The organism is Streptomyces sp. NPDC022910 (assembly GCF_055561075.1).
Window position 1 is genome coordinate 1 of record NZ_JBVHHL010000030.1, and the last position, 93,033, is coordinate 93,033.

Annotated in this window: 84 protein-coding genes and 9 pseudogenes; 49 read left to right on the forward strand and 44 right to left on the reverse strand. The window is 71.5% G+C overall.

The window, feature by feature from the left end; all coding sequences use genetic code 11:
* Positions 1-99: 99 nt before the first annotated feature.
* Positions 100-1,332 (reverse strand): SGNH/GDSL hydrolase family protein, encoded by a 1,233-nt coding sequence (locus ACZ3TS_RS25855; RefSeq protein ID WP_467622171.1) that lies wholly within the window; start codon positions 1,330-1,332, stop codon positions 100-102.
* 261 nt (positions 1,333-1,593) lie between these two features.
* Positions 1,594-1,983, reverse strand: coding sequence for a PAS domain-containing protein (locus ACZ3TS_RS25860; RefSeq protein ID WP_467622174.1), 390 nt, complete (start codon positions 1,981-1,983; stop codon positions 1,594-1,596).
* 157 nt (positions 1,984-2,140) lie between these two features.
* Between ACZ3TS_RS25860 and ACZ3TS_RS25865 the strand changes: the two genes are divergently transcribed.
* A complete protein-coding gene (locus ACZ3TS_RS25865; RefSeq protein ID WP_467622177.1) occupies positions 2,141-2,515 on the forward strand; it encodes a PPOX class F420-dependent oxidoreductase in 375 nt (124 codons plus the stop codon).
* Here ACZ3TS_RS25865 and ACZ3TS_RS25870 read toward each other — a convergent pair.
* The 4 genes and pseudogenes from ACZ3TS_RS25870 to ACZ3TS_RS25885 all read right to left on the reverse strand — a co-directional run.
* Positions 2,512-3,015, reverse strand: a complete 504-nt coding sequence (locus tag ACZ3TS_RS25870) for a methylated-DNA--[protein]-cysteine S-methyltransferase (protein WP_467622180.1) — start codon at positions 3,013-3,015, stop codon at positions 2,512-2,514. The genes ACZ3TS_RS25865 and ACZ3TS_RS25870 overlap by 4 nt on opposite strands.
* 2 nt (positions 3,016-3,017) lie before the next feature.
* On the reverse strand, positions 3,018-4,496 hold the full coding sequence (locus ACZ3TS_RS25875; protein WP_467622183.1) for a DNA-3-methyladenine glycosylase 2 family protein: 1,479 nt from the start codon (positions 4,494-4,496) through the stop codon (positions 3,018-3,020).
* Between the two features lie 56 nt (positions 4,497-4,552).
* Positions 4,553-5,653, reverse strand: a complete 1,101-nt coding sequence (gene rsgA / locus ACZ3TS_RS25880) for a ribosome small subunit-dependent GTPase A (RefSeq protein ID WP_467622187.1) — start codon at positions 5,651-5,653, stop codon at positions 4,553-4,555.
* 275 nt (positions 5,654-5,928) lie between these two features.
* Positions 5,929-6,088, reverse strand: a pseudogene (locus ACZ3TS_RS25885) (ABC transporter permease); the annotation flags it as partial.
* A 44-nt stretch (positions 6,089-6,132) separates the two neighbouring features.
* Between ACZ3TS_RS25885 and ACZ3TS_RS25890 the strand changes: the two are divergent.
* Positions 6,133-6,637 (forward strand): annotated as a pseudogene (locus tag ACZ3TS_RS25890) (ABC transporter ATP-binding protein).
* Positions 6,638-6,661: 24 nt separating this feature from the next.
* On the opposite strand, the gene ACZ3TS_RS25895 reads toward ACZ3TS_RS25890, so the two are convergent.
* Together ACZ3TS_RS25895 and ACZ3TS_RS25900 are read right to left on the reverse strand one after the other, a co-directional pair.
* Positions 6,662-8,158 (reverse strand): cellulose binding domain-containing protein, encoded by a 1,497-nt coding sequence (locus tag ACZ3TS_RS25895; RefSeq protein ID WP_467622190.1) that lies wholly within the window; start codon positions 8,156-8,158, stop codon positions 6,662-6,664.
* A gap of 216 nt (positions 8,159-8,374) precedes the next feature.
* Positions 8,375-9,706: a radical SAM protein gene (locus tag ACZ3TS_RS25900; protein ID WP_467622193.1), complete on the reverse strand. Its 1,332-nt coding sequence runs from the start codon at positions 9,704-9,706 to the stop codon at positions 8,375-8,377.
* A 292-nt stretch (positions 9,707-9,998) separates the two neighbouring features.
* On the opposite strand from ACZ3TS_RS25900, the gene ACZ3TS_RS25905 reads away from it, so the two are divergent.
* From ACZ3TS_RS25905 to ACZ3TS_RS25925, 5 genes and pseudogenes are all read left to right on the forward strand, one after another.
* Positions 9,999-11,246 (forward strand): FAD-binding protein, encoded by a 1,248-nt coding sequence (locus ACZ3TS_RS25905; RefSeq protein ID WP_467622195.1) that lies wholly within the window; start codon positions 9,999-10,001, stop codon positions 11,244-11,246.
* Positions 11,247-11,338: 92 nt separating this feature from the next.
* Positions 11,339-12,622, forward strand: a complete 1,284-nt coding sequence (locus ACZ3TS_RS25910) for an ROK family transcriptional regulator (RefSeq protein ID WP_467622198.1) — start codon at positions 11,339-11,341, stop codon at positions 12,620-12,622.
* 135 nt (positions 12,623-12,757) lie between these two features.
* A pseudogene (locus ACZ3TS_RS25915) lies at positions 12,758-12,871 on the forward strand (carbohydrate ABC transporter permease); the annotation flags it as partial.
* Between the two features lie 436 nt (positions 12,872-13,307).
* Entirely contained in the window at positions 13,308-13,505 is a 198-nt protein-coding gene (locus ACZ3TS_RS25920; RefSeq protein ID WP_467622201.1) for a DUF397 domain-containing protein, read from the forward strand.
* 5 nt (positions 13,506-13,510) lie between these two features.
* The gene (locus ACZ3TS_RS25925; RefSeq protein ID WP_467622204.1) at positions 13,511-14,098 is read left to right on the forward strand and encodes a TetR-like C-terminal domain-containing protein; all 588 of its coding nucleotides are present in this window, start codon (positions 13,511-13,513) and stop codon (positions 14,096-14,098) included.
* Between the two features lie 6 nt (positions 14,099-14,104).
* Here ACZ3TS_RS25925 and ACZ3TS_RS25930 read toward each other — a convergent pair.
* Together ACZ3TS_RS25930 and ACZ3TS_RS25935 are read right to left on the reverse strand one after the other, a co-directional pair.
* A pseudogene (locus ACZ3TS_RS25930) lies at positions 14,105-14,284 on the reverse strand (hypothetical protein); the annotation flags it as partial.
* 282 nt (positions 14,285-14,566) lie between these two features.
* Positions 14,567-14,784 (reverse strand): annotated as a pseudogene (locus ACZ3TS_RS25935) (beta-xylosidase); the annotation flags it as partial.
* Positions 14,785-14,818: 34 nt separating this feature from the next.
* Between ACZ3TS_RS25935 and ACZ3TS_RS25940 the strand changes: the two are divergent.
* Together ACZ3TS_RS25940 and mmuM are read left to right on the forward strand one after the other, a co-directional pair.
* Positions 14,819-14,992: pseudogene (locus ACZ3TS_RS25940) on the forward strand (autotransporter); the annotation flags it as partial.
* Between the two features lie 525 nt (positions 14,993-15,517).
* Positions 15,518-16,456, forward strand: coding sequence for a homocysteine S-methyltransferase (gene mmuM / locus ACZ3TS_RS25945; protein ID WP_467622206.1), 939 nt, complete (start codon positions 15,518-15,520; stop codon positions 16,454-16,456).
* Positions 16,457-16,499: 43 nt separating this feature from the next.
* Here the strand turns inward: mmuM and ACZ3TS_RS25950 are convergent, their stop codons facing one another.
* Positions 16,500-18,125 (reverse strand): carboxylesterase/lipase family protein, encoded by a 1,626-nt coding sequence (locus tag ACZ3TS_RS25950; protein ID WP_467622209.1) that lies wholly within the window; start codon positions 18,123-18,125, stop codon positions 16,500-16,502.
* A 109-nt stretch (positions 18,126-18,234) separates the two neighbouring features.
* Complete coding sequence (locus ACZ3TS_RS25955) at positions 18,235-18,891, reverse strand: ThuA domain-containing protein (protein ID WP_467622212.1); 657 nt, start codon at positions 18,889-18,891, stop codon at positions 18,235-18,237.
* Between the two features lie 93 nt (positions 18,892-18,984).
* Between ACZ3TS_RS25955 and ACZ3TS_RS25960 the strand changes: the two genes are divergently transcribed.
* Positions 18,985-19,386: a VOC family protein gene (locus ACZ3TS_RS25960; protein ID WP_467622214.1), complete on the forward strand. Its 402-nt coding sequence runs from the start codon at positions 18,985-18,987 to the stop codon at positions 19,384-19,386.
* On the opposite strand, the gene ACZ3TS_RS25965 is transcribed toward ACZ3TS_RS25960, so the two are convergent.
* From ACZ3TS_RS25965 to ACZ3TS_RS25975, 3 genes and pseudogenes are all read right to left on the reverse strand, one after another.
* Positions 19,369-20,055 carry a helix-turn-helix domain-containing protein gene (locus ACZ3TS_RS25965; RefSeq protein ID WP_467622217.1) on the reverse strand — a complete coding sequence of 229 codons (687 nt, stop codon included), beginning with the start codon at positions 20,053-20,055 and terminating at the stop codon, positions 19,369-19,371. The genes ACZ3TS_RS25960 and ACZ3TS_RS25965 overlap by 18 nt on opposite strands.
* A gap of 20 nt (positions 20,056-20,075) precedes the next feature.
* A pseudogene (locus ACZ3TS_RS25970) lies at positions 20,076-21,013 on the reverse strand (AraC family transcriptional regulator).
* A gap of 110 nt (positions 21,014-21,123) precedes the next feature.
* Entirely contained in the window at positions 21,124-22,266 is a 1,143-nt protein-coding gene (locus ACZ3TS_RS25975) for a YihY/virulence factor BrkB family protein (protein ID WP_467622219.1), read from the reverse strand.
* Between the two features lie 123 nt (positions 22,267-22,389).
* Between ACZ3TS_RS25975 and ACZ3TS_RS25980 the strand changes: the two genes are divergently transcribed.
* From ACZ3TS_RS25980 to ACZ3TS_RS26050, 15 genes are all read left to right on the forward strand, one after another.
* A complete protein-coding gene (locus ACZ3TS_RS25980) occupies positions 22,390-24,054 on the forward strand; it encodes an acyl-CoA dehydrogenase family protein (protein WP_467622222.1) in 1,665 nt (554 codons plus the stop codon).
* 389 nt (positions 24,055-24,443) lie between these two features.
* The gene (locus ACZ3TS_RS25985) at positions 24,444-25,802 is read left to right on the forward strand and encodes a GAF domain-containing protein (protein ID WP_467622225.1); all 1,359 of its coding nucleotides are present in this window, start codon (positions 24,444-24,446) and stop codon (positions 25,800-25,802) included.
* 149 nt (positions 25,803-25,951) lie between these two features.
* Entirely contained in the window at positions 25,952-27,340 is a 1,389-nt protein-coding gene (locus ACZ3TS_RS25990) for a hypothetical protein (RefSeq protein ID WP_467622228.1), read from the forward strand.
* A 62-nt stretch (positions 27,341-27,402) separates the two neighbouring features.
* Positions 27,403-27,975 carry a GNAT family N-acetyltransferase gene (locus ACZ3TS_RS25995; RefSeq protein WP_467622230.1) on the forward strand — a complete coding sequence of 191 codons (573 nt, stop codon included), beginning with the start codon at positions 27,403-27,405 and terminating at the stop codon, positions 27,973-27,975.
* Positions 27,976-28,102: 127 nt separating this feature from the next.
* The gene (locus tag ACZ3TS_RS26000) at positions 28,103-28,186 is read left to right on the forward strand and encodes a putative leader peptide (protein WP_309486338.1); all 84 of its coding nucleotides are present in this window, start codon (positions 28,103-28,105) and stop codon (positions 28,184-28,186) included.
* A gap of 123 nt (positions 28,187-28,309) precedes the next feature.
* The gene (locus ACZ3TS_RS26005) at positions 28,310-30,001 is read left to right on the forward strand and encodes a nitrite/sulfite reductase (protein WP_467622233.1); all 1,692 of its coding nucleotides are present in this window, start codon (positions 28,310-28,312) and stop codon (positions 29,999-30,001) included.
* Entirely contained in the window at positions 29,998-30,183 is a 186-nt protein-coding gene (locus tag ACZ3TS_RS26010) for a hypothetical protein (protein WP_467622235.1), read from the forward strand. Before ACZ3TS_RS26005 ends, ACZ3TS_RS26010 begins: the two co-directional genes overlap by 4 nt.
* Complete coding sequence (locus ACZ3TS_RS26015) at positions 30,180-30,899, forward strand: phosphoadenylyl-sulfate reductase (RefSeq protein WP_467622238.1); 720 nt, start codon at positions 30,180-30,182, stop codon at positions 30,897-30,899. Before ACZ3TS_RS26010 ends, ACZ3TS_RS26015 begins: the two co-directional genes overlap by 4 nt.
* 2 nt (positions 30,900-30,901) lie before the next feature.
* Positions 30,902-31,462 (forward strand): adenylyl-sulfate kinase, encoded by a 561-nt coding sequence (gene cysC / locus ACZ3TS_RS26020; RefSeq protein ID WP_467622241.1) that lies wholly within the window; start codon positions 30,902-30,904, stop codon positions 31,460-31,462.
* A complete protein-coding gene (cysD, locus tag ACZ3TS_RS26025) occupies positions 31,459-32,397 on the forward strand; it encodes a sulfate adenylyltransferase subunit CysD (RefSeq protein WP_467622243.1) in 939 nt (312 codons plus the stop codon). Before cysC ends, cysD begins: the two co-directional genes overlap by 4 nt.
* A 2-nt stretch (positions 32,398-32,399) precedes the next feature.
* A complete protein-coding gene (locus ACZ3TS_RS26030; RefSeq protein ID WP_467622246.1) occupies positions 32,400-33,734 on the forward strand; it encodes a sulfate adenylyltransferase subunit 1 in 1,335 nt (444 codons plus the stop codon).
* A 233-nt stretch (positions 33,735-33,967) separates the two neighbouring features.
* Positions 33,968-35,116, forward strand: a complete 1,149-nt coding sequence (locus ACZ3TS_RS26035) for an aliphatic sulfonate ABC transporter substrate-binding protein (protein ID WP_467622249.1) — start codon at positions 33,968-33,970, stop codon at positions 35,114-35,116.
* Between the two features lie 38 nt (positions 35,117-35,154).
* On the forward strand, positions 35,155-35,943 hold the full coding sequence (locus tag ACZ3TS_RS26040; protein ID WP_467622252.1) for an ABC transporter ATP-binding protein: 789 nt from the start codon (positions 35,155-35,157) through the stop codon (positions 35,941-35,943).
* Positions 35,930-36,841, forward strand: coding sequence for an ABC transporter permease (locus tag ACZ3TS_RS26045; RefSeq protein WP_467622255.1), 912 nt, complete (start codon positions 35,930-35,932; stop codon positions 36,839-36,841). The genes ACZ3TS_RS26040 and ACZ3TS_RS26045 overlap by 14 nt, the downstream gene beginning before the upstream one ends.
* 6 nt (positions 36,842-36,847) lie before the next feature.
* Entirely contained in the window at positions 36,848-37,609 is a 762-nt protein-coding gene (locus ACZ3TS_RS26050; RefSeq protein WP_467622258.1) for a sirohydrochlorin chelatase, read from the forward strand.
* A gap of 175 nt (positions 37,610-37,784) precedes the next feature.
* Here ACZ3TS_RS26050 and ACZ3TS_RS26055 read toward each other — a convergent pair whose 3' ends face one another.
* The 4 genes from ACZ3TS_RS26055 to ACZ3TS_RS26070 form a co-directional block, all read right to left on the reverse strand.
* Positions 37,785-38,171 (reverse strand): fibronectin type III domain-containing protein, encoded by a 387-nt coding sequence (locus ACZ3TS_RS26055; protein ID WP_467622261.1) that lies wholly within the window; start codon positions 38,169-38,171, stop codon positions 37,785-37,787.
* A 90-nt stretch (positions 38,172-38,261) separates the two neighbouring features.
* The gene (locus ACZ3TS_RS26060) at positions 38,262-38,879 is read right to left on the reverse strand and encodes a mycothiol-dependent nitroreductase Rv2466c family protein (RefSeq protein WP_467622264.1); all 618 of its coding nucleotides are present in this window, start codon (positions 38,877-38,879) and stop codon (positions 38,262-38,264) included.
* Positions 38,880-38,934: 55 nt separating this feature from the next.
* Entirely contained in the window at positions 38,935-39,543 is a 609-nt protein-coding gene (locus tag ACZ3TS_RS26065) for a TIGR03086 family metal-binding protein (RefSeq protein ID WP_467622267.1), read from the reverse strand.
* A gap of 9 nt (positions 39,544-39,552) precedes the next feature.
* Positions 39,553-40,611 carry a ketopantoate reductase family protein gene (locus ACZ3TS_RS26070; protein WP_467622270.1) on the reverse strand — a complete coding sequence of 353 codons (1,059 nt, stop codon included), beginning with the start codon at positions 40,609-40,611 and terminating at the stop codon, positions 39,553-39,555.
* A gap of 109 nt (positions 40,612-40,720) precedes the next feature.
* Here ACZ3TS_RS26070 and ACZ3TS_RS26075 point away from each other — a divergent pair, with 109 nt between their 5' ends.
* The gene (locus tag ACZ3TS_RS26075; RefSeq protein ID WP_467622273.1) at positions 40,721-41,113 is read left to right on the forward strand and encodes a hypothetical protein; all 393 of its coding nucleotides are present in this window, start codon (positions 40,721-40,723) and stop codon (positions 41,111-41,113) included.
* On the opposite strand, the gene ACZ3TS_RS26080 is transcribed toward ACZ3TS_RS26075, so the two are convergent.
* Positions 41,079-41,633: a DUF1697 domain-containing protein gene (locus ACZ3TS_RS26080; RefSeq protein WP_467622276.1), complete on the reverse strand. Its 555-nt coding sequence runs from the start codon at positions 41,631-41,633 to the stop codon at positions 41,079-41,081. The genes ACZ3TS_RS26075 and ACZ3TS_RS26080 overlap by 35 nt on opposite strands.
* Positions 41,634-41,901: 268 nt before the next feature.
* Here ACZ3TS_RS26080 and ACZ3TS_RS26085 point away from each other — a divergent pair, with 268 nt between their 5' ends.
* The gene (locus ACZ3TS_RS26085) at positions 41,902-44,169 is read left to right on the forward strand and encodes an MMPL family transporter (RefSeq protein WP_467622279.1); all 2,268 of its coding nucleotides are present in this window, start codon (positions 41,902-41,904) and stop codon (positions 44,167-44,169) included.
* A 66-nt stretch (positions 44,170-44,235) separates the two neighbouring features.
* Here the strand turns inward: ACZ3TS_RS26085 and erm are convergent, their stop codons facing one another.
* Positions 44,236-45,015: an ErmE/ErmH/ErmO/ErmR family 23S rRNA (adenine(2058)-N(6))-methyltransferase gene (gene erm, locus ACZ3TS_RS26090; protein ID WP_467622282.1), complete on the reverse strand. Its 780-nt coding sequence runs from the start codon at positions 45,013-45,015 to the stop codon at positions 44,236-44,238.
* Between the two features lie 390 nt (positions 45,016-45,405).
* On the opposite strand from erm, the gene ACZ3TS_RS26095 reads away from it, so the two are divergent.
* A complete protein-coding gene (locus ACZ3TS_RS26095; RefSeq protein ID WP_467622284.1) occupies positions 45,406-46,269 on the forward strand; it encodes a phosphotransferase enzyme family protein in 864 nt (287 codons plus the stop codon).
* 15 nt (positions 46,270-46,284) lie between these two features.
* Here the strand turns inward: ACZ3TS_RS26095 and ACZ3TS_RS26100 are convergent, their stop codons facing one another.
* Entirely contained in the window at positions 46,285-47,007 is a 723-nt protein-coding gene (locus tag ACZ3TS_RS26100) for an exonuclease domain-containing protein (RefSeq protein ID WP_467622287.1), read from the reverse strand.
* A gap of 101 nt (positions 47,008-47,108) precedes the next feature.
* The gene (locus ACZ3TS_RS26105; protein WP_467622290.1) at positions 47,109-48,347 is read right to left on the reverse strand and encodes an SAV2148 family HEPN domain-containing protein; all 1,239 of its coding nucleotides are present in this window, start codon (positions 48,345-48,347) and stop codon (positions 47,109-47,111) included.
* Between the two features lie 560 nt (positions 48,348-48,907).
* Here ACZ3TS_RS26105 and glgX point away from each other — a divergent pair.
* Together glgX and treY are read left to right on the forward strand one after the other, a co-directional pair.
* On the forward strand, positions 48,908-51,019 hold the full coding sequence (gene glgX, locus ACZ3TS_RS26110; RefSeq protein WP_467622293.1) for a glycogen debranching protein GlgX: 2,112 nt from the start codon (positions 48,908-48,910) through the stop codon (positions 51,017-51,019).
* 69 nt (positions 51,020-51,088) lie between these two features.
* Positions 51,089-53,440, forward strand: coding sequence for a malto-oligosyltrehalose synthase (gene treY / locus ACZ3TS_RS26115; RefSeq protein ID WP_467622296.1), 2,352 nt, complete (start codon positions 51,089-51,091; stop codon positions 53,438-53,440).
* 103 nt (positions 53,441-53,543) lie between these two features.
* Here the strand turns inward: treY and ACZ3TS_RS26120 are convergent, their stop codons facing one another.
* From ACZ3TS_RS26120 to ACZ3TS_RS26130, 3 genes are all read right to left on the reverse strand, one after another.
* A complete protein-coding gene (locus tag ACZ3TS_RS26120) occupies positions 53,544-53,987 on the reverse strand; it encodes an SSI family serine proteinase inhibitor (protein WP_467622299.1) in 444 nt (147 codons plus the stop codon).
* Positions 53,984-55,309 carry a M14 family zinc carboxypeptidase gene (locus ACZ3TS_RS26125; protein ID WP_467622302.1) on the reverse strand — a complete coding sequence of 442 codons (1,326 nt, stop codon included), beginning with the start codon at positions 55,307-55,309 and terminating at the stop codon, positions 53,984-53,986. Before ACZ3TS_RS26125 ends, ACZ3TS_RS26120 begins: the two co-directional genes overlap by 4 nt.
* Before the next feature lie 202 nt (positions 55,310-55,511).
* Positions 55,512-56,063: an FHA domain-containing protein gene (locus tag ACZ3TS_RS26130; protein ID WP_467622305.1), complete on the reverse strand. Its 552-nt coding sequence runs from the start codon at positions 56,061-56,063 to the stop codon at positions 55,512-55,514.
* Positions 56,064-56,234: 171 nt separating this feature from the next.
* On the opposite strand from ACZ3TS_RS26130, the gene treZ reads away from it, so the two are divergent.
* On the forward strand, positions 56,235-57,980 hold the full coding sequence (gene treZ, locus ACZ3TS_RS26135; RefSeq protein ID WP_467622308.1) for a malto-oligosyltrehalose trehalohydrolase: 1,746 nt from the start codon (positions 56,235-56,237) through the stop codon (positions 57,978-57,980).
* Between the two features lie 92 nt (positions 57,981-58,072).
* Here treZ and ACZ3TS_RS26140 read toward each other — a convergent pair whose 3' ends face one another.
* From ACZ3TS_RS26140 to ACZ3TS_RS26150, 3 genes are all read right to left on the reverse strand, one after another.
* On the reverse strand, positions 58,073-59,002 hold the full coding sequence (locus tag ACZ3TS_RS26140; protein WP_467622311.1) for a phosphotransferase family protein: 930 nt from the start codon (positions 59,000-59,002) through the stop codon (positions 58,073-58,075).
* Between the two features lie 100 nt (positions 59,003-59,102).
* On the reverse strand, positions 59,103-60,248 hold the full coding sequence (locus ACZ3TS_RS26145) for a M24 family metallopeptidase (RefSeq protein WP_467622314.1): 1,146 nt from the start codon (positions 60,246-60,248) through the stop codon (positions 59,103-59,105).
* A 573-nt stretch (positions 60,249-60,821) separates the two neighbouring features.
* Positions 60,822-61,703, reverse strand: a complete 882-nt coding sequence (locus tag ACZ3TS_RS26150) for a LysR family transcriptional regulator (RefSeq protein WP_467622318.1) — start codon at positions 61,701-61,703, stop codon at positions 60,822-60,824.
* Positions 61,704-61,798: 95 nt separating this feature from the next.
* Between ACZ3TS_RS26150 and ACZ3TS_RS26155 the strand changes: the two genes are divergently transcribed.
* Complete coding sequence (locus ACZ3TS_RS26155) at positions 61,799-62,530, forward strand: CTP synthase C-terminal region-related (seleno)protein (protein WP_467622320.1); 732 nt, start codon at positions 61,799-61,801, stop codon at positions 62,528-62,530.
* Positions 62,531-62,589: 59 nt separating this feature from the next.
* On the opposite strand, the gene cyc2 is transcribed toward ACZ3TS_RS26155, so the two are convergent.
* Complete coding sequence (gene cyc2, locus ACZ3TS_RS26160; protein ID WP_467622323.1) at positions 62,590-64,761, reverse strand: germacradienol/geosmin synthase Cyc2; 2,172 nt, start codon at positions 64,759-64,761, stop codon at positions 62,590-62,592.
* A 165-nt stretch (positions 64,762-64,926) separates the two neighbouring features.
* On the opposite strand from cyc2, the gene ACZ3TS_RS26165 reads away from it, so the two are divergent.
* Positions 64,927-65,760 (forward strand): alpha/beta fold hydrolase, encoded by an 834-nt coding sequence (locus ACZ3TS_RS26165; RefSeq protein WP_467622326.1) that lies wholly within the window; start codon positions 64,927-64,929, stop codon positions 65,758-65,760.
* Entirely contained in the window at positions 65,757-67,022 is a 1,266-nt protein-coding gene (locus tag ACZ3TS_RS26170; RefSeq protein WP_467622329.1) for a cytochrome P450, read from the forward strand. The genes ACZ3TS_RS26165 and ACZ3TS_RS26170 overlap by 4 nt, the downstream gene beginning before the upstream one ends.
* Here the strand turns inward: ACZ3TS_RS26170 and ACZ3TS_RS26175 are convergent.
* Positions 67,015-68,175: a damage-control phosphatase ARMT1 family protein gene (locus ACZ3TS_RS26175; protein WP_467622332.1), complete on the reverse strand. Its 1,161-nt coding sequence runs from the start codon at positions 68,173-68,175 to the stop codon at positions 67,015-67,017. The genes ACZ3TS_RS26170 and ACZ3TS_RS26175 overlap by 8 nt on opposite strands.
* On the reverse strand, positions 68,168-68,743 hold the full coding sequence (locus ACZ3TS_RS26180; RefSeq protein ID WP_467622335.1) for a hypothetical protein: 576 nt from the start codon (positions 68,741-68,743) through the stop codon (positions 68,168-68,170). The genes ACZ3TS_RS26175 and ACZ3TS_RS26180 overlap by 8 nt, the downstream gene beginning before the upstream one ends.
* 226 nt (positions 68,744-68,969) lie before the next feature.
* Here ACZ3TS_RS26180 and ACZ3TS_RS26185 point away from each other — a divergent pair, with 226 nt between their 5' ends.
* Complete coding sequence (locus ACZ3TS_RS26185; RefSeq protein WP_467622338.1) at positions 68,970-69,893, forward strand: lytic polysaccharide monooxygenase; 924 nt, start codon at positions 68,970-68,972, stop codon at positions 69,891-69,893.
* A 59-nt stretch (positions 69,894-69,952) separates the two neighbouring features.
* Here ACZ3TS_RS26185 and ACZ3TS_RS26190 read toward each other — a convergent pair whose 3' ends face one another.
* The gene (locus ACZ3TS_RS26190; RefSeq protein ID WP_467622341.1) at positions 69,953-70,618 is read right to left on the reverse strand and encodes a Tat pathway signal sequence domain protein; all 666 of its coding nucleotides are present in this window, start codon (positions 70,616-70,618) and stop codon (positions 69,953-69,955) included.
* A gap of 630 nt (positions 70,619-71,248) precedes the next feature.
* Here ACZ3TS_RS26190 and ACZ3TS_RS26195 point away from each other — a divergent pair.
* Positions 71,249-71,926: a DUF6230 family protein gene (locus ACZ3TS_RS26195; RefSeq protein WP_467622344.1), complete on the forward strand. Its 678-nt coding sequence runs from the start codon at positions 71,249-71,251 to the stop codon at positions 71,924-71,926.
* Positions 71,926-72,345, forward strand: a complete 420-nt coding sequence (locus ACZ3TS_RS26200; RefSeq protein WP_467622347.1) for a DUF6114 domain-containing protein — start codon at positions 71,926-71,928, stop codon at positions 72,343-72,345. The genes ACZ3TS_RS26195 and ACZ3TS_RS26200 overlap by 1 nt, the downstream gene beginning before the upstream one ends.
* 288 nt (positions 72,346-72,633) lie before the next feature.
* Here ACZ3TS_RS26200 and ACZ3TS_RS26205 read toward each other — a convergent pair whose 3' ends face one another.
* The 3 genes from ACZ3TS_RS26205 to ACZ3TS_RS26215 form a co-directional block, all read right to left on the reverse strand.
* Positions 72,634-73,434, reverse strand: coding sequence for a VOC family protein (locus ACZ3TS_RS26205; RefSeq protein WP_467622406.1), 801 nt, complete (start codon positions 73,432-73,434; stop codon positions 72,634-72,636).
* Positions 73,435-73,560: 126 nt separating this feature from the next.
* Positions 73,561-74,052 carry a hypothetical protein gene (locus ACZ3TS_RS26210; RefSeq protein ID WP_467622350.1) on the reverse strand — a complete coding sequence of 164 codons (492 nt, stop codon included), beginning with the start codon at positions 74,050-74,052 and terminating at the stop codon, positions 73,561-73,563.
* Between the two features lie 127 nt (positions 74,053-74,179).
* Positions 74,180-74,695, reverse strand: a complete 516-nt coding sequence (locus tag ACZ3TS_RS26215; protein ID WP_467622353.1) for an ATP-binding protein — start codon at positions 74,693-74,695, stop codon at positions 74,180-74,182.
* Between the two features lie 293 nt (positions 74,696-74,988).
* Here ACZ3TS_RS26215 and ACZ3TS_RS26220 point away from each other — a divergent pair, with 293 nt between their 5' ends.
* From ACZ3TS_RS26220 to ACZ3TS_RS26235, 4 genes and pseudogenes are all read left to right on the forward strand, one after another.
* Positions 74,989-75,864, forward strand: a complete 876-nt coding sequence (locus tag ACZ3TS_RS26220; RefSeq protein ID WP_467622356.1) for a helix-turn-helix domain-containing protein — start codon at positions 74,989-74,991, stop codon at positions 75,862-75,864.
* 2 nt (positions 75,865-75,866) lie between these two features.
* A complete protein-coding gene (locus ACZ3TS_RS26225; RefSeq protein ID WP_467622359.1) occupies positions 75,867-76,103 on the forward strand; it encodes a DUF397 domain-containing protein in 237 nt (78 codons plus the stop codon).
* Positions 76,104-76,203: 100 nt separating this feature from the next.
* On the forward strand, positions 76,204-77,019 hold the full coding sequence (locus tag ACZ3TS_RS26230) for an SAM-dependent methyltransferase (protein WP_467622362.1): 816 nt from the start codon (positions 76,204-76,206) through the stop codon (positions 77,017-77,019).
* Between the two features lie 289 nt (positions 77,020-77,308).
* A pseudogene (locus ACZ3TS_RS26235) lies at positions 77,309-77,523 on the forward strand (3-methyl-2-oxobutanoate hydroxymethyltransferase); the annotation flags it as partial.
* Between the two features lie 419 nt (positions 77,524-77,942).
* Here ACZ3TS_RS26235 and ACZ3TS_RS26240 read toward each other — a convergent pair.
* Positions 77,943-78,905: an ABC transporter substrate-binding protein gene (locus ACZ3TS_RS26240; RefSeq protein ID WP_467622365.1), complete on the reverse strand. Its 963-nt coding sequence runs from the start codon at positions 78,903-78,905 to the stop codon at positions 77,943-77,945.
* A 408-nt stretch (positions 78,906-79,313) separates the two neighbouring features.
* On the opposite strand from ACZ3TS_RS26240, the gene ACZ3TS_RS26245 reads away from it, so the two are divergent.
* Genes ACZ3TS_RS26245 through ACZ3TS_RS26260 form a run of 4 tightly spaced genes read left to right on the forward strand, consistent with a single transcriptional unit; the run spans position 79,314 to position 83,522 of the window.
* Complete coding sequence (locus ACZ3TS_RS26245; RefSeq protein WP_467622368.1) at positions 79,314-81,980, forward strand: sensor histidine kinase; 2,667 nt, start codon at positions 79,314-79,316, stop codon at positions 81,978-81,980.
* Positions 81,977-82,453 (forward strand): roadblock/LC7 domain-containing protein, encoded by a 477-nt coding sequence (locus ACZ3TS_RS26250; protein WP_467622371.1) that lies wholly within the window; start codon positions 81,977-81,979, stop codon positions 82,451-82,453. The genes ACZ3TS_RS26245 and ACZ3TS_RS26250 overlap by 4 nt, the downstream gene beginning before the upstream one ends.
* A gap of 36 nt (positions 82,454-82,489) precedes the next feature.
* Positions 82,490-82,936, forward strand: coding sequence for a DUF742 domain-containing protein (locus ACZ3TS_RS26255; protein WP_467622374.1), 447 nt, complete (start codon positions 82,490-82,492; stop codon positions 82,934-82,936).
* Entirely contained in the window at positions 82,923-83,522 is a 600-nt protein-coding gene (locus ACZ3TS_RS26260; protein WP_467622376.1) for a GTP-binding protein, read from the forward strand. The genes ACZ3TS_RS26255 and ACZ3TS_RS26260 overlap by 14 nt, the downstream gene beginning before the upstream one ends.
* Positions 83,523-83,576: 54 nt before the next feature.
* Here the strand turns inward: ACZ3TS_RS26260 and ACZ3TS_RS26265 are convergent, their stop codons facing one another.
* From ACZ3TS_RS26265 to ACZ3TS_RS26275, 3 genes are read right to left on the reverse strand one after another with little or no spacing between them, the layout of a single operon-like run.
* Positions 83,577-84,245, reverse strand: coding sequence for an ABC transporter permease (locus tag ACZ3TS_RS26265; RefSeq protein WP_467622378.1), 669 nt, complete (start codon positions 84,243-84,245; stop codon positions 83,577-83,579).
* Positions 84,242-84,952: an ABC transporter permease gene (locus ACZ3TS_RS26270; protein ID WP_467622380.1), complete on the reverse strand. Its 711-nt coding sequence runs from the start codon at positions 84,950-84,952 to the stop codon at positions 84,242-84,244. The genes ACZ3TS_RS26265 and ACZ3TS_RS26270 overlap by 4 nt, the downstream gene beginning before the upstream one ends.
* On the reverse strand, positions 84,949-86,079 hold the full coding sequence (locus ACZ3TS_RS26275; RefSeq protein ID WP_467622383.1) for an ABC transporter ATP-binding protein: 1,131 nt from the start codon (positions 86,077-86,079) through the stop codon (positions 84,949-84,951). The genes ACZ3TS_RS26270 and ACZ3TS_RS26275 overlap by 4 nt, the downstream gene beginning before the upstream one ends.
* 256 nt (positions 86,080-86,335) lie before the next feature.
* Here ACZ3TS_RS26275 and ACZ3TS_RS26280 point away from each other — a divergent pair.
* The 4 genes and pseudogenes from ACZ3TS_RS26280 to ACZ3TS_RS26295 all read left to right on the forward strand — a co-directional run.
* A pseudogene (locus ACZ3TS_RS26280) lies at positions 86,336-86,584 on the forward strand (sensor histidine kinase); the annotation flags it as partial.
* Between the two features lie 181 nt (positions 86,585-86,765).
* On the forward strand, positions 86,766-87,314 hold the full coding sequence (locus ACZ3TS_RS26285; RefSeq protein ID WP_467622386.1) for a S1 family peptidase: 549 nt from the start codon (positions 86,766-86,768) through the stop codon (positions 87,312-87,314).
* On the forward strand, positions 87,311-88,801 hold the full coding sequence (locus tag ACZ3TS_RS26290) for a WD40 repeat domain-containing protein (RefSeq protein WP_467622389.1): 1,491 nt from the start codon (positions 87,311-87,313) through the stop codon (positions 88,799-88,801). Before ACZ3TS_RS26285 ends, ACZ3TS_RS26290 begins: the two co-directional genes overlap by 4 nt.
* A gap of 47 nt (positions 88,802-88,848) precedes the next feature.
* Complete coding sequence (locus tag ACZ3TS_RS26295; protein ID WP_467622392.1) at positions 88,849-89,238, forward strand: CU044_2847 family protein; 390 nt, start codon at positions 88,849-88,851, stop codon at positions 89,236-89,238.
* Between the two features lie 193 nt (positions 89,239-89,431).
* Here ACZ3TS_RS26295 and msrB read toward each other — a convergent pair whose 3' ends face one another.
* The 4 genes from msrB to ACZ3TS_RS26315 all read right to left on the reverse strand — a co-directional run bounded on the left by msrB (position 89,432) and on the right by ACZ3TS_RS26315 (position 92,910).
* Positions 89,432-89,842, reverse strand: a complete 411-nt coding sequence (gene msrB, locus ACZ3TS_RS26300) for a peptide-methionine (R)-S-oxide reductase MsrB (RefSeq protein ID WP_467622394.1) — start codon at positions 89,840-89,842, stop codon at positions 89,432-89,434.
* A gap of 13 nt (positions 89,843-89,855) precedes the next feature.
* Positions 89,856-91,247 (reverse strand): UDP-N-acetylmuramate--L-alanine ligase, encoded by a 1,392-nt coding sequence (gene murC, locus ACZ3TS_RS26305; RefSeq protein ID WP_467622397.1) that lies wholly within the window; start codon positions 91,245-91,247, stop codon positions 89,856-89,858.
* A gap of 82 nt (positions 91,248-91,329) precedes the next feature.
* Complete coding sequence (locus tag ACZ3TS_RS26310) at positions 91,330-91,806, reverse strand: indole-3-glycerol phosphate synthase (RefSeq protein ID WP_467622400.1); 477 nt, start codon at positions 91,804-91,806, stop codon at positions 91,330-91,332.
* Between the two features lie 267 nt (positions 91,807-92,073).
* Positions 92,074-92,910 carry a pyrimidine reductase family protein gene (locus ACZ3TS_RS26315; protein WP_467622403.1) on the reverse strand — a complete coding sequence of 279 codons (837 nt, stop codon included), beginning with the start codon at positions 92,908-92,910 and terminating at the stop codon, positions 92,074-92,076.
* Positions 92,911-93,033: the final 123 nt, after the last annotated feature.

Sequence of the window (93,033 nt, forward strand, 5' to 3'; positions counted from 1 at the left end):
GGAACGCGCCAAGGCGAGACGACGTCCGCCGGACGACCACGCACCGATTTTCACGCACACAGGGTGTCGCCGTCAGGCGACCGGATTACTGACCCACCGTCACCGGACGAGAGCTGCCACGTCGATCGCGTCGGCGAGCGCCTTCATGCCCGCGTCGTTGAAGTGGAGGTGGTCGCCCGGGTCGTAGGCCGGCTGGATGCGATCGGGGCGGGCGGGGTCGCGGACTGCCCTGTCGAAGTCCGCGACCCCGTCGAAGAGTCCGCTGCGGATGAGGGCGTTGATCTCGTGCCGGAGGCCCTCACGGCCCGGCGTCCAGCCCCGGTGGCCGCCGAACGGAGTGAGGGTGGCGCCGATGACACGGAGGCCGTGGGCGTGCGCGCGGGCCACGACCAGGCGATACGCCCGCACGAAGGCGCCCGGATCGGTCTGGGGCGGTGTGCCCGTGAGGTCGTTGACGCCCTCCAGGACGACCACCGTACGTGCTCCGGTGCGGGTGAGGACGTCGGCGTCCAGGCGGGCCAGGGCGCTCGGTCCGACCCCGTCGAGGAGGAGGCGGTTGCCGGCGATCCCGGCGTTCAGGACTCCGGGCCTGCGACCCTCGGGCAGCCCGCGCAGACGCTCCGAGAGCAGGTCGGGCCAGCGCTGGTTGGCACCGTGGGAGGACCCGTTGCCGTCGGTGAGGGAGTCGCCGAGCGCCACCACACTGCCGGCGGCGGCCGGACGCAGGACGTCGACGCCGGTCACGTAGTACCAGTGGGAGACCGTGGTGGTGTACGCGGCTCCGCCGGTGTCGGCGGCACGGTTCCCGTCCCGGGCGAGGTAGTTGGTCTGCAGGGCGGTGCGGTGGTAGGTCGCCGGACCGGAGTCGGTGGGCGTGTGCACGGTGACGAGGAGGTTGGCGTCCGCCGGGACGCGCAGACGGACGGGGTCGGTGACGCGGTCCTGACCCACGGGGACGATCACGGAGGTGGCACCGGCGAAGGTGGCAGTGCGCAGGGAGCCCTGGACGGCCTCGGCTCCGGTGGGCGCGTCCGGCCGCTGCACCGCGACGGTGACGGCGTCGAGCCGTAGCGGGGCGGTGCCGAGGCGATTGGAGACGCGGATGCGGGCGGCGTCGCCGCCGACGCTGGTGTGCACGACGTTGCGGAACGAGGCGCCCGGCTGGGCGGGGGCGGTTCCGGAGGGGGCGGCCTCCCACGTGCCGGTCCACCGCGGGGCCGTCTCGACACGGGTGGACGCTCCAGGGAAGGCGGCCGCGGTCGACACGAGAGTCAGGGCCACAACGGCGAGGCAGCGGCGCAGGGTTCCCGACACGCAGGCCAGGTGGTTCATACGGACACGCCCTCTCCTCACGGGCGGCCCCGGGACGCGGGGCCGGGAAGCCTCCCATCACTTCCCGTGGCACAGCGACGAGTTAACACCCCGTCACACGTACGGACGCACGCGTCGCCGCCGGCTTCGTCCAGAAGTTCGTCAACTGTCTTCCGGGGACGGCGCTGGGCGGATCCCACCGGACGGCTCACCCGGCCCATGCGCAGCATCGCGGATGACCCGAGCGCGGTCCGCCTGCTGTACGCCGGGTGGCCTGCTGGTTCAGTGGGACGACGTGGGTGGGCGGGAGGTGAGGCCTGTGGAGTGGGTGACGAGTTGGACGAGGCGTTCGGCGAGATCGTCGTCGAGAGGCGAGGCAACCAGACCCAGAACCTCACCGCACTCGCTCTCCAGACGTAGGTAGGAGACGGAATGGACCCTGTGCGTGCGACCGGCGGACCCCAGCGTGGATCGCACCAGACGGTCGAGCGCCGGCGTGCCGCTCTCCAGAACCCGGTGGGCCGCCGCCACCTCCTCCTCGGGGGCCGCGAGCCGGTAGGCCTCGGTGAAGACCCTGTCCAGCAGAGAGTCGACCGGGACATCGAGCAGCGCGTGCGTCGTCGTGTTCACGCGGACGATGCGCAGCCGGCCATCCAGGACATGCAGGCCCACCAACGAAACGATGCGTATCGTTCGACAGGTGGGCATGCTGCTGGTGGCATCCGATCAAGACATCGTGAGCTGAATGCGAGCAAAAAACGCCGCCAGGTACTCCAGCAGTTCGGTCAGGCCGGTGCGGTACTCGCAGCAGGAGTGTTTGGCTGTCGGCATGGGCGAATTCAGCGAGGCCGAACGCGCGTATCTGAGCTCTCAGCGACTGGGGCGGCTGGCCACCGTCGATCCGCATGGACAACCGCAGGCCAACCCGGTCGGGTTCTGCCTCCAGGAAGACGGAACGCTCCTGATCGGCGGCCACGCGATGGGCGCCACCAAGAAGTGGCGGAACCTGCGGAAGAACCCCAAGGTGGCGCTGGTCGTCGACGACATCGTGAGCCTGAGCCCGTGGCGGGTGCGCGGGGTCGACATCCGCGGGGATGCGGAACTCCTCACCGGCCCGCACGACTTGGGGCCGCACTTCAGCGACGAGGTGATCCGGATCCGGCCTCGGCGGATCCACAGCTGGGGTCTGGAGGAGCAACCCTAGGGCAGCGGGCGCACACCCTCCAGCGTGAGCAGCCTCAGCTTGCGGTCGAGGCCGCCCGCGTAGCCGGTCAGGGAGCCGTCCGCGCCGATCACACGGTGGCAGGGGCGGACGATGAGCAGCGGATTGGCGCCGATCGCACCGCCGATGGCGCGGACGGCGGCCCGGGACGCGCCGATCCGGGCGGCGATCGCACCGTACGTCGTGGTCGCGCCGTAGGGCACGGAGTCGAGCGCCGCCCAGACCCGCTCCCGGAACTCGGTGCCATCCGTACGCAACTCCAGCTCGAACTCCTTGAGTTCACCGGCGAAGTAAGCGGCGAGCTGCCGCTCCGCCTCCCGGAAGAGACCGGGAGCGTGCCGCCATTCCGGCTGGAGGATGCGGCCGCCCTTCTGACCGGGCACGGACAGGGAAGTGAGGGCGCCGGACTCGTCGGCGGTGAGGAGCAGCACGCCGACGGGACTGTCGAGGGTCGTGTAGTGGACACGATCGTGCAGAGCCATGATCAGAGTTCTTCCTGTTCGTCCGGGGTCGGTTCGCCGGCCGTCCGGATGTGCTGGAGAGCGTACGAGCGCCACGGGCGCCAGGCGTCGGGGACGTCCTCGCCCGGCGGTGCCACGTCAGGGTCGCCGAGGGCGCGGGTGCGGATGAGCGCGGCGGTGTGCGGATCCATGCCCGGCAGGGCGAGCAGAGCCTCGTGGGCATCGTCGCGGTCGGCGCCCGCGTCCAGGCGGAGGATGCCGTCGGCGAGGGCCGAGGCGAGGGCGGCCGGCGGGCCGTGCGGCTCGGCCTCGGCGAGTGCGGCCGGTTCCGGGAACACGTGGGTGAGGGTGCCGTACGGGGAGTCGAGCGCCTTCCCGTACCGACGGACGAGCTCCTCGGCCCGGCTCCGCCCGACGAGCGCGCGCACCGCGAACTCCTCCGGGTCGGCCGCGCCCGGAGAGCGCAGACCGGGACGGGCGGCGACCAACGGGGCGAGACGGGGGTCGGCGGCGAGACGCTCGTCGACGGCGTACGGATCGGCGTCGAGGTCGAGCAGCCGCCGCAGCCGCTGAACGGCGGTGGTGAGGTCGCGGGGGTCGGTGAGATGCAGCCGGGCGTCGAGCCAGCCGCCGGCGTGGCCGACCTCGTGCGACCGGGACGCCGGGCGGCCGGGCCGCTCGTCCACGGAGACGACAGCGGTGCCGTAGGGCAGCCGGAGCGCGCGACGGTAGGTGCGCCGTCCGCGCGGGCCCCCAACCTCCTCGATGCCCGGCACCGCCTCACGGGCGAGCAGCTCGAACACGGCGCTGGACTGGTACGGACCGCGGTATGCGAGCCGCAGCGGGATCCCCCTTGACGGCTCGGCCGCGCGTCGGGCGGCCGAGCCGCCTCGCGGTGCGGCGGCACGCAGCCCTCTCGGGGTGGCGGCATACACCGCCTTGATCGTGTCGTTGAACTGGCGCACGCTGGCGAACCCGGCCGCGAAGGCGATCTCCGTGACCGGCAGCGCGGTGGTCTGCAGCAGGACGCGGGCGGTGTGGGCGCGCTGGGCCCGGGCGAGCGCGACGGGTCCGGCGCCGACCTCGGCGGTGAGCTGCCGCTGCACCTGACGGGCGCTGTAGCCAAGGCGCCGGGCGAGCCCGTCGACGCCTTCCCGGTCGACGACGCCGTCCTTGATCAGACGCATGGCGCGCCCCACGACGTCCGCGCGCACGTCCCACTCCGCCGAGCCGGGGACGGCGTCCGGACGGCACCGCCGGCAGGCCCGGAACCCGGCGCTCTGCGCGGCGGCGGCCGTCGGATAGAACCGCACGTTCCGCCGCTTGGGCGTCACGGCGGGGCAGCTGGGACGGCAGTAGATCCCGGTCGTCTCGACGGCGAAGAAGAACTCACCGTCGAACCGGGCGTCCCGGCTGCGCACCGCCTCGTACCTGGTGTCTTCCTGGGTCACGCCTTCCAGTCTCGCCGAAGGCAGGGACCGGGGCTGGCGGGATTCGGACACGGCGCTGCGGCGCTATGGAGCCATGGAGCCATGGGCAATCGTGCCGCTGCGGCGGTCTACCGCCACCGCCCCCGCTTCGCCTCCATCGCAGCCTTCCCCTGCGCTCCCCTCCGTTTCCACTCCCGGCGCAGCTCGGCCCGCACCCGCGCGTCCGTCTTGGCCACGATCCACTGGTTCTCGCGCAACAGCTTCCGGTAGCTCTCCAGCCGCCGCTCGGGCAGCTCCCCGGCCTCCACCGCGCCACGCACAGCGCACCCCGGCTCCGCGGCGTGGGCGCAGTCCTGGAAGCGGCACTCCCTGGCCAGGTCCTCGATCTCGGAGAACACCTGGCCCACGCCGGTCTCGGCGTCCCAGAGCCCCACCCCGCGGAGCCCGGGCGTGTCGATGAGGACTCCGCCGCCCGGCAGCGCGAGCAGATTGCGCGTGGTCGTGGTGTGCCGGCCCTTGCCGTCCATGTCGCGCGTGGCCTGCACGTCCATGACTTCCTCTCCGAACAGCGCGTTGGCGAGGGTGGACTTCCCCGCTCCGGACTGCCCGAGCAGCACGGACGTGTCACCGGAGAGGATGGCGGCGAGGACGTCGAGCCCTTCTCGCCGCTGCGCGCTGACCGGCACCACCTGCACCCCGGGCGCGGTCGTCTCCACGTCCTGGACGAGGTGCGAGAGCGTTGCCGGGTCCGGCACCAGATCCGCCTTGGTCAGCACCACGACCGGCTGTGCCCCGGACTCCCAGGCCAGCGCGAGGAAGCGTTCGACGCGGCCGAGGTCCAGCTCCACGGCGAGCGAGACGGCGACGACCGCGTGGTCGACGTTGGCCGCGAGGATCTGCCCCTCGGAGCGCTTGGAGGAGGTGGAGCGCACGAAGGCGGTCCGGCGCGGCAGATACGTCCGTACGTAGCGGGGGTTGCCCGCGGGTTCCACGGCGACCCAGTCGCCGGTGCACACGACTCGCAGGGGGTCGTGCGGGGTGACGAATGCGGTGTCGGCGCGCAGCACTCCGTCGGCGGTGACCACATCGCACTGGCCGCGGTCGACCCGGACGACCCGCCCGGCGAGCAGTCCTTCGGAGTCGTAGGGCGCGAACGCGTCCGCCCATGCGTCGTCCCAGCCGTAGGGGACGAGGGCGGAGAACGCGGAGAAAGCAGAGGTGGAAGTCAAGGGAGACCCTTCACAAGGGTGGCCCCGGTGGGCGCGTACGCGCTCCTCGGACGAGGTGTCAGCCGGTAGCCACGGAGGTGGACTTGATGAACTCCTGAATGCGGGCAGCGCCCATCGCAAGGACAGTCATCGGTCGACACCTCCCGTTCTCCACTCGGCCGGCAGCGGTGGCCGACGGCCGCCGCGAGAAGCAGCCCCACCATAGTGGGGCCCGTGGAGCGCGTGCCACCGTATTTCCGGCCGGTGTCGGCGGGTCGTGCCTCGGTGTCACGCGGGGCACTTCTGCGGAGGATCTGGTCGAGACCCACCGCGACGACGACGAGGGTCCCGGTGGCGACGGCCTGGTAGACCGGAGCGGAGCACGTTGACGATGAGGGTTCCGATGAGGGTGCCGAGCACGCTCCCCCGGCCGCCGAAGAGGCTGGTTCCGCCGAGGCCGTGCGGGTTCACGGCCGTGGTGCGGAGGAGGTGAGGTTCGCGTGACTGAGCCGCCCCTGCTGGCGCTGCGCGGCATCTCCGACGGTTCGGTGCCGTCCAGGCCCTTCAGGACGTCGACCTGGAGGTTCACAGAGGTGAGGTGGTCGCCCTTCCGGGCGACAACGGTGCGGGCAGGTCCACCCTCATCAGGGTCATCGCCGGGGTCCCCGCCGACAAGGGCGTCATCGAGTGGGAGGGCCGGGCCGTGCAGATCAGGACCGCCCGGGCCGCCCAGCACTCCTGTGCAGGCCGAAGGCCGTCCTCCTCGACGAACCGACCGCAGCCCTCGACCTCCGGCAGGCGGGCCATCTCCTCGACCTGGTCGACGAACTCCGTGAGCAGGGGGCGGGGGTGATCCTCATCAGTCACAACATGGGAGACGTCAAGGCCGTCGCGGACCGGGCGGCGGTGCTGCGGCTCGGCCGCAACAACGGCTTCTTCCATGTGCCGACCACACCACAGGACAGGATCATGTCCTCCATCATCGGCGCCGCGAGCAACCCGTGACCCAGGGCGGGATCCGGGCCGGGGTCAGCCCGCCGTGGAGCAGCCGACCCCGTTCACCGTGAAGTCGTGCGGCTCCGCGTTGCCGCCGTGCCACGAGGAGAGGAAGCCGACCGCGAAGGTGCCGTTCGCGGCGACCTTCTTGTTGTAGTCGGCGGCCCTCGCGGTCACCTCAGAGCCGGCCTGGGTGAAGGTGCCGTCCCACATCTGGGTGATGCGCTGGCCGTCCTTGAACGTCCAGCCGATGCTCCAGTCCTCGAGCGCCCTGCTCGAGGTGACCGTGACCGTCGCCTGGAAACCCTCCGGCCACTCGCTGTCCACGTGGTACTTCACCCGGCAGGGCGCCGCGGTGTCCTCGCCCGGTGTGGACGCGGTGGGCGAGTCCTTCACCGGGCTCGTTGACCTGCCCTGCGGTTCGGTGTCGGAGTCCCCGCTCTTCGTCCCGGTGGCCGGGGCGGACGGGCGCGAGGTCGCCAAGGTGCCGCCCGCACCGTTGCCCGGGACCGAGCCGAGGGACGGCACGGAGGTCGCCGGGTCGGCGACGGGCCGGCTGCCGGCCGATGCGCCGCGCGCGGCGGTCTGCCCGCCGGAGTCACCGAGTTGCATGAGGGAGACCGTCAGTGCCAGCGCCGACACGGTGACGGCGGCGGCCAGGATCCCGGCGCGGCCGATCCGGGGCCGCGGCACGGTGCCCACGGCGATGCCCCGGTCCGTGCCGGCGTCCGTGCGCCCGCCGCTCAGCCCGGCCTCCGCCGCCCGGCGCCGCCGCTCCAGATACGCGAGCCCGCCCCAGCCGATCACTCCCCCGGCCAGCGCGGCGGGCGTCCCCCCGCCGTGCAGCCGCAGGCAGGCCGCCGCCTCCGCGCACTCCACGCAGGTGGCGAGGTGCCGCGAGAGGTCCGCGGGCGTCTCGGCCTCCGGTGCGCGGGTGACCGCGTCGAGGAGCCGGGCGTAGCTGCGGCAGTCGGGGTCCATGGGCGTGTCCAGGTGGTTGCGCTGGCAACGGTCCCGGAACAGCGCCCGCACCTGGGCGAGTTCGGCGGCCGCGGCCGCCGGGTCCAGACCGAGCCGGCGCGCCACGTCGGACAGCGGCAGCGCCTCGACCTCCGTCAGCCACAGCAGCGCGGCGTCCGGCTCCTGCATGTCCTTGAGTCCGCGAAGGGCCAACGGACGCTGGAGGGGCGGTCCGGTGTACCGTGCGGCCTTCTCGGAGTTGAGCCACAACCGAAGATCGGGGTCGAGCCGGTGCCCCCTGCCCTCCGCCTCCCATGCCGCGGCGGTGTTGCGCACCGCCGTCAGCAGCAGGGGGATTCCGGGCAGCCGCGGGGTGCGGCGCCCGCCGGCCCGGCCCTGGGCCTCGGTGGCGCGGGCCTCCTGGATGCCGTGCGTGAACGCCTCGGTGGCCAGCTGCCTGCCGGCCGCCGATCCGGACGTGCACAGGTCGGCGTACGACAGCACCGCGTCCCAGCTCTCCGAGAACAGCGCGGCCTCGGCGGCGTCCTGGGGGCTCGGCAGGTCGGGCATGGGGGCTCCTGCATCAACTGCTTCCACAAGCAAAGTCAACTCGCCCGGGATACACGGGAGTTGAGGGTCGCCTCACGACAGGCCCAGAGCCTTTCACGCTTCTCACACAACTGACAAGCGGCGTATTCAATTGCCGTTACCAGTGGTCGCGCGCTGTTGAGTTGTACGGATCGCGACCCCACTTCGACTCAGCGTGTGGGGCACGCGATTGCACCGTTACGCGTGGGACGGCTCTTCGGCTCCTTCCTTCGCCGGAAGGCTGTCCATGAAGGAGCTGACGGAGAACACCGCGCGGCCGGGTCCGGGTGGGCCGTAGCCGGGGGGCGAGGAGAGCCCGAAGTCGTCCATCGTGGCGCGGTAGGCCTCGAGCAGGCGGATGTGGTACTCCAGCGGCGCACCCTGCGGGTTGGCCTTGCCGAGCGGGGTGGTGGGCTCCGGGCACCAGGTGGTGAAGCGGGGCGTGATGCCGTGCGACATGAAGAAGCGCAGGCCCTCCGTGGTCGAGGCGATCGCCTCGTCGACCGTGGTGAAGCCGAAGGGCCCGGCCATCTCGACACCCGCCACGAAGTTGGGGATCACGTTACGGGCGCCGAAGACCTCCGCCGAGTCGAGGATGCGCCGGTGCCACTCGTCGCGCCCGACATACCGCTCCTTGCCGGGGCAGTACAACTCGAACAGGCGCCGGTCCCACACCTCGTAGTTGGGGTGGTAGATCTGCACCCCGTAGTCCTTGAACCGCTGCACGTCGTCCTTCGGCAACGCCTGTGCGACGACCTTGCCGATCCAGCGGCCCGGGAAGCGCTCCTCGATGGCCTTGGCGTAGTGCCCGTAGAAGTCGGCCTCGTCGCGGCCCGCCACCTTGGAGGTGATCGCGCCACCGGTGAGCGTGTAGGCGGTGGACGCCTTCTGGGTGTCGTACCGGTCGATGATCTCCAGCGCCTCGAGGACCTCCTCGACGTCCTTCACGCCGGTGTAGGGCCGCCCGGCCGCCTTGTGCTGGCGCCAGTTGTGGTTGATGTCGCAGTACTGGCACTCCTCCTTGGCGCCGAAGTACTGGCAGACGCGGAAGACGGTGAGGTAGATCAGATAACCCCACTGGATGGTCGGGGCCACCTCCATCACGGACTTCCCGTTGGAGAGGGTGTGCCGGTAGTACTCAGGCATGGGCGGTACTCCGACGTCCGCGATCCGCCGCCCGTCGAGGTAGAGCCCGAGCAGCCCTTCCTCGTCGGCGGCCACACGGTAGGGCGAGGCCGGATTGACCCGGACGGAGACGACGGTCCGCCGCAGGTCGTAGGGACCGCCGGTGAGGATGATCTCCTCGGGCGGGCGCCGCAGCGCCGCCTCGCCCAGTTCGGGCAGGGTGCCGTGGTCGAAGGAGAAGATGAAGTACGACTTCGGCTTGACCTCGCCGTTCTCGTTGTCGGAGAGGGCGGACGCGTCGAAGGCCACACCTCCGCGCAGCAGGTCCTCTTTGAAGACGGCTTCCCGCGGTACGTGCGGGAATCGCTCCATCAGATCCTCGACCAGTGCGGTGCGGCTGCCCATCCCGTGTCTCCTCCCGGCTCAGGCGTTCGACTCCTCACGGTATGCCCCCGCCCGCCCGTCACCTGTGCCGGGTCCCCTCGCGCCGCGCGATGTACGCCGGAACGACGCCGCATCGGGCAGGGGAGACCGGACCATGACCAGGAAGGCTACCGATATCGTAGACATTGGCAGGGATATTTACTGAATCAGATGACTGAAGGTTGGCATTCAACTGAATCCGCACCACGCGATGTCGCCGAGGTAGGTTCACGGTGAGTTCGTGGCTCTGGATGCCACAGGGAGGGACGACGAGATGACCGCGACCGTGACCAACTGGGCGGGCAACATCACCTACGCCGCCAAGGAGCTGCACCGTCCGCACTCGCTCGACGCACTGCGCTCTCTCGTCGCGGACGGCGCGCACGTGCGGGTGCTCGGCAGCGGGCACTCCTTCAACGAGATCGCCGAACCGGGCGCCGACGGCGTCCTGCTCTCGCTGGCCGCGCTGCCGGCCGAGGTGGATGTCGACACGGCGGCCCGCACGGTACGGGTCGGCGGGGGCGTCCGATACGCCGAACTCGCCCGTGTGGTGCACGAACACGGGCTCGCGCTGCACAACATGGCATCCCTGCCGCACATTTCGGTCGCGGGCTCGGTGGCGACCGGCACACACGGCTCGGGCGTCACCAACGGCTCGCTCGCCTCGGCCGTGCGCGAGGTGGAGCTGGTCACGGCCGACGGGGAGACGGTGCGGATCGCCCGGGGCGAGAGCCGCTTCGACGGCGCCGTGACCGCGCTCGGCGCGCTCGGCGTGGTCACCGCGCTCACCCTCGACCTGGAGCCGGACTACGAGGTCGAGCAGCGCGTGTTCACCGAACTGCCCCTGGAGGGACTGGACTTCGAGACCGTGACGGCGACGGCCTACAGCGTGAGCCTGTTCACCGACTGGCGCGCGCCGGGGTTCCGGCAGGTGTGGCTGAAGCGGCGCACCGACCAGCCACTGCTGGACTTCCCGTGGGCCGCGCCGGCCACCGAGGCGCTGCACCCCGTACCGGGCATGCCGGCGATCAACTGCACCGGACAGTTCGGCGTCCCCGGCGCCTGGCACGAGCGGCTCCCGCACTTCCGGGCGGACTTCATGCCGAGCAGCGGTGCCGAACTGCAGTCGGAGTACCTGCTGCCGCGCCCGTACGCTTTCGACGCACTGCACGCCCTGGACGCGATCCGCACGACGGTGGCGCCGGTGCTGCAGACCTGCGAGGTGCGGACGGTTGCCGCCGACGCGCAGTGGCTGAGCCCCGCCTACGGCCGGGACACCGTCGCGGTGCACTTCACCTGGGTCGAGGACACGGCGGCCGTCCTGCCCGTGGTGCGGCGGGTGGAGGAGGCGCTCGACGCCTTCCAGGCACGCCCACACTGGGGCAAGGTGTTCACCGTGCCGGCTCAGGTGCTCCATGAGCGCTACCCCCGGCTCGGCGACTTCGCTGCGCTGGCGGCGAAGCTGGACCCGGCGGGCAAGTTCCGCAACGCGTTCGTCCGGGAAACCCTCGGACTGCTCTGAACGGCGACTTCATAAACCCCCTTTCCTAACTCCTTGTAGAAGGCCCCTCCGCGCCGTAGGCTCACGCCGCGCCGAGGCACTGGGCCTCGCCAATGGCCCGGAGGGACCCAGGAAACGTGCCCGCGAAGCGCACCTCACGCGACATTCGCACCGCGAACCGTTACGAGGTGCTGCGCCAGATCATCGCCCGGTCGCCCACGTCCCGGCAGGAGCTGGCGGCCGCCACCGGGCTCAGCCTGGCGACGGTCGCCACGCTCGTCGGCGAGCTCCTCGACCTCGGCATGCTGACCGAGGTCGGCTTCGAGGACTCGGCGGGCGGCCGGCCGCGCGGACTGATCGCCGTCAACGCGTCCGGGGGCGCGCTGATCGGCGTCGACATCGCGGAGACGTACGTGCGCGTAGAGCTGTTCGACCTGGCGCTGAACATGCTGGCCCGCGCCGCCGAGGACATGCGTCCCGGCGAGAACCGTCCGGAGCAGGTGGTCGCCCATGTGGCCGCGGCCGTCGGCTCGGTGGTCACCCAGGCCGGTGTGGAGGGCGCCCGTGTCCTGGGCGTGGGCGTCAGCGTGCCGGGCCAGGTCGACCGCGACCGGGGCGTCTCGGAGTACGCACCGAACTGGGACTGGCACGACGTGCCACTGCTGGACCTGCTCGCCGAGCACATCGCCTACCCCCTGTACCTGGACAACCCGCTGCGCGCCTGCGCGGTCGCCGAGCTGTGGTTCGGCTCGGCCCGCGGACGCGGGGACGCCGTGGTCGTCAACCTGGGCACCGGCGTCGGAGCCGGGCTCGCGCTGGGCGGCGGGCTGCACCGCGGCGTCAGCAACAGCGCCGGCGAGTGGGGCCATACGACGCTGGTGCTGGACGGGCGGCTGTGCCACTGCGGCAACCACGGCTGCGTGGAGACCTACGTCGGGGCACCCGGCATCATGCTCAACCTGCGGGAGCTCAGCCCGCGCAGTTCCCTGCTGCACCCCGAGGACCAGACCGCGACCATCGACGCCCTCGCCCACGGAGTGGCCGCACAGGACCCGGTCGCGCTCAAGGTCGTCCGGGACACCGGCCGTTACCTCGGCGCGGGGATCGGCGACCTGGTCAACCTCCTCAACCCGGAGGTGGTCGTGCTCAGCAGCTGGGTCGCGGCCACGCTCGGCGAGCCGCTGCTGAACGAGGTGCGTGAGGCCGTCGGCCGGCACGCGCTGAGACGGCCGTTCGCCGCCACCGAGATCGTCCTGTCTTCCATTCCCACCGACCCGGTGTGCCTCGGAGCCGCGACCTTCGCACTCGAAGGCGCGCTCCAGGCGCCCCGCAGAGGACAAGCGCAGCCCGCCAAACGCACCACCGCCGCAAGGAGCCGTACCGCACCGCCTTCATGACGACGGAAGGGATGCACAGTTGACGCGCACCGGCACAGCCACCCGCAGATCGGTCCTCACGACAGCCGCGGCCGCACTCGCTGTCACGGAAGCCCTGATATCCGCCCCGCCCGCCGGGGCCGCCGACCCCGCGGCGGCCGAGGCGCATTCCTGTGGCCTCCGGTCATCGGCCAGGACCCCCGTGCCTGGACCGTCCAGGTGGCACCGTCCTCCTACATGACCAACCAAACCGTCAACCACCACCTGATTCATCATCGAAGGAGCCGACAGCGCACGCTCCACTTGGCGGGACGCACTGCGACTGTTCGAACGGGCTGGGGCCACAGCCGACGCGGAGGAGCTTCGTCGCACCGCGGGACCGTTCTGACGGGACGGTACCCGGCCTCCGCGGCCCGCGTCGGCGGCGCGGACGTTCGCAGCACCGGGCGTTCGGGACCAACTCCGGCAACCGGACCGCCGCCAGCGCCAGTGACCGTACGCCGCGCACTCTTCGACCGCGGAGCGTGCGTCGCGGCGTGCGCCCCGCCACGCTGACTGGGCGCCACGAGTGGTTCGGGACTGCGAAGGGCAGCGGAGCGGCCAGTTCATCGACGACCCGAAATCGATCAGTGCCCTCCACGTGCGTTGTGCGAAACTGCGCTCACACGGCGATTCCAGGGGCCTGCTGGAACGGATGCGAGGGGCTATGACCACCACCGAACCGGCTTGGTTCAAGAGCAGCTACAGCGGCGATGACTCCGGCGACTGCGTAGCAGTAGCCCTCTGCCCCACCACCATCCACATCCGCGACTCCAAGAACACCCCTGGCCCGCAGCTCACCCTCTCTCCCGCCGCCTCGTCGGAGTTCCTGGGGTTTGCCGCGCACGGACGAAACCGCTTCTGAGCGCCATGGCCCGTGCCGGTCTCACCGCGGAGCGCCTCGTCGCAGCCGCAGCCGACCTCGCGGACGAGGTCGGCTTCGACAACGTCACGCTGTCCGCACTCGCGCGGCGCTTCGGGGTGAAGGACGCGAGCCTGTACTCGCACATCAGCAATCTGCAGGACCTGCGCACCCGCGTCGCTCTGCTCGCGGGCGGCGAGATGATCGACCGGATCGCCATGGCGGTCGCCGGACGCGCCGGCAAGGACGCGCTGACCGCCTTCGCGGGCGCGTACCGGGAGTACGCCCACCGGCACCCGGGGCGGTATGCGGCCACCCAGATCCGTATGGACCAGTCCCTCGTCGCCGACTCCCCCGCCATGCGCCGCACCGCCGAGATCACCTACGGCATGCTCCGCGCCTACGGTCTCGACGAACCCGACCTCACCGACGCCGTACGCCTGCTGCGCAGCACCTTCCACGGCTACTGCGCCCTCGAGGCCACCGGCGGCTTCGGCGCGTCCCGGGACGTACAGGCGTCCTGGGACAGGGCCGTCGACGCCTTGCACGTGGCGTTGCAGCAATGGCCCCGCGAGGAGAAGAAGGACGATGGCTGACCCCGGCGCCAGATGGTCGATGAGATGGTCGGCCACGCGGCGGATCGCCTTGTGCGAGGTGTACACGCGGTCGTCGACGTGCCGAGGCTTCCCGTCCCAGGCGGTCCGGGTGGCCGCGAGCGCGAGGACGTGGTCGACCATGGCGGTGACGGCCTCGGCGGGCTCTTGCGGTACGGAATCGGTCATGACCCGAAACGTAAGGGCCCGTCGTTTCGGTGCGCCGAAGTGTGCAACGCGGACCTGGGGCGCCCCGGTTCCGGTCGGGACGCCCCAGGGGCTGTGGGCGGGGGCCGTACGCCTGGTGCGCTCGGCCTCCACGGGAGGGGGCCACCGTCAACGTGAAAGACCCTCCGGTATCAGATCTTGCGCCACCGGCGCGTCGCGCACCAGACCCTCGTACACCGTCGCGCCGTGGACGGACGTTTGTCAGCCGGACGTGCTCGGCGGTCGCCACCATCGGCGTCACGTGAAGGTGTTGTCGGCGTTGCGGTCCTTGCCGAACCAGTAGTAGTAGCCGCCGACCTTGATGACACCGCCCCCGTGGGCGTGGACCACGCTGCCCGACGTGTCCCTGAACTGTGTGCCGTTGGTGACGGTCGGGCCGCGGCCAGGACGGGACCGGCGGCGGCCAGGGCGCCGGCCAGAGCCAGACACAGGGCGAGGAGGATCCCGTACGCACGTCTCATCTCACGCACTCTCAACTGGCGGGCCGTCCCGCACCAGGTGAACAAGCGGGGTACCAACATCGAGGGCGCGAACGTGCGGTGGGGGGACGGGACCACACACCGGATCTTCATGCCAGGCACCAAGGACACCGTGTACATCAACCTGCATGAGGCGAGCGGCCGGCGGTCACTCCTCACCTTCGACTACAACGGCCCGGTGACGCTGGGTGGGGTACGTCTGTTGCCACCGGCCGGAATACCCACGTCCTCGGACCTGCGCCGCTCACGGCGGCTGCGGATGAACTGGGCCAGCTCCTGCCGCTGCCGCTCGGTGGACACCTGTATCTCCCCACTCCCCCACCCCTGCGACCACCCTGAACGCTGTCACGGACGCAGGGCGGTCCATTATTCACCGCGCGACGTGTGAAGGTGACGGCGCCTGAGGCCATTTGAGGATCGAGGCCCGTGGTCCGCGCGGCGGCCGGCATCGGCGGACAAGGCGCCGCCCGCGGGCGCTCCGCGCCGAGCCGGCCGCCCCGGCGGTCTCCCGGGCCGCGCGCAGGTTAACCGGTCGTCGTCCGGGACCGGCAGCCAGACGAACGCTGCGACGATCAGATCGCGCACCGGACCGGCCGGGCGCATTCCATATGCTGGTCGATTTATCATGACAACCGCCTCCCTCCTGCGTCTCGGGTACTCGCCCACGTACCGGACACCCCCGGGTGTCCACCCGCCCGTCGATTGGCTTGATGGCATGACCAGCAACACCACTCCCGCGCTCGCCGAGGCCCTCGCCACCGGAACGCTCGTCCTCGACGGCGGTATGTCGAACCAGCTCGAGTCGGCCGGGCACGACCTGAGCGACGAGCTGTGGTCGGCGCGGCTGCTCGCGGAGCGCCCGGAGGCGATCGTCGAGGCGCACCTCGCGTACTTCGAGGCGGGCGCGGACGTGGCGATCACGTCCAGCTACCAGGCGACGTTCGAAGGCTTCGCGGGGCGTGGCATCGACCGCGAGCGGGCGGCCGGACTCCTCGCCCTGAGCGTGGACCTGGCGCGCGAGGCGGCGGAGCGGGCGCGGGCCAAGGGTGCCACCCGGCCTCTGTGGGTGGCGGCGTCCGTCGGGCCGTACGGGGCGATGCTCGCGGACGGCTCCGAGTACCGGGGCCGCTACGGCCTCACGGTCGCCGAGCTGGAGGCCTTCCACCGTCCCCGCCTGGAGGCGCTGGCCGCGGCCGGACCCGACGTGCTGGCCATGGAGACGGTCCCCGACGCGAACGAGGCGGCGGCGCTGCTGCGCGCGGTGTCCGGGCTCGGTGTCCCGGCCTGGCTGTCGTACACCGTCTTCGGCGACCGTACGCGCGCGGGACAGCCACTGGAGGAGGCGTTCGCCCTGGCCGCCGACGCGGACGAGGTGATCGCGGTGGGCGTCAACTGCTGCGCGCCTCAGGACGTGGACGCCGCGGTCGAGACGGCCGCGCGCGTGACGGGCAAACCCGTGGTGGTCTACCCGAACAGCGGCGAGACCTGGGATGCCCGGGCACGTGCCTGGGACGGCCGCAGCACGTTCACCACCGGCCAGGTCACGGGCTGGCGCGATGCCGGAGCGCGGCTGATCGGCGGGTGCTGCCGGGTGGGTCCGGAGGCGATCGCGTCGATCGCCGAGACGCTTCGGGCGGCCCCGGCGTCCGCCTGATCGCTTCGGGCGCGCGACGGTCCCGGAGATCCGCCCGGCGGTCTCACCCCGCGTCGCTGCGACGCACACCACCGGGCCGCCGCAGGCGTCGCACCGCAGACAAGGGCGCGGCCCCCCGCAGCAGCGAACCGCTCCCGGCGCCCGGCGCGGCGGCGGTCTCCTGTGGCATGAGTGCGGCCTCCCACAGCTCCATCTCCGTGTCCCGGGGGCCATGCACGACCGGGTCCCCGTCGCCGCCGAAGATCCGTACCGGGTGCGAGGCGTCCCACGCGGGCCAGCCCGGGTCGCCGTCCGTGGCGAAGCGCACCCAGGCGGTGTGCATTTCGTGCGCGAGTTCGCGGGGCGCGTCGGGCCCGGCCAGTTTCTCCGCTTCCGGCACGCCGGCGCTGTCGAAGACGAAGCCCAGTTCGAGGGCGTGGCAGGCACCGAGGCCGGGCAGGCCCGAGCGCCAGGCGAACTCGTAGACATAGGAGGGCGCGTGGCCCTCGCCCGCACGGAACTCGGCCAGGCGGTGCAAGGGATGGCGGAGCAGATAGTCCGTGACCATGTGGCCCACCAGGTCGGAGATGGGGGCGTCCGGACGGGCGTTGCGGTAGCCGCGGGGGACGTCGGGGCCGCAGTGGCAGCGGGCCATCGCACCGGCCATGGCGACCGCGCCCAGTCTGTCGATACGGTCGGTCAGCCCGGTCGGCGCGAGCCACAGCCGGTGCTCCTCGCTGGTCCAGCCCATGAGCAGGGGGACGTCCGGGGCGGCACCGTCCAGCAGTGCCTCCAGCGGGTCGCGGGGCACCAGGTCACCGTCGACGACGATACCGAAGGCGGGCCCGCCGAGGATCGGACTGGCCCGGCGGCCCACCTCCGCCTGGGTGTCGGCCAGCAGGGTGCGGTCCACCTGGGCGAACGCGGCCGCCGTCGCCGGCACCTTCAGCCTCGTGGCCATGCGCCGCACCAGACGCCGGACCCGGTCCCGGTCCGTCGACTCCGGCGGCCCGCTCTGCAGCACCGCCCGCTGGAACAGCCCCCGGGTGCGCGGACTCGCCAGCAGGGCGCCGATGCTGATCGCACCTGCGGACTCACCGAAGACGGTCACCCGATCAGGATCGCCGCCGAACGCGGCGACGGCGCCGTGCACCCATTCCAGCGCGGCGAGCTGGTCGCGCAGCCCGGGGTTGGGCGGGGCGTCCGGGAAGAGCCCGTAGCCCTCCACGCCCAGGCGGTAGTTGAAGGAGACGAGGACGACGCCGTCGCGGGCGAAGGCGCTGCCGCCGTAGACGGGCACGGCGGAGGAGCCGCGGGTCAGGGCACCGCCGTGCACCCACACCATCACCGGGAGCCGGGCGCCGGGGCTCGGATCCGGCGTCCACACATTGAGGTTGAGGCAGTCGTCCCCGGCGACGACCGGATCGGAGAGATAGCGGGCGAAGGCCTCCGAGTACGGCGGCTTGGGCGGCGTCGGCCCGAACGCGCCCGCGTCCCGCACCCCGTCCCAGGGCTCGGGCGGCACGGGCGGCCGGAAGCGGTGCGGGCCGAAGGGCGGGGCGGCGAAGGGGATGCCGCGGAAGACGGCTACGCCTTGCTCGTACCGGCCGCGCACGGCTCCGTAGGGGGTGCGGACCACGGGGTCCGACGCGCTCGCCGGATTCACGGCCACCTCGTCCGCACGCTCCATACGGCTCTCTCCTCACACGCCGGGGGCTGCCCGTCTCACCGCATCACATCACTACCCAGGCGCGCGGCTCGGTCCTACGGGGTGGGCGGCGTGTCCTGCCACCGCCGCCCTACGGCAGCTGAGCGGCCCACCGGATGCCGCCCAGGAGATGGGCACGGAAGTCCGGGTCCTCGTACGCCTCGGAGGCGTGTCCGAGCGCCGTGTAGAACAACCGGCCGGCGCCCTGCTCGCGGCACCACACGAGCGGGTGGTCCTCGCCCATCCCGCCGCCCTCGTACGAGGATTCGTCCGCGGAGGCGAGCACGCGCACCGACCCGCGCGGGCTGGCCCGGAAGTCGTACCACTCGTCCGTGAACTCCCAGACGGCGGGCAGGTGCCTGGTCGCCGGATGGTCGTGGTCCTCGACGACCGCCTTGCCCGGCTGGTACGCGGGGTGCCGGGTGAACCAGGTGCCCAGCATCTCGCCGTAGTACGGCCAGTCGTACTCGGTGCACGCGGCCGCGTGCACGCCGACGAAACCGCCGCCGCCGCGCAGGTACGCCTCGAGCCGGGTGCGGCCCCGCGGTGTGAGAACCTCACCGCTGGTGGACAGGAAGAGGACGGCCGCGTACGCGTCCAGCGGAGTCTCGAAGGCGCCGGGGTCCTCGGTGGCGTCGGCCTCGAAGCCGTGCGCTGCCCCGAGGGTGCGCACGGCGGCGACGGCGTCCGGGATGGAGTCGTGGCGGTAGCCGGTGGTGCGGGTGTACACGAGGACGCGGAAGGCCATGGCCTGAGACTAAGGGCACGGCCGACCTGTCCCGACGCCCGCGCGTCCGATTCGTTCAAGACCCGGCCCCGGCCGTCTGCCTACGGTGGCCGTATGACTCCACGATTCGATGTGATCGGTCTGGTCGTCTCCGACCTGGCCGCGTCCCTCGCCTTCTACCGTCGCCTCGGGCTCGTCTTCCCCGAGGGTGCCGAGGAGCAGCCGCATGTCGAGGCCGGGCTGCCCGGCGGGCTGCGGCTCGCCCTGGACACCGAGGAGACTGTCCGTTGCTTCCACGCCGGCTGGCAGGCGCCGACCGGGGGCGGCCGGGTCTCGCTCGCCTTCCGGTGCGGCTCCCCCGCCGAGGTGGACAGCGTCTACGAGGGCCTGGTGGGCGCCGGGTACCACGGCGAACTCAAGCCGTGGGACGCCGTGTGGGGGATGCGGTACGCGGTCGTGCACGACCCGGACGGCAACGGCGTCGACCTGTTCGCGGACCTATCCGCGGGCCAGTAGGTCGCCCAGCGGCATCCCCGCCAACGCGCGTACGTCCCGCGCCAGATGAGCCTGGTCCGCGAAGCCCGCGCGGGCCGCGGTCTCGGCGAAGGGCATCCCGGACCGCGCCAGCACGAGCGCCCGCTGCAATCGCAGCACACGGGCCAGGGTCTTCGGCCCGTACCCGAACGCGGCGAGTGAGCGGCGGTGCAACTGACGTGTGCCCAGGCCGAGTTCGTCGGCGGTGGCGGCGACCGAGCGGCCCGCGTCCAGCGCCGCGACCACCGCACCGAGCAGCGGGTCGGGGGGCGCAGAGCGCACGGCCCGGTCCAGCGCGATCTCCTCGAGCGCGGTCGCGGGATCGGCGGCGGCCTCCACGCGCCCGGTCAGCCTGCGCACCCGTGCGGCGGGCCACAGATCCGCCAACTCGACGCGTCGATCACGCAGTTCATAGGCCGGAACGCCAAGGAGGGCCGGTGCGGTGCCGGGCTGGAAGCGGACGCCCGCCCAGCGACGGGGCGCGCCCCCGGGGTGGTACGGGCGTGTGTCGGGACCAGCGACCAGGAGCCTGCCCTCGGTCCACAACAGGTCCATGCAGCCGTCGGGCAGGACCGGCCGGACGACGCGGTCCTCAAGGGTGCGCTTCCACACCACCGCGCCGGTCAGCCGTGACGGCCTCTCCACGTACACGCACGCCAGGCTACGCCCGCCTACACCGTCCGCGTCCGGTACTCCTGTGGGCTGATGCCGTACACCCCCTTGAAGGCGCTCGACGGGGCGAACGCGCTGCCGTACCCGACCTGGCGGGCGACCGTGTCGAGGGTGTCCTCGGTGTCCCTCAGCCGGTCGGCGGCGAGGGCCAGCCGCCAGCCGGTCAGGTAGGCCATCGGCGGCTCCCCCACCAGCTCGCTGAACCGGCGGGCGAGCGCGGCCCGGGACACCCCGGCCGCGGCCGCGAGCGACGCCACCGTCCAAGGGCGCGCGGGGTCGGCCTGCGCGAGCCGCAGCACCCGGCCGACGACCGGGTCGGCGAGCGCCCGGTACCAGGCGGGCGCCTCCGCCTCCGGCCGGGAGAACCAGGCTCGCAGCGCGGCGATGACCAGCAGGTCCAGGAGCCGGTCCAGGACGACCTCCTGGCCCGGTCGGTCGCGCACGACCTCGTCCATGAGGATCGGGGTGAGCGGGCAGTCCCACACCTCGGGGGTGAGGGAGAGCAGCGGAGGCAGGGCGTTCAGGAGCCGGCCACTGATCTCGCCCTCCAAATCAAGTAGGTGCCGATGAGCATGACCGTCGAACCGTCGAAACGGTCGCCCCAGGTGCGGACGTCCAGGTCCATGGCCCCGTTCAGGGAGCGTCCGTCGGGGTGGCGGCACTCGCCTCCCGGCAGGATCAGTGCCTGCGGCTCGGTCGCCGGGTCGTCGCCGCAGGTGTAGGGGGCCGGACCGCGCACGATGGCGAGGTCCCCCGCCCGCAGCCGCACCCGCTCCCCCGCCTCCGGTACCACCCAGGCGTCCCCGCGGACCATGAGCATCACCGTCAGCGGAGCCCGGTCCTCGACCCGCACGGCCCACGGCGGGTCGAAGCACGCCCGGATCATGAAGGCGCCCCGCGCGCGGGGGCCCTCCAGGAGGCCTGCGAGTGCGTCCATGGCGACAGCGTAGGCGGGTGCCTCGGGGCGAACGGGCGAAGGGGCGAACGGGCATCGGGTAGCCGAGGCCGCGCGCGGCCGGGCTGAACGTGCGGGCGGCGTGACCGCCTCTACTCCCCCGAGTCGTCGCCCTTCTGCGGCGGATGGGCGCTGCGCGCATGTGCCCGCAGGCGCGATGTGACGTCCTCCGGGGGCAGGAAGCGTGACCAGCGTTCCGGGAACTCGGAGGGCATGTCCGGGTCGTCGGGGTCGGCCGCGCGGGCGGCGGCTCGGGCCACGTACTCCGCGGCCTGCTCCTGCCGCAGCCGCTCGTTCTCGGCGCGGGCCGCCGCCGTGGCCGCGGCCGGCCAGACCCGGTCGATCGCCGCGTTGACGGCGGCGCCCACAAGGACCGCGAAGGCAGACACACCGATCCACAGCAGCACGGCCACGGGCGCGGCCAGTGAACCGTAGATCGTCGGTCCCTCGATGGTCTGGGTCAGGTAGATGCGCAGCAGGAAGGACCCGAGCACCCACATCGCGAGGGCCACCAGGGCCCCGGGTACGTCCTCCACCCACGGCGACCGCACGGGCACGGACACGTGGTACAGCGTCGTCAGGAACACGATCGACAGGACGACGACCACCGGCCAGTACAGGACCTGCACCACCGTCGTCGACCAAGGCACGATGTTCACCACCGCGTCGGGACCGGCCACCATCAGGGGCAGGGCGACCGAGCCGATCAGCAGCGCCACGATGAAGAGGACGAAGGCGAGCAGCCGTGTCTTGACGATGCCCCGGGTGCCGTCGAGGCCGTACATCACCGTGATCGTGTCGATGAAGACGTTCACCGCCCGCGACCCCGACCACAGGGCGAACAGGAAGCCGATGGAGATGACGTCGGGGCGGCCGCCCTTCATCACATCGTGCAGGATCGGCTGGGCGATCTCCGTGACGCCCTTGTCGGAAAGGACCGTACGGGACGCCTCCAGGAGGTTGTTCTCCAGGCTCTGGATGGTGTCGGCACCGGTCCAGTCGTCGACGTAGCCCAGCAGCCCGATGAGGCTCAGCAGCAGCGGCGGCACCGACAGCAGCGTGAAGAACGCCGCCTCGGCCGCGAGCCCGAGGATCCGGTACTCCATGCACGAGTTGACCGTGTCCTTCAGCAAAAGCCAGGCGGTCCTGCGCTTGGAGACGTTCCGGTAGAGGGCACGCGCCCGATGGAGTCGGCCGGACGGCCGCTCGGGGTTCTCTCTTGCTGCTGACTGCACGTCTTAACCGTATCCGCCGCCGGTGTCCACGCTCATCTCCTGGTGGGGCGGGCCCGAAGGGTCTGTGGCGCCCGCCTCGGCGATGTGGGTGACCCGGGGCGTACTGAGGGGTAGGTTCGGGCCATGGCAGCCACCACGCACACCGTGACCAACCAGGCTCAGCCACTGGTCGGATATGACGTCTTCACCGCCGACCGCGCCCTCGTGGAGGCCGTCGAGCGGCATCTGGACCCCGCGCTTGTGGACGAGGCCCGCGACGAACTGTCGGGGCTGGGGCGGAGCGCCGGCTCCGCCCAGGTGCAGGAATGGGGGGCGCAGGCCAACGAGTACCCGCCGAAGCTGCGGACCCATGACCGCTACGGCAACCGCATCGACGAGGTCGAGTTCCATCCGGCCTGGCACCGGCTGCTCGGCAAGGGCGTGGCCGCGGGGCTGACCGCGGCCTGGCCGCGCCCGGGCGGGCACGTGCGCCGCGCGGCCGCGTTCGTGATCTGGACGCAGGTCGAGGCGGGCAACGGCTGCCCGCTGTCGATGACCCACGCCGCCGTGCCCGCCCTGCGCACGGACCCCGCGCTGGCCGCAGAGTGGGAGCCGCGGCTGACCTCCACGATCTACGACCAGGGTCTGCGCCCCGCGGCACAGAAAGCCGGTGTCCTCTTCGGCATGGGCATGACCGAGAAGCAGGGCGGCAGCGACGTGCGCGCCAACACGACCAGGGCGCGGCCGCTCGCCGAGGACGGCACATACGAGCTGACGGGTCACAAGTGGTTCTGCTCGGCGCCCATGTCGGATGCGTTCCTGGTGCTGGCGCAGGCGCCTGGGGGTACCTCCCGTGCCGAAGGCGACGGGGGAGGCCTGACCTGTTTCCTCGTCCCCCGCGTGCTGGAGGACGACACCCGGAACGTCTTCCTGATCCAGCGGCTCAAGGACAAGCTCGGCAACCGGTCCAACGCCTCCAGCGAGGTCGAGTTCGACGGCACCTGGGCGCGCCGGGTCGGCGAGGAGGGGCGGGGCGTGCGCACCATCATCGAGATGGTGGCGGCCACGAGGCTCGACTGCGTCCTCGGCTCGGCGTCGCTGATGCGGCAGGCGGTGGCGCAGGCGATCCACCACTGCACCTACCGGGAGGCGTTCGGCGGAAAGCTCGTCGACAAGCCCCTGATGCGCAATGTGCTGGCCGACCTCGCCCTGGAGTCGGAGGCGGCGACGGTCCTGGCGCTGCGGCTCGCGGCGGCGTACGACGACGGGAGCGAGCAGGAGCGGGCGTTCCTCAGGCTCGCGGTGCCGGCCGCGAAGTACTGGGTGACCAAGCGGTGCACCCCGCTGGTGGCGGAGGCGTCGGAGTGCCTCGGGGGCAACGGCTACGTCGAGGAGTGGGGCATGCCCAGGCTGCTGCGCGAGTCGCCGCTCAACTCCATCTGGGAAGGCGCGGGCAACGTGCAGGCGCTCGACGTTCTGCGTGCGCTCCAGCGCGAACCGGGGGCCCTCAACGCCTACCTCCAGGAGGTCGGCCGGGCGCGCGGCGCGGACCACCGTCTGGACGGCGCGATCAAGAACCTGCTCACCGAACTCGCCGACCTGGAGGGCATCGAGGGACGGGCACGCCGCTTGGTGGAACGGATCGCGCTGGTACTCCAGGGTTCGCTGCTCGTCCGTTACGCGCCGCCGGAGGTCGCCGACGCCTTCTGCGCCTCCCGGCTCGGCGGCGACTGGGGCTCGGCCTTCGGCACCCTGCCGCACGGTCTGGATCTGGGCACAGTGGTCGGGCGGGCGCGGCCGGTCGCCTGACGCCGCGTACGATGCCACGGGCGCGCCGGCCCCGAGGTGGGTGGCCGCTCCGGCCCGCACGTCACGGGCTCCCTCCCCCCAGCCCGTGACGTCACGCGCTCCCCCGGGGCGCGTGTCGCGGGGGTGGTGCTGCGCCGACACGGCACCACCCCCGCTCCTTCTGGCCCCGTTCAAGGAGCACGGACGCCGCCGGAGCGGCGTTGCACAAGTTTCAATCACCGCTGGGCCGTTCGCCAGGGTTGCAAGAGGTTGCAACTTGCGGCTCACTGTTGTGGGAGTGCAGCTCTCCGTCACGGGCAGACGGCAGTATGAGAGCCACCGTCACCACGGATCCGGGTGTTCCTGGCCGGAAACCACTGACGGAACGGACGACCTTGGGGGAGGTTCCAGTGGCGCACTCGGCGAAGAAGGATGTCACGCGGCTCGCCACCCTGGACGCCGCACAGGCGGCGCGTGTGCTCAGCGAAGTACGCGACGCCACGCTCTCGGGGCAGCGCGCCCCCGTCCAGCCGCGACCGGTGATCGAGGCGTCGTGGGGGCGCATGCTGCGCAGCGGCGTCGATCCCGACCACGACTTCCGGGCCGATCTGCTGGGCCGTGACGAGATCGAGCGGCGCCGCCAGGAGTCGCCGCTGCGGCAGGTACTGCCGGTGCTGCGTGAGGGTCTGTTGTCGGTCGCGGATGTCGCGCAGCACATCATGATCGTCGCCGACGCGGACGGGCGGGTGCTGTGGCGCGAGGGCAGCTCGCCGGTGCTGCGCAAGGCGGACGGGTTGGGCTTCGAACCGGGCGCCGACTGGGGCGAGGGGGTCGTCGGCACGAACGGCGTGGGCACCCCGGCGGTGACCCGGCGTCCTGTGCAGGTGTTCGCGTCCGAGCACTTCGTACGCTCGCATGCGTCGTGGACGTGCACGGGCGCCCCGATCACCGACCCGCGCGACGGCCGGCTGATCGGGATCGTGGACATCAGCGGCCCGCTCGAGACGATGCATCCGGCGACGCTCGCGTGGGTGGACGCGGTGGCCAAGCTCGCGGAGGCGCGGCTGCGAGAGGTCCATCTGACCTCGTTGGAGCGGCTGCGTGCGGTGGCTGCGCCGCTGCTGGCCAAGCTCGGCGGACGGGCGCTGGTGGTCGACACGGACGGCTGGACGGCAGCGGTGGCAGGGATGCCGTACACCGGCCGGGTCGCCCTGCCCGCGTCGTTCTCGCCCGGCCGTTGTCTGCTGCCGGCGCTGGGCCCGTGCATGGTGGAGCCGCTGCCGGGCGGCTGGTTGATCCGCGTCGCGGACGCGCCCGCTCCCGCGCGCATCACGCGTATCGTCCTGGATGTCGCGCATCCGCGCCGCTCGTCGGTGACGGTGTCGGGCGACACAGGTTCCTGGACCCATGAACTGAGTCCCCGGCATGCCGAGTTGCTCTACCTGCTGGCACTGAACCGCGCGGGCCGCACGGCCGCGGCCCTCGCGGCCGACGTGTTCGGCGACCCGGCCCGCACGGTCACGATCCGCGCGGAGATGTCCCGGGTACGCAGGTACCTGGGGGTCTTCCTGGAACACCGGCCGTATCGTTTCTGCGACTCGGCGGAAGTGAAGTTGCTGACCCCGGCCGACCCACGCGACCTGCTGCCGCACTCGATGGCGCCGGGAGTGCTGCGAGCCCGGAGCGGTCCCGGCGGACTCGAGCCGTACCCCGGTCCTACGAGCGGCTCCCCGCTCCCTCTCCCGCTCGTCCCCCGCCCCGAGGTTTAGCCCCGACGGTGGGGATAACCCTGCAATTCCCGGGTCTTCGACCGGCCCGGCGCCCGCCTGCCGTAGCATCCCTCCCACAGGCTGCCCCACCTGTTCCTCACGTCAATGTCCGGACCACGAGGAGCAGTTGGCCCATGCCGGGAGGTTGTATGAAGCACCGTGGCAGGCATCGCCGCAGGCGCAGGGGTCGCGCGCTGCGGGCCACGCTGGCCGGGACCGCGCTGGCGCTCACCGCTGCCGCCACGCTGATCAGCACCTCGCAGGCCGCGGGCGGGAACAACCCCGGGAGTCTGACCCGTGTCACCGCCGCGGCCGAGACGACGAAGTTCCGCCTCCACGAGGACCTCACCGACCGCTCCACCCTGGACACACTCACCCGCTCGATGGGGGGCAATGTCGGCGTCAGCGGCGTCCTCGCGTCCGCGGACCGCACCATGCGCGACCGGTCCGCGTGCGACGCCGCAGAGACGGCCGCGCTGCCCGTGAAGCCGGCCGCCACGCGCGCGTACTGCTGGGACGACGAAGACGCGACGACCACCCGGTGGCTGCCCCGGTCCGTCACCACCTCCGGGGACGGCACCGACGACGGCCGCTGGGGGACCCACCGCGTCATCCTGTCGGGCTGGACGCACAACGACCGCCGTTCCGGTGAGTCGGCCGCGGACCGGGGTCTCGCCCGGATCGCCTTCATCGACGCGAACGACCCGGCCCGCCTCGCCTACCGCTGGGCCCTGCTGGTCGCCCCGCGCGCGGGCGGCAAGGACTTCAGCGCCGTCCGCACCGGCCTGTCCGGCATGGTCTGGTACCAGGACAAGCTCTTCGTCACCTCCCGCGACTCCCTGCTGGTCTTCGACCTCCACCGCATCCTGAAGACGAGCGTCGACAGCCCCGCGATCGGCCGGGTCGACGGCGGCTACGCCGCGCACGGCTACCGGTACGTGCTGCCGACCGTCGGCTCCTACCGCCTGACCGGCGGCCCCTGTTCCACGGCTGACGACCGCGCGGTCCCCTGCTTCTCGGCCCTCTCGCTCGACCGCACCTCGGCCCCGGACAGCCTGGTGGCGGGCGAGCGGTTCCCTCCCGGGAGCACCGGTTCGGCTGCCCGGGTGTGGCGCTACGCCTTCAGCACCGTGCCCGGCCACGGCGGTCTGCTCGCCACCGACAAGCACGGCGACGCCGCGGTGAGCGAGGCGTACGAGACGGACGCGAACGGGGTCCGGGGCGTGCTCTCGTACCGGCACAGCGGGGCGTCCCGGGCCGACTGGTACGTCGACCTCGCGCCCACCGTCGCCGGCCGGCACGGCACGCTCTGGCGGCAGAACACCTCCGGAGCCAAGGCGGCCATGTGCGCGGCCGACGAGACCCAGGCGTGCTGGGGCCGCCACACCGCCTCCCTGTCGTACTGGCCGCAGACCGGCGAGCTGTGGACGCTGACGGAGGGGGCAGCGAGCGGTGACCAGGGCCAGGGGATCGGACCGGCCGGGGGCCGGGTGCTGTACGCGGTGCCGCTGACCTCCGTGGACGACGCGCTGGAGTAGGGCGCGGCCCGCGGACCGGAACCCCTTTGTCGTACCGCGCGGCTGCGTGATTCCCTGACCGCATGAGCACCCTCACCGTGACCACGTGGTCCCTGGAGCAGACGTCCCCGGCGGATGTGCTGCCCGCGACGGCTCCCGAAGGCGATGTCCGCGTCGTCCGCGCCGACGTGCCGTCGCCGGAGTTCAGCCGCTTCCTGTACGCGTCGGTCGGCGGCGACATCCGGTGGACCGACCGGCTCGGCTGGACGTACGCGCAGTGGCAGGAGTACCTGAACCGGCGGGGCGTGGAGACGTGGGTCGCCTACGACCGGGGGACGCCCGCGGGGTACGTGGAGCTGGAGCCGCAGGACGAGGGTGCCGTGGAGATCGTCTACTTCGGCCTCGTCCCGGCGTTCCGGGGCCGGCGGATCGGCGGGCATCTGCTGTCGTACGGCGCCGCCCGCGCATGGGACCTCGCGGACCGCTGGCCGGGGCTGGCGCCGACGAAGCGGGTGTGGCTGCATACATGCAGCAAGGACGGCGAACACGCGATGGACAACTATCTGCGCCGGGGGTTCAAGCTCTTCGACACCAAGGTCGAGGAGGAGCCCGAGGTGCCCACGCCAGGCCCCTGGCCCGGGGCTTGTCCTGCCTGACCTGCGGGGACACGGCACTTCCCCGGCCATGTGACCGACGACACCACCGTCCCGCATTCCGGGACAAGGATGTCCGCATGATGGACGAAGCTGGACTGCGTCCAGAACGCCGTGACACGCTTCCGTCATGTCTGGAACTGGAATCGCCTTGGTGAGTCGACGGCACGTCGATCTCGGCCGCATGTCCAGCGCCATCTGTCCGGCGAGCTGAGAGCCTCCAGCCCGTACCGGTTTTCCCTCTTCACCATCGCGCAATGACGCGCACGCCTCAGGCGTGCGCGCGCATGCGCAGGTCAGAGCCGCTCCCCTGACTGTCCCGAAGGACGTACCCACCATGGCTGCCATCCCGCAGAACCCCGCCACGCCCCGCCGCAAGGTGAGCCGTCACCGTGGTGAGGGTCAGTGGGCTGTGGGTCACTTCACCCCGCTCAACGGCAACGAACAGTTCAAGAAGGACGACGACGGTCTCAATGTGCGGACACGTATTGAGACGATCTACTCCAAGCGAGGCTTCGACTCCATCGATCCCAACGACCTGCGCGGGCGGATGCGCTGGTGGGGCCTCTACACCCAGCGCAAGCCCGGGATCGACGGCGGCAAGACCGCGATCCTGGAGCCGGAGGAACTGGACGACAAGTACTTCATGCTGCGCGTCCGTATCGACGGCGGCCGCCTGACCACACGGCAGCTGCGCGTCATCGGTGAGATCTCGCAGGAGTTCGCACGCGGTACCGCCGACATCACCGACCGGCAGAACGTCCAGTACCACTGGATCCGGATCGAGGACGTGCCCGAGATCTGGAACCGGCTGGAGGCCGTCGGGCTGTCCACGACCGAGGCCTGCGGTGACACGCCCCGCGTGATCCTCGGCTCCCCCGTCGCCGGTATCGCCGAGGACGAGATCATCGACGGCACGCCGGCCATCGAGGAGGTCAACCGCCGGATCATCGGCAACAAGGCCTTCTCCAACCTGCCGCGCAAGTTCAAGTCCGCGATCTCCGGTTCGCCCCTCCTCGACGTGGCGCACGAGATCAACGACATCGCCTTCGTCGGTGTCGACCACCCCGAGCACGGCCCCGGTTTCGACCTGTGGGTCGGCGGGGGTCTGTCCACCAACCCGAAGATCGGCGTACGCCTCGGCGCCTGGGTCTCGCTCGACGAGGTCCCGGACGTCTACGAGGGCGTCATCTCGATCTTCCGCGACTACGGCTACCGGCGGCTGCGCACCCGCGCCCGGCTGAAGTTCCTGGTCGCCGACTGGGGTGCGGAGAAGTTCCGCCAGGTACTGGAGGACGAGTACCTGAAGCGGAAGCTCGTCGACGGCCCGGCGCCCGCGCAGCCGCTGGAGCGCTGGCGCGACCACGTCGGTGTGCACCGGCAGAAGGACGGCCGTTTCTACGTCGGCTTCGCTCCGCGCGTCGGCCGGGTCGACGGCACCACGCTGACGAACATCGCGGACCTCGCCGAGGCGCACGGCTCGGGCCGCGTCCGTACGACGGTCGAACAGAAGATGCTCGTGCTGGACGTGGAGGAGTCGCAGGTCGACTCGCTCGTCGAGGGCCTGGAGGCCCTCGACCTCACGGTGAAGCCCTCCCCGTTCCGGCGCGGCACCATGGCCTGCACCGGCATCGAGTACTGCAAGCTCGCCATCGTCGAGACCAAGGCACGCGGCTCCTCGCTGATCGACGAACTGGAGCGCCGCATCCCGGACTTCGACGAGCCGATCACCATCAACATCAACGGCTGCCCCAACGCCTGCGCCCGTATCCAGGTCGCGGACATCGGCCTCAAGGGCCAGCTGGTCCTCAACGACAAGGGCGAGCAGGTGGAGGGCTTCCAGGTGCACCTGGGCGGCGCGCTCGGCCTGGAGGCCGGCTTCGGCCGCAAGGTCCGCGGCCTGAAGGTGACATCGGAGGAGCTGCCGGACTACGTCGAGCGCGTCCTCAAGCGGTTCCAGGCGGAGCGCGAAGAGGGCGAGCGATTCGCGACGTGGACGGCCCGTGCTTCCGAGGAGGCGTTGTCGTGAGCGAGCGCGCGGCGCCCTTCTACTGCCCCTACTGCGGAGACGAGGACCTGCGTCCGAGCGGAGCCGAGAGTGGGGCAGGCGCGTGGGAATGCGGGGCGTGCAATCGAGCCTTCCAGCTGAAGTTCCTGGGTCTGCTGGCCCGGGGGCTTCAGCGCGACGACACGGGAGGGACCAGGACATGACGACGACTCAGGAAGAGCGCAGCACCGACGACCTCAAGGCGCTCGCCGAGCAGGCGGGCCGTGACCTGGAGGAAGCCTCCGCGCTGGAGATTCTCCAGTGGGCGGCCGACACCTTCGGCAAGCGCTTCTGCGTGACCTCCTCCATGGAGGACGCGGTGGTCGCGCACCTCGCCTCCCGCGCGATGCCGGGCGGCGCCAAAGTCGACGTGGTGTTCCTCGACACCGGCTACCACTTCCCGGAGACCATCGGCACGCGCGACGCGGTCGAGGCCGTGATGGACGTCAACGTCATCACACTCACCCCGCGCCAGACGGTCGCCGAGCAGGACGCCCAGTACGGCCCCAGGCTGCATGACCGCGACCCCGACCTGTGCTGCAGGCTGCGCAAGGTCCAGCCGCTGGAGGAGGGCCTGACCGGCTACGACGCCTGGGCTACCGGGCTGCGCCGCGACGAGTCCCCGACCCGGGCGAACACCCCGGTCGTCGGCTGGGACGAGAAGCGCCAGAAGGTCAAGATCTCGCCGATCGCCCGCTGGACCCAGGACGACGTGGACGCGTACGTCGCCGAACACGGCGTCCTCACCAACCCCCTGCTCATGGACGGCTACGCCTCCGTGGGCTGCGCGCCCTGCACCCGCCGGGTCCTGGCGGGCGAGGACGCGCGCGCCGGCCGCTGGGCGGGCCGTGCCAAGACCGAATGCGGGCTGCACGGCTGACCATGACAGAGACTCAGGAGACACACGTGACGACCGGAGCCACCGTCTGGCTCACGGGTCTGCCGAGCGCCGGCAAGACCACCATTGCGTACGAGCTGGCCGGCCGCCTGCGCGAGGAGGGCCACCGGGTCGAGGTGCTCGACGGCGACGAGATCCGCGAGTTCATCTCGGCGGGGCTCAGCTTCACCCGCGCGGACCGGCACACGAACGTGCAGCGCATCGGCTTCCTCGCCGATCTGCTCGCCCGCAACGGCGTCAAGGCGCTCGTCCCGGTGATCGCACCGTACGCGGACAGCCGGGAGGCGGTGCGCAAGCGTCATCAGGAGAGTGGGGCGCCGTATATCGAGGTGCACGTGGCCACCCCCCTCGAGGTGTGCTCCGTACGCGATGTGAAGGGTCTGTACGCCAAGCAGGCCGCGGGCGAGCTGAAGGGCCTGACGGGCGTCGACGACCCGTACGAGGAGCCCGAGTCTCCCGATCTGCGGATCGAGTCCCAGAACCAGACCGTGCAGGAGTCCGCGGCGGCGGTGTACGCGCTGCTCAGCGAAAGGGGACTGGCATGACGACCACCGTCGCCGAGGCCGAGGAGGGCACGGGCAGCCCGTACGCCCTCAGCCACCTGGACGCGCTGGAGTCCGAGGCGGTGCACATCTTCCGCGAGGTGGCGGGCGAGTTCGAACGGCCGGTGATCCTCTTCTCCGGCGGCAAGGACTCCATCGTCATGCTGCACCTGGCAGTGAAGGCGTTCGCCCCCGCGGCCGTCCCCTTCACGCTGCTGCACGTGGACACCGGGCACAACTTCCCCGAGGTCATCGAGTATCGCGACCGTACGGTGGCGCGGCACAACCTGCGCCTGCACGTCGCGTCCGTCCAGGACTACATCGACCGCGGACTCCTCAAGGAGCGCCCGGACGGCACCCGCAACCCGCTGCAGACGCTGCCGCTGACCGAGAAGATCCAGAACGAGAAGTTCGACGCCGTCTTCGGTGGCGGCCGCCGCGACGAGGAGAAGGCCCGCGCCAAGGAGCGGGTGTTCTCCCTGCGGGACGAGTTCTCGCAGTGGGACCCGCGCCGTCAGCGGCCCGAGCTGTGGAACCTGTACAACGGGCGGCACGGGCCCGGCGAGCACGTCCGCGTCTTCCCGCTCTCCAACTGGACCGAGCTGGACGTCTGGCAGTACATCGCCCATGAGGGCATCGAACTGCCGGAGATCTACTTCGCCCACGAGCGCGAGGTGTTCCAGCGGGGCGGCATGTGGCTGACGGCGGGCGAGTGGGGCGGACCCAAGGACGGGGAGACCGTCGAGAAGCGCCTCATCCGTTACCGGACCGTCGGTGACATGTCCTGCACGGGTGCCGTCGACTCCGACGCGACCACGCTGGACGCCGTCATCGCCGAGATCGCCGCGTCCCGGCTGACCGAGCGCGGCGCCACGCGCGCCGACGACAAGCTCTCCGAGGCCGCGATGGAAGACCGCAAGCGCGAGGGGTACTTCTAAGCATGAGCACGACCACGACCGAGGAGCTCTCGGCCACCACCTTGCTGCGGTTCGCCACCGCCGGCTCCGTCGACGACGGCAAGTCCACGCTCGTCGGACGGCTGCTGCACGACTCCAAGTCGATTCTCGCCGACCAGCTGGAGGCCGTGGAGCACGCCTCACGCAACCGCGGCCAGGACACTCCGGACCTCGCACTGCTGACGGACGGCCTGCGGGCCGAGCGCGAGCAGGGCATCACGATCGACGTGGCGTACCGCTACTTCGCCACGCCCCGGCGCCGGTTCATCCTGGCCGACACCCCCGGCCATGTGCAGTACACCCGCAACATGGTGACGGGTGCCTCCACGGCCGAGCTGACGGTGATCCTCGTCGACGCCCGCAACGGCGTCGTCGAGCAGACCCGCCGGCACGCCGCGATCGCAGCGCTCCTCCGGGTCCCCCACGTGGTGCTCGCGGTCAACAAGATGGACCTGGTCGACTACCAGGAGCCCGTGTTCGCCGCGATCGCCGAGGAGTTCACGGCGTATGCGACCGAACTGGGCGTCCCGGAGGTCACCGCGATCCCGATCTCGGCGCTGGCCGGCGACAACGTGGTGGAGCCGTCCGCGAACATGGACTGGTACGGCGGCCCCACCGTCCTGGAGCACCTGGAGACGGTCCCGGTCAGCCACGACCTGAGCCACTGCCACGCCCGGCTTCCCGTGCAGTACGTGATCCGGCCGCAGACCGCCGAGCACCCCGACTACCGGGGCTACGCGGGCCAGATCGCCGCCGGTTCGTTCCGCGTCGGCGAAGCGGTCACCGTGCTGCCCTCGGGCCGCACCTCGCGGATCTCCGGCATCGACCTGCTGGGCGAGCCGGTCGACGTCGCCTGGACCACCCAGTCGGTGACCCTCCTGCTGGAGGACGACATCGACATCTCGCGCGGCGACCTGATCGTGCCCAGCAAGGACGCGCCCGCGACCACCCAGGACATCGAGGCGACCGTCTGCCACGTGGCCGACCAGCCGCTGACCGTCGGCCACCGCGTGCTGCTCAAGCACGGCACCCGCACGGTGAAGGCGATCGTCAAGGACATACCGTCCCGTCTCACGCTCGACGACCTGTCCCTGCACCCGCACCCGGGACGACTCGTCGCCAACGACATCGGCCGCGTGAAGATCCGTACCGCCGAGCCGCTGCCGGTGGACTCCTACGCGGACTCCCGCCGCACGGGCTCGTTCATCCTGATCGACCCGGCCGACGGCACCACCCTCACCGCGGGCATGGTCGGCGAGTCGTTCGCCGCGCCCGAACCGGTGAAGGACGAGGCCGACGACGCCGGGTGGGACTTCTGATCATGACCACCACCTGCTTCTACTCGACGTTCGCGAAGGAGGGCGGCCGCGTCGGCAGCGGCGCCCTCGGCAGCGGGCAGGGCGGAGTGACGCGATGTGGGCGCTGACGTACGCGCACTGCCTGCGCGCCCCGTCCCCCCACCCGACGTCCCGGAAGCGACGAAGACCCTTTGCCGAACTCCCGGCCACGACCTGAGACCGTGACCGCCGGGCCAACGAGAGGAACGCCTCCCGTGCCTGCCAACCTCCCCCAGTTTCGAATCCGCTCAACCGGGGGGACCCCCATCCCCTTCCTCCGCCGCGGCATAGCCGTGGTCGCCGCACTCCCCCTGCTGACGCTCGCCGCCTGCGGTTACGGGTCCGAGGCCAAGGACGACTCCTCCAACCAGAAGGTCGCCGCCGGGGCCCAGAAGATCGACGGTCTCGACTCCGTGAAGATCGGTTACTTCGGCAACCTGACCCACGCGACCGCACTCGTGGGCGTCCAGAAGGGCTTCTTCCAGAAGTCGCTCGGCGCCACGCAGGCCAAGTACCAGATCTTCAACGCGGGCCCCTCCGAGATCGAGGCGCTCAACTCCGGTGCCATCGACATCGGCTGGATCGGCCCCTCCCCGGCGATCAACGGCTACACCAAGTCCGACGGCAAGAGCCTGCGCATCATCGGCGGCTCGGCGTCCGGTGGTGTGAAGCTCGTGGTCAACCCCGCGAAGATCAAGTCCCTGAAGGACGTCAAGGGCAAGAAGATCGCGACGCCTCAGCTCGGCAACACGCAGGACGTGGCGTTCCTCAACTGGATCGCGGACCAGGGCTGGAAGGTCGACGCGGAGAGCGGCAAGGGCGACGTGTCCGTCGTGCGCACGGACAACAAGGTGACGCCGGACGCCTACAAGTCCGGTTCGATCGACGGTGCCTGGGTGCCCGAGCCGACCGCGTCCAAGCTGGTCGCCGAGGGCGGCAAGGTGCTCCTCGACGAGGCGTCGCTGTGGCCCGACAAGAAGTTCGTGATCACGAACATCATCGTGTCGCAGAAGTTCCTCACGGAGCACCCCAAGGCCGTCGAGGCGGTGCTGAAGGCCTCGGTCGACACCAACAAGTGGATCAACGCCAACCCGGACGAGGCGAAGGCCGCGGCGAACAAGCAGCTGGAGACCGACTCCGGCAAGGCCCTGCCGGCCGACGTGCTGGACCCGGCGTGGAAGTCCATCCAGATCACCGACGACCCGCTGGCCTCCACCCTGAACACCGAGGCGCAGCACGCGGTCAAGGCGGGTCTGCTGAAGAGCCCGAAGCTGGAGGGCATCTACGACCTCACCCTCCTGAACAAGGTCCTCAAGGCCGAGGGCGAGAGCACGGTCGACGACGCCGGTCTCGGCGTCAAGTAAGCCCGTATCAAACGATGAGTTCCCAGGAGGTGACGACCATGGCCACCACCCTCGCCAAGGCCGCCGACCGCGCCGAGTCGGTGGAACACGCCGCCCGCATCGAGCACGTCTCGAAGTCCTTCGCCGGGCCAGCCGGGCAGCAGCTCGTCCTGGACGACATCACGCTGGATGTCGCGCCGGGCGAGTTCGTCACCCTCCTGGGGGCCTCGGGCTGCGGCAAGTCGACCCTGCTGAACCTGGTGGCGGGGCTCGACAAGCCCTCCGCCGGCAGCATCACGACTCATGGGCGTCCGGCCCTGATGTTCCAGGAGCACGCCCTCTTCCCGTGGCTGACCGCGGGCAAGAACATCGAACTCGCCCTCAAGCTCAGGGGGGTTGCGAAGAACGAGCGGCGCGGCAAGGCCGAGGAGCTGCTCGAACTCGTACGCCTCAAGGGCTCGTACGGAAAGCGGGTGCACGAGCTGTCCGGCGGTATGCGCCAGCGTGTCGCCCTGGCCCGCGCCCTGGCACAGGACAGCCAGCTTCTGCTGATGGACGAGCCGTTCGCGGCGCTCGACGCGATCACCCGGGACGTGCTGCACGACGAGCTGACCCGCATCTGGGCGGAGACGGGGCTGTCCGTGCTGTTCGTCACGCACAACGTGCGCGAGGCGGTGCGGCTGGCGCAGCGGGTCGTCCTGCTCTCCTCGCGTCCGGGCCGGGTCGCGCGCGAGTGGTGGGTGGACATACCGCAGCCGCGCCGGATCGAGGACGCCCCGGTGGCGGAGTTGTCCATCGAGATCACCGAAGTACTGCGTGGGGAGATCCGCCGTCATGGCCAGCACTGAGACCACCGACACGACGGCAGGCGCCCCCGTCAAGGACAGCGCCGGGCTGGGCGGCCTGGAGGCGGGCCTCGACGCACTGGAGTCCTCGGCCACGGGCCGTGCGCCCTTCCGGCAGACCTTCGTCAACAAGATCCTGCCGCCGCTCCTCGCTATCGCGGTCGTCCTGGTGATCTGGCAGGCGCTGATCTCCTTCAAGGTCGTCGACGACCCGACCAAGCTCCCCTCACCCTCCGACGTGTGGGGCGAGGTCGAGGACGCCTGGCTGCAGGGCAAACTGCTCGGTTACATCTGGACCAGCGTCTCGCGCGGTCTGCTGGGCTTCCTCTTCGCGCTGGCGATCGGTACTCCGCTGGGTCTGCTGGTGGCCCGCGTGAAGTTCGTGCGCGCGGCCATCGGTCCGATCCTGTCCGGGCTCCAGTCGCTCCCGTCGGTGGCGTGGGTACCGCCCGCCGTGATCTGGCTGGGCCTGAACAACTCGATGATGTACGCGGTGATCCTGCTGGGCGCCGTGCCCTCCATCGCCAACGGTCTGGTGTCCGGCATCGACCAGGTGCCGCCGCTGTTCCTGCGAGCGGGCCGCACGATGGGCGCGACGGGCCTCAAGGGCACCTGGCACATCGTCATGCCGGCCGCGCTACCGGGCTATCTGGCGGGCCTGAAGCAGGGCTGGGCGTTCTCCTGGCGCTCGCTGATGGCGGCGGAGATCATCGCCTCCTCGCCCGACCTCGGCATCGGCCTGGGCGCCTTGCTGGAGAACGGCCGCAACGCCAGCTCCATGTCGATGGTGTTCGAGGCCGTCATCCTGATCCTGTTCGTCGGCATCGCCATCGACCTGCTGATCTTCAGCCCGCTGGAGCGGCGGGTGCTGCGCAGCCGCGGTCTCCTCGTCAAGAGCTGATCTCCCATGTTCCACAGGCCGGTTCGCCCCGCTCTCGTAGTCGTCGCCCACGGCAGCCGCGACCCGCGGCACGCCGCAACCGTGCACGCCCTGGTCCGGCGGGTACGGTCGCTACGGCCCGGGCTGCACGTGGAGACCGGCTTCCTGGACTTCAACGTCCCGTCCGTGCACGGGGTGCTGGAGTCCCTGGCCGCGGAGGGAGTGCGCGATGTCGTGGCTCTGCCCCTCCTGCTGACCCGGGCGTTCCACGCGAAGGCAGACATTCCGGCGGTCCTGCGGGAAGCACCCCGGCAGCTGCGGATCAGGCAGGCGGACGTACTCGGCCCCTCGCCGCTGCTGCTGCACGCCCTGGAGCGGCGTCTGTACGAGGCGGGACTGACCCCCGCCGACAAGTCCTCGACCGGGGTCGTGCTGGCCTCGGCGGGGTCCACGGACCCGGAGGCGATCGCAGTGATCGCTGACATCGCGCGGGAGTGGCGGCACACCGGTTGGTGCGCCGTGCGGCCTGCGTTCGCCTCCGCTGCGTCTCCCGCGGGGTTCCCACGCACCGAGGACGCGGTGCGCGAACTGCGGGCGGCGGGCTGCGCACGCGTGGCCGTGGCACCGTACGTCCTGGCCCCCGGCTTCCTGCCGCACCGCATCGCCCGGGGCGCCGCCGAGGCGGACGTCCTGGCCGAGGTCCTGGGCCCCGCGCCGGAGGTGGCGCGGCTCGTGGTCGACCGCTACGACCAGGCCCGGCTGCCGAGGCCCGCGGCGCTCGGAGCCTGAGCAGCTCGGCGGTCGGCCCGAACCGGCAGCCGCACACGCAGCCCGAGGTCTCACACGAATGCGGGTCGTGGCCTGCCTGTCCCGTCGTCGACGAGAGGACGTCCGCGGGCGCCCACGCATGGTGGGCGCCCTTCGACAGTGTGTCAGCGGATGCTTGCGGAAGGGTGGTGAGTCGTCACGACGCGGTCGTCGCCGTCACCCTGGCCGCCGGACCCGTGCCCGCTGCCGTCACCGCGGCCACCGTGACCGTGTACGGGGTGCCCGGCTTCAGATCGCCGATCACGCGGAACATGCCCTTGCCGGTCGGCTGGGTGACCAGGACGTCCCGGCCCGTGACGTCGATCGGGTCACGGCCGTCGGAGACCGTCACCCGGTAGCCGATCACCTTCGCGTCGCCCGTCGCCGTCGGCGGGGTCCAGGCGACGGTGGCCGCCGTGGACCGGGTCCGCAGTTTCGGGCTCGTCGGGGCCGCGGGCAGCACGCTCGCGGCCGTGGGTGTCAGCGGGAGCGAGGACAGGGACGGGGCGCTGATGCCGTACGCATTGGACGCGGTGACCGTCACCGTGAACGGGTCGCCCGAGGACGGCAGCCCGCCGATGCGTACGAGCGCGGTGCGCAGTAGTCACATCGCTGACCGCACGGTGGTGGTCGTTCAGTCGAAGCGAAGCGCCCCGGTCCTGGTTCGCTTGAGCTCGAAGAAGTCGGGGTGCGCGGCCAGCACCCGGAAGCTGTCGAAGAGTTCGGCCGCCCGCGCGCCCCGTGGGACGGCCCGCAGGACCGGTCCGAACCACACCGTTCCCTCGACGTGCAGGGTGGGCGTCCCCACATAGCCGCCCGAGCCGGGCTCGGCACCCGCGTCATGGCTGCGGCGCACGGCCTCGTCGTGCGACGGATCGTGCGCGGCTGTCGCGAGGTCGGCCGGAAGCCCGAGTTCGGCGAGCGACTCGGCGACCACCGCGTCGAAGTCCTCGGCCTTGCGCTCGTGGATCCGGGTGCCGAAGGCGGTGTACAGCTCCCGCAGCACCTTCTCACCGTGCCGCTCGGCGGCCGCCACCGCGACGCGCACCGGTCCGATCGACTTGTCGACCAAGGCGCTGTACCACTGCGGCAGCTCGTTGCCGATGTTGTGCAGGTAGAGGCTCATGACATGGAAGCGGAGGTCGAGCGGACGCTCGCGCTCGACCTCCAGCAGCCAGCGGGACGTGATCCAGGCGAAGGGACAGGCGGGGTCGAAGTAGAAGTCGACACGGGTGGGCGAGTCGTTCGTCATGCGGTCGAGACTAGGCACCGATTGGCACAGGGGCTCGGCCCAATGTGGCGCTTTCTCAGTGGTCCACTTTGCCCACACCCCGCTGCCGCGGGTCCCGGCCGCTCGCCGCCAGCGCGCGCTCGAACACGGGTGAGTCGGCGGGGACGGCGACCGGATCGGCGAAGCCGTCGTACTGGCGGTAGATGTCGCCGTGGGTCTCGACGACGTCCAGGACGAGACGGGCGGCGCCCTCCGAGATCCGGTACCCCTGACCGGTGGCCGTCGCGACGTCCCAGCCGTGGACGGCCATCTCCTTGACGATCATCCCCGCCAGCTCGGCCGCGGGCATCTTCGCCATGCCCAGGTCGACCTCGCCCTCCCACACGGTGGGGTCGTCCCAGGCGGCGACCGCACGGTCGAGCCGGTCGGCGTACGCCTGCGCCCAGCTCGGTTCCGCGGTGAAGTCGCGTGCGGTCAGCTCCTCGGGGAGGGGGGTGCGCAGGGCGCGGTGCTCCAGGCCGTGCGAGGTGTAGAGGACCCAGTGGTTCACCAGGGCGCGGACGTCCCAGGCGGGGCAGTGCGTGGGCTCGGGCAGCTGCTCCGCCCTGACGCCACGGGCCACACGGGCGGCCTCGGCGGCGCATTCGACCATGTACGGGTGCACGTTCTTGTACGCATCGCTCATGCCTCCACGCTAGGGATGAGCGGCGTCCTCCTCTTGAACAAACGCGACAGTCCCGTCAGTGGCCGCCTCCGCGTCGTCCGCCAGGCGCACCAGCTCCGCCGACGGAAGCGATCCGGCCGCCCGCCGCTCGCGCGCAAAGGCGTTCGCGAGCCGTTGGAGCAGCTCGTTCAGCGGCGTCGGGACACCGTGCATCCGGCCCAGCAGGACGATCTCCCCGTTGAGATAGTCGGCCTCGATCGTGCCGGTGCCCCGGGTGAGCGACTGCCAGGAGGAGCCGCCGCCCCGCTCCGCCCCTTCGAGCGGTTCCAAGCGGACCTTGTCGCCGCGCACCTCCTTCTGCTCTGCCGTGCTCGCGTACGGAATCCCGGCTGCCAGGAGCACCGACTCGCCCTCGACGCGTATCCGTTCGTACAGCCGCTGCGCCTCCTCGCCGGCGATCGGTCCGCTCACCGCCTCGACGGCGTTGGCGAGATTGCCCAGCAGTTTGGCGTACTGCCAGCGCGCCACGTCCGCCACGACCGGTGCCTCGAACCGCGACTTCTCCAGGTCGGCGGCGATCCGGCGGACGGTCCCGTCGACGCCGTGCGGGTGGCGGCCGATGTGCAGAATGCCGGTGAGCGGGGCGCCGGCCGCAGAGACGACACCCGGTTCGACGAAGGTGCACGGCAGCCAGACGCAGACGCCGTACACCCGGCGGAAGCGGCGCAGGGCGAGCCGCTGGCTCTCAACCCCGTTCTGCGCGCAGACCACGGGCAGCCGTTCGGCGGCGGTACCGCCGCCCGCCACAGGTGCCGGGCCCCAGACGTCCAGCGCCGCCTCGCTGTCCTGTGTCTTGACGGCCAGCACGAGCACGTCGTCGGGGCGCAACTCACCCAGCGCCCGCGGTGCGTCGACGACCGGCAGCCGGTGGGTGTGCTCGCCGTCCGGGGCGTGGAAGCGCAGTCCGCCCTCGCGTAGGGCCGTGTACTGCGCGCCCCGCGCGACCAGGACCACCTCGTGTCCCGCCTCCGCGAGACGCGCGCCGATCGCTCCGCCGACCGCCCCTGCTCCGATGATGATGTAGCGCATGCCGAGGAGCCTCGCACAGCCGCCGACGAACCTTCTTGATCGGGGTCGGCTTCCCGACCGGTTGACCTTGCCCCCTGGGGGAAGGGAGAGGGTCCGGGACCCGCTGGACGTGCCGCGGGACCGGTTCGTGGTGGCGGGGCAGGCGTGGCGGACGTGCCGGGCCGGGGAGGCGGACCCCGAGACGTTCGGGGTCTGGGTCGTCCCCGGGCTGAGGGGCATGGGGCTCGTCCTCAACAGCGTCGTCCTGGACCTCGCGGCACTCAACGGCACGGAGCCGCTGCCCTGGGACGGCTGGGGACTGTCCGGCCTCCAGAGCTTCGACTCGCTCACGGAGGACGACCTCGCCCTCGTCGACGCCGTGGCCACGGCCCGCACCCCGGAGGAGCTCCACCGCCTCCACCAAGACCCGCGGCTCGCCGTGCCGGGCGAGATCCTGTCGCTCGCGCCCTTCCTCGGCCTGCGGAAGGTCACCCTCCCCCGGCGGTCAACTCGACGAGCTTGACGACGGTGTTCCAGTTCCGTGTGGTGGCGATCATGCCCTTGTTCAGCCGGGACTTGGACAGGTGCTCGGCGAGCTTGGAGCGGCCGAGACCGTCCGGCGCGTACAGGTACAGGGCCCGGTCGCCGAGTCGGAACTCCTCGGGGAGGTAAGCCGCCCGGTCGATCTCCGCGAAGCGCGCCGCATCGACGGGCACGGAGAAGTAGGTGACGTGCAGCTGCTTGGGCTCCAGCTCGGCGGCCGGGAACGGGCAGTCCTCGGTGACCGCCTTCAGATAGGCGTGGTCGCGCACGATCACGTCCACAGAGAAACCGAAGCGCTTCTCGACCGCCTCCGTGAGCTCCGCGGCGAGGGACTCCTCGTCGCCGTGGTCGCTGGCGAAGACGGCCTGACCGCTTTGGAGATAGGTGCGGACGCCGACGTAGCCGAGCTCCTCCATGAGGGTGCGCAGCTCGGCCATCGGAAGCTTCCTGTTGCCGCCCACGTTGATCCCGCGCAGCAGCGCCGCGTACGTCGTCGTCACCCGCACACCTTGACTCACTCACCGGGGGAGGCGCAATCAGGATCGGCTGCCGCATGACCGCCGCCCCTGATCCACAGCCCCGAGATCCCCGACCAGGTGTAAGGGGTCACCGTCCTCCCAGATGGTGAGGCCGTCCGGTCCCAAGGGAGGAGCCGTCCTCCAGGCGGTTCACCAGACAGCACGACGAGTCCCTCTTATCCGGCCCATACCTTCATGTCGAAGGGTGACGGCAGGGGGCTGTCACCGTAGTCGTAGGGGGCAGCCCGACATGGGGAACGGAGAAACAACGCGGGTCCGGGGCCTGGCAGCCCGGGCCGGTGGCTGGAGCGCCCGGCACCGCTGGGCGGCCGTCGGCATCTGGGTGCTGTTCGTCGTCCTGGCGATGGGCCTCGGCTCCGCGGCGGGACGGGTCGACGTCGACGAGAGCGACCAGCTCAAGGGCGAGACCCACACCGCCGCGCAGATCATCAAGAAGGCCGGGATCGAGGAGCCGGCCAGTGAGAGCGTCCTGATCCAGGCCAAGGACGCAGGCGTCAAGGCCACCGACCCGACGTTCCATGACGCGGTCGACGCGGTGATCAAGGCCGTTGACGCCACCGGTCGAGTGACCGCCGTGACCTCGCCGTACGACACGAGGACCATCTCGCAGGACGGACGCAGCGCGCTCGTCCAGTTCGACGTGCGTGGCGACTCCGACACGGCGGGCGAGCGGATCGAGCCGGTGCTGAAGGCCGTCCAGGGCGTCCAGAAGGACCACCCCGATCTTCGGGTGGAAGAGATCGGCGGCGCCAGCATGATGAAGACGTTCGACGACGCGTTCGGCGGCGACTTCAAGCAGGCCGAGTACTCGGCGGTGCCGGTGGCCCTCGGCATCCTGCTGATCGCCTTCGGCGCGCTGGTGGCGGCGCTGCTGCCGGTGGCGCTGGCGATCACGGCGATCATGGCGACGATGGGCCTGATGGGCATCGTCAGCCATCTGCAGCCGATGAGCGACACCGCGAACTCCGTGATGCTGCTGGTGGGGCTGGCCGTCGGTGTCGACTACTGCCTGTTCTATCTCCGACGCGAGCGTGAGGAGCGGGCGGCCGGCCGGGACTCCGACACCGCGCTGCGGATCGCGGCCGCGACCAGTGGCCGCGCGATCATCGTCTCGGGCATCACGGTGTGCGTGGCCATGGCGGGCATGCTGTTCACCGGACTCGCCACCTTCGAGAGCATGGGTCTGGCCTCGCTGATGGTGGTGGCGGTCGCCATGGTCGGTTCGGTGACCGTCCTGCCCGCGCTGTTGTCCCTGCTCGGCCGGCGGGTCGAGAAGGGACGCCTCCCCTTCCTGCACCCGGACAAGCGGCGCGGGACCGGCATCGGGCGCGGCGGCAACGGGGAGAGCCGGCTCTGGAGCGCCGTCCTGCGGGTCGTGCTCGCCCGACCCGCTGTCGCGGTGGTGGTCGCGGCAGGTGCCCTCCTCGCCATCGCTGCGCCCGCGGTCGGCATGAAGACCGAGAACCTCAGCCTCGACCAGGAGTTCGGCGACTCGCTGCCGATCGTGCAGACGTACAACCGGGTCAACGACGCGTTCCCCGGCGGCTCCGAACCTGCCGAGGTGGTCGTCAAGGCGAAGGACATCAACGCCCCCGACGTGAAGTCGGCGCTGGCCGACTTCCGGGAGCGGGCGGTCAGTTCGGGCGCCTCGCGCGGCCCGGTGGAGATCAAGGTGCACGACGCGCAGAACGTCGCCTTCGTCTACGTCCCGCTGGTCGGCGGCTCCGACCAGGACAAGGCGGGAGCGAGCCTGGACAGGCTGCGCGACGAGGTGCGGCCCGCGACACTCGGCAAGGTCGACGGCGTGCAGGCACCGATCACCGGGCAGGTCGCGGGCTCACATGACTTCAACGACCAGCTCGTCGGCTCGGTCGTCCCGGTCTTCGCCTTCGTCGTGGTCTTCGCCTTCCTGCTGATGCTCGTGTCGTTCCGCTCGCTGACGGTCGCGATCACCTCTATCGTGCTGAACCTGCTGTCGGTCGGCGCGGCCTACGGCATCCTGGTCGCCGTCTTCCAGCACGGCTGGGGTGCCTCGCTCGTGGGCGCCGAGGGCGTGGGGGCCATCATCACCTGGCTGCCGCTGTTCCTCTTCGTCATCCTTTTCGGGCTCTCGATGGACTACCACGTGTTCGTGGTCTCCCGAATCCGTGAGGCGCGTCTGCGGGGCCTCACGACGAGGGACGCGATCACCCACGGCGTGGTGACCACGGCCGGGGTCGTCACCAGCGCCGCGGTCATCATGGTCGCCGTCTTCGCGATCTTCGGCACGCTGTCCATGCAGTCCATGAAGCAGATGGGCGTGGGCCTGGCCGCCGCGGTGCTCATCGACGCGACGATCATCCGGGGCGTCCTGCTCCCGGCGGTGATGGCCCTGCTCGGCGAGCGCAACTGGTACCTGCCGAAGTGGCTGCACCGGCTCCCCGACCTCACACACGACGAGTCACCCGAGGCGGTGACGCCGGTGCCGCAGAGCGAGAGCGAGCCGCTGCGCGTCTGAACTCCTGCTGAACAAGGGCCCGTTGGTCACCGGGGGGCCAACGGGCCCTTGCCCTGTGCGGAAACCTCACGGCGCGAGGACCCGGTGCAGCGCCAGCCACCGCGCGGGCGGCACCTCGCCGACCAGGACACGCGGGTCGAGCCCTGCGGCGCGGAAGGCCGTGTCCACCCGGCGCCTCGCGTGGACCCGGCGCAACGAGGCGTGCAGACAGCCACCGACGCCCGAGAAGCCGAGCTCGACGAGGTGCTGCCACCCGTCGTACGCGGACGCATCGAGCAAGGGGGTGCGGCGGCGCTCGATGCGCACGATCCCGGCGTCGACGCGTGGCACGGGCCTGAACCGGCTCCGGTCGACCCGTCCGAGCAGCCGCCACGCGTACCGGGGCCAGCTGCGGACGGTCAGCAGCGTCCATCTGCCGTAGTCGCCGGTGCGTTTGCGGGCGTACTCGTACTGGGTGAGCAGCGTCGCGTCGGTGAGGGAGGGGGCGCGCAGACACCAGTCGACGATGGCCGCCGTGCGCGAGAAGGGGACGTTGCCGGCGACGGAGAAGGGGCTGCGCGGAGGGCGTACGCCGAGGAAGTCCCCGTTTTCGACGCTCACATGGGGCACGTCCACGAAGCGGGCGCGCAGCCCCGGCACCAGCCGGGGGTCGATCTCATAGGCGCGCAGCTCGCGGCAGCGGGGCGCCAGCGTCGCGGTCAGCGCGCCGTTGCCCGCACCGACTTCGAGCAGCAGGGGCACCTGCCGTTCGTGCGGGGCGGCCAGGCGGGCGAGGCGTTCGGCGGTGGCGCGGTCGGCGAGGAAGTTCTGCGAGAGAGCGCGGGAAATGTGGGTCGGACGGGCCATGGCCTGCGGTCCTTGTCTTCCGTGGAGGGTGGGAAGGGCAGCGAAGGGCCCTGACCGGAAGACAGGAAGGGAACGCGCTCACGGGGCGTGCACACGTCAGATGCGTGCACGCTTCACGGCGTACGGGATGAAGGGGGCGCCTCGAGCGGCGCGGCCGTCAGCCGGCGTGGTTCCCCGGGCCGGTCAGGGCTCCAGGGCCGCCACGCATCCGCTGGGAGTGCGTGCAGCCCCGGCCGTGACCGGAGATGGTGATCGCGTTGCAAGCTGCCACGAACGGCACGGTAGGCGCCCCCGGCGGGGGCGGCCAACCGGTTTTTCGCGAATGCGACACTGTCCGTCGGACGGCGGTGCGCCGTCCGCGCCAGGAAGTCGAGGGCACGGAGGCGGACGATGGACGAGGCAAGGGCGCGCGACGTACTGGCCGCGGCGGGGGTGCTGCCCGCTCCGGCACGGGACGCGCGGCTCCTCGCCCTGGGCGAGAACGCCGTGTTCGCCGCCGGTGACCTGGTCGTGAAGGTGGGGCGCGACGCCGAGCTGCTGGAGCGGGCGCGCCGGGAGCTGGACATCGCGGTGTGGCTGGCCGAGGCGGGTGTCTCGGCGGTGCGGGCCGCCGAGCCCGAGCCGCTGCTCGCCGAGGGGCATCCCGTGACCGTCTGGCACCGGCTGCCCCATCCCGTGCGTTCCGCCGAGCCGCAGGACCTGGCCGAACTGTTGCGGATCGTCCACGCGCTGCCCGCACCTCCCTTCGCGCTCCCGGCCCGGGAGCTGCTGGGCGGTGTGGAGCGCTGGCTGCGGCTGGCGGGCGATGCGATCGACCCGGCGGACGCGGCGTATCTGCGCGAGCGCCGTGACGGTTTCGCCGCCGCAGCGGCCGCTCTGACGCCGCATCTGCCGCCGGGGCCCATCCACGGCGACGCACTGCCCCGCAATGTGCACATCGGCCCCGACGGCCCCGTTCTCGTCGACCTGGAGACCTTCTCCGCCGACCTGCGCGAACACGACCTGGTGGTCATGGCCCTCTCCCGGGACCGCTACGGGCTCCCTGCCGAGGCGTACGACTCCTTCACGAAGACGTACGGCTGGGACGTGCGGGCGTGGGAGGGCTGCTCGGCGCTCCGCGGCGCACGCGAGACCGCCAGCTGCGCCTGGGTCGCCCAGCATGCGCCGAGCAACCCCAAGGCGCTGGCCGAGTTCGAGCGACGGGTGGCGTCCCTGCGGGACGGGGACGAGACGGTCCGCTGGTACCCCTTCTGAGTTTTGGGGGCCCTCTCAGACCTTCTGTCCCGCCGCCTCCCGCAGCGGCCATGTGCCGTCCACCACCGCCTCCGCATCGCCCTTGCGGCGCAGGAAGCTCTGGAAGTCCGCCGCCCAGTCCGCGTACCACTCGATCTGGCGGCGGTGCAGCTCCGCCGGGCCGAGTGCCGCGATCTTCGCATGGCGGTCCGCTATCGCGCCGGCGAGCCGGGCGGCGGCCAGGGCGTCCGCCCCGGCGTTGTGCGCGGCGTCCAGTGCGACGCCGTACTCCGCGCAGACCGCTTCGAGGTTGCGCTTGCCGCGGCGGTAGCGGTCGGCCCACCGGTCGATGGTGTACGGATCGATGACCGGGGCGGGTTCCGCGCCGCCCAGACGGTCACGCAGGGACGGCAGCCCGTGCCGCCGCAACTCGGCGGAGAGCAGGGTCAGATCGAAGGCCGCGTTGTAGGCGACGACCGGGACGCCTGTCTTCCAGTACGTCACCAGGACGTCCGCGATGGCGTCCGCGACCTGGTCCGCCGGTCTGCCCTCGGCTGTCGCCCGCTCGTTGCTGATCCCGTGCACCGCGACCGCGTCCGCCGGAATCTCCACGCCCGGGTCCGCCAGCCACTCCCGGCGCCCCAGCGGCTGACCGTCCCGGACCTCGATCACCGCACCCGTGACGATGCGCGCTTCATACGGGTCGGTCCCGGTCGTCTCCAGGTCGAAGCCGATCAGCAGCTCTCGGTGCCAGGCCATGGCGGCCCCCCTTCTCAGTGGTGCTCTCCCCCAGTGGTCTCCACCCTCCCATGCGCCACTGACAATCCGAGGACCGCCTTCCGCTTATGACACGGGACAGTTCAGGACACCGGCCGCGAATCCGCCCAGGCCAGCTCGAACTCCTCGCGGTAGGTCGGGAACAGCCCGCTCTCGTCGACGTGGTCCGACGTGAGGACCCGGTCGCCGTTGCGCAGCACCAGCACCGGCGCCTCCATGCCGCGGGTGCGCCGCAGATACGACTGCACCACCGCGATGCCGTCGGAGCCGTCCCCGTCCACCAGGTACGCGGTGAAGCGGGGCGTCTCGTCGAAGACCTGGATCTCGAAGGCGCCCGGGTCGCGCAGCTTCGAGCGCACCCGGCGCATGTGCAGAATGTTCATCTCGACGGCACGGCTCAGCTCGCCCTTCTTGATGCCCAGCTCCCGCTCGCGCCGCTTGACCGCGCTGGAGGCGGGGTTGAGGAACAGCAGGCGCACCCGGCAGCCCGACTCGGCCAGCCGTACCAGCCGGCGCCCCGAGAAGTTCTGCACGAGCAGATTGAGGCCGATGCCGATGGCGTCGAGACGGCGGGCGCCGCCGAAGATGTCCTCGGCGGGGAACTGCCGCAGCAGCCGTACCCGGTCCGGATGGACGGCGACCACGTCCGCGTACCGGTCGCCCACCAGGTCCTCGACCGCGTCGACGGGCAGCCGCCGCGCGGACGGCACGTCACCGCCCGCGCCGAGGATCTCCAGGAGCCTGGCCGAGGCCCGCTCGGCCTGGGCGAGGACGGCCTCCGACAGGGCCCGGTTGCGCGAGACGACGTTCCGGGTCACTTCCAGCTCGTCCAGGGCGAGTTCCACGTCGCGGCGCTCGTCGACGTACGGCTCGAAGCACGGCCAGTGCTGCACCATCAGCTCGCGCAGCTGCGGCAGCGTCAGAAAGCTCAGCACGTTGTCGTCGGCCGGGTCGAGCAAGTACCCCTTACGGCGGCTGACTTCGCGTACCGCGACCGCGCGCTGCACCCACTCCTGGCCGGCCGGTCCGGCCGCCGCGACCACCCAGTCGTCCCCGTGGACGGGTTCGTAGATGGGACGGAGAACCGCGGCCACGACCGCGCGCAGCCGCTGTTCGACCAGGTTCAGCCAGATGTAGGCCCGCCCCGCCCTCTGCGCGCGCGTACGCACCTCACGCCATGCGTCGGCGTTCCAGTCCAGTTCCGGTCCAATGGATCCCATTTCCATCGGCCGTGCCAGGGATACCGCCCCGGGCGGGACATCCGCGGAGCCCCCCTCGTGACCTTCGTCACCAGGGGGAAGCTCCAGCCCTCCCGAGCCCACCCGCGCACCGCCTTCCGCTCCCCCGAGCCTCCCCAGGGGCCAGGCCCCAGCCAACGATCAAGGAAGAGTACTCCGGGAGCGTGGCGCGATGCAGCCGGATGCACAGGGTCGTTTCTCAACTACCGCTTTACACATGCTGGTTATGATCGGCAAGGGCGGGTGGAGTGAGCCGATTCATAGCCGTGACGTCGCACGGAGCGAGGGAGAAGCCCCGCCGGGGAACCGCGTGGGCTGCCGGTCCTCGTTTCGCGCGCGACGGGGTGAAAACCTTCGTTGACCCGCACCACAGGGTGAGTGGACGTCTTGCCCGTTGACCCACGGGCGGCACCGGGACCACGGCCGTCAGGGCGGCCTCCGTCACCGCAATGGCCGCACCTGCCACCACCCTGCCCCGACGGCGGCGCACCGCCGCGCGCACACATGCGCGGGGGCCGCGGATACCGGGTATGCACTGGTCGGCCGCCGAGAGGGAGGTAAGTCATAGGAGGTTCCCTCACTTTCGGGGAGACTCGGCGACAAGGCGCCCCCCGGGGGCCAGGACAACTGGGAGAGTCGTATCCATGCAGGTCTGGCCTGGAGAGGCGTATCCGCTCGGCGCCACCTACGACGGCGCCGGGACCAATTTCGCGGTCTTTTCGGAGGCCGCCGACCGGATCGAGCTGTGTCTGCTGCACGACGACGGCTCGGAGACGGCGGTGGAGCTGCGGGAGACCGACGCGTTCGTACGTCACGCGTATCTTCCGGGGGTGATGCCGGGGCAGCGGTACGGGTTCAGGGTCCACGGCCCGTACGCCCCCGACCGCGGGCAGCGCTGCAACTCGGCGAAGCTGCTGCTCGACCCCTACGCGCGCGCCGTCAGCGGCACGGTGAAGTGGGGCGAGGAGGTGTACGGCTACCCCTTCGGGGCCCCCGACAAGCGCAACGACCTGGACTCGGCGCCGCACACCATGACCTCCGTGGTGATCAACCCCTACTTCGACTGGGGCGACGACCGCCGGCCGCGTACCGAGTACCACCGCACGGTGATCTACGAGGCCCACGTCAAGGGCCTGACGATGCGCCACCCTGCGCTCCCCGACGAACTGCGCGGCACCTACGCGGCACTCGCCCACCCGGCCATCATCGAACACCTGACCGAGCTAGGTGTCACCGCGCTGGAGCTCATGCCCGTACACCAGTTCGTCAACGACCACCGTCTGGTGGACATGGGCCTGAGCAACTACTGGGGTTACAACACGATCGGCTTCTTCGCCCCGCACAACGCGTACGCCTCCTGGGGCGACCGCGGCCAGCAGGTCCTGGAGTTCAAGTCGGCCGTCCGTGCGCTGCACGAGGCAGGCATCGAGGTCATCCTGGACGTCGTCTACAACCACACCGCCGAGGGCAACCACCTGGGCCCGACGCTCTCCTTCAGGGGTCTGGACAACCCCTCGTACTACCGGCTGACGGACGACCCGCGGTACTACATGGACACCACGGGGACCGGCAACTCCCTGCTGATGCGCTCCCCGCACGTGCTGCAGCTGATCATGGACTCGCTGCGCTACTGGGTCACCGACATGCACGTGGACGGCTTCCGCTTCGATCTGGCGGCGACGCTGGCGCGGCAGTTCCACGAGGTGGACCGGCTGTCGTCGTTCTTCGACCTGGTCCAGCAGGACCCGGTGGTCTCCCAGGTGAAACTGATCGCCGAGCCGTGGGACGTGGGTGAGGGCGGCTATCAGGTGGGCAACTTCCCGCCGCTGTGGACCGAGTGGAACGGCAAGTACCGCGACACCGTCCGGGACCTGTGGCGCGGCGAGCCGCGCACGCTCGCCGAGTTCGCCTCCCGGCTGACCGGTTCCTCGGACCTCTACCAGGACGACGGCCGCCGACCGCTCGCCTCCATCAACTTCGTGACCTGCCACGACGGCTTCACGCTGCACGACCTCGTCTCGTACAACGAGAAGCACAACGAGGACAACGGCGAGGACAACCGGGACGGCGAGAGCTACAACCGGTCCTGGAACTGCGGGGCCGAGGGCGAGAGTGACGACCCGGCGGTGCTGGAACTGCGGGCGCGGCAGATGCGGAACTTCATCGCCACGCTGATGCTCTCCCAGGGCGTGCCGATGCTCAGCCACGGAGACGAGTTCGCACGTACCCAGAAGGGCAACAACAACGCGTACTGCCAGGACAACGAGCTGTCCTGGGTGGAGTGGCCCGAGGACGACGTCAGCGATCTGCTGGAGTTCACACGCGCGATGGTGTGGCTGCGCCGCGATCACCCGGTCTTCCGCCGGCGCCGCTTCTTCCACGGCCGTCCGGTGCAGGGCACGTACGACGAGCTGTCCGACATCGCGTGGTTCACCCCCCAGGGTGAGGAGATGACCCAGCGGGACTGGACGTCGGCGCAGGCGGGCGCGCTGACCGTGTTCCTCAACGGCAACGCGATCTCCGAGCCCGGCCCGCGCGGGGAGCGGATCGGCGACGACTCCTTCCTGCTGATGTTCAACGCCTCGCCGGGGCCCCTGGAGTTCGTGGTGCCGGTCGACCACGGACGCCAGTGGCAGGTGATCGTCGACACGGCCGTCCCCGAGGGGGTGACGCCGGGCACCGGTACGAAGATCGAGGCGGGAGGACGGCTGACGCTGGTGGACCGGAGCCTGACCGTGCTGCAGCGGCCTGCCTAGGCGTGGCCTGCCGGCGCGCGACGGCGCGTCCGTGTCACGAAAGGCGGCGGGGCGGGTACGTAGGTTCCCATGACACCTGAGCCTCCCGCCCCGGCGGTGCCCACGGCCACGTACCGGCTCCAACTGCAGCCCGAGTTCACGTTCGCCGCGGCAGAGGCGGCCGTGCCGTATCTGGCCGCCCTCGGCGTCTCGCATCTGCATCTGTCACCCGTCCTGGAGGCCGTCCCCCAATCGACGCACGGCTACGACGTCGTCGACCACGCGCGCGTGCGGGACGAACTGGGTGGCGAGGCGGGACTGCGGTCCCTGGCGCGCACGGCGCGGGAGCACGGGCTCGGCCTGGTCGTGGACATCGTGCCCAACCACATGGCCGCCTCCCCGCGCCACAACCGCGCCCTGTGGCAGGTGCTGCGCGAGGGCCCCGCGTCGCCGTACGCGCGCTGGTTCGACCTCGACTGGGACGCGCAGGACGGGCAGCTGCTGCTGCCGGTGCTGGGTGGCCGGCTCGGCGAGGAGCTCGGGCATCTGAAGGTCGACGGGGACGTCCTGCGCTATCACGACCATGTCTTCCCGCTGCGCGCGGGCACCGAGTCGCTGCCGCTGCCGGAGCTGCTCGACGCCCAGTGGTATCGGCCGGTGTGGTGGCGGCTGGCCCGCACGGAGCTGAACTACCGGCGGTTCTTCAGCATTTCCGAGCTCATCGGGGTGCGCGTGGAGGACCCGGAGGTCTTCACGGCGACGCACGGCACGCTTCTGCGGCTGCTCGGCGAGGGCGTGATCGACGGCCTGCGGGTGGACCACCCGGACGGTCTGGCCGACCCGGACGCCTATCTGCGCCGCCTGCACGAGGCCACCGGCGGCCGCTGGACGGTCGTCGAGAAGATCCTCGCGGCCGGCGAGCACCTGCCCGCCGCCTGGCCGGTCGCGGGCACCACGGGGTACGACGCGCTGCGGCAGGTGGACGGGCTCTTCACGGATCCGGCGGGCGCCGCCGAGCTGCTCGGCCACTACCGGCGGTTCGCGGCCCCGCCTCAGGACCGCGGCGGCCTCTGGGGCCCGACCGTGCGACGCGCCGCGTACGAGGTGGTCACGCACGAGCTGGCCACCGAGGTGGACCGCCTCACGCGCGTGGCGAGCAGCCTGTGCGCCACCTCCCCGGACCCGGCCCTGCGCGACCACGCGCCCTGGGCGCTGCGCACCGCGCTTCGCGAGCTCCTGGTCCGCCTGGAGGTGTACCGGCCGTACACCTCCACGGAGGCCGCCGCGGTCGTCACCGAGGAGGCCGCCGCCGGGGCCCGTGCCGCGTTCTCGGTGCCGGAGGAAGCGCATGCGGTGGACGTGGTACGGGATCTGGTGCTGGGACGGGCCGGTGACGGGCCCGGGCACACCGAGTTCCGTACCAGGTTCGCGCAGACGGCTTCGGCGCTGCGGGCCAAGTCCGTGGAGGACACGGCGTTCTACCGGTATGTGCCGCTGCTGTCGGCGAACGAGGTGGGCGGCGAACCCGGTGCCCCGGCCGTCCTGCCGGAGGACTTCCACGCGTACTGCGCGCGCGTGCAGCGCGACTGGCCCGGCACCGGCACCGTGCTGTCGACGCACGACACGAAGCGCAGCGCCGATGTGCGGGCGGCGGTCTCGGTGCTTGCACAGTGCCCCGGGCGCTGGGCCGATGTGCTGGCCGAGGTGACCGGCGCGAGCGGCGGCGCGCCCGACCCGCACCTGGTCTGGGCGGCCTGGCAGACGTACTTCGGGCTGGGCCGGGCGGCCGAGGAGCGCCTCCAAGGAGCGCTCCTCAAGCACGTCCGGGAGGCAGGGCTGCACACCACGTGGACCGAGCAGGACCCCGCCTACGAGGAGGCGGTGGCGGCGTTCGTCGCGGGCGGGCCGTGCGGCGCCCCGGGCCGGCTCGTGTCGCACTTCCGCGACGCATTGGCGCCGCACATCCACGCGAACGTCCTGGGGGCCGCTCTGGTCCATCTGACGATGCCGGGTGTGCCGGACGCCTACCAGGGCACGGAGGGCGAGTACCGGGCGCTGGTCGACCCCGACAACCGCCGGCCGTTCGCAGCGCAGGAGGCGGCCTCCGACAAGGCGGACCTCACCGGGGCCGCGCTGCGCCTGCGCCGACGGCGCCCGGAGGTCTTCGGCGCCTCGGGGACATACGCGCCGCTCACGGCCGAGGGCCCGGGCGCCGCGCACTGTGTGGCCTTCGTGCGCTCCGGGGAGGTCCTCACGGCGGTCACCCGGCTGTCCCTGCGGCTGGCCGAGGCGGGCGGCTGGCGCGACACGTCGCTCGCGCTGCCACCGGGCCGGTGGGCCGATGTGCTCGCTCCGGACCGGGAGCTCGAGGGCCACACGCGCGTGGAGGACCTCTTCGCCCGGCTGCCGGTGGCGTTGCTGGAGCGGGTCGGCGGGGAGTGAGCGGGGCCCCGGCCGACGTCCGGGCATCCCCCACTCGCCGGAAGTGGACCGCACCGGCCCCGAGCGCGTTCGCCGTTGTCGGCACCCGCGCGCGGGGAGCGGATCAGTGGGGCAGGCCCGGCACCGCGCTGTCCTGCTCCTGGTCCGACAGGGCGAAGACCGCCCCCGTGCTCGCCTCCAGGTCGCACGCGTTCGCAAAGGTGTGGCTGTAGTCGATCTGACGGCCGTTCCACTCGCCGCGCGCGGACACGGTCACGGGGGCGTAGATCATGGGGCAGTACACGTTCTCGGGCGGGATGCGGCGGATGTCCCCCTGGGCGGCGGCGAGTTCCGCGCACGCACGGGCGGCTCGTGCGTGCCCCTGGGGCGGGTTGCACATCAGGAGGGTGCCGCGGATGTCCCTGGAGCGGGTGTCGCCCTTGGTGACGGTCAGATAGAGCCAGTTCCCGGTGCCGGCCGGCCGGGGCATGGCCGAGGCCGGCGCCGCGATGAGCAGGGCGGCCGCGGCGAGCAGGGTGCCGCGCACGGCCAGGGTCGTCTTGGTCATTCCGTATGCATCGGCACCGCGGCTCCCTGACCCCAGCCGGACTCACCCGAATGGGAGCGCACGGGCGCGAACCGCCCGGCGAGTTCGAACGCGGCGAGCACCACGCGCGCCTGGTACTCGGCCTGCCGTGCGACCGGGATCCAGCGCGCCCCGTAGCCGTCGCGGTAGTCGGCGCACCACTCGTCGATGAACCCGTCGAGTTCCGGCAGCACGTCGGCCGCCTCGCGTCCCGCGGCCCGGGCGAGTTGGTGCAGCAGTCCGGCGGTGCGCAGCGCGACCCGGCGGCCGGAGATGCCGAGGGCGGTCAGCCGGGCGGAGTCGAGCGGCGGCAGCGGCCGCTCCCCGGTGCCGTACGTGTCGGGATCCCAGGAGTCGGCGAGGCCGGGACCGACCAGTAAATAGTCGTCGACCGGGGCGAGCAGCCGGGCGGCGTCCGGGACGCCCCCCAGGTGGGGGCGGATGCGGGCCAGGAAGCCCTCCAGAAGGCCCGTGTCCCTCCGCAGCGTCCGGCTGACGGTCCGCAGCACCGCCTCGGCGTCGGGGGGCGGCGAGCCGTCCTCCACGGCCGCCACACCCCACATGGGTGCCTCGACGACCGCCGTGACGGTGCCGTAGCGGTGCGGATGGAACCAGGTCGACTCGACCGCGGCCTCCGTGATCGCCGCGGCGAGGTCGCCGCGGCGGGGCGGCGGGATGCGGTAGACGGCGGGCCCCAGGGTCGGCCAGTACAGGGTGTCGTACGGGCCGAGTTCGCGCGGGATGCCGAGCCGGGCCGCGGTCTGGGCGAGCCGCTGGGCCATGCCCGGCAGATCGCGGGTCAGCTCGACGAAGCCGCCGCCGACGTCGACGCCGTGCAGGGAGCACTGGAAAAAGGGCCGCAGCTCGTCCTGGAGGTCGAGCAGGGCGCGGGTCTCGGGCAGGGCGGCGCGGTCCGCGCCGTCGGGCAGCCATTCGGGCTGCTCGAGGAAGCCGGGGCGGAAGAAGTGCCGGAAGTACCGGCCGAGGGTGTACGGGCCCGACAGCCAGCCCTCGTTGCGCCGTGCGCCGTCGGGGTCGAGGCACAGCAGCAGGTTCCAGGTGGTGTCGGCTCCCGCGCCGAGCCGGGGATCGGCCAGCGCCCGTTCGGCCAGGCGCAGCGCCGTAGCGCCGCCGACGGGTTCGTTGGCGTGCGGTCCGGCGACGACGAGGGCGTGGCGGCTCCCGTGGCCGACGGAGAGCAGCCACAGGGGGGTACCGCCCCGGGACGTGCCCGCACGGCGCAGTCGGGCGTCGCGCGGACGGCGGGCGACGAGCGCGGCGGCACGGGCACCGAGTTCGTCCACGGTCGGGTAGCGGAGGAGTGGCGGCAGGGCACACCTCCACTATGTGGTGCCGTCGGTTCACCAGATGTACATGGTGTACGCACAGTCAGTCACGGCTCGGAGGGTACGTCAACACCGCGGACGCGTGGCGAGTTCGGCCGGGGGCGGGACGGAGTTCCGGCGGCGGGCCGCGCTCCGGCGCGACAGACCGAGGTGTGGCCGGTTACTCAGCCGCCAGCCGGAACATCATCGTTCCGAAGCTGACCAGATCGCCGTCACGGACGATCGCCGCACCGATCACACGACGGCCGTTGACGGTCGTGCCGTTGGTCGAGCCGAGGTCGCGCAGCACCCACAGACCGCCCTGGCGCCGCAGTTCGGCATGCACCCGGGAAACCGTCTCGTGACTGAGCCTGAGACCGCTCGCGGGATCGCGGCCGATCCGCAGCGGATAGGGGCTGCCCGGGTTGGGCAGCAGCAGTTTGGGCAGCCGCTCGGCCTGCCAGGCGCGACGCAGCCGCACGGTGAACCCGGAGACCGCCTCGACGGTCCCGAACACGATCCGCGCCCAGCGCTTCTCGGTGGGCAGGTCGGCGGTGAGCGCGGCCAGCTCGTGCGGCTGCCGGGCGACCAGCGCCAGCTCCATGCGCCGCAGGAACGTGTCGTGCGACAGACGCCCCAGCGCGACGCCGTCGCGGAGCACCTTCAGCGCCCTGTCGCGTTCGGCGTCCGAGAGCCGCGCGGGGTACGTGTGGAACTCGAAGGACGACGTCACGCACGTGATTGTCGGTCAGCCGGGCCGGAGTGTCCAGAAAACGCAAAGACGGCCACGGCCGCCGTCGGAGCGGTTCCGTGTGTCAAAAGGGTGGATTCGACGGCGAATTGATCTCGTTTGACGCACCATGGACGCGCTACATCACGATGAGCAGACGAGGGGGAACCGTCCGTGCAGTTCGAGGTGTGGGCACCACAGGCCGCCCGGGTGACGCTCCACTGCGGCGGCGCCGCGCACGCGTTGGCGCGCGATCCGGAGCGTGCGGGGTGGTGGACCGGCGACGCCGAGGCCTACGACGGCACACAGTACGGATTCGCCGTGGACGACGGTCCCGTACTGCCCGATCCGCGCTCACGCCGGCAGCCGGACGGTCCCGACGGGCTGAGCGCGGTGGTGGACCAGGGGCGGTACGCCTGGCGCGCCGAGTGGGCGGGACGCGGTCTGCCGGGCGCGGTGCTGTACGAGCTGCACGTGGGGACGTACACCCGCGAGGGCACCCTGGACGCGGCGGCCGAGCGGCTTGGACATCTCGCCGAACTGGGCGTCACGCACGTCGAATTGATGCCGCTGTGTCCGTTCCCGGGGCGGCACGGCTGGGGATACGAGGGCGTCAGTCTGTGGGCGGTGCACGAGCCCTACGGCGGGCCCGACGCGCTGAAACGGTTCGTCGACCGGGCGCACGAACTCGGCCTCGGGGTCGTGCTGGACGTGGTCCACAACCACCTGGGCCCCTCCGGCAACCACCTCCCCGCGTTCGGCCCGTACTTCACCGAGACGCATCACACGCCCTGGGGCGCGGCCGTGAACCTCGACGCGCCGGGCTCGGACGAGGTACGTGCGTATCTGATCGGCAGCGCGCTGGCCTGGCTGCGCGACTACCGGCTCGACGGGTTGCGCCTGGACGCGGTGCACGCACTGCGCGACACCCGCGCGATCAACTTCCTGGAGGACCTGTCGTCGGCGGTGGACACGCTGGCCGCCGAGGTGGGCAGGCCGCTGTTCCTGATCGCCGAGTCGGACCTGGGCGACCCGCGCGTCATCACCCCGCGCGGAGACAACGGCCTCGGAGTGCACGCCCAGTGGAACGACGACTTCCACCACGCGCTGCACACCGCCCTGACGGGTGAATCGCAGGGCTACTACGAGGACTTCGCGCGCGCTCCCTTCGCGGCCCTCGCCAAGACCCTGACGGCCGGGTTCTTCCACGACGGCACGTACTCGACGTTCCGGGGCCGACGGCACGGCCGCCCGCTGGACCGCACCCGAGTCTCCGCGCACCGCCTGCTCGGCTACGCCCAGACGCATGACCAGGTCGGCAACCGCGCCCAGGGGGACCGGCTGTCGGCGTCCCTCTCCCCCGGGCTTCTGGCATGTGCGGCGACCCTGGTGCTCACCGCCCCGTTCACACCGATGCTGTTCATGGGCGAGGAGTGGGCCGCGGGCACACCCTGGCAGTTCTTCACCGACCACACCGATCCCGAACTCGCCGAAGCCGTACGGCGGGGCAGGCGCCGGGAGTTCGCCGCGCACGGCTGGGCGGAGGAGGACGTGCCCGATCCCCAGGACCCGGCGACCCGCGAACGCTCCTGCCTCGACTGGTCCGAGCCGGAACACGACCTCCACGCGCGCGTACTGGCCTGGTACCGGGAGCTGATCGCCCTGCGCCGTGCCCAGCCCGACCTCTCGGACCCCGACCTCGAGGACGTGAAGGTCGCCCACGACGAGGACGCCCGCTGGCTCGCGTTCCGCCGCGGGGACGTCCGGGTCGCGGTGAACCTCGCCAAGGAGCCGGCCCGGATCCCCCTCGGCATCCGCCACGCGCGCGTACTGGCCGCGTGGGAGCCGGTGCAGCCACCGGACGAGGAGGGCGTGCTGAGCCTGCCGGCCGAGTCGTGCGTGGTGCTGACGCAGCAGTGACCGGCGCCGGTGGCACGGCTCGGCGGCTCTGGGGCGCTCACACGCTTGCGCACACGCGAGCGTGTGCGCGTGGGCCCACGGGGCCGCCGCCCCTACGGCGTCTCCTCATCCGGCAGTTCCGTGACCCGCTCCAGCAGGATCGGCTCCCAGGCGCGCCGCACCCGGGCGCGCAGGACCGGCGGCGGCATGCCGTCACGGCCCTCGAGCCCGTCGGCGAGGCGGACGAGCGTGTCGCAGCGGGCGAGCCACAGGCCACGCAGACAGGGGCGGGCGCCGTAGCCCGCGAGGGTGGCGGCGCGCACCGCGGCCGGGGCACCCACGGCGACGGCGAGTGCGGCGATGTCCTCGGCCGGGTCACCGATGATCGCGTCGGTCCAGCCGAGCACGCCGCGCACCCGTCCGTCGTCGCTGACCACGAGGTGTTCGCCCCTGAGGTTGTGGTGCACCAGGAAGGCGGCGCCGGGCTGGACGGCCAGTTGGCGGGCGGCGGGCGCGGTGAGCTGGGCGACCCGGGCGGGGTCGAACTCGTCGTCCTCGTCCTTGGCCAGGCGCCCGGCGGCGCTCGCTGCGGCCGTCCGCAGCGACTCCAGGGAGCGCGGCGGAACGTGTGGGACGCCGAGCGCCTCGGCCTGGCGCACGGGCACCTCACGCAGCCCCGTGAGCAGCGCCGCGAGGTCCGCCTCGCCGACCGCCGAGATGGCCGGTTCCTCACCGGTGGCGCCGGGCAGCCGGGTGTCGAGGGTGTAGGCGAGGCCGGCGGCCCACTCTCCGTGCGCCACGCTCGTCGGCACCGCGATCCCCACGTGCGGTCGCACCAGGACGCGCAGCCGCAGTTCGCGGCGCTGACGCGCGGAGGCGTCCCGGTCGGTGGCCAGCCGCAGAACATGGCGTGCCCCGACCCACCAGGTGGCGTGCGCGCCGCCCTCGGCCACGGGCGTCACCATCGGTCCGTCGCCGTCGGGGAGCAGGGAACGGACCAGTCGGCGTACGGTCTCCGCCGTCGGTGTCGGTGCCTGGGTCATGATCGCGCCGTTGTCGTCTCGGGTGCGTGCTGGGGCTCCTGGTGCCGGGTCGGCCGACCGTCGCCGCCTCGCGGTCGTGGCCCGGTCGGCCGCTGCCCTCTCAGTCGACCACCGCCATCTCACGTGACGTGTTGTTGAGACGGCGCCCGCCGTCCTCGGTCACCGTCACGATGTCCTCGATGCGGACCCCGAAGCGGCCGGGCAGATAGATGCCGGGCTCCACGGAGAAGCACATGCCGGGGACGAGGGGCTGTTCCTCGCCCTCGATCATGTACGGCGGCTCGTGGGTGGTGACGCCGATACCGTGCCCGGTGCGGTGGACGAAGCGGTCGCCGTACCCGGCGTCGGCGATGACCGCGCGGGCCGCCCGGTCCACATCCTGGCAGGCGGCGCCCGGCCTGACCGCCCGGAAGCCCGCCTCCTGGGCCTCACGCACCAGGTCGTGCACCCTGCGCTCCTCGTCGGTCGGTTCACCGACATGGACGGTGCGGGAGGTGTCGGAACCGTAGCCGTGCTTGAGGCCCCCGAAGTCGAGGACGACCATGTCGCCGCGCTCGATGACACGCTCACCCGCCTCGTGGTGCGGGTTGGCGCCGTTGGGACCCGAGGCGACGATGGTGAAGTCGACCTGCGCGTGCCCGAACCGGCGCAGCAGATCGGCGAGATCCGCGGCGACCTCGCACTCCCGGCGTCCGGCGAAGGGAACCTTCCGGATCTCCTCGTACGTCGCGTCCGCTGCCGCGCCGGCGGCCGCCAACCGGTCCAGTTCCGCCGCGTCCTTGACGGCCCGCAGCATCGGCAGGGCGCGCGTGAGCGCGACGTTGCCGACGTCCGGGAGCCGTTCGCGCAGGCCGAGCAGGTGCAGGGCCCAGGCGTTGTCACTGATGCCGTAGCGGCCGCGGGCCCCGAGCAGGGAAGCGGCCGCCTCGTAGGGGTCCTTGCCGTCGGTCCAGTCGCGCAGCGTCAGTGCGGGCCCGCCGGCCGCCTCCGCCGCGTCGGGCGCCTCCAGGGTGGGCACGACGAGGACGGGGTCGTGTCCGGCCCGCAGGACCAGCAGGGTGAGGCGTTCGGTCTCCACCGGCCGGTAGCCCGTGAGCCACACCAGGTCGGGACCGGGCGCGATCAGAAGCCCGGCGAGCCCGGCCGCGTCGGCGGCTTCCGCGGCGCGCCGCATGCGGGCCGCGTAGTCCTCGGCGGTGAAGGGCGCGGGACCGCGCGGGTCGGGGGGCGCGGGCGTGCCGGTCATCCATACCTCCGCGGGTCCGGATTCTCCCTGGGTCTATGGGCAGCATCCTGCCCTTCCGCAGGGACCGATGCGAGCCGATTACGGTGGCCCCGATGCCCGCCCGGCGCGGGTGACAGGGGGCGGTACGGCTCGGGTGACGGTGCCGGGGCGCCGTCAGGTGCCGGGGCGCCGTCAGGTGCCGGGGCGCCGTCAGGTGCCGGGGCGCCGTCAGGTGCCGGGGCGCCGTCAGGTGCCGGGGCGCCGTCAGGTGACGGGGCGCCGTCAGGTGACGGCGGACGCCGTTCGCATGGGGCACGGCGGGGGTGACGGCGGCGACCGCCTTCGCGCGGTCGGCGGCCAGGCCCGGGTGCGTTCCGTCGAGGGCCCGGCCGGAAGCATCGACCACCGTGACACCGACCGCCGACCGCCCGGGACCGTCGTGGGCTCGAACCGCAGCCGGTGGGATTCCTGGCGGTGGCGGTCGAGGGGCGGCGCGAGCCCGAGGCCGAGAGCGCGGCCGGAGGCCGAGCTCCACTCTGCGCGCCTGTGCACCACGATCCCCGAACGAGTCAGACGGGACCGCCTCGTGACGGGTCACCCCTGGGCGCCCCGCACCGGCTCGAGCAGTCGCTCCGCCAGCGTCGCCGCCGCTCCCCGCAGGGCCCCGCCGTGCACCAGTTCGGTCCGGTGGACCACGCGGGGAGCCGTCACCGCAACGGCGACCGTGCCGGGTGCGCCGGTCGCCGCCGAGCGTGGCAGCAGGGTCAGCCCGTGGCCGGCGGCGGCCAGGGCGGTCAGCGTGCGCAGGTCGGTTCCCTCGTAGCGCAGGGCGGGGCGGAAGCCCGGGCTGCCGGCCGCCGTGCGCAGCTGGGCGAGCGGCAGGCCCGCGTCCGGGGCGTCCAGCCAGCGGGCGTCCGCCAGGTCACCGAGCCGCAGCCCGCTGCGTCCGGCGAGGGGATGGGCCGTCGGCAGCAGGACGCACACGGGCTCCTCCCCTGCGCCCTCGGTCGTCAGCGGCGCGACATCGGGGAGCCGCAGCGGATCGCTGGGGGCGGCCAGCCCGTCGACCACACCCAGGTCGGCCGCGCCCGTGGCGACCGCGGCGGGAAGCTCGTCCCGGGTGAGGACGCGCAGCGTGACGCCCGCGGCGGGCAGTGCGGCGAGGACGTGTGCACCGAGCGCGGTGGGGGTCGCCGCGAGCGTCACCCCGAGCGCGGGCGCGTCCGCCATCCGGGCGACGTCGGCCCGGGCCGCCTCCAGCCGCAGCAGCAGCGGTGCGGCGTGCTCCAGGAGTCGTTCGCCCGCCGCGGTGGGCGCGACCGGACGCCGGGTCAGCAGCGGTGCGCCGAGGTCCTGTTCCAGCGCGGCGATGTGCTGCGACACCGCGGACTGGGTGTAGCCGAGCTCGCGCGCGGCCTCGGAGAAGGAGGCGAGCCGGGCCACGGTGACGTACGTACGCAGGAGATGTGGGTCCATGCCGTCCAGCATCGCCTACGGCATCAGGGTTGCTTATCGATGGTGCAGAAATCATCGTTGGACGTGAACCCGCGGTCGCGCCCAGCATGGTCCCCATGACAGCCCACACCACACACACGGCCCGTCTCGCCCTGGTCGGCGACCGCTCCCCCAACGTCGTGTCGCACGCTCGCATCCCTCTGCTGCTGCAAGCGCTCGCCGACCGCGACCGGCTCGTCCTCGACGCCTACTGGATCCCGTCCGAAGAGGCCGGGGACGAGGGCGCGGTACGCGGCTTCGACGCGGTGTGGGTGGTGCCGGGCAGCCCCTACCGCAGCGAGGCGGGGGTGCTGGCCGCGATCCGCACCGCACGCGAGGAGGCCATCCCCTTCCTCGGCACGTGCGCCGGCTTCCAGCACGCGCTCCTGGAGTACGCCCGCGCCGTCTGCAGTCTGACCCGGGTCGCGCACGCCGAGAACGACCCCGGTGCGGACGACCTCCTCATCGAACCGCTCGCCTGCTCTCTGGTGGGCCACGAAGCGGCGGTGCGGATCGAACCGGACTCGCTGGCCCATGCGGTGATCGGCTCCACGCGCACGGTCGAACGGTACTTCTGCGCGTACGGACCCTCCCGGCACCTCGACACGCTGCGCACGCACGGGCTGCGGTTCAGCGGTCACGACGAGGACGGCCATGTGCGCATCGCCGAACTCCCCGGCCACCCCTTCTTCCTGGCCACCCTCTTCCAGCCGGAGCTGGCCGGCGACGGCTCGCAACCGCACCCGGTCCTACGGGCGCTCGCGCGGGCCGCGGTGGAGCACGCGGCCGTCCGGGAGCGGGTGGCCTGACCGGGAACCCCCCTTGTCGGTTGCGGCTGTCGCGTTCGGCGAGTCGGCCCGGGATGCGGTCAGCGTGCCACCGGCGCCACCCGCCAGGTGACGGCCGGCGGCAGGTCGGGCACGAAACGGTGGGCCCGCCGGGCCAGGTCGGCCGCGCCGTAGCGGTGGCAGCCTCGATGCCAGTTCAGGATGCCGGACATGTAGTTCTGCAGTTCCACGACATAGCCGTCCATGATCGCGCGCGCCTCCTCGGGGAGGTCGAGGTCGTCGCAGAGTACGGGCAGTTCACGGGAGGCCACGTGCTGGAACTGCCTCATGCGCTGGGTCATGAGGTCGCCCACGAGGCGCAGGGCCGTCGGGTAGTCGCAGCCGAAGAAGTTCTGCACGACGAGCACGGCGTTGTGGATCTCACCCTCGTACTGGATCTCCTTCTGATACGAGAAGACGTCGTTGGTCAGCATCGCGTAGTCGACGGCCGCGTTCTCCAGAGCGCGGACCGTGCCGCTGCGGTACACCTCCGGCGGGACCTCGGGGCCGTGGCCCATGCGGCACAGGTTCTTGGTCAGGTCGGCACCGAAGGTGGCGCGGCGCATCTCCAGGTAGTCGACGGGGTCCGGGATGCGGTTCTGGAGCTGGTTGGACAGCTCCCACAGCCAGCTCTCGGTCATCGTGCCCACCGCGGCACGCAGCGTGCGCCGCTGCTCGGGGGTCATCGCCGCCGTCGTGCGCGTCCACAGGTCGATCAGACCGCGCTCCATGCCGTTGACGGGGACGGGCAGTCCCTCCCCGTCGACCGGCATGCACGACGACAGCCGCTCCGTGCACAGCTTGGCCGCGGCGAGGTCGCGTCGGTGGCCGAAGACGAGCGGGTAGTAGTCGTCCCCGTAGGTGCCCCAGGCGAGCCACTGGGAGCTGAGGTCCAGCGCCTCTGGGGTCGCGTCGGGGTCCAGGCCCGCCGCGCACAACGGGAGGTCGTACGCCACCAGTTTGTCCTCGTCCCAGACGCCCTCCTGGAGCATGCCCGTCCGGTGCATCCAGGGAGTGAGGCGGCGGCGGGCGCCGTCCAGATGGGGGCTGAGCTCCACCTCGTAGGGCATGAGGAAGTCGGGGATCAGCGAGGGTCCCACCTGCTGGAAAGGGACGTGCGTGTACGCGCGCAGCCTCTCTGCACCGGCATCGGCGAGCAGCCCGCGCACGTCGGCAGCGGACGTGCCGACCCCGGAGAGCCCGAAGGGCCGCCCCTTGGAGCGGGCGCCCTTGTTCATGTAGCGGCTGGACCTGAGGTGCCATTCGTGGCCGCCGGACTGCCAGTCCTGAAGACCCCGCGTGTAGGCGGCGACGGCGGCGATCTCGTCCGGTGCGAGGCCCTTCTCCAGAGCGAGAGCAGGTACTTCGGTGAGCGCGGTGTGCTCGAACTGGTGCAGCCGCGAGGTGAGGATGTCGTTGACGGTGTCGGCCGCTTCCTGCGTGCCGCAGCCGAAGAAGGTCTCCAGGACAAGGACCCCGTTGCTGAGTTCGCCCTCCTCCTCGACCTCACGCTGGTACGAGAAGAGGTCGTTGCGCAGATGGACACCGTCGGAGAACGTCTCCGTGAGCACACGCAGCGGCCGTGACGTGACGACGGAGGCGGGTACTTCGGCGGTGGCGAACTCGACGAGCCCCGCGGACCAGGGCGCGCCGCCGACCTTGCGGCGCATCTCGATGTACTCGACGGGGTTGGCGATCCGCCCTTCGTTGATGTTCGACAGCTCCCACAGCGACTCGCCCAGCAAATGCTCCGTGGCGACAGCGAAGCGCCTGCGCCAGTCCAGGGACATCGACGGCACCGTGCGCGCCCACAGGTCGGCGAGTCCGGCCTCGACGGGGTTCTCCGGCTCCGGAACGGGGGTCGCCAGGTCCAGGGGCATGAACAGGGGCAGCCGGTCCAAGTGGGCCTTGCCGCCCTCGCGGTCCTGGGTGCGTTTGAAGGCCTCCAGGAAGTGGTCGTCGAAGAAGAACACCCACACGTACCAGTCGGTGACGAGCGCGAGGGTCTGACCGTCGCAGTCGGGGTGCGTGTACGCGCAGAGCAGCCCGTAGTCGTGCGCGTCGAGGTCGGACTGTTCCCAGATGCCGGATCCCTCCAGCATGCCCATCGCGCGCGCCCATTGAGTGGAGTGGGCGCGCGCCTCGTCGACATGCGGGTTCAGCCGCGCGGGGTACGGCATGTAGAAGTGGGGGAGTTCGAACGGCTGCGTCATGGCCGGGCCCTACCCGTGGCCCTGCCGCGGCATCCGCGGGACGGAACGTGATCACACCATCGCGTGAAATCGGGGCGTGGAACCCATGGTTCGGCACCGAAAGGCACCGCCCCCCGCCCCGCACGCCCCCTTGCCGACCCACCTGCCCCGCGCCACCGTGGTCGTATGACCTCCTTCGTGCTTCCTCATGAAGTGCACGGCGACGGCGCCCACAAGGTGTTCGCGGTGCACGGCTGGTTCGCCGACCGGGCCGCGTACGCGGCGGTGTTGCCGGATCTCGACCGTGATGCCTTCACCTACGCCCTGGTGGATCTGCGCGGGTACGGGGCCGCGAAGGACGCGGCCGGCGCGTTCGGCACCGCCGAGGCCGCCGCCGACCTCATCGACCTGGCCGACCGGCTGGGCTGGGAGCGGTTCTCGGTGATCGGGCATTCGATGGGCGGCGCGGTCGCACAGCGGCTGCTGGCGCACGCCCCCGGACGGCTGCGCCGGATCGTCGGGGTCTCACCCGTGCCCGCCTCCGGGCTGCGGATGCCTGCCGAGCAGTGGGAGCTCTTCGCGGACGCCGCGCACAAGCCGGAGAACCGGCGTGTGATCATCGACGTCACCACCGGCGGCCGGGCGCCCGCCGCCTGGCTCGACCGGATGGTCGCGCGTTCGCTGGCGCACAGCGACGCGAAGGCGTTCCGGGCGTGGCTGGACTCGTGGGCCCAGGAGGACTTCCACGCCGAGGTCACGGGCTCGACCGTGCCGGCACTGGCCGCCGCGGGCGCGCTCGATCCCGCGCTGACGGCCGGGCTGCTGCGCGAGACGTGGCTGCGCTGGTATCCGCACGGCTCGCTCCTCGAACTGCCGTCGGCCGGCCACTACGCCATGGACGAGGCACCGCTCGACCTCATCCGGGCCGTGGAGGACTTCCTGCGCGCGGACCGGACGGAACGGAGCACCGCCTCCCCCGCGCTCGAGGAGGCCGACGCCACCGAAGGCTCCGGCGCGTGAGCGTCCGCGAGAGTGCCCCGGCCGTTCCCGACGTCTTCGACCCGCGCCGCTACGCCGACGGGGTTCCCCACGCCGCGTACCGCACCCTCCGCGATCACCACCCGGTCGCCTGGCAGGACGAGCCGGAGGTGCTCGGCTGGCCGGCGGGGCCCGGATTCTGGGCGGTGACCCGGCACGCCGACGTCGAGCGCGTGCTCAAGGGTTCGGCGACGTTCTCCTCGTACGTCGGCGCCACCCAGATCCGCGACCCGGAGTCCGAGGATCTCCCGTTCATCCGACGCATGATGCTCAATCAGGATCCGCCTGCTCAGGGCCGGTTGAGGCGGCTGGTCAGCCGTGCCTTCACTCCGCGTCGCATCGACCGCTTCGCGGCTCTCGCCCGCGTCCGCGCCCGCACCCTGTTCGCGGGCGCCCTGGACCAGGCGCGCGGCGGTGACGGCACCTGTGACGTCGTCGCCGCGGTCACCGACGACTACGCCGTTCTCAACCTCGCCGACCTGCTCGGTGTGCCCGAGTCGGACCGTGGTCTGCTGCTGCACTGGACACAGCGCGTGATCGGCTACCAGGACCCGGAGGAGGCGGGCGAGCCGCTCCTGGACGCCGGCGGCCGACCCGTCAATCCGCGGTCGCCCGCGGCCCTGCGCGACATGTTCGCCTACGCCCGGCAGCTCGCCGCGTACAAGCGGGACCACCCCGCCGACGACATCATGACCACGCTCGCCACCGACCCCGAACTCACCGGCTCCGAGCTGGAGATGTTCTTCTTCCTGTTGACGATCGCGGGCAACGACACCGTGCGCAGCGCTGCACCCGGCGGCCTGCTCGCGCTGGCGCAGCACCCGGAGGCGTACCAGGAGCTGCGCGCCGGACTTCACCAACTGCCCAACACGGTCGAGGAGTTGTTGCGCTGGCATCCGCCCGTGCTCAGCTTCCGGCGGACGGCGACCCACGAGACCGAGCTGGCCGGGCAACGCATCCACGCGGGCGACAAGGTGGTCGTCTTCCACGCGTCCGCCAACCGGGACGAGCGCGTCTTCGCCGCACCGGACCGGCTGGACCTGTCCCGGACGCCGAACCCGCATGTCTCCTTCGGTGACGGCCCGCACGTCTGTCTCGGCGCGCACTTCGCCCGGCTGCAGCTGAGCGCGCTCTACGAAGAGGCCCTGCGGGTCCTGCCCGCGCCGCGGCTCGCCGCGCCGCCCGGACGGCTGGTCTCCAACTTCATCAACGGCATCAAGTCGCTCCCGCTGCAGCTCACTTGACGGGTGACGGCCTGACCTGGATCAGCGCGTGCGCGCCGCTCGTGCGCCAACGCTGCTCCTCGGCGGCGACCAGGGCGGCTTCCGTGGCAGAGTCCAGCCCGACGATCACGTCGGACTTCAGGGTGCGCAGCGCGGCGACCGGGCCGGGGAAGCAGGCCGTCGTTTCCGCGAACGACGTCGTCGGCGGGTACAGCCGGTCGCCCACCAGACGACGGTAGTTGAGGTCGCCCTTGAAAATCGTCAGGTCCGCGGCGGCGAACTCCGTGCGCAGGTCGTCCGGCATGTCCGCGTACGGCAGCGGAGCACAGGAGAAGGGATGCGCACGGACCTCGAGGCGGCCCTCGGCCATCGCCGTCCACAGGCGCTCCCCGGCACCGGCTGCCGCGCCCGTCGCGCCGGTCAGCCGGCGCACCGCGTCCACGACGTCGGCCGTCGTGGCGTCGGAAATGTAATAGGGGTATGCCTTCACCTGCAGCAGAGCCCGCCGCACCCGCCCGTGGCGGAGCAGATGGTCGAGGAACAGCAGGTCCGGGATCAGCTCGCGGCCCGCGTTGTCGGCGACCAGGCAGACCGTGTCGGCCGGCAGCAGCGACCAGAGCACCTCGCTGTCGTCCGCGACGAGTCGGCTGACCGCTGTCGGGGCACCGGGGGCGGAGAGGCGAAAGCCGAGGTCTGCCCGGTTGCCCCACAGCGAGCCGTGGAGCAGCGCCTGCGCCTGCTCGTCGAGGGGCTGCTCCGTGAGCCGGTCGAGCGCCGCCAGCTCCTCGTCCGTCTCCGGCGAGTCGAGTTCGGCGAGCTTGAAGGGGCGGAACGGGTCGATGCCCCGCCAGGCGCCGGGGCCGAAGTAACCCACGGCCTGGAGGAGCCGGCGGTAGAAGTAGCTCTCGGACCAGAGGAAGGGCACCTCGAACCAGGACCGGCCGAGGTACTCCTGGGCGCCCCACGCCGCCCACCGCTCGTCGTCCTCGGTCCCGAGCGGTTCGATGACGCCCTCGGTGGCGCTGGTCAGCAGGTCCTCGAGCGCACGCCGCTGCGTCGGGCCGTAGGGAAAGGCCTCCCCCACCGCGCGGATCAGCGCCGGATGCCGTGCTGCGAGCACACCGTGCGGGAAGGAGCCCGGCTCGTCTGCGCGGATCACGGGGGCGTCAGGCATGGTCTTGGGCTCCTCCAGGGCCGGTCAGGATCCCGGGGGGCAGCTCCATGTCCTTGAACCGCTCCTCGAGCTGCCTTTCGTAGCCGGCCTCGGTCCACACGAACTTCTTGAACTGCTCCGGCGACAGCAGACCCTGCCACGGAGTGCCGCCCGGGCAGAACACCGACGCGCATCCGGAGCAGTAGTACGCAGATCGCCACAGCGCGTCGGCACGGGGTTCGCCCGCCGCCACCAGCGCCCGCTCCCGGCCCTCCCCGCGGACCGCCCAGATCGTGCCGACGAACAGCAGCACGGCGAGCAGTGACCCTCCGATCGTGTAGAGCGGCTTGTCGTTGTCGATGCCGCTGTAGGCGAGGGCGACGCCGATGCCGGCCATCAGCATGCCCTCCACGAAGTGCAGGCATCCGTCGAAATGCGAGGGGGCGCCCGGCGTCCGGGCCAGCCGGTCGGACAGACCGTCACGCATGGCCGCGTGATCGGCGCAGATCTCCCGGACCGCCCGCACCCCGGCCGAACCACAGCCCGGACATATCACCTCGACTGCCTCTGGGACGTTCTCCGTTGCCATGGGCCTACGCTAACGGCCGGCCGACCCGCTCTCGTCGGCCGGCCGCTTCCCGCGGGGGGGAACCCTCGATCCGGCCGAGAACCAACCCTCGATGCACGCCGGTTGCCCTCGGTGCGTCTCTCCCCGACGCGCGGTCAAGGGGCTGTCGCGTGTCTGAACGCGTGCCGCCGTAGCCCCGTACTCCTCGATACGCACCCGCCGCATTTGATGTGCCTGGAGACACCGGATGACCGCACACCGCACCGTCGCCGCGGCCGCCGTCGCCGTGGCGGCCACACTGCTGCCGGCGACGCCCGCCCTCGCCCATGGGGCACCCACCCATCCGGTCAGCCGGGTTTTCGCGTGCTCACCCGAGGGCGGCAGTCGCGCGACCGCGGCCTGCCGGGCGGCGATCGCGGCGAGCGGCGCGCCGTTCACGGCCTGGGACAACCTGCGCGTGGCCGGCGTGAACGGCAGGGACCGGCAGCTCGTCCCCGACGGCCGGCTGTGCAGCGGAGGCCTGCCCGCCTACAAGGGGCTCGATCTGGCGCGCTCCGACTGGCCGTCGACCCGGCTGACCCCCGGGGCCTCGCTGACGATCACCTACAGTTCGACGATCCCGCACACGGGCACGTTCAAGCTGTTCCTGACGAAACAGGGTTACGACCCCGCCAAGCCGCTGACCTGGTCCGACCTCCCGACGACGCCGTTCGCCCAGGTGACGGACCCACCGCTGACGAACGGCGCGTACCGGTTCAGCGCCAAGCTCCCGGCGGACCGGTCGGGGCGCCACGTGCTGTACACGATCTGGCAGAACTCGAGCACGACGGACACGTACTACTCGTGCTCGGACGTGGTGTTCCCGGCGTCCGGCAGCTCCGGCGCCTCGGGGGACTCCAACGCTTCGGGGAGTTCCAAGGCCTCGGGTGCCTCGGGCACCGCCGCGCACAAGGGCACGTCGAGCACACCCACGCCGTCGCCCAGCAGGCCGGTGGCGAGCGTTTCACCCGCGCCGAGCGCCCCGGCCACCTCGGTGCCCGGAACCCCGGCGGCGGCCACCGCGCCCCGCTCCGACAGTGGTCCGTCCCTGCCGCTGCTGGCGGGCGGCGCCTCGGCCGCCGCGGTGCTCGCCGGGGGCGCCGCCCTGGCGCTGCGCCGCAGACGCGGCTGAGACGGCCGCCTCCGGCTCCGCAGGGACCCGGAAACGGCCGTCGTCGGGTCCGGGCCGCGTCAGTTGACGTGGACCACCGGGCTGCCCGCCTGCGTGGTGTCGGTGACCGGCGCGTACTTCGCCGTGAAGTAGCCGTTGCCGAAGCACAGCGGGGAGCCGGAGGACTTGGTGAACTGCTGACCGGTGAAGGCGATGCTGTTGTCGGTGTTGCCGGCCGTGCCGGTCAGGCTCGGGGCCTGATAGACACATGTGACGGTGCCGAGCAGGGTGCGCAGCTTGACCGTGGTCTGGATGGTGGAGCCGGCGGCCGGGGTGGCGGTGACCGTGCCGTCGGAGGCGACCGTGGTGGTGTAGGGCAGGTTGTCGACGGTGATGCTGGAGACGCCCAGGACACCGGTGACGTTGCTGGTGCAGCTGCGGCTGTCGAAGGTGTGGCCGGTGAGCGACTCGGTGGCGGTGCCGAGCGCGGCAGGGTTGTCGGTGACGGCGGCGGTGAACGTCGACGAGCTGCAGGAGACGCCACTGGTGCCGGTGGCGCTGGAGTAGAGCGTGGCCGCGGTGCCACTGGCCAGCGAGGCGTTGAGGACATCGCCGACGGCGACGGCCGTGCCGCCCACGCCGCCGGTGGTGAGCACGGCGCCGTCCGCGGAGGCGAGGGAGGCCGTGGCCACGGCGAGGGCGGCGACGGCGACGGCGACGGCGAGCAGGGATCGGGTCGTACGCATGGAGGTGCCTCTTCTCCGAAGTGGGGGGTGTGCGGGTGATGTGTGCCGCTGCCGGCCCGTGACGCCTTCTCCGTACGCGACGGGCCGGCAGCGACAGCGGGGGGGACCGAGGACGGTCCGCGGGCAGGGGGAAGACGACCGTGCCGGTGTCACGGAGGGTGCTGGATCGCGGTCGGATGTGAAGGATCCGTGCATCGCACCGCGCGTGCAGAGGTGTCACCGACACCCCAGGAGGACGGGGCCGGGAGAGTGACGCGCGCCGTACGACGGATCCGACGCCACGGATCCGTGGAAAACAGGGGAAGTTGTAGACCTGATCAACCGTCAACGTCAATACAACGCACGGAGGTTGGTGACACCTGCCGCAGCGGCGCAGGTCGGCGGGCGCCTCCCGGAAAGGTCGGCGGCGGCCCGCACGCACAGGCGCCGCACAATCAACACCCTTTTGATACAACTCCCTTGACCCTTCGGTGTAACCCCCGGTAACTTCCTCAGCGGCAACTGCCGCGCCACGAGGCAAGCCCTTGCACACGCCGGGAGGTGTGGGGAGGCGTGCGCGGCAGCCGCTGCCCGCGCCAGGACAACGTGCCAGCGAAGCCCCACTTGCATTGACTGTGCCCAGGAGCAGACATGGCCTCGTCCTCGGACGCCACGGCGTCCCCTGGTTCCACCCCCGAAGACCCGGAAAGCGGTTCCACCGCCGAAGGGTCACCCGAACGACGCGGGCGGGTCCGCCTGCGCCGCGCCGCGGTGATGGCGGTGCCTGCCACCGCGATCGCCGCCGGTCTCGCGATCATGACCGCCCAGGGGGCTCTGGGCGTGCAGTTCGCCATCTCCGGCATGCCGTTCACGGTCACCGCCGAGGATCTGAACGGCACCGGCTTCGAGCAGTTCGGCGCCCTGGACACCATGGCGGACGACAGCCCGAACGCCGGCGACACCGGCGGCCAGGTGCTGGTCGTCACCTCCGCGATCAAGAACGCGACGCTCGTCAAGCTGTGCCAGAGCGTCGACCTCGGGGGCACCAACCTGAAGATCACCGCCGGTGGCGGCAAGGACAAGGTGATCGCCAGCGATCTGACCACCGACTCGACCGATCTGTCCGGCGACGCAGAATTCAACGCCATCGAGATCGGCAACGACGCGAGCACCCTGAGCAAGGCCGGGGTGCAGGGCAACAAGGGCGTCTTCAGCCAGCAGGCGGACACCGTGCACATCGCCAAACTGCGGCAGACCAACTACGCCACCACGGCCGGGGTCTTCAAGTTGCCAGGGCTCAAGCTCGGCTTCAGCGACACGGGTTGCTGATGGCGGGCCGGGCGAGGACCGCCTTCCGCCAGTGGCGGGCGGACCGGCCCTTCTGGGGCGGACTGCTGCTGACGCTGGGCGGAGCGGAAATACTCCTCACGGAGAAGGCGTCGATGAAGGTGGTCATGCACATCGGCATGCAGGGCCTGGCGGGATATCTGCTGCCGGCGGTGATGATGCTGTGCGGACTGCTGCTCCTCTTCAATCCGGCCCAGCGCCTGTTCTACTCGATCATCGGCATCCTGCTCTCCCCGGGCACCTGGCTGACATCCAACCTGGGCGGCTTCCTGATCGGCCTGCTGCTGGGCGCGACGGGCAGCTGCCTGGCCTTCGGCTGGCTGCCCGCCCAGGAGCCGCGCCGGGGTGTCCTGCGCCGCCGTCGCACACAGCCCCCCACTGTCGACGCGGCCACGTCCTGACACCCTCCCGCCCCTCGGCGGGCGGGCACCGGTCGCCCCGACCCCACATCACCACGGGGCCTTCCGCCGGCACCCGCCCGCCGAGGCGTACGACCTCCCACCCCGAAACGTGAGCACCCCCATACGCGACATTCGCGGCAATCCCGCTGAAGGGAATGGCCGCCTCGTTGAATCGAACGGCCGCAGAGAAGTCCCGCTGCCGCCGCGGGGCCATATGGATCAAGACGCACCGGGTGGACGAGGGCACCCCGACCGGGAGCTGTGAGCACGATGGGCACCGCCGCCGGCTCAGTCCTGCCGCTTGGCGGACACGGTGAAGCGTGCGCCGTCCGGGTCGGTCAGTATCGCGTCCTCGGCGCCCTGCTCCCACTGCAGCACGCAGCCGCCGTGCGCGCGGGCGGCCCGGACGCAGGCATCGACGTCGCCGACCACGAAGTGGACCTGCCAGTGCGGCCGGATGGTGGGGTCGGGCGCCGCCTCCACCGCCCCCGAGTGGATCCGCGCCACCACCGTTCCATCGCTGCGCAGGACGACCTCGTCACCGTCGTAGTGCACCTCGCAGCAGCCGGGGCGCGCAGAAGCCCAGTCGAGGACCTCCCCGTAGAAGATCGCGGCATCGAAGGCGTCGCGGGTGTGCAGCCGTATGAAGGTGGGGGCGGCCTCACGCCACTCCTCCCAGCCCGTCACGAGCGGGCCCTCCCAGATACCGAAGACGGCTCCGTCGCGGTCCGCGAGCAGGGCCGCCCGCCCGGGCGGGAGGGAGAGCGGACCGACGGCCGACGTGCCGCCGCGCTCGCGGCAGCGGGCGGCCGCCTCGTCGGCGCTGGCGACCGCGAAGTAGGGGGTCCAGGCGACGGCCATCTGCCACATCGAGGCAACGGCGGCGATCCCCGCCACCGGCACCCCGTCCGCCAGGGCCACCCTGAACCGGTCGCCCAGACTGTTGGGCCGCCACTCCCAGCCGAACACGGCCCTGTAGAACTTCTCCGCGGCCTCCAGATCGCGGGTGCTCAGACTGACCCAGCACGGTGCGCCGAACGCCGAGTCACTGGAGACTCCCCCCTTGCCGCGTTTCTCGTTCTTGACCATGACCACACCGCCCGGTTCCCAGGGGGAGATGCCGGGCACCTCCTCCCTCGTTCCTGCGTCCTTCGCTCAGGGTCTCCGGGTACCCCGATCGTGCCCTAGCAAGGATGCTCCTCCGGACGCCGGGAGTCATCCGGAGGAGCACCGGCGTGGCGCCTGAGGCCCGGAACCGCCTCGGGCGCCGACACCCGGCGACCAGTGCGGGGTGCTGCCGGCCAGACGGCAGGCGAGGAAGTACAGAGGGATGGGCGGCGTGTACGGAGAGTCACCGTCCGGGTGGTGGATCAGCAGCGGAGGGCCGGTGCGGGGGCCGCTCCAGGAAGGGTCGGTCAGGCGTGCCTCCGGCACCGCGTCGTCGCGCCCCAGGTACGCGTCGACGGCATAGCTCGTCGACGGCGGCCAGGTGACGCCTATGTCGGAGCCCGCGGGCACGATCCACCACCAGCGGAGGCCGTCGGCGAAGACACAGCCGACGCGAGGCAGGCACTTCATGATCCGTTCCCCGTGTTCCCGCGTGGTGCCCACCGCGTCGTACCCGAGGGCGGCGGTCAGCTCTTGCGGGAGCGCCAGGCGGTCGGCGGGCGGGTGCGGCAACCGGTCAGGGGCGTGCAGTCGTTCCATGGGGCGGCGGGTCCTCGTTGCTCGTTCGCCTCCGGGGCGCCTCAGCCGGTGTCGAGAGGCCGACCGCTTTCGGCCCTCCTCGGGCCTCCACGCGCTCGGTGTCTCGCCTCCGGTGCGCCCCTTCGGCTCAGTCGGCCGGGTGGGGGGCGGGCCTGAGGCGCGGGGCGGTGGGCGGGCCGGTCGCCACGGCTTCGCCGGGTTCGGGTACCAGTTCGGCCCAGACGACGCGACCGGAGCCGTGCGGGGCGTCCCGTATCCCCCAGTCGCTGCTGAGCACGTCGACCAGCAGGAGCCCGCGGCCGCTCTGGTCGTCCGGTCCCGGGTGGCGCCGGGCCGGCAGGGTCCCGCCCCGGTTCTCGTCCTGGACCTCGATGTGAAGTCGGTGGCCGTCGGTGCGTAACCGGCAGACGATCCGGTCGCTCGCGGTGTGCATGACCGCGTTGGTGACGAGCTCGGAGGTCACGAGGACAGCGTTGTCAAGGATCCCCTCTCCGGTGCCCCATCGGCCGAGCAGCCCTCTGACGTTCCTGCGGGCCAACCCCACCGCGGCCGGGACGGCCGGGAGGTCGAAGACATCGGACCTGTGGGGTGACACGCCCCCGGGGAGGCGGCCCAAGGACTGGGGGAGGGAGGGCGGAGCCATCGCCGTTCGCCTTTCGTCTGCCTGGGCACCCTGGCCGATGCCCCACCGCCGGACGTCGCGGCACGCGCCCCGTGCATCTCGCTCCGCATACACCGGGTCGCAGCTCCGTCTCCCCCAACTGGGCTGCTCCACGCCTTCGTTCGCCGACTGCCGACGCTGTGAACACTGTGGCACCCGCCAACGACGCCTCGCAACCAGCAAGTTGAAAATTGCATTTCGTGGGGTGCATGCTGCTCCGGTCGACGGGTGATCGTGACAGACTGCGACCGTGCATCCCGGGTGAGGGGGTAGGCGTGACCGCGGAGACCGACTGGGGCGGTGCCCCTTCCGTGCTGCGCATGATCCTCGGCAGACAGCTGGAGGAGCTGCGGACGCGCGCAGGACTGACGTACGAGCAGGCCGCCGAGGCGATCGGCGTCAGCCACTCCACGATCCGCCGCATGGAGGCGGCCAAGGTGGCCAGGCTGCGCCTCGCGGACGCCGAGAAGCTCCTGCAGACGTACGGCGTCACGGACCAGCAGGAGATCGACACGTTCCTGAAGTCGGTCCGCGAGGCCAACAAGCGCGGCTGGTGGCACACCTACCGCGATGTGCTGCCGGACTGGTTCGCGGCGTATCTGAGCCTGGAACAGGCGGCAGTGCAGATCCGTGCGTACGAGGCGGAGTTCGTGCCCGGGCTGCTGCAGACACACGACTACGCGCGCGCTCTGCTGAGCGCCGGGAACCCGCACGCTCCGGCCGAGGCGACCGAGCGGCGGGTGGCGCTGCGCATGCGGAGGCAGGAGCTGCTGTCGCGGCCCTCGCCGCCGCGCGTGTGGATCGTGATGGACGAGACGGTTCTGCGCTGGCCGGTGGGCGGCCCTGAGGTGATGCGCGCACAGATCGACCATCTGATCGCGATGAACGCGCTCCCCCATGTCACCTTGCAGGTCATGCCGTTCAGGAACGGCCCGCACCCGGCCATGCGCGCCGGTGCGTTCCATCTCTTCCGGTTCCGGGCCCCCGAGCTGCCGGACATCGTGTATCTCAGCGGCCTCGTGGGTGCCGTCTACCTCGACAAGACCGACGACGTCGTGGTCTACCGCGAGGCCCTGGACCGGTTGGGCGCACAGGCAGCGCCCGCCAGGAAGACCGAGGCCGTACTCGGTGCGATTCGCAAGGAGTTGTGAGAATGTCCTACCCCATACGGAGCTGCATGCCGTCCCACGCCCTCGGCGTCCGCGGCTGGTCCAAGCCCTGGAGCGACGACGCGGGCGGCGCCTGCGTGGAGGCGAAGAAGCTGCCCGACGGCAGCGTGGCCCTGCGGCAGTCCACCGACCCGGAAGGCCCCGCGCTGGTCCTCACGCCGAAGGAGATGGCGGGATTCCTCGCGAGTGTGAAGGCGGGCGAGGCCGACTTCCTGCTGTGACACGCTGCTTTCTATCGCTGCGTTCTCCCTTTTGCTTTCCCCATTGACCGCTTGTTTCTCTTGCCCACCCCCGACAAGACCTCCGGAAGAGGAGACGGCGTTGCCCGACAACGGATGGCCGGCCGACCGTATCGACACCGAGAGCGCGCACTCGGCGCGCATTTACGACTACATCCTCGGCGGAAAGGACTACTACCCGGCCGACAAGGAGGCCGGCGACGCCATGTCCCGGGAGTGGCCCGCCCTTCCCGTCCATATGCGCGCCAACCGCGACTGGATGAACCGGGCGGTGCGCTGGCTCGCCGAGGAGGCGGGGATACGCCAGTTCCTGGACATCGGCACCGGCATCCCCACCTCGCCCAACCTCCACGAGATCGCTCAGTCGGTGGCCCCCGAGTCCCGGGTGGTGTACGTCGACAACGACCCGATCGTGCTCACCCTCTCCCAGGGCCTGCTCGCCAGCACGCCCGAGGGGAAGACCGCGTACATCGAGGCCGACTTCCGGGACCCTGAAGCCATCCTGGGCGCCCCTGAGTTCCGCGAGATCCTGGACCTCGACCGGCCGGTCGCCCTCACGGTCATCGCGATCGTCCACTTCATCCTGGACGAGGACGACGCTGTCGGCATCGTGCGCCGTCTGCTCGAACCGCTGCCGTCCGGAAGCTATCTGGCCATGTCCATCGGTACCGCCGAGTTCGCGCCGGAGGAGGTGGGGCGCGTGGCCCGTGAGTACGCGGCGCGCAACATGCCGATGCGGTTGCGGACGATCGATGAGGCGCACGAGTTCTTCGAGGGGCTGGAGTTGGCCGAGCCCGGTGTGGTCCAGGTCCACAAGTGGCACCCGGACGGGACCGGCGAGCAGGGGATCCGGGACGAGGACATCGCGATGTACGGGGCGGTTGCCCGTAAGCCGTGAGGTGGGGGTGTCGCCCGTAGGGGGACTGCCGTTGGCCGGCTACGGGTTCGTCGTGGCTGGTCCGCGCAGTTCCCCGCGTCCCTGACGGCGAGCCGGGGGGCACCTTCACAACTGCGCCGACGGGCACCGGGCAGCGCCCGCCGTGCGCGAGGCATTGCCGCGCAGGAGGGCGAGTATGTCAGCGGGCCGCGGAGGCACGGGCGCGGGGAGGCCTCCCGCGGGGACGCTGAGCCGCCAGGGGCGTTCGCCGATCAGGGAGAGCCCGGTCCGGGCCGACGCGGTCAGATCGCCGGTGCCGGGCATCGACGCGGGCCCGGACACGGACGCGCAGGTCCTGGTGTGGACCGACATGCTGAGGCTGACCGGTGGCCGGGTGCCGAAGTCGTGAAGAAGTACGCGGACCTGCGTCAGGTGATGGACGACGCGGCGAAGGCGTTCGCCGAGGACGTGGTGGGCGGAACGTTCCCGCTCGAAGAGCACTCGGTGCACTGCCGGGTGCGGTAGTCGACGTACTGCGGGCCGCGTCCGGCTGGTCACACCCACGCGGCCAAGCCGCATGATGACCACTTCCCCGCCCCCCACGGGGCGCGCAGCAGCCCGCCGACCGCCGCCGTACTCGTTCATGGCGGGATGGACTCCGAGCCGCACGGCAGCAGTCCGTGCCCGGCCTCGTCGTCCGCCCCGACCAGCACGGAGGGGCGGGCGCCACCGGCTGGACCGCGCCCGCCGGAGAGCCGCCGGGCGCGGTCCAGTCGGTGGCCTGTGAGGACACGGGGGCCCGGCCGCGCCCGTGGCCCGACCACCCCGCCGGCATGGGGACCGGTGCCGTCGAGAACGACGCCTGCGCCCGGTGCTCCGGAGGAGTCGGGCGCCCGCGGCGGTCCGTCCGCGGTGTCCGCGGCGCGGTGTCCGCGGCGCGGACCTCAGCCCAGGCCGACCGACTTCAGCCAGGCCTTGGCGACGTCGAGCGGGTCACTGTTGTCGAGCTGCACCTGGGTGTCGAGGTCCAGCAGGGCCGCCGTGTCCAGCTTGGCCGACACCGCGTTGAGCGCGTCGACGCCCTTCTGGGACAGCCCCGACTTGTAGACGAGCGGCTGCACGTTCTCGAACCCGAAGAGGTTCTTCGTGTCCTGGAGGACGACGTGCTTCTCCTTGGTGATGGTCGGGTCCGTGGTGAAGAGGTCCGCGGCCTGCACGGTGTTCTTCTTCAGCGCCGCCTGGGTCAGCGGGCCGCCCGCGTCGAGGGCCTTGAAGGACTTGAACTGGAGCCCGTAGACCGTCTTCAGGCCCTCCAGGCCCTGCTGCCGGGTCTGGAACTCCGGAGAGGCGCCGATGACCAGGTCCTTGGCGATGTCCTTGAGGTCCGCGATGCTGGACTTGTCGGTGAGGTTGTACTTCTTCGCGGTGGCCGCGTTGACGGTGACCGAGTCCTTGTCCTGCGCCGGCGCCGGCTCGAGCAGCGTCAGCTTGGAGTCGAGCTTGGCGTTGATGGCAGCCGTCGTGGCGGCCACCGTCTTCGGGGCGGCGTCCTTGTCGAGGTAGGCCAGCAGCGCGCCGTTGTACTCCGGCAGGACCGTGATGGAGCCGTTCTTCAGCAGGCCGTAGGTGGTCTCACGGCTGCCGATGTTGGGCTTGTAGGTGACCTTGATGCCCTTGGCCTTGAGGGCTTCGCCGTAGATGTCGGCGATCAGGATGCTCTCGGCGAAGTTGTTGGAACCGACGACGACAGTGCTGCCGTCGGCCTTGCCACCCGAGAGCGGGTTGTCGGACTTGTTGTCGGAGGACGAGGAACACCCCGCGAGCAGTGCCGCCGTGGCGGCGAGGGCGACGGCGGCCGCACCGGGGAGTCTCCTGCTGGACGTGCTGGTGTTCGCGGTAGAAGTCACGATTCCCGTTCCGGGCTGAGGGATTTGGGCTGTGCGGGGTGCGGGTGTCGCACTCTACTGATCCAATCCAGCCCGTTCTCACTCAGTCAAGAGCATTCTGGTCACCGATTGGCCTCGATACACGGCCGGTTGTGAACGTCCGGTTGTGAAGAAGTGACGGACGGACGGGGGCGGAACCACGCGCTCTTTGTAATGGATTCTTGACGTAGGGCGAACGGAAACAAGCCTCCAAGAGGCGGTACTCTCCGGGAAGTTGGCGACGGGCTGCAGTGTGGGCCGACAACGGCGTTCCGGGCCGCCTTGTACCGTTCTGCGTCGACCCCGGTCGTTCCGCTTGTGATCCCGGTCGATCGATTACGGTCACGTGCATTCTTCCCGCGCCCCAAAGACGCCTTCGAAGGAGGCTTGGTGTCCACGAACGAAGTGGACGCGCCGGCCCGGCCGGCGCCGTCGCCGCCGCCGGGGAGCGGCATACGCGGCTTCGCCGTCCGGTGGCCGTTCAGGCGCAAGCTCAACGTTCTCGTCGGCGTACCGCTCGCCGTGGTCGCCGTGCTGCTCACCTATCTCATCAGCGACCAGGTGGGGCAGGCGCGCAGCGCGGCGTCGGCGGCCCAGCTCGTGCGCGACAGCGAGCAGGTCGCGGTCCTCGTCGACCAGGTGGAGCGCGAGCACCAGCAGGCCATCCTGCTCTCCGTGCGGTACGAGGCCGCGGGCGTCGGCGCGAAGCCCTCGCTCGCCGCCTTTCGCAAGGCACAGGCCGCGGTGGACTCCCAGGTCGAGAAGGTCCGCGGCACCTTCGGTGACCGGCTGCCGGACACCGAGGCACAGGCACTCAAGGAGATCGAGGGCCTGACCAGTCTGCGCGAGACGGTCGCGCAGAGCTATCTGCCCGCCGACAACATCGACCCGGCCTACACCAACGCCGCCGAGGGCCTGATCGACGGGCTCGGCCTCGACCGCAACGCGGCGCTCGCCGCCACCTTCACCGGCAATCTGCTGGACTCCCTGCTGCGCGCCGACGCCGCCCACAGCGCCTTCGAGACCAGCGTGTTCTCGGCGACGACCGGTGACACCAACGCACTCATCGAGTTCACGGCCGCGGTCGGCTCCTACGAGCTCTACACCTACCAGGCCGACCGCTTCGGGCGGTTCGCCACCGAGCAGCAGACGGAGGAGCTCTCCGGGATCGAACACACCCTCGCGCAGCGGGCCATCGCCGAGTCCTATGCCGAGCTGCAGATCGACCCCAGCGGGCTGCAGGCGAACACCCCGGCGGAGATCCACCGGGCGTTCGCCGAAGCTTTGTACCACTACCCCGACTATCCGAAGCAGGCCGAGAGCCGGCTGGGGATCACCGCCTCACTCATCGGCCAGATCGCCGACCGCGCCGACGGCGCCTCGAACGACGCGTGGTGGCGTGCCGGTCTGCTGCTGGGCCTCGCGCTCCTCGGCTTCGTCGGGTGGCTCGCCCTCTCGGTGGCCGTGCGCCGTTCGGTGGTGCGGCCGGTCCAGGCGCTCACCGGCGTCGCCCAGCAGGTCGCCGAGGTCGCCGGGCGGGAGCTGGCCCGTGTGGCGGACGACGACGCCGAGGACGACGGGCCGCCGCGGCTGCGGGAGGTTCCGGTCACCGCGCGGGACGAGATCGGAGAACTCGCCGAGGCCTTCAACCACGTGCAGACCACCGCGGCCGCGCTGCTGGAGCGCCAGGTGCTCAGCCGCCGCAACGTCGCCGAGATGTTCGGCAACGTGGGACGCCGGGTCAGCAACCTGACCACCCGCCAGTTGGCGCTGATCGACGCGGTGGAACGCGGCGAGACCGACCCCGCACTCCTCGAACGCCTCTACTCCATCGACCACATCGCCGTACGACTTCGGCGCAACGCGGACAGCCTGATGCTGCTCGCCGGCATCCGCGAGACGGTCCTGGCCGCCGGACCCACCCCGCTCACCAACGTGGTACGCGCCGCGCTCGGCCAGATCGAGGGCTATCAGCGGGTGCGGCTGCACGCCGAGACCGAGATCATGGTGGAGCCCGACATCATCGGCGACCTGACGCTGATGGTCGCCGAACTCCTGGAGAACGCCGTCGGGTTCTCACCCGCGGGCAGCCCTGTCGAGGTGACGGTCCGCAGGGGCAGCGAGGGTGCGGTGATCGAGGTAGCCGACCACGGCCTGGGCATGAGCGCCGAGCGGCTCGCCGAGGAGAACGCGCGGCTGATCCGCCGCGAGCGCCTGGACGTCGTACCGACGAGGGTGCTCGGCCTGTTCGTGGTCGGCACCCTGGCGCGCCGCTGGGAGGTCGGGGTCGTGCTGGCCCGTACGCCGGGCGGTGGTGTCACGGCGACGGTGGAGATCCCCACCTCGCTGCTGCTGACGATGAGCCCGGTGGACGCGCCGGGGGCGGAACCCGCGCCCGCCGCCCCGGCTCAGCCGACCGCCGAGGTGTCGGTCCCGGCCGGGCGGACGTCCGCCGCTGACCCGTCCGGCCCGGTGCCGTCGGCCGTCGTCGCCCCGGAGGTCTCCTCGGCCGCCGAACCGCCCGCCTCCGCCCCGGACGAGACCCGGGCCGCCGGAGGGCCCGGCGCCCTGCCGGTGGGCGGCGCTTCGCAGGCCCGGCCCGGTGCCCTGCCCCGGCGGGTCCCGCCCGGTGAGCCGGTCAAGGCCGAGGAGGAAGCGGCCGAAGACCTCCATGAGCGTGCGGACCGTACGGAGCCCCGTCCGCGCGGCCGTGACGGCTCCCCCGACCGTACGGCTGCGCACGACCGTGCCGAGGATCCCCCGCTCGTCCCCCGCCCCCGCACGGAGGGCACCGGGCCGACGCCCTCACCCGCCGAGGACGCTCCCGGCGCCGCGCGGCCCCTGCGCCGTCGGGTCCGGGGAGCGACGCTGCGGACCACCGCCGACGCCGGCCGGCAGGCGGTGCGGGTTCCCCGGCCCGCCGACGCGGAAGAAGTCCGGTCCGCGCTCGAGGAGTTCGAGGCCGCGGTGGAGCGCGCCCACCGCGACAGCACCACCCGAACGACCCCCCACGACACGCACGACCAGAACCACCTCCCGGAAGGAGCGGAGCAGTGAGTACGTCGACAGGTGACACTCCGACGGGAGGCACCACGCCTGCCGACCTGCAGGCCGCCGCAGCAGACTTCACCTGGCTGCTCAACCGTTTCGCGACCGAGACCGCGGGCGTCGTCGACGCCATCGCCGTCTCCTCCGACGGCCTGCTCATCGCCGTCTCCGAGCTGCGCGAGCACGCCGACTCGGAGCGGCTCGCCGCGATCGTCTCCGGCATCACCAGCCTCGCCGCCGGCGCATCCGGCAACTACGGCCTGGGCGGCCTCAACAAGGTCATCATCGACCTGGAGGGCGGTCACGTCCTGGTCTCCGCCATCGGCAGCGGCGCCGTGCTCGGCGTGGTCACCGACAAGGAGGCCAAGCTGGGCAACATCGCCTATGAGATGACCCTGTTCGCCAACCGGGCCGGCGCCGCCCTCAGCCCCCAGCTCGTGCTGGAGCTGAAGAACAGCGTCGGCGCCGCCTCGACGGGGTGACCGGTCTCCGCCCGGTCGAGGAAGGAAGTAGCGCCCATGGCGGACGGCCGCACTTCGCGCGGTGCCGGCGAGGACGGGTTCACGCCGGGCCCGGGGGAACCGGTCGGCCCCGTCCCCGCCGTACGGCCGTTCCTGGTCACCGCGGGCCGGGTGGCGCCCACCACGTCCGGACGGCCGGTCCCCGTCGAGACCCAGGTGGTGGCCACCGCCGCGGGTCTCGAAGTACTCGACCGGCTCTCGTTCGAGCAGCACGACATCGTTGCCGCATGCAGGCAGCCGCAGTCCATCGCGGAGATCGCGGTCCGGCTGCGGTTGCACCTCAACGTGGTCCGGGTCCTCGCCGAGGACCTGCGCGCCGCCGGGCAGTTGACGGTGTACGTGCCACACACCGACGTCACGCACGACGCGTCCGTCCTGCGAAGGGTTATCGATGGCCTTCGGGCCATCCCCGACTCCCGGGGGGTACTCCGTGACACCGACTGAACCGGTCGCCCGCGGCGCGGTAGCGCAGACCGCCGTACGACCGCCGCTGCCGGTCAAGATGGTGATCGCGGGCGGTTTCGGGGTGGGCAAGACCACCGCCGTCGGCTCGATCTCCGAGATCGAGCCGCTGACCACCGAAGCGGCCATCACCGAGGTCGCGGCGGGCGTGGACGACCTCACGCACACCCCGCGCAAGACCACGACCACGGTCGCGATGGACTTCGGCTGCATCACCATCGACCCGACCCTGAAGCTGTACCTGTTCGGCACGCCCGGACAGGACCGGTTCGGCTTCATGTGGGACGACATCGTGGAAGGTGCGGTCGGCGGACTCGTCATCGTCGACACGCGCCGCCTCGACGACTGCTACGCGGCCGTGGACTACTTCGAGCACAAGGAGATCCCGTTCGCGGTCGCCCTCAACGCCTTCGACGGCAAGGTGGAGTACGACGTCAACGAGGTCCGCTGGGCACTGGACGTCTCCGAACACGTCCCGGTCGTCGTCTTCGACGCCCGGGAGCGCGGCTCGGTCCGCGACGCGCTGCTCGTCGTACTCGAGCTGGCGCTGGCCCGTACGGAGGGATGACACGGACGCAGGAGGGCCCGGGGCGGTTGCTCGCCCCGGGCCCTGTGTGCGTCCTCAGGCGCTCCTGCGCACACCCGGGGAGACGGCGACCCGCGTCACCGCCCAGAACAAGGTGAGCGTCGCCAGCGCCAGCACGGCCACCAGCGTGGCACCGCCCACCACCTTCTCGTAGTTGCGCTGGTAGAGCCCGTCCACGATGTAGCGCCCGAGGCCGCCGAGGCTGACATAGGCGGCGATGGTGGCCGTCGAGACGATCTGGATGGCCGCCGAGCGAAGACCGCTCAGGATCAGCGGCAGCGCGACCGGCATCTCGACCGCGAAGAGGATCCTCGGTTCGGTCATGCCCATGCCCCGCGCGGCGTCCACCGGGGACGGGTCGACGGACCGCACGGCCTCGTACGTGGTCACCAGGATCGGCGGCACGGCGAGCACCACCAGGGGGATCATCACGGGGAGCAGCCCGAGCCCGAGCAGCACGAACATCAGCACCAGCAGACCGAAGCTGGGCAACGCCCGGGCGGCGGTGGCGATGAAGGCGAGGGCGTTGCCGCCGCGGCCGGTGTGGCCGGTCAGCAGACCCACCGGCAGCCCGATGGCGGCGGCGATGACGAGCGCCATCAGCGAGTACTGGACGTGCTCGAGGAGACGGTGGGGGATGCCGTCGTAGCCGTGCCAGTGTGCGCTGTCGCTGAAGAACGCGTTGACGAAGTTCAGTACGTTCACCGGGCCGCGTCCTCCACTGCGACGGCGGCCGGTTCGGGCCGCGCGAGTGCCTTCTGCTTCGTGCGCGCGCCACGCGGCATCCAGGGCGTCAGCAGGACCCGTACGAGCACCAGCAGAGCGTCGACGAGGATGGCGAGGACGGCCGTGGTGACCACGGAGTTCACCGCCAGCGCGGGCCGGTGGTAGAACATCGCGTCGGCGAGCAGGTTGCCGAGCGCACCCTGGTTGCCGATGAGCGCGCCGACGCTGACCAGGCTGATGCTCGACACGGTCGCCACCCTCAGGCCCGCGAGGATGGCGGGCACGGCGATCGGCAACTGCACCTGGACGTAACGGCGTACGGGGCCGAAGCCCATGGCGGTGGCCGCGGCCAGCGTCTCCTGCGGCACCGAGCGGACACCGTCCACGATCGCCGGAACGAGCACCACCAGGCTGTACACCGCCAGCGGGATCATCACGGTGATCTCGCTCTGGCCGGTGTAGTCGATGAGCACGACGAAGAACGCCAGCGACGGGATGGCGTACAGCACCGTCGTCACGCCCAGCACCGGCGGGTACAGCCAGCGCAGCCGCACGCACAGCTGGGCGATGGGCAGGGCCGCGACCAGACCGGCCAGGACCGGCAGCAGGGCCTCCCTCAAGTGAAGCCCGATCAGACCGAGCCAGCTGTGCTGGAGGTCGCTCGGGATGTCGAAGAACCCGCTCATCCGGCGACCTTCTCGTCCCGGTGGCCCGCCGCGTGGGCGCTGCGGATCGCCTCACCGATGGTCTCCTGCGACACGACCCCGACCACCCGGCCGGTGCCGTCCACCGCGACGGCCCAGCCGGTGGGCGAGAGCACGGCGCCGTCGAGGGCGGCGCGCAGAGAGTCCTTGCCGTACTCGAACGGCCGCCCGTACGGAAGCAGTCGCTCCGGCGCGATGCCCCCGGCGGCGAGGTCCTTGGGTTCGCTCCAGCCGAGCGGCCTGCCGTCGAGGTCGGTGACGAGCAGGTACGGCACGTCGGGCGCGCCACGGGAGGCGATCTGCTCGGAGGTGGAGTCGAGGGCGACGATCGGCGTCTTCTTCAGCTGAAGGGTCTCGGAGGTGAAGAACGACAGCCGCCGGATGCCGCGGTCGGTGCCCAGGAAGTCCTCCACGAACGCGTCGGCCGGGGACGACAACAGCTCGGCGGGCGGCGCGAACTGGGCGAGCCTGCCGCCGGTCCGCATGACGGCGACCATCGTGCCGAGCCGGATCGCCTCGTCGATGTCGTGGGTGACGAAGACGATGGTCTTGCCCAGCTCGTCCTGGATACGCAGGAGTTCCTCCTGAAGGCCCTTGCGCACGATCGGGTCCACGGCGGAGAACGGCTCGTCCATCAGCAGCACCGGCGGGTCCGCAGCGAGCGCCCGCGCCACGCCGACGCGCTGTTGCTGTCCGCCGGAGAGCTGGTACGGGTACCGCTTGGCGAGCGACGCGTCGAGCCCGACCCGTTCCATCAGTTCCCGGGCCCGTGCCCGGGCCCGGTCCTTGCTCCAGCCGAGCAGCCGGGGCACGGTCGCGATGTTGTCGACGATCGTGCGGTGCTGGAAGAGACCGGCGTTCTGGATGACGTAACCCATCGACCGGCGCAGCGAGTTCACGGGTTGCTTGCCGATGTCGACGCCGTCGAGGGTGATCGTGCCCTCGCTCGGTTCGATCATCCGGTTGATCATGCGGAGGGTCGTCGTCTTGCCGCAGCCCGAGGGGCCGACGAAGACGGTGATCGAGCGGTCCGGTATCTCCAACGACAACCGGTCGACCGCCACCGTGCCGTCCGGGTACCGCTTGGTGACTGAATCTATCCGTATCAAAGCGCCGAATACCCTTCGGGTGTGGCAGGAGCGGCTGATCCCGGCCGATGTCGCACGAGCCGTTGCGGGGAGAGTGTAGACGGCTCATGTTGCGGCTCCGTGGCCGGTGACCTGGCGGTCGCCCCGCCTCACACGGGTGCCGTGGCGACGGGAAGTCCCGCGGTACGACGGCCGCACGGGCCGACCGGCCACCGGGCTGCTCGCCATCACCGTCCTTGCGCCGATGCTCACCCCGGATCGACGGTGAGGGCGCGCCTACCGGCTGCGTGCCTGCGAGGTCGAGCCCGGAGTGGTCCTGGTCAGCGCCGCGCCCAGGGCGGACATCCAGAACACCGTACGGCAGTTGATCATGGTCCAGGTGGTGGCGTTCGCACTCGCCCTGCTGTCGCTGGTCGTCTTCGGGCGGAAGATGCTGCGGCGCGGTCTGAAGCCGCTCAGCGACATGGCGCACACGGCCCACGGCATCGCCTCGCACGACCTGTACTCAGCCACCGCTGACGGCCCGACGGCCACGGCGCAGACCACGTTGCAATGAGCGGCGGGCTGGTTGACGTACGGAGCATCAGCGGTGTTGTTGCCGGCGGTCTGAGAGGACCGGTGCCACGGCCTCTCATGGGCCACCTGACCTCGTGTACTTTCAACCCCTGTTGGCGCAGGCGTGGCAGAGCCGGAGGCGGGGGTGCCCCATGGAGGCGGGCAGTGCGGTGCCGAGCGACGCGGCGGTGGTCCGGGTCCTCGACGAGGCGGACCGGCCTGCCGGTGCCGGATTCCTGACGGCAGGACGTGATGTGCTGACATGCGCCCACGTGGTCGCCGCGGCCCTGGGGTTACCGGAGGACACCGTGGAGTGTCCGGGCGGCCGTGTCAGGCTCGACTTCCCGCTGGCGGCACGCGGCACGGTACTCGAAGCCCTGATCGAGCAGTGGGTGCCCACGCAGCCGGACGAGTCCGGGGACATCGCGGTCCTCCGGCTGCTCACCGATCCCCCGCCCGGTGCGGTGGCGGCACCGCTGGTGCAGAACGGAGCCGCACCGGGTCGCCAGGTACGTACCTTCGGCTTCCCCGAGGACTACGACGCCGGTGTCTGGAGCGTCGGGGTACTACGCGGCCGGCAGGCCACGGGATGGCTCCAGTACGACACGGACCCGGCCAGTCAGTATGAGGTCGGACGTGGCTTCTTATCTCCGGCGCCCGCCGGCGCCGGCTCACCGCCGCCGCGATCGCCGCGGTCATGATGCTGACGGCGGGCGCGGGCACCTGGGCGTGGCGGTACGGAGCGGAGGCGAACACGGCACGGCAGTCGGCGGCCGTGGCCGCGGGCGTCCTGGCACAGCAGTCACGGGATCTGGAGCACGGTACGGACCAAGGGGCCCAGTACAGCGCGCTCCTGCTCGCCCTGCGCGCCTATCGCACACAGGACAATCCCGACACGCGCGCGCTGCTCGGCGAGATGTACCGGCGCTTCGGCTCCGCCGACCTGCTGGTGCCGTCATACGAGCCGTCGGCGACGTCGATCCTGACGGGCGGCGGGCCAGCGGTAAGCGCCGACGGCCGGGTGGTCGCCTCGTGGACGGCCGACGGCAAGACGACCGTGTGGAGCATCGGGAGCGCCGTCAAGAAGAAGGTCATCGGCGAACCGGTCGACACCATGGCCGTCAGCCCCGACGGATCCTTGGTGGCGATGGTCAGGGCAGGCGACTCCCTGACGTCCTCGTCCACCGGCCCGGTGGACCCCCGGGGGCCGGCCGTCGAGCTCTACGACGTGCGGACGGAGCGGGTCGTGCGCCGGCTGGACCGCCCCGACCAGGGTGATCCGTTGCCGACCGTGCCCTCGGGCGGGCTCTCGCTGCCCAGCATCTCCGTGCCGCCGGGGACACGGTTCCCCACCCAGTACGCGCAGTTCGCCTTCGACCCCACGGGCAGGCGGTTGGTGGCACTGACCGGGATCATGGGCGGCCGGCTCATCGTCTGGGACGTGGCCAGCGGCCGCATCGAGAAGACCATGCCGGGCCCCGACGGGCAGGTCACCCGGCTGTCCTTCACCTCGGACGGACAGGCCCTGGTCGCCGTCGGCCAGAACTTCACGGGAGATACGTACGATTCGCTGGTCATGTCGGCGAAGACGTGGGATCTGCGCAAGCCGTCCCCCACGGGCCGGACGCTGTTCACGCTGGGCGGGCTGGACGGCGCGGCCCCTTTCGACATCAGCCCGGACGGAGCCGTGCTGACCGCGGCCACAATCCGGACGCAGGGATTCCATACGCACACCACCGTCACGACGTACGCGCTGCCCGGTGGCAAGCAACTCGCGCAGCGGCAACTGCCCGACGATCAGGCCGTCACCGGTGTCGCCGTCACCGCCGGGGGCTCGCGTATCGTGGCCTACCAGGCCCTCGTCGGCACCACACTGGGCGGTCGGCGCTCGGCGAAGCCCGGCATCGTCCAGGTGTCCACTCCCTGGCGGGCCCTGGCACTGCTCGGTCCGGACAGCGGCCCCACGGTGTTCCTCACCGACCAGCAGGGCATGAACGGCTTCGTGACACCCGCCGACGGCGACCCGGTCGGGGAGATCCCCGCACCCGCCGGCTCCGCTCCACCCGCTCCGGCCGAGCAGGCCCGGCGATGGATGGACCGGTTCTGCCGGATCCTGGGTGACGAGACGCTGCCGACCGCCGCCGAACAGAAGCTGCCCCCCGGGGCCTACCGCGGACCCCTGTGTTGACACCCGTATGGACACCTCGTCGGTCACCCATCGCGAAAGAGGAACGCATGCCTCAGCAGACCCAACTCATCCGCGTGCCGCTCGATGCCTCGGTGGACGGCGAGGACATCCAGGTGCTGCTGGAGACGGACCCCTCCACCTCCGGCATCGTGCGGGCGGCGCGTCCCGGTGACGTGGTGGCGACGGCCACCCAGACGCTGGACGAGAGCTTCGACCATGTCCGCGCTACGGCGGAGTCACTGGTGGGCCGGCTCACCAGGCTCCCCGTCCGGCCCAAGACGATCGAACTGGAGTTGGGGGTGAAGATCAGCGCAGAAGCGGGCGCCATCATCGCCAAGACGTCGGGTGAGGGAAACTTCCGCCTCAGACTGGTCTGGGAGAGGCCGGACGAGGCAGCGCCCACGGACGGCCAGGGTCCGTCTTCGAACGAGTCCTGACCAGAGCGGAATGACACGAGGGTGACCGCCGCCTCATAGGGAGCGGGCTCTTCCCCACGCCTGAATGACCACGGGGGGTTGACGCGACAACGGGGGTTGTCATTTTTCCGCACTCGGCCAGGGTGCCGATCGGCGCTTCGGCCGGATCGGCACCTCCCGGATCCTCCTAAGCCCCGGCTGTTGACCGATCCGGTCAGCCATCGCCCTCGGGGCTCAAGCGCAAAGAGATCGAGTTGATGCAGTACCGCTGGTCCGTCGGCGTCGGATAGCCCTCCCCCTCGAAGACGTGCCCGAGGTGCGATCCGCAGCGGGCGCATCGCACCTCGGTGCGGACCATCCCGTGCGAGCGGTCCTCCAGCAGTTCCACCGCGTCGGTGTCCTTCGGGTCGTAGAAGGACGGCCAGCCGCAGTGGGACTCGAACTTCGTGTCCGAGGTGAACAGTTCGGCGCCGCAGGCGCGACAGGAGTAGACGCCCTTGGTCTTGGTGTTCGTGTACTCACCCACGAAGGCGGGCTCCGTGCCGGCCTGACGCAGGACCGCATACTCCGCCGGGGTCAGCTCCGCGCGCCACTGCTCGTCCGGCTTCTCTACGTCGTACGACATGAAGGCCAACCCCTTACTTCTGTGCGAGACGGTGCAGAATCCGTGGGCCGAGGTCCGTGACGTCGCCCGCGCCCATGGTGAGAACGAGATCTCCCGGCTTCGCCATTCCCGCCACGACCGCGGGGACCTCCGCCTTGTCGTGGACGGCCTGCACGTCCGCGCCCGTCGCCCGGGCCGCCTCGATGATCAGCTCGCTCGTCACGCCGGGGATCGGGTCCTCGCGGGCCGGGTAGATGTCCAGCACGGCCGAGGCGTCCGCCAGGGCCAGCGCCTCGCCCATCTCCTTGCCCAGCTCCTGGGTGCGGGAGAAGAGGTGGGGCTGGAAGACCACCAGGATGCGGGCGTCCCCGGCCGCCGAACGCATCGCCTCCAGGTCGGCCGTCATCTCCGTCGGGTGGTGCGCGTACGAGTCGACGACCTGGACGCCGGCCTCCTCGCCCTTCAGCTGGAGACGGCGCTTCACGCCCGTGTACGCCGCCAGGGCCGGGGCCAGCTCCGCCGCCGGAACGCCCAGCGCGACGCCCGCCGCCAGCGCCGCCACGGCGTTGTGCGCGTAGTGGCGGCCGGGGACGGAGACCGTGAAGGTCAGCTCCGAACCGTCGAGGTCCACCGTCACCTGGCTCTTCAGGCCCTGCGGGGCGACGGAAAGGATACGGACGTCGGCGTCCTCGGACTCGCCGTACGTCACCGTCCTCACCGAGCCCGCAAGCCGCCGCGTCAGCTCGCACGCGCCCTCGTGGTCCGCCGCGACCACCAACGTGCCGCCGGGGACGATCCGGCCCGCGAAGGTCTGGAAGGACTCGTAGATCTCCTCCATGGACGCGTAGTTCGCATGGTGATCCAGCTCGACGTTGAGGACGATCGCGACCTCGGGCGCGTACTTGTGGAAGCTGCGGTCGCTTTCGTCGGCCTCGGCGACGAAGATCTCGCCCTCACCGTGCACGGCGTTGGATCCGGGGGCGTCCAGGTCACCGCCGATCGCGTACGACGGGGCGAGGCCCAGCTCCGTCAGGGAGACCGCCAGCATCGACGTCGTGGTCGTCTTGCCGTGGGTGCCGGCGACCGCGATCGGGCGCAGGCCGTCCATCAGCCGGGCCAGGGCGTCCGAGCGGTGGACCACGGGGATGCCCAGCTCCGCCGCCCGCGCCAGCTCCGGGTTGTCCGCCCGGATCGCGGAGGAGACGACGACGCAGGTGGCGTCGTCGGCGAGGTGCCCGGCCGCGTGACCGATGTGCACCGTGGCACCCAGCGCGCGCAGGGCCTCGGCGGTCGGCGAGTCCTTGGCGTCGCTGCCCGCCACCTTGGCGCCGCGCTGCGCGAGGATCTTCGCGATGCCCGACATTCCGGCGCCGCCGATGCCGATGAAGTGCGGTCGGTCCATGGCGGTGGGGAGGCCGGGTGCCATGCGTGTCTCCTGAGTGCTGGTACGGCGTGCGTTCAGCGCCCCAGCCTAAGCCGTGCCGCCGGTGATCCCGTACACCGACCGGTCACGGCGCCTTGCTGTGCGAGAACAGCTTCAGCACCGGCACGCCGACCTTGTGCCGGGCTCTCGACGCCCAGTCGCGATGGAAGAACTCCTCCACGTAGTGGGGGTCGGTCAGCACGATCACCTCGTCCGCGTCGACCTCCTCGACCAGCGTCTTGAGCGCGTCCAGGGGGTGGTCCTCGATGAGCCGCCCCTCCGCCTCGCTGCCCGCCGCGTGCAGCGCGGACAGGGAGACCTCCAGGGCCTGCTGCCCGAGGGCCGCGGCGTCCTTGCCCTCCGGGGTCTCCCGTTCGTGCGCCGCCTCGTCCAGCTCGCCGAGGGCGATGTCGTCGATGGCGCGCAGCAGGCGGTCCGCCTGGTCGCCGCGGGGCTGCAGCAGGACGTGGAAGGAGACCGGCTCGTCACCGTGCAATGTGGTGACGAACTCCACGTCGGCGGATGTGAGGGCCTTCTCGATCATCAGTACGCTCGTGAACACGACGGGCGCCCCTTCTTTTTCGAGTCCTACGAGGACCCCGAGGGGCCTCTCTCCTCCGCGGGGCTTCAAGGCCCTGCGGAAACCATCCTGCCCCGGGATCGCGCGGGGACTGCGAGATTTAGTGTGCCCGTCCGGCGTTAAACGGAACGAGTGATTCCACTACCCTCCCGCACCATGGGGGTGAACCGGGACAGAAGGGGCGTCGATCGGGGGCGCGGTGCTCCGCCCCACGGCGTCGGCTCCCGCACGGCCCGCGCGCACCGTGCCTCAGGTCCGGCGGTAGCGGCTGAAGAGGAATCCCTCCTCCTCCAGCAGCGACACGAGAGCGAACCGCCTGGGCACCGCCACCGAGGGGCCCCCGGCGATCCGCTGCGCGTCACCCGCCGTGAGCATCGGGGAGACCGTCAGGCACAGCTCGTCCAGCACCCCGGCCGCGATCAGCTGGCCCAGCAGGCGCGGCCCGCCCTCGGTCAGCAGCCGGGTCATGCCAAGATCCGCGAGGGCGCGTACGGCGCGAGCCGGGTCCACGCCCATGCCGTCCCCGGCGATCACCACCCGGGCGCCCGCCTTCTCGGCGGCGGCCACCCGCTCCGGCGCCGCCGCGGCCCCGGTCAGCACCAGCGTGGGCACCAGCGGCGAGGTGAACAGCGGCCACGAGAAGTCCAGCTCCAGGCTCGCGCTCACCACGGCGATCGCCGGCGCGGGCCCCTGCCCGGCAACCTTCCGCAGCGCCGCGAAGGCCTCCCGCTCGCGTGCCGGACGGTAGCCCTCCTGCCGTACCGTTTCGGCACCCACGATCACGACATCCGCGAGCCCCCGCAGCGTGCCGAAGATCCGCAGGTCGGCGGCGCCGGAGATGGGCTGGGAGCGCCCGTCGTGCTGGGCGGCCCCGTCCAGGGTGGAGACCATGTTGGCGCGCAGCCAGGGCTCCCGGCCGCCGGGTCCGGGCTCGGGATAGGCGTACGCCGCGGCCAGCTCCTCAAGTGTCCACTCGCGGTCGCGGTAGTCGCCGCCGGGCAGGTCGACCGAGGCCTCCCCGCCGTCCGGGGCCGTACCACCCGGCCGGGCCACTGTCTCGTCGGTCACAGGGAACAGGCGTCGCATGTCGTGCAGTGTGGCACGGCCTTTAGAGCAAGGCCATGAAGTTATGGGCTGATGGGTGCTGTCAACAGGATGTCGATGCTGATGGTGGCCTTGTAGGTGTGGCGGTCGACGCGCAGGCTCTTG

Bases quoted from the DNA above. Each gene is read 5' to 3' on its own strand.
- ACZ3TS_RS25855 (WP_467622171.1), bottom strand. From the start codon at position 1,332: ATGAACCACCTGGCCTGCGTGTCGGGAACCCTGCGCCGCTGCCTCGCC.
- ACZ3TS_RS25865 (WP_467622177.1), top strand. From the start codon at position 2,141: ATGGGCGAATTCAGCGAGGCCGAACGCGCGTATCTGAGCTCTCAGCGA.
- ACZ3TS_RS25870 (WP_467622180.1), bottom strand. From the start codon at position 3,015: ATGGCTCTGCACGATCGTGTCCACTACACGACCCTCGACAGTCCCGTC.
- ACZ3TS_RS25895 (WP_467622190.1), bottom strand. From the start codon at position 8,158: ATGCCCGACCTGCCGAGCCCCCAGGACGCCGCCGAGGCCGCGCTGTTC.
- ACZ3TS_RS25900 (WP_467622193.1), bottom strand. From the start codon at position 9,706: ATGGGCAGCCGCACCGCACTGGTCGAGGATCTGATGGAGCGATTCCCG.
- ACZ3TS_RS25905 (WP_467622195.1), top strand. From the start codon at position 9,999: ATGACCGCGACCGTGACCAACTGGGCGGGCAACATCACCTACGCCGCC.
- ACZ3TS_RS25910 (WP_467622198.1), top strand. From the start codon at position 11,339: ATGGCCCGGAGGGACCCAGGAAACGTGCCCGCGAAGCGCACCTCACGC.
- ACZ3TS_RS25920 (WP_467622201.1), top strand. From the start codon at position 13,308: ATGACCACCACCGAACCGGCTTGGTTCAAGAGCAGCTACAGCGGCGAT.
- ACZ3TS_RS25925 (WP_467622204.1), top strand. From the start codon at position 13,511: ATGGCCCGTGCCGGTCTCACCGCGGAGCGCCTCGTCGCAGCCGCAGCC.
- mmuM (WP_467622206.1), top strand. From the start codon at position 15,518: ATGACCAGCAACACCACTCCCGCGCTCGCCGAGGCCCTCGCCACCGGA.
- ACZ3TS_RS25950 (WP_467622209.1), bottom strand. From the start codon at position 18,125: ATGGAGCGTGCGGACGAGGTGGCCGTGAATCCGGCGAGCGCGTCGGAC.
- ACZ3TS_RS25955 (WP_467622212.1), bottom strand. From the start codon at position 18,891: ATGGCCTTCCGCGTCCTCGTGTACACCCGCACCACCGGCTACCGCCAC.
- ACZ3TS_RS25960 (WP_467622214.1), top strand. From the start codon at position 18,985: ATGACTCCACGATTCGATGTGATCGGTCTGGTCGTCTCCGACCTGGCC.
- ACZ3TS_RS25980 (WP_467622222.1), top strand. From the start codon at position 22,390: ATGGCAGCCACCACGCACACCGTGACCAACCAGGCTCAGCCACTGGTC.
- ACZ3TS_RS25990 (WP_467622228.1), top strand. From the start codon at position 25,952: ATGAAGCACCGTGGCAGGCATCGCCGCAGGCGCAGGGGTCGCGCGCTG.
- ACZ3TS_RS25995 (WP_467622230.1), top strand. From the start codon at position 27,403: ATGAGCACCCTCACCGTGACCACGTGGTCCCTGGAGCAGACGTCCCCG.
- ACZ3TS_RS26000 (WP_309486338.1), top strand. From the start codon at position 28,103: ATGTCTGGAACTGGAATCGCCTTGGTGAGTCGACGGCACGTCGATCTC.
- ACZ3TS_RS26005 (WP_467622233.1), top strand. From the start codon at position 28,310: ATGGCTGCCATCCCGCAGAACCCCGCCACGCCCCGCCGCAAGGTGAGC.
- ACZ3TS_RS26015 (WP_467622238.1), top strand. From the start codon at position 30,180: ATGACGACGACTCAGGAAGAGCGCAGCACCGACGACCTCAAGGCGCTC.
- cysC (WP_467622241.1), top strand. From the start codon at position 30,902: ATGACAGAGACTCAGGAGACACACGTGACGACCGGAGCCACCGTCTGG.
- cysD (WP_467622243.1), top strand. From the start codon at position 31,459: ATGACGACCACCGTCGCCGAGGCCGAGGAGGGCACGGGCAGCCCGTAC.
- ACZ3TS_RS26030 (WP_467622246.1), top strand. From the start codon at position 32,400: ATGAGCACGACCACGACCGAGGAGCTCTCGGCCACCACCTTGCTGCGG.
- ACZ3TS_RS26040 (WP_467622252.1), top strand. From the start codon at position 35,155: ATGGCCACCACCCTCGCCAAGGCCGCCGACCGCGCCGAGTCGGTGGAA.
- ACZ3TS_RS26045 (WP_467622255.1), top strand. From the start codon at position 35,930: ATGGCCAGCACTGAGACCACCGACACGACGGCAGGCGCCCCCGTCAAG.
- ACZ3TS_RS26050 (WP_467622258.1), top strand. From the start codon at position 36,848: ATGTTCCACAGGCCGGTTCGCCCCGCTCTCGTAGTCGTCGCCCACGGC.
- ACZ3TS_RS26060 (WP_467622264.1), bottom strand. From the start codon at position 38,879: ATGACGAACGACTCGCCCACCCGTGTCGACTTCTACTTCGACCCCGCC.
- ACZ3TS_RS26065 (WP_467622267.1), bottom strand. From the start codon at position 39,543: ATGAGCGATGCGTACAAGAACGTGCACCCGTACATGGTCGAATGCGCC.
- ACZ3TS_RS26070 (WP_467622270.1), bottom strand. From the start codon at position 40,611: ATGCGCTACATCATCATCGGAGCAGGGGCGGTCGGCGGAGCGATCGGC.
- ACZ3TS_RS26085 (WP_467622279.1), top strand. From the start codon at position 41,902: ATGGGGAACGGAGAAACAACGCGGGTCCGGGGCCTGGCAGCCCGGGCC.
- erm (WP_467622282.1), bottom strand. From the start codon at position 45,015: ATGGCCCGTCCGACCCACATTTCCCGCGCTCTCTCGCAGAACTTCCTC.
- ACZ3TS_RS26095 (WP_467622284.1), top strand. From the start codon at position 45,406: ATGGACGAGGCAAGGGCGCGCGACGTACTGGCCGCGGCGGGGGTGCTG.
- ACZ3TS_RS26100 (WP_467622287.1), bottom strand. From the start codon at position 47,007: ATGGCCTGGCACCGAGAGCTGCTGATCGGCTTCGACCTGGAGACGACC.
- glgX (WP_467622293.1), top strand. From the start codon at position 48,908: ATGCAGGTCTGGCCTGGAGAGGCGTATCCGCTCGGCGCCACCTACGAC.
- treY (WP_467622296.1), top strand. From the start codon at position 51,089: ATGACACCTGAGCCTCCCGCCCCGGCGGTGCCCACGGCCACGTACCGG.
- ACZ3TS_RS26120 (WP_467622299.1), bottom strand. From the start codon at position 53,987: ATGACCAAGACGACCCTGGCCGTGCGCGGCACCCTGCTCGCCGCGGCC.
- ACZ3TS_RS26140 (WP_467622311.1), bottom strand. From the start codon at position 59,002: ATGACCCAGGCACCGACACCGACGGCGGAGACCGTACGCCGACTGGTC.
- ACZ3TS_RS26145 (WP_467622314.1), bottom strand. From the start codon at position 60,248: ATGACCGGCACGCCCGCGCCCCCCGACCCGCGCGGTCCCGCGCCCTTC.
- ACZ3TS_RS26150 (WP_467622318.1), bottom strand. From the start codon at position 61,703: ATGGACCCACATCTCCTGCGTACGTACGTCACCGTGGCCCGGCTCGCC.
- ACZ3TS_RS26155 (WP_467622320.1), top strand. From the start codon at position 61,799: ATGACAGCCCACACCACACACACGGCCCGTCTCGCCCTGGTCGGCGAC.
- cyc2 (WP_467622323.1), bottom strand. From the start codon at position 64,761: ATGACGCAGCCGTTCGAACTCCCCCACTTCTACATGCCGTACCCCGCG.
- ACZ3TS_RS26165 (WP_467622326.1), top strand. From the start codon at position 64,927: ATGACCTCCTTCGTGCTTCCTCATGAAGTGCACGGCGACGGCGCCCAC.
- ACZ3TS_RS26175 (WP_467622332.1), bottom strand. From the start codon at position 68,175: ATGCCTGACGCCCCCGTGATCCGCGCAGACGAGCCGGGCTCCTTCCCG.
- ACZ3TS_RS26180 (WP_467622335.1), bottom strand. From the start codon at position 68,743: ATGGCAACGGAGAACGTCCCAGAGGCAGTCGAGGTGATATGTCCGGGC.
- ACZ3TS_RS26185 (WP_467622338.1), top strand. From the start codon at position 68,970: ATGACCGCACACCGCACCGTCGCCGCGGCCGCCGTCGCCGTGGCGGCC.
- ACZ3TS_RS26190 (WP_467622341.1), bottom strand. From the start codon at position 70,618: ATGCGTACGACCCGATCCCTGCTCGCCGTCGCCGTCGCCGTCGCCGCC.
- ACZ3TS_RS26195 (WP_467622344.1), top strand. From the start codon at position 71,249: ATGGCCTCGTCCTCGGACGCCACGGCGTCCCCTGGTTCCACCCCCGAA.
- ACZ3TS_RS26200 (WP_467622347.1), top strand. From the start codon at position 71,926: ATGGCGGGCCGGGCGAGGACCGCCTTCCGCCAGTGGCGGGCGGACCGG.
- ACZ3TS_RS26205 (WP_467622406.1), bottom strand. From the start codon at position 73,434: ATGGTCAAGAACGAGAAACGCGGCAAGGGGGGAGTCTCCAGTGACTCG.
- ACZ3TS_RS26210 (WP_467622350.1), bottom strand. From the start codon at position 74,052: ATGGAACGACTGCACGCCCCTGACCGGTTGCCGCACCCGCCCGCCGAC.
- ACZ3TS_RS26215 (WP_467622353.1), bottom strand. From the start codon at position 74,695: ATGGCTCCGCCCTCCCTCCCCCAGTCCTTGGGCCGCCTCCCCGGGGGC.
- ACZ3TS_RS26225 (WP_467622359.1), top strand. From the start codon at position 75,867: ATGTCCTACCCCATACGGAGCTGCATGCCGTCCCACGCCCTCGGCGTC.
- ACZ3TS_RS26255 (WP_467622374.1), top strand. From the start codon at position 82,490: ATGGCGGACGGCCGCACTTCGCGCGGTGCCGGCGAGGACGGGTTCACG.
- ACZ3TS_RS26270 (WP_467622380.1), bottom strand. From the start codon at position 84,952: ATGAGCGGGTTCTTCGACATCCCGAGCGACCTCCAGCACAGCTGGCTC.
- ACZ3TS_RS26285 (WP_467622386.1), top strand. From the start codon at position 86,766: ATGGAGGCGGGCAGTGCGGTGCCGAGCGACGCGGCGGTGGTCCGGGTC.
- ACZ3TS_RS26290 (WP_467622389.1), top strand. From the start codon at position 87,311: ATGATGCTGACGGCGGGCGCGGGCACCTGGGCGTGGCGGTACGGAGCG.
- ACZ3TS_RS26295 (WP_467622392.1), top strand. From the start codon at position 88,849: ATGCCTCAGCAGACCCAACTCATCCGCGTGCCGCTCGATGCCTCGGTG.
- msrB (WP_467622394.1), bottom strand. From the start codon at position 89,842: ATGTCGTACGACGTAGAGAAGCCGGACGAGCAGTGGCGCGCGGAGCTG.
- murC (WP_467622397.1), bottom strand. From the start codon at position 91,247: ATGGCACCCGGCCTCCCCACCGCCATGGACCGACCGCACTTCATCGGC.
- ACZ3TS_RS26315 (WP_467622403.1), bottom strand. From the start codon at position 92,910: ATGCGACGCCTGTTCCCTGTGACCGACGAGACAGTGGCCCGGCCGGGT.